Origin of the sequence: Mesorhizobium opportunistum WSM2075 (assembly GCF_000176035.2) — a bacterium.
Classification (GTDB): domain Bacteria; phylum Pseudomonadota; class Alphaproteobacteria; order Rhizobiales; family Rhizobiaceae; genus Mesorhizobium; species Mesorhizobium opportunistum.
Genome location: NC_015675.1, coordinates 5,453,362 through 5,567,603, shown reverse-complemented (window position 1 = coordinate 5,567,603; position 114,242 = coordinate 5,453,362). Strand labels below are relative to the sequence as shown.

At 63.4% G+C, this 114,242-nt stretch carries 103 protein-coding genes and 1 tRNA gene (1 of these 104 running past the window's edge); 50 read left to right on the top strand and 54 right to left on the bottom strand.

What is annotated here, in order from left to right; translation table 11 throughout:
• The 4 genes in view from glgA to bglA are tightly spaced (at most 52 nt apart) and all read left to right on the top strand, a layout consistent with a single transcriptional unit that may run on beyond the window.
• Window positions 1-782: the 3' portion of a glycogen synthase GlgA gene (gene glgA / locus MESOP_RS26930; RefSeq protein ID WP_013896504.1), read on the top strand. Its footprint begins 664 nt before the window's first position; the window shows 782 of its 1,446 coding nt (coding positions 665-1,446); its start codon lies off the left edge, out of view; its stop codon occupies window positions 780-782.
• A gap of 3 nt (window positions 783-785) precedes the next feature.
• Complete coding sequence (locus MESOP_RS26925) at window positions 786-2,414, top strand: alpha-D-glucose phosphate-specific phosphoglucomutase (protein ID WP_013896503.1); 1,629 nt, start codon at window positions 786-788, stop codon at window positions 2,412-2,414.
• 52 nt (window positions 2,415-2,466) lie between these two features.
• Window positions 2,467-4,527, top strand: a complete 2,061-nt coding sequence (gene glgX, locus MESOP_RS26920) for a glycogen debranching protein GlgX (RefSeq protein WP_013896502.1) — start codon at window positions 2,467-2,469, stop codon at window positions 4,525-4,527.
• Entirely contained in the window at window positions 4,527-6,161 is a 1,635-nt protein-coding gene (bglA, locus tag MESOP_RS26915) for a beta-galactosidase BglA (RefSeq protein WP_013896501.1), read from the top strand. Before glgX ends, bglA begins: the two co-directional genes overlap by 1 nt.
• 31 nt (window positions 6,162-6,192) lie before the next feature.
• On the opposite strand, the gene MESOP_RS26910 is transcribed toward bglA, so the two are convergent.
• Window positions 6,193-7,962, bottom strand: a complete 1,770-nt coding sequence (locus tag MESOP_RS26910; protein ID WP_013896500.1) for a Tad domain-containing protein — start codon at window positions 7,960-7,962, stop codon at window positions 6,193-6,195.
• Between the two features lie 2 nt (window positions 7,963-7,964).
• Complete coding sequence (locus tag MESOP_RS26905) at window positions 7,965-8,411, bottom strand: TadE/TadG family type IV pilus assembly protein (RefSeq protein WP_013896499.1); 447 nt, start codon at window positions 8,409-8,411, stop codon at window positions 7,965-7,967.
• Window positions 8,412-8,695: 284 nt separating this feature from the next.
• Between MESOP_RS26905 and MESOP_RS26900 the strand changes: the two genes are divergently transcribed.
• The 4 genes from MESOP_RS26900 (at window position 8,696) to MESOP_RS26885 (ending at window position 14,125) form a co-directional block, all read left to right on the top strand.
• Window positions 8,696-10,288 carry a peptide ABC transporter substrate-binding protein gene (locus MESOP_RS26900; RefSeq protein WP_013896498.1) on the top strand — a complete coding sequence of 531 codons (1,593 nt, stop codon included), beginning with the start codon at window positions 8,696-8,698 and terminating at the stop codon, window positions 10,286-10,288.
• Window positions 10,289-10,452: 164 nt separating this feature from the next.
• Window positions 10,453-11,376 (top strand): ABC transporter permease subunit, encoded by a 924-nt coding sequence (locus tag MESOP_RS26895; protein ID WP_013896497.1) that lies wholly within the window; start codon window positions 10,453-10,455, stop codon window positions 11,374-11,376.
• Window positions 11,369-12,490 (top strand): ABC transporter permease, encoded by a 1,122-nt coding sequence (locus MESOP_RS26890; RefSeq protein ID WP_013896496.1) that lies wholly within the window; start codon window positions 11,369-11,371, stop codon window positions 12,488-12,490. The genes MESOP_RS26895 and MESOP_RS26890 overlap by 8 nt, the downstream gene beginning before the upstream one ends.
• 15 nt (window positions 12,491-12,505) lie before the next feature.
• A complete protein-coding gene (locus MESOP_RS26885; protein ID WP_013896495.1) occupies window positions 12,506-14,125 on the top strand; it encodes an ABC transporter ATP-binding protein in 1,620 nt (539 codons plus the stop codon).
• A gap of 46 nt (window positions 14,126-14,171) precedes the next feature.
• On the opposite strand, the gene MESOP_RS26880 is transcribed toward MESOP_RS26885, so the two are convergent.
• From MESOP_RS26880 to MESOP_RS26865, 4 genes are all read right to left on the bottom strand, one after another.
• Window positions 14,172-14,531 (bottom strand): hypothetical protein, encoded by a 360-nt coding sequence (locus MESOP_RS26880; protein ID WP_013896494.1) that lies wholly within the window; start codon window positions 14,529-14,531, stop codon window positions 14,172-14,174.
• A 107-nt stretch (window positions 14,532-14,638) separates the two neighbouring features.
• A complete protein-coding gene (locus tag MESOP_RS26875; protein ID WP_224728977.1) occupies window positions 14,639-14,950 on the bottom strand; it encodes a hypothetical protein in 312 nt (103 codons plus the stop codon).
• Between the two features lie 135 nt (window positions 14,951-15,085).
• The gene (locus MESOP_RS26870; RefSeq protein WP_013896492.1) at window positions 15,086-15,301 is read right to left on the bottom strand and encodes a hypothetical protein; all 216 of its coding nucleotides are present in this window, start codon (window positions 15,299-15,301) and stop codon (window positions 15,086-15,088) included.
• A 620-nt stretch (window positions 15,302-15,921) separates the two neighbouring features.
• Complete coding sequence (locus tag MESOP_RS26865; RefSeq protein ID WP_013896490.1) at window positions 15,922-16,209, bottom strand: hypothetical protein; 288 nt, start codon at window positions 16,207-16,209, stop codon at window positions 15,922-15,924.
• 272 nt (window positions 16,210-16,481) lie between these two features.
• Between MESOP_RS26865 and MESOP_RS26860 the strand changes: the two genes are divergently transcribed.
• The 3 genes from MESOP_RS26860 to MESOP_RS26850 all read left to right on the top strand — a co-directional run bounded on the left by MESOP_RS26860 (window position 16,482) and on the right by MESOP_RS26850 (window position 20,685).
• A tRNA-Pro gene (locus tag MESOP_RS26860) sits at window positions 16,482-16,558 on the top strand.
• A 177-nt stretch (window positions 16,559-16,735) separates the two neighbouring features.
• The gene (locus MESOP_RS26855) at window positions 16,736-18,256 is read left to right on the top strand and encodes a phosphomannomutase/phosphoglucomutase (RefSeq protein ID WP_013896489.1); all 1,521 of its coding nucleotides are present in this window, start codon (window positions 16,736-16,738) and stop codon (window positions 18,254-18,256) included.
• Between the two features lie 191 nt (window positions 18,257-18,447).
• Window positions 18,448-20,685 (top strand): AGE family epimerase/isomerase, encoded by a 2,238-nt coding sequence (locus tag MESOP_RS26850; RefSeq protein WP_013896488.1) that lies wholly within the window; start codon window positions 18,448-18,450, stop codon window positions 20,683-20,685.
• A 73-nt stretch (window positions 20,686-20,758) separates the two neighbouring features.
• Here the strand turns inward: MESOP_RS26850 and betB are convergent, their stop codons facing one another.
• The 5 genes from betB to betI are packed head-to-tail and all read right to left on the bottom strand — an operon-like array spanning window position 20,759 to window position 27,034.
• Window positions 20,759-22,222, bottom strand: coding sequence for a betaine-aldehyde dehydrogenase (gene betB, locus MESOP_RS26845; protein ID WP_013896487.1), 1,464 nt, complete (start codon window positions 22,220-22,222; stop codon window positions 20,759-20,761).
• Window positions 22,223-22,274: 52 nt separating this feature from the next.
• Window positions 22,275-23,927 (bottom strand): choline dehydrogenase, encoded by a 1,653-nt coding sequence (gene betA, locus MESOP_RS26840; RefSeq protein WP_013896486.1) that lies wholly within the window; start codon window positions 23,925-23,927, stop codon window positions 22,275-22,277.
• Window positions 23,920-24,921 carry a threonine/serine dehydratase family protein gene (locus MESOP_RS26835; RefSeq protein WP_041164348.1) on the bottom strand — a complete coding sequence of 334 codons (1,002 nt, stop codon included), beginning with the start codon at window positions 24,919-24,921 and terminating at the stop codon, window positions 23,920-23,922. The genes betA and MESOP_RS26835 overlap by 8 nt, the downstream gene beginning before the upstream one ends.
• Window positions 24,918-26,447, bottom strand: coding sequence for a choline-sulfatase (betC, locus tag MESOP_RS26830; protein WP_013896484.1), 1,530 nt, complete (start codon window positions 26,445-26,447; stop codon window positions 24,918-24,920). The genes MESOP_RS26835 and betC overlap by 4 nt, the downstream gene beginning before the upstream one ends.
• Window positions 26,444-27,034, bottom strand: a complete 591-nt coding sequence (gene betI / locus MESOP_RS26825; protein ID WP_013896483.1) for a choline-binding transcriptional repressor BetI — start codon at window positions 27,032-27,034, stop codon at window positions 26,444-26,446. Before betI ends, betC begins: the two co-directional genes overlap by 4 nt.
• A 198-nt stretch (window positions 27,035-27,232) precedes the next feature.
• On the opposite strand from betI, the gene MESOP_RS26820 reads away from it, so the two are divergent.
• Both MESOP_RS26820 and MESOP_RS26815 read left to right on the top strand, forming a co-directional pair.
• Window positions 27,233-28,399 carry an acetyl-CoA acetyltransferase gene (locus tag MESOP_RS26820; protein WP_013896482.1) on the top strand — a complete coding sequence of 389 codons (1,167 nt, stop codon included), beginning with the start codon at window positions 27,233-27,235 and terminating at the stop codon, window positions 28,397-28,399.
• A 25-nt stretch (window positions 28,400-28,424) separates the two neighbouring features.
• Complete coding sequence (locus MESOP_RS26815; RefSeq protein WP_013896481.1) at window positions 28,425-29,429, top strand: asparaginase; 1,005 nt, start codon at window positions 28,425-28,427, stop codon at window positions 29,427-29,429.
• 9 nt (window positions 29,430-29,438) lie between these two features.
• Here MESOP_RS26815 and MESOP_RS26810 read toward each other — a convergent pair whose 3' ends face one another.
• Entirely contained in the window at window positions 29,439-30,815 is a 1,377-nt protein-coding gene (locus MESOP_RS26810; protein WP_013896480.1) for a TIGR03808 family TAT-translocated repetitive protein, read from the bottom strand.
• A gap of 120 nt (window positions 30,816-30,935) precedes the next feature.
• Between MESOP_RS26810 and greA the strand changes: the two genes are divergently transcribed.
• Window positions 30,936-31,409: a transcription elongation factor GreA gene (greA, locus tag MESOP_RS26805; RefSeq protein WP_013896479.1), complete on the top strand. Its 474-nt coding sequence runs from the start codon at window positions 30,936-30,938 to the stop codon at window positions 31,407-31,409.
• Here the strand turns inward: greA and MESOP_RS26800 are convergent.
• From MESOP_RS26800 to MESOP_RS26785, 4 genes are all read right to left on the bottom strand, one after another.
• Complete coding sequence (locus MESOP_RS26800; protein WP_013896478.1) at window positions 31,406-31,795, bottom strand: type II toxin-antitoxin system death-on-curing family toxin; 390 nt, start codon at window positions 31,793-31,795, stop codon at window positions 31,406-31,408. The genes greA and MESOP_RS26800 overlap by 4 nt on opposite strands.
• Window positions 31,792-32,013 carry an AbrB/MazE/SpoVT family DNA-binding domain-containing protein gene (locus tag MESOP_RS26795; RefSeq protein ID WP_013896477.1) on the bottom strand — a complete coding sequence of 74 codons (222 nt, stop codon included), beginning with the start codon at window positions 32,011-32,013 and terminating at the stop codon, window positions 31,792-31,794. The genes MESOP_RS26800 and MESOP_RS26795 overlap by 4 nt, the downstream gene beginning before the upstream one ends.
• A gap of 74 nt (window positions 32,014-32,087) precedes the next feature.
• On the bottom strand, window positions 32,088-34,208 hold the full coding sequence (scpA, locus tag MESOP_RS26790; protein WP_013896476.1) for a methylmalonyl-CoA mutase: 2,121 nt from the start codon (window positions 34,206-34,208) through the stop codon (window positions 32,088-32,090).
• Window positions 34,205-35,647, bottom strand: coding sequence for a methylmalonyl-CoA mutase subunit beta (locus MESOP_RS26785; RefSeq protein ID WP_013896475.1), 1,443 nt, complete (start codon window positions 35,645-35,647; stop codon window positions 34,205-34,207). The genes scpA and MESOP_RS26785 overlap by 4 nt, the downstream gene beginning before the upstream one ends.
• A gap of 338 nt (window positions 35,648-35,985) precedes the next feature.
• On the opposite strand from MESOP_RS26785, the gene MESOP_RS26780 reads away from it, so the two are divergent.
• On the top strand, window positions 35,986-37,530 hold the full coding sequence (locus tag MESOP_RS26780) for a helicase HerA-like C-terminal domain-containing protein (protein WP_013896474.1): 1,545 nt from the start codon (window positions 35,986-35,988) through the stop codon (window positions 37,528-37,530).
• 95 nt (window positions 37,531-37,625) lie between these two features.
• On the opposite strand, the gene MESOP_RS26775 is transcribed toward MESOP_RS26780, so the two are convergent.
• Window positions 37,626-38,456 (bottom strand): L,D-transpeptidase, encoded by an 831-nt coding sequence (locus tag MESOP_RS26775; RefSeq protein ID WP_013896473.1) that lies wholly within the window; start codon window positions 38,454-38,456, stop codon window positions 37,626-37,628.
• Between the two features lie 191 nt (window positions 38,457-38,647).
• The gene (locus tag MESOP_RS26770) at window positions 38,648-39,310 is read right to left on the bottom strand and encodes a haloacid dehalogenase type II (RefSeq protein WP_013896472.1); all 663 of its coding nucleotides are present in this window, start codon (window positions 39,308-39,310) and stop codon (window positions 38,648-38,650) included.
• 153 nt (window positions 39,311-39,463) lie between these two features.
• Between MESOP_RS26770 and MESOP_RS26765 the strand changes: the two genes are divergently transcribed.
• The 4 genes from MESOP_RS26765 to MESOP_RS26750 all read left to right on the top strand — a co-directional run bounded on the left by MESOP_RS26765 (window position 39,464) and on the right by MESOP_RS26750 (window position 42,666).
• The gene (locus MESOP_RS26765) at window positions 39,464-40,342 is read left to right on the top strand and encodes a branched-chain amino acid aminotransferase (protein WP_013896471.1); all 879 of its coding nucleotides are present in this window, start codon (window positions 39,464-39,466) and stop codon (window positions 40,340-40,342) included.
• A gap of 176 nt (window positions 40,343-40,518) precedes the next feature.
• Window positions 40,519-41,118 carry a superoxide dismutase gene (locus MESOP_RS26760; protein ID WP_013896470.1) on the top strand — a complete coding sequence of 200 codons (600 nt, stop codon included), beginning with the start codon at window positions 40,519-40,521 and terminating at the stop codon, window positions 41,116-41,118.
• A gap of 150 nt (window positions 41,119-41,268) precedes the next feature.
• A complete protein-coding gene (locus tag MESOP_RS26755; protein WP_013896469.1) occupies window positions 41,269-41,706 on the top strand; it encodes a c-type cytochrome in 438 nt (145 codons plus the stop codon).
• Window positions 41,707-41,715: 9 nt separating this feature from the next.
• The gene (locus MESOP_RS26750) at window positions 41,716-42,666 is read left to right on the top strand and encodes a cytochrome c (RefSeq protein ID WP_013896468.1); all 951 of its coding nucleotides are present in this window, start codon (window positions 41,716-41,718) and stop codon (window positions 42,664-42,666) included.
• Window positions 42,667-42,700: 34 nt separating this feature from the next.
• Here MESOP_RS26750 and MESOP_RS26745 read toward each other — a convergent pair whose 3' ends face one another.
• The 3 genes from MESOP_RS26745 to MESOP_RS26735 form a co-directional block, all read right to left on the bottom strand.
• Window positions 42,701-43,090, bottom strand: a complete 390-nt coding sequence (locus MESOP_RS26745; RefSeq protein WP_013896467.1) for an SET domain-containing protein — start codon at window positions 43,088-43,090, stop codon at window positions 42,701-42,703.
• 145 nt (window positions 43,091-43,235) lie between these two features.
• Window positions 43,236-43,862, bottom strand: a complete 627-nt coding sequence (locus MESOP_RS26740; RefSeq protein ID WP_013896466.1) for a LysE family translocator — start codon at window positions 43,860-43,862, stop codon at window positions 43,236-43,238.
• Between the two features lie 11 nt (window positions 43,863-43,873).
• Complete coding sequence (locus MESOP_RS26735) at window positions 43,874-45,982, bottom strand: S9 family peptidase (protein ID WP_013896465.1); 2,109 nt, start codon at window positions 45,980-45,982, stop codon at window positions 43,874-43,876.
• A 511-nt stretch (window positions 45,983-46,493) separates the two neighbouring features.
• On the opposite strand from MESOP_RS26735, the gene MESOP_RS26730 reads away from it, so the two are divergent.
• Complete coding sequence (locus MESOP_RS26730) at window positions 46,494-46,919, top strand: Ros/MucR family transcriptional regulator (protein WP_013896464.1); 426 nt, start codon at window positions 46,494-46,496, stop codon at window positions 46,917-46,919.
• Between the two features lie 99 nt (window positions 46,920-47,018).
• Here the strand turns inward: MESOP_RS26730 and MESOP_RS26725 are convergent, their stop codons facing one another.
• Complete coding sequence (locus MESOP_RS26725; protein WP_013896463.1) at window positions 47,019-47,447, bottom strand: SufE family protein; 429 nt, start codon at window positions 47,445-47,447, stop codon at window positions 47,019-47,021.
• 184 nt (window positions 47,448-47,631) lie between these two features.
• Window positions 47,632-47,982 carry a DUF5330 domain-containing protein gene (locus MESOP_RS26720; RefSeq protein ID WP_013896462.1) on the bottom strand — a complete coding sequence of 117 codons (351 nt, stop codon included), beginning with the start codon at window positions 47,980-47,982 and terminating at the stop codon, window positions 47,632-47,634.
• A 533-nt stretch (window positions 47,983-48,515) separates the two neighbouring features.
• Between MESOP_RS26720 and MESOP_RS26715 the strand changes: the two genes are divergently transcribed.
• The 3 genes from MESOP_RS26715 (at window position 48,516) to MESOP_RS26705 (ending at window position 51,491) form a co-directional block, all read left to right on the top strand.
• Window positions 48,516-50,264 carry an ATP-binding protein gene (locus MESOP_RS26715; protein WP_041165025.1) on the top strand — a complete coding sequence of 583 codons (1,749 nt, stop codon included), beginning with the start codon at window positions 48,516-48,518 and terminating at the stop codon, window positions 50,262-50,264.
• Entirely contained in the window at window positions 50,239-51,075 is an 837-nt protein-coding gene (locus tag MESOP_RS26710) for a peptidoglycan-binding domain-containing protein (protein ID WP_013896460.1), read from the top strand. Before MESOP_RS26715 ends, MESOP_RS26710 begins: the two co-directional genes overlap by 26 nt.
• Window positions 51,076-51,143: 68 nt before the next feature.
• Complete coding sequence (locus MESOP_RS26705) at window positions 51,144-51,491, top strand: DUF1491 family protein (protein WP_013896459.1); 348 nt, start codon at window positions 51,144-51,146, stop codon at window positions 51,489-51,491.
• Here MESOP_RS26705 and MESOP_RS26700 read toward each other — a convergent pair.
• A complete protein-coding gene (locus MESOP_RS26700) occupies window positions 51,469-52,515 on the bottom strand; it encodes a hypothetical protein (protein WP_013896458.1) in 1,047 nt (348 codons plus the stop codon). The two genes, MESOP_RS26705 and MESOP_RS26700, sit on opposite strands and share 23 nt — an antisense overlap.
• A gap of 208 nt (window positions 52,516-52,723) precedes the next feature.
• Between MESOP_RS26700 and MESOP_RS34100 the strand changes: the two genes are divergently transcribed.
• On the top strand, window positions 52,724-52,912 hold the full coding sequence (locus MESOP_RS34100; protein WP_013896457.1) for a hypothetical protein: 189 nt from the start codon (window positions 52,724-52,726) through the stop codon (window positions 52,910-52,912).
• 30 nt (window positions 52,913-52,942) lie between these two features.
• Here MESOP_RS34100 and MESOP_RS26695 read toward each other — a convergent pair whose 3' ends face one another.
• The 14 genes from MESOP_RS26695 to MESOP_RS26630 all read right to left on the bottom strand — a co-directional run bounded on the left by MESOP_RS26695 (window position 52,943) and on the right by MESOP_RS26630 (window position 67,728).
• Window positions 52,943-53,512 (bottom strand): DUF1254 domain-containing protein, encoded by a 570-nt coding sequence (locus MESOP_RS26695; protein ID WP_013896456.1) that lies wholly within the window; start codon window positions 53,510-53,512, stop codon window positions 52,943-52,945.
• Complete coding sequence (locus tag MESOP_RS26690) at window positions 53,505-54,089, bottom strand: DUF1214 domain-containing protein (protein ID WP_013896455.1); 585 nt, start codon at window positions 54,087-54,089, stop codon at window positions 53,505-53,507. The genes MESOP_RS26695 and MESOP_RS26690 overlap by 8 nt, the downstream gene beginning before the upstream one ends.
• Before the next feature lie 109 nt (window positions 54,090-54,198).
• Entirely contained in the window at window positions 54,199-56,352 is a 2,154-nt protein-coding gene (locus MESOP_RS26685) for a transglycosylase domain-containing protein (protein ID WP_013896454.1), read from the bottom strand.
• A gap of 142 nt (window positions 56,353-56,494) precedes the next feature.
• Window positions 56,495-57,751, bottom strand: a complete 1,257-nt coding sequence (locus MESOP_RS26680; protein ID WP_013896453.1) for a Zn-dependent hydrolase — start codon at window positions 57,749-57,751, stop codon at window positions 56,495-56,497.
• The gene (locus MESOP_RS26675; RefSeq protein ID WP_013896452.1) at window positions 57,748-58,596 is read right to left on the bottom strand and encodes a BtpA/SgcQ family protein; all 849 of its coding nucleotides are present in this window, start codon (window positions 58,594-58,596) and stop codon (window positions 57,748-57,750) included. The genes MESOP_RS26680 and MESOP_RS26675 overlap by 4 nt, the downstream gene beginning before the upstream one ends.
• On the bottom strand, window positions 58,593-59,504 hold the full coding sequence (locus MESOP_RS26670; RefSeq protein ID WP_013896451.1) for a ribokinase: 912 nt from the start codon (window positions 59,502-59,504) through the stop codon (window positions 58,593-58,595). Before MESOP_RS26670 ends, MESOP_RS26675 begins: the two co-directional genes overlap by 4 nt.
• Window positions 59,505-59,517: 13 nt before the next feature.
• Window positions 59,518-60,288: a glutamine amidotransferase gene (locus MESOP_RS26665; RefSeq protein WP_013896450.1), complete on the bottom strand. Its 771-nt coding sequence runs from the start codon at window positions 60,286-60,288 to the stop codon at window positions 59,518-59,520.
• Between the two features lie 32 nt (window positions 60,289-60,320).
• Window positions 60,321-61,409, bottom strand: coding sequence for a phosphotriesterase family protein (locus MESOP_RS26660; RefSeq protein WP_013896449.1), 1,089 nt, complete (start codon window positions 61,407-61,409; stop codon window positions 60,321-60,323).
• A 1-nt stretch (window position 61,410) separates the two neighbouring features.
• A complete protein-coding gene (locus MESOP_RS26655) occupies window positions 61,411-62,430 on the bottom strand; it encodes an ABC transporter permease (RefSeq protein WP_013896448.1) in 1,020 nt (339 codons plus the stop codon).
• Window positions 62,427-63,227 carry an ATP-binding cassette domain-containing protein gene (locus tag MESOP_RS26650; protein WP_013896447.1) on the bottom strand — a complete coding sequence of 267 codons (801 nt, stop codon included), beginning with the start codon at window positions 63,225-63,227 and terminating at the stop codon, window positions 62,427-62,429. Before MESOP_RS26650 ends, MESOP_RS26655 begins: the two co-directional genes overlap by 4 nt.
• A gap of 95 nt (window positions 63,228-63,322) precedes the next feature.
• Entirely contained in the window at window positions 63,323-64,264 is a 942-nt protein-coding gene (locus tag MESOP_RS26645) for an ABC transporter substrate-binding protein (protein WP_013896446.1), read from the bottom strand.
• A gap of 133 nt (window positions 64,265-64,397) precedes the next feature.
• Entirely contained in the window at window positions 64,398-65,015 is a 618-nt protein-coding gene (locus MESOP_RS26640; protein WP_013896445.1) for a cupin domain-containing protein, read from the bottom strand.
• A 157-nt stretch (window positions 65,016-65,172) separates the two neighbouring features.
• Window positions 65,173-66,105, bottom strand: a complete 933-nt coding sequence (locus MESOP_RS26635; RefSeq protein ID WP_013896444.1) for a dimethylarginine dimethylaminohydrolase family protein — start codon at window positions 66,103-66,105, stop codon at window positions 65,173-65,175.
• A gap of 21 nt (window positions 66,106-66,126) precedes the next feature.
• A complete protein-coding gene (locus MESOP_RS26630) occupies window positions 66,127-67,728 on the bottom strand; it encodes a zinc-binding metallopeptidase family protein (protein ID WP_013896443.1) in 1,602 nt (533 codons plus the stop codon).
• Window positions 67,729-67,803: 75 nt separating this feature from the next.
• Between MESOP_RS26630 and MESOP_RS26625 the strand changes: the two genes are divergently transcribed.
• The 5 genes from MESOP_RS26625 (at window position 67,804) to MESOP_RS26605 (ending at window position 72,749) form a co-directional block, all read left to right on the top strand.
• A complete protein-coding gene (locus tag MESOP_RS26625; RefSeq protein WP_013896442.1) occupies window positions 67,804-68,700 on the top strand; it encodes a LysR substrate-binding domain-containing protein in 897 nt (298 codons plus the stop codon).
• Window positions 68,701-68,805: 105 nt separating this feature from the next.
• Window positions 68,806-69,900 (top strand): ABC transporter ATP-binding protein, encoded by a 1,095-nt coding sequence (locus tag MESOP_RS26620; protein ID WP_013896441.1) that lies wholly within the window; start codon window positions 68,806-68,808, stop codon window positions 69,898-69,900.
• Between the two features lie 68 nt (window positions 69,901-69,968).
• A complete protein-coding gene (locus MESOP_RS26615) occupies window positions 69,969-71,084 on the top strand; it encodes an ABC transporter substrate-binding protein (RefSeq protein WP_013896440.1) in 1,116 nt (371 codons plus the stop codon).
• Between the two features lie 25 nt (window positions 71,085-71,109).
• The gene (locus MESOP_RS26610; RefSeq protein ID WP_013896439.1) at window positions 71,110-71,943 is read left to right on the top strand and encodes an ABC transporter permease; all 834 of its coding nucleotides are present in this window, start codon (window positions 71,110-71,112) and stop codon (window positions 71,941-71,943) included.
• Window positions 71,943-72,749, top strand: a complete 807-nt coding sequence (locus tag MESOP_RS26605; RefSeq protein ID WP_013896438.1) for an ABC transporter permease — start codon at window positions 71,943-71,945, stop codon at window positions 72,747-72,749. Before MESOP_RS26610 ends, MESOP_RS26605 begins: the two co-directional genes overlap by 1 nt.
• A gap of 33 nt (window positions 72,750-72,782) precedes the next feature.
• On the opposite strand, the gene MESOP_RS26600 is transcribed toward MESOP_RS26605, so the two are convergent.
• Together MESOP_RS26600 and MESOP_RS26590 are read right to left on the bottom strand one after the other, a co-directional pair.
• Window positions 72,783-73,850 (bottom strand): glycosyltransferase family 2 protein, encoded by a 1,068-nt coding sequence (locus MESOP_RS26600; RefSeq protein ID WP_013896437.1) that lies wholly within the window; start codon window positions 73,848-73,850, stop codon window positions 72,783-72,785.
• 352 nt (window positions 73,851-74,202) lie between these two features.
• Complete coding sequence (locus MESOP_RS26590) at window positions 74,203-74,991, bottom strand: 2-keto-4-pentenoate hydratase (RefSeq protein WP_013896436.1); 789 nt, start codon at window positions 74,989-74,991, stop codon at window positions 74,203-74,205.
• A gap of 374 nt (window positions 74,992-75,365) precedes the next feature.
• On the opposite strand from MESOP_RS26590, the gene MESOP_RS26585 reads away from it, so the two are divergent.
• The 14 genes from MESOP_RS26585 to MESOP_RS26520 all read left to right on the top strand — a co-directional run bounded on the left by MESOP_RS26585 (window position 75,366) and on the right by MESOP_RS26520 (window position 91,042).
• Window positions 75,366-75,773, top strand: a complete 408-nt coding sequence (locus MESOP_RS26585; RefSeq protein ID WP_013896435.1) for a DUF3168 domain-containing protein — start codon at window positions 75,366-75,368, stop codon at window positions 75,771-75,773.
• A 173-nt stretch (window positions 75,774-75,946) separates the two neighbouring features.
• Window positions 75,947-76,246, top strand: a complete 300-nt coding sequence (locus tag MESOP_RS26580) for a hypothetical protein (RefSeq protein ID WP_013896434.1) — start codon at window positions 75,947-75,949, stop codon at window positions 76,244-76,246.
• A 143-nt stretch (window positions 76,247-76,389) separates the two neighbouring features.
• Window positions 76,390-77,055, top strand: a complete 666-nt coding sequence (locus MESOP_RS26575) for a response regulator transcription factor (protein ID WP_013896433.1) — start codon at window positions 76,390-76,392, stop codon at window positions 77,053-77,055.
• Window positions 77,039-78,466, top strand: a complete 1,428-nt coding sequence (locus MESOP_RS26570) for an ATP-binding protein (protein ID WP_013896432.1) — start codon at window positions 77,039-77,041, stop codon at window positions 78,464-78,466. The genes MESOP_RS26575 and MESOP_RS26570 overlap by 17 nt, the downstream gene beginning before the upstream one ends.
• 187 nt (window positions 78,467-78,653) lie before the next feature.
• A complete protein-coding gene (locus MESOP_RS26565; RefSeq protein WP_041165023.1) occupies window positions 78,654-79,091 on the top strand; it encodes a hypothetical protein in 438 nt (145 codons plus the stop codon).
• A gap of 118 nt (window positions 79,092-79,209) precedes the next feature.
• Window positions 79,210-80,349, top strand: coding sequence for a c-type cytochrome biogenesis protein CcmI (gene ccmI, locus MESOP_RS26560; RefSeq protein WP_041164342.1), 1,140 nt, complete (start codon window positions 79,210-79,212; stop codon window positions 80,347-80,349).
• Window positions 80,350-80,352: 3 nt separating this feature from the next.
• The gene (gene ccmE / locus MESOP_RS26555; RefSeq protein WP_013896429.1) at window positions 80,353-80,796 is read left to right on the top strand and encodes a cytochrome c maturation protein CcmE; all 444 of its coding nucleotides are present in this window, start codon (window positions 80,353-80,355) and stop codon (window positions 80,794-80,796) included.
• 38 nt (window positions 80,797-80,834) lie between these two features.
• The gene (locus MESOP_RS26550; protein WP_013896428.1) at window positions 80,835-82,820 is read left to right on the top strand and encodes a heme lyase CcmF/NrfE family subunit; all 1,986 of its coding nucleotides are present in this window, start codon (window positions 80,835-80,837) and stop codon (window positions 82,818-82,820) included.
• Complete coding sequence (locus MESOP_RS26545; protein WP_013896427.1) at window positions 82,817-83,284, top strand: cytochrome c-type biogenesis protein; 468 nt, start codon at window positions 82,817-82,819, stop codon at window positions 83,282-83,284. The genes MESOP_RS26550 and MESOP_RS26545 overlap by 4 nt, the downstream gene beginning before the upstream one ends.
• Before the next feature lie 164 nt (window positions 83,285-83,448).
• Window positions 83,449-84,999: a Do family serine endopeptidase gene (locus tag MESOP_RS26540; RefSeq protein ID WP_013896426.1), complete on the top strand. Its 1,551-nt coding sequence runs from the start codon at window positions 83,449-83,451 to the stop codon at window positions 84,997-84,999.
• Between the two features lie 357 nt (window positions 85,000-85,356).
• The gene (locus MESOP_RS26535; protein ID WP_041164341.1) at window positions 85,357-86,031 is read left to right on the top strand and encodes a response regulator transcription factor; all 675 of its coding nucleotides are present in this window, start codon (window positions 85,357-85,359) and stop codon (window positions 86,029-86,031) included.
• A gap of 131 nt (window positions 86,032-86,162) precedes the next feature.
• Complete coding sequence (locus MESOP_RS26530; RefSeq protein ID WP_013896424.1) at window positions 86,163-87,641, top strand: sensor histidine kinase; 1,479 nt, start codon at window positions 86,163-86,165, stop codon at window positions 87,639-87,641.
• Window positions 87,641-90,601, top strand: a complete 2,961-nt coding sequence (locus MESOP_RS26525) for a bifunctional [glutamine synthetase] adenylyltransferase/[glutamine synthetase]-adenylyl-L-tyrosine phosphorylase (protein ID WP_013896423.1) — start codon at window positions 87,641-87,643, stop codon at window positions 90,599-90,601. Before MESOP_RS26530 ends, MESOP_RS26525 begins: the two co-directional genes overlap by 1 nt.
• A 45-nt stretch (window positions 90,602-90,646) precedes the next feature.
• Window positions 90,647-91,042 carry a penta-EF hand family protein gene (locus tag MESOP_RS26520; RefSeq protein ID WP_013896422.1) on the top strand — a complete coding sequence of 132 codons (396 nt, stop codon included), beginning with the start codon at window positions 90,647-90,649 and terminating at the stop codon, window positions 91,040-91,042.
• 95 nt (window positions 91,043-91,137) lie between these two features.
• On the opposite strand, the gene MESOP_RS26515 is transcribed toward MESOP_RS26520, so the two are convergent.
• From MESOP_RS26515 to pepN, 4 genes are all read right to left on the bottom strand, one after another.
• Window positions 91,138-91,575: a type II toxin-antitoxin system PemK/MazF family toxin gene (locus MESOP_RS26515; protein ID WP_013896421.1), complete on the bottom strand. Its 438-nt coding sequence runs from the start codon at window positions 91,573-91,575 to the stop codon at window positions 91,138-91,140.
• Window positions 91,572-91,826, bottom strand: coding sequence for a type II toxin-antitoxin system Phd/YefM family antitoxin (locus MESOP_RS26510; protein ID WP_224728940.1), 255 nt, complete (start codon window positions 91,824-91,826; stop codon window positions 91,572-91,574). Before MESOP_RS26510 ends, MESOP_RS26515 begins: the two co-directional genes overlap by 4 nt.
• 124 nt (window positions 91,827-91,950) lie before the next feature.
• Complete coding sequence (locus MESOP_RS26505) at window positions 91,951-94,272, bottom strand: PAS domain-containing sensor histidine kinase (protein ID WP_013896419.1); 2,322 nt, start codon at window positions 94,270-94,272, stop codon at window positions 91,951-91,953.
• A gap of 189 nt (window positions 94,273-94,461) precedes the next feature.
• Window positions 94,462-97,107 (bottom strand): aminopeptidase N, encoded by a 2,646-nt coding sequence (gene pepN / locus MESOP_RS26500; protein ID WP_013896418.1) that lies wholly within the window; start codon window positions 97,105-97,107, stop codon window positions 94,462-94,464.
• Window positions 97,108-97,258: 151 nt separating this feature from the next.
• Here pepN and MESOP_RS26495 point away from each other — a divergent pair, with 151 nt between their 5' ends.
• Both MESOP_RS26495 and MESOP_RS26490 read left to right on the top strand, forming a co-directional pair.
• A complete protein-coding gene (locus tag MESOP_RS26495) occupies window positions 97,259-99,565 on the top strand; it encodes a xanthine dehydrogenase family protein molybdopterin-binding subunit (protein ID WP_013896417.1) in 2,307 nt (768 codons plus the stop codon).
• Window positions 99,562-100,527, top strand: coding sequence for a DMT family transporter (locus tag MESOP_RS26490; protein WP_013896416.1), 966 nt, complete (start codon window positions 99,562-99,564; stop codon window positions 100,525-100,527). The genes MESOP_RS26495 and MESOP_RS26490 overlap by 4 nt, the downstream gene beginning before the upstream one ends.
• Here the strand turns inward: MESOP_RS26490 and MESOP_RS26485 are convergent, their stop codons facing one another.
• From MESOP_RS26485 to MESOP_RS26475, 3 genes are all read right to left on the bottom strand, one after another.
• A complete protein-coding gene (locus MESOP_RS26485) occupies window positions 100,528-101,340 on the bottom strand; it encodes a helix-turn-helix domain-containing protein (RefSeq protein ID WP_013896415.1) in 813 nt (270 codons plus the stop codon).
• Between the two features lie 173 nt (window positions 101,341-101,513).
• A complete protein-coding gene (locus tag MESOP_RS26480; RefSeq protein WP_041165021.1) occupies window positions 101,514-102,389 on the bottom strand; it encodes a uracil-DNA glycosylase in 876 nt (291 codons plus the stop codon).
• A 51-nt stretch (window positions 102,390-102,440) separates the two neighbouring features.
• On the bottom strand, window positions 102,441-103,085 hold the full coding sequence (locus MESOP_RS26475; protein ID WP_083833307.1) for a hypothetical protein: 645 nt from the start codon (window positions 103,083-103,085) through the stop codon (window positions 102,441-102,443).
• On the opposite strand from MESOP_RS26475, the gene MESOP_RS35840 reads away from it, so the two are divergent.
• The 3 genes from MESOP_RS35840 (at window position 103,052) to MESOP_RS26465 (ending at window position 105,741) form a co-directional block, all read left to right on the top strand.
• Window positions 103,052-103,294 carry a hypothetical protein gene (locus MESOP_RS35840; protein WP_167313530.1) on the top strand — a complete coding sequence of 81 codons (243 nt, stop codon included), beginning with the start codon at window positions 103,052-103,054 and terminating at the stop codon, window positions 103,292-103,294. The genes MESOP_RS26475 and MESOP_RS35840 overlap by 34 nt on opposite strands.
• Before the next feature lie 31 nt (window positions 103,295-103,325).
• Window positions 103,326-105,005 (top strand): electron transfer flavoprotein-ubiquinone oxidoreductase, encoded by a 1,680-nt coding sequence (locus tag MESOP_RS26470; protein WP_013896412.1) that lies wholly within the window; start codon window positions 103,326-103,328, stop codon window positions 105,003-105,005.
• Window positions 105,006-105,144: 139 nt separating this feature from the next.
• The gene (locus MESOP_RS26465; RefSeq protein WP_013896411.1) at window positions 105,145-105,741 is read left to right on the top strand and encodes a DUF922 domain-containing Zn-dependent protease; all 597 of its coding nucleotides are present in this window, start codon (window positions 105,145-105,147) and stop codon (window positions 105,739-105,741) included.
• Window positions 105,742-105,770: 29 nt separating this feature from the next.
• On the opposite strand, the gene MESOP_RS26460 is transcribed toward MESOP_RS26465, so the two are convergent.
• From MESOP_RS26460 to MESOP_RS26445, 5 genes are all read right to left on the bottom strand, one after another.
• Window positions 105,771-106,781, bottom strand: coding sequence for an endonuclease/exonuclease/phosphatase family protein (locus tag MESOP_RS26460; RefSeq protein ID WP_013896410.1), 1,011 nt, complete (start codon window positions 106,779-106,781; stop codon window positions 105,771-105,773).
• 135 nt (window positions 106,782-106,916) lie between these two features.
• Complete coding sequence (locus MESOP_RS26455; RefSeq protein ID WP_245264980.1) at window positions 106,917-108,377, bottom strand: AMP nucleosidase; 1,461 nt, start codon at window positions 108,375-108,377, stop codon at window positions 106,917-106,919.
• 117 nt (window positions 108,378-108,494) lie between these two features.
• On the bottom strand, window positions 108,495-108,689 hold the full coding sequence (locus tag MESOP_RS26450) for a hypothetical protein (protein WP_013896408.1): 195 nt from the start codon (window positions 108,687-108,689) through the stop codon (window positions 108,495-108,497).
• Window positions 108,690-108,724: 35 nt separating this feature from the next.
• Window positions 108,725-108,880, bottom strand: a complete 156-nt coding sequence (locus tag MESOP_RS35835; protein ID WP_013896407.1) for a hypothetical protein — start codon at window positions 108,878-108,880, stop codon at window positions 108,725-108,727.
• 213 nt (window positions 108,881-109,093) lie between these two features.
• Window positions 109,094-109,435 carry a DUF2147 domain-containing protein gene (locus tag MESOP_RS26445; protein ID WP_013896406.1) on the bottom strand — a complete coding sequence of 114 codons (342 nt, stop codon included), beginning with the start codon at window positions 109,433-109,435 and terminating at the stop codon, window positions 109,094-109,096.
• A gap of 437 nt (window positions 109,436-109,872) precedes the next feature.
• Here MESOP_RS26445 and MESOP_RS26440 point away from each other — a divergent pair, with 437 nt between their 5' ends.
• Together MESOP_RS26440 and MESOP_RS26435 are read left to right on the top strand one after the other, a co-directional pair.
• Complete coding sequence (locus MESOP_RS26440; protein WP_010915070.1) at window positions 109,873-110,139, top strand: SEL1-like repeat protein; 267 nt, start codon at window positions 109,873-109,875, stop codon at window positions 110,137-110,139.
• A gap of 434 nt (window positions 110,140-110,573) precedes the next feature.
• Window positions 110,574-111,695 (top strand): branched-chain amino acid ABC transporter substrate-binding protein, encoded by a 1,122-nt coding sequence (locus tag MESOP_RS26435; protein WP_013896405.1) that lies wholly within the window; start codon window positions 110,574-110,576, stop codon window positions 111,693-111,695.
• Between the two features lie 121 nt (window positions 111,696-111,816).
• Here the strand turns inward: MESOP_RS26435 and MESOP_RS26430 are convergent, their stop codons facing one another.
• Both MESOP_RS26430 and MESOP_RS26425 read right to left on the bottom strand, forming a co-directional pair.
• On the bottom strand, window positions 111,817-113,781 hold the full coding sequence (locus tag MESOP_RS26430) for an acetyl/propionyl/methylcrotonyl-CoA carboxylase subunit alpha (protein ID WP_013896404.1): 1,965 nt from the start codon (window positions 113,779-113,781) through the stop codon (window positions 111,817-111,819).
• A gap of 49 nt (window positions 113,782-113,830) precedes the next feature.
• Complete coding sequence (locus MESOP_RS26425; RefSeq protein ID WP_013896403.1) at window positions 113,831-114,205, bottom strand: hypothetical protein; 375 nt, start codon at window positions 114,203-114,205, stop codon at window positions 113,831-113,833.
• Window positions 114,206-114,242: the final 37 nt, after the last annotated feature.

Below are 114,242 nucleotides of genomic sequence, written 5' to 3'. Positions count from 1 at the left end.
GCTCGCCGGAATTCGGCATGGGCCTCGATGGCCTGATCAACATGCGCTCCAGCGATCTCTATGGCATCGTCAACGGCATCGACATCGGCATCTGGGATCCGGAAACCGACAAGCATCTGGTGTCGAACTACACCGCCGGAACACTCGATGCGCGTGCGCCCAACCGGGCGGCGGTCGAGGCGCGCTTCAGCCTGGAGCCCGACGGCAGCCCGATCGTCTGCGTCGTCAGCCGCCTGACCTGGCAAAAGGGCATGGATATCTTGGCAACGGCGGTCGACGGCATCGTTGCGACCGGGGCGCGCCTGGCCATACTGGGCTCGGGCGATGCCGGCCTCGAAGGTGCGCTGCTCGCCGCCGCCGCACGCCACCGTGGCCGTATCGGCGTCGTCGTCGGCTATGACGAGGCGCTGTCCCACATCATGCAGGGCGGCTGCGACGCCATCGTCATTCCCTCGCGCTTCGAACCCTGCGGGCTGACGCAGCTTTATGGCCTGCGCTATGGCTGCGTGCCGGTGGTCGCCCGCACCGGCGGCCTGGCGGACACGGTCATCGATGCCAACGAGGCCGCCGTGTCGGCCGGCGTCGCCACCGGCTTCCAGTTCGCTCCCAACAATGGCGGCGCCTTGCTGCACGCCATGCGCCGTCTCGTCGACGCACATGCCGATCCGGCGATCTGGAAATCGCTGCAGCGCCAGGGCATGAAGGCCGATGTGTCGTGGGACAAGAGCGCGGAAAAATACATTGAACTCTATCGCTCGCTGCTTTCGAAAAGGGTTGCCTGAAGCATGATCCGTACCGTCCCCACCAAACCCTATCTAGACCAGAAGCCCGGCACGTCGGGCCTGCGCAAGAAGGTGCCCGTCTTCCAGCAGGAGCACTATGCCGAGAATTTCATCCAGTCGATCTTCGATGCGCTCGACGGGTTCAAGGACAAGACCTTGGTGATTGGCGGCGACGGCCGCTTCTACAACCGCGAGGTCATCCAGAAGGCCATCGCCATGGCAGCCGCCAACGGCTTCGGCAAGGTGATGGTCGGGCAGGGCGGTATCCTGTCGACGCCCGCCGCCTCGCATGTCATCCGCAAATACAAGACTTTCGGCGGCATCATCCTGTCGGCCAGCCACAATCCCGGCGGTCCGCACGAGGATTTCGGCATCAAGTACAATGCCGGCAATGGCGGCCCGGCGCCTGAAAAACTGACCGATGCGATCTTCGCCAAGACCAAGGCGATTTCGAGCTTCAAGACCGCCGATATCGACCCGATCGACATCGACACGATAGGCACGGTCAAGGCCGACGGCATGACGGTCGAGATCATCGATCCGGTCGCCGACTATGCCGAACTCATGGAAAGCCTGTTCGACTTCGATGCGTTGCGCAAACTGTTCAAATCAGGCTTCCGCATGCGCTTCGACGCCATGCACGCGGTGACCGGCCCGTACGCCAAGGAAATCCTTGAAAACCGGCTCGGCGCTCCGAACGGCACCTGCCGCAACTTCAAGCCGCTGCCCGATTTCGGCGGCCATCATCCGGACCCGAACCTGGTCCATGCCAAGCACCTCTATGACGAGATGATGGGTGCCGACGCACCGGATTTCGGTGCCGCTTCCGACGGCGACGGCGACCGCAATTTGATCATCGGCAAGGGCATTTTCGTCACCCCGTCGGATTCGGTGGCGATGCTCGCCGCCAATGCCCGCCTGGCGCCCGGATACAAGGACGGGCTCAAGGGCATCGCCCGCTCGATGCCGACCAGCGGTGCCGCCGACCGCGTCGCCGAAAAACTCGGCATCGGCATCTACGAGACGCCGACCGGCTGGAAGTTCTTCGGCAATCTGCTGGATGCCGGCATGGCGACGATCTGCGGCGAGGAGAGCGCCGGCACCGGCTCTAACCACGTCCGCGAAAAGGACGGCCTGTGGGCGGTGCTGTTGTGGCTCAACATCCTCGCCGCGCGCGGCGAAAGCTGCAAGCAGGTGGTCACCGAACACTGGGCGGCCTATGGGCGCAACTACTATTCGCGCCACGACTATGAGGAAGTCGAGAGCGACCGTGCCAACGCGTTGGTCGACGAATTGCGCGCAAAGCTCGGTTCGCTGCCCGGCACCAGCGTGCGTGGCCTGAAGATCGCCAATGCCGACGACTTCGCCTATCACGATCCGGTAGACGGCTCTACCAGCGAGCATCAGGGCATCAGGGTGCTGTTCGAAGGCGGCTCGCGCGTCGTCTTCCGGCTCTCCGGCACCGGGACCTCGGGCGCGACCTTGCGCGTCTATATCGAGCGCTACGAGCCGGACAAGGCGAGGCACGATCTCGACACGCAGGAAGCGCTCGCCGACCTGATCGCGGCGGCTGACGACATAGCCGGCATCAAGAGCCACACCGGCCGCAACAAGCCGAGCGTGATTACTTGAGGGTGGCGCTGCCCGTTTTCCTTCCTCCTCTGTGGGAGAAGGGGGAGCCTGCATGACCCAGCTCGGCGCCGCCGTCACCAGCGACGGCATCCGCTTCGCCGTCTGGTCGTCGTCGGCCCGTCGCCTCTGGGTGTCGATCTTTGATCGTGCCGGCTACCACGAGACCGACCGGCTTGAACTCCAGCCGGAAGGCGAGGGCGTCCACGCACTCTTCGTGCCAGGCCTCGCCGCCGGCACGCGCTACGGCTTTCGCGCCGACGGCGATTATGCGCCCGAGCAAGGGAGGTGGTTCGACCCCGACAAGCTGTTGACCGATCCCTATGCCGTCGAAATCGACCGCCCCTATGCCTATCACTGGCGGCTTGCCGCGCGGCGCAACGAAGGTGCCGACACTGCGTCATTGATGCCTAAGGCCGTGGCGCTCGCGCTGCCCAAGCCGATGCCGGCCCGGGCGCCTGTCTTCTCGCCCGGTGGCTTGATCTATGAACTGAGCGTTCGCTCGTTCACCAAGCTGCATCCGGACATTCCGGAAGAGCAGCGCGGTACGATCGCGGCACTTGCTCATCCCGTCATCATCGAGCATCTCAAAAAGCTCGGCGTCTCCGCTATCGAACTGATGCCAGTGACGGCGTCGATCGACGAGCGGCATCTGCCGCCGCTGGGGTTGAGCAATGCCTGGGGCTACAATCCCGTCACCTTCATGACGCTCGACCCGCGCCTCGCGCCCGGCGGCCTGGCGGAATTGCGCGACGCGGTCGCGGTGCTGCGTGATGCGGGTATAGGCACCATCCTCGACCTCGTCTTCAATCATACGGGTGAAAGCGATCGGCTGGGACCGATCCTGTCGCTGCGCGGCCTCGACAATCAAGCCTACTACCGGCACCAGCCGGATGGCAGGCTGGTCAACGACACCGGCACCGGAAACACGGTCGCCTGCGACCGTCCGGTGGTGCGGGAAATGGTGCTCGACACGCTTCGCCATTTCGTCCGCCATGCCGGCGTCGACGGTTTCCGCTTCGATCTGGCGCCGGTGCTGGGCCGCGTCGACGGCGCGTTCGATGCGGCCGCGCCGTTGCTCGGGGCGATCGCCGGCGATCTCGTCCTTGCCGATCGCGTGTTGATCGCCGAACCCTGGGACATCGGCCCCGACGGCTATCAGCTCGGCAATTTCCGGCCGCCTTTCCTTGAGTGGAACGATCGCTACCGCGACGACGCCAGACGCTTCTGGCGCGGCGATGCCGGCATGGTCGGTGCGCTGGCGACGCGGCTTGCCGGCTCGTCCGATATTTTCGGCAAGGGCGGCCAGCCGGCGAGCCGCAGCGTCAATTTCATCGCCGCCCATGACGGCATGACGCTGGCCGATATCGTTGCCTATGAGCGCAAGCATAACGCGGCCAATGGCGAGCAGAACCGCGATGGCCACAACGACAATTTGTCCTGGAACAACGGCGCCGAGGGCGAGACGGACGACGCGGCGATCGCCAAGGCGCGCTTCGACGACGAGTGCGCGCTGCTTGCGACGCTTTTCGCCTCGCGCGGAACGATCATGCTGACCGCTGGCGACGAATTCGGCCGCACACAGAAGGGCAACAACAACGCCTACGCGCAGGACAACGCGATCACCTGGCTCGCCTGGGCAGGCCGCGACCAGGCGCTGGAGCGATACACCTCGGCGCTTGCAGTACTTCGCCGCGCCGTTCCTGCCTTGTCGGAGACGCATTTGCTGACGGGTGAGGTGGCCGAATCTTCAGGCATCCCCGACGTCGCCTGGCTGGCCGAAACCGGCGCGCCACTTGCCGAGGCGGACTGGAATGATCCCGCCCGGCATCGCCTCGTCATGCTGCTGGGCGATGCCGGGGGCGGCCGCCTTGCCGTCATGGTCAACGGCGATCGCCGCCAATGCGTCTTCACTCTTCCCGTACGGGAAGGGTTCCGGTGGCACTCGGCGATCGAAACGCAGGCGATCGACCTTGCACGCCCGCTGCCGGGCCGCAGCGTCAGTTTCATGACAGAGCATCGGATCGAAAAGTGGCAACCGGTTTTCGGGCAATCCGATGCGGAAAAAATTGGTTCGCGCCGGGCCGGAGCGGCCCGTAGCGGGAAGGGTTCGTGATGGCCGACAACAATTCCGGGCAGGGCGCAGAATGGTGGCGCGGCTGCGTCATCTATCAAGTCTATCCCCGCTCCTTCCAGGACACGACAGGCGACGGCAGCGGCGATCTCAGGGGCATCACGGCAAGGCTGGCGCACATCGCCTCGCTTGGCGTCGACGCCGTCTGGCTGTCGCCCTTCTTCAAGTCGCCGATGGCCGATATGGGCTACGACGTCTCGGATTATCGCGCTGTCGATCCGATGTTCGGCACACTGGAGGATTTTGACGCGCTGGTCGCCGAGGCGCATCGGCTGGGTCTGAGGATCATCATCGACCAAGTGCTGTCGCATTCGTCCGACAAGCATGAATGGTTCATCGAAAGCCGTTCAAGCCGCGACAATCCCAAGGCCGACTGGTACGTCTGGGCCGATACGAAACCCGATGGCAACGCACCCAACAACTGGCTGTCCGTCTTCGGTGGCCCGGCCTGGGAATGGGACTCGACCCGCCGGCAATATTACATGCACAATTTCCTCGCCTCGCAGCCTGACCTGAATTTCCATAACCCGGAGGTCCAGGACGCGCTTCTGGACACCGTGCGGTTCTGGCTGGAGCGTGGGGTCGATGGTTTCCGGCTCGACACGGTCAATTACTATGTCCACGACCGCTGGCTGCGCAGCAATCCGCCTTTGGCGTCGAGCGTCGCCGGCACCAACAGCGAGACCAACACCTATCTTTACCAGGAGCATCTGTTCGACAAGACGCAACCGGAAAACCTTGCCTTCCTCAGGCGCTTCCGGGCGCTGCTGGACGAATATGAGGGCCGCGCCGCGGTCGGCGAGATCGGCGATGAAGGCCGTTCCTTGCAGACGCTCGCCGCCTACACCTCCGGCGGCGACATGCTGCAGATGTGCTACACGTTCGATTTGCTCGGTCCTCAGTTTTCAGCGGCGCATGTGCGCGGCTGCGTCGCGGCCTTTGAAAATGCGGTGGCCGATGGCTGGGTCTGCTGGGCCTTCTCCAACCATGACGTGGTGCGCCACGTCAGCCGCTGGACGCCGCCGGACGGCGATCCTGATGCGGTGGCCAGATTCTCGATCATGCTGCTCGCCTGCCTGCGCGGCTCGATCTGCCTCTACCAGGGCGAGGAACTCGGCCTGGAGGAGGCCGAGCTTGCCTATGAGGATTTGCGCGATCCCGTCGGCATCCGCTTCTGGCCAGGTGTGAAGGGCAGGGATGGCTGCCGCACGCCGATGGTCTGGGAGGCTGGCGCCGACAATGCCGGCTTCTCCACCGGCAGGCCCTGGCTGCCGGTGCCGGCGAGCCATCGCGCCCGCGCGGTCGATGTGCAGAACAGCGACGAGCAATCGGTGCTGTCAGCCTATCGCTCGGCGCTCGCCTTGCGCAAACGGCATCCGGCGCTGGTCAACGGTTCGATCCGCTTTCTCGACGCCGAGGGTGACGTGCTCGCCTTCATCCGCGAAGCAGGCGGGGAGAGGCTGCTCTGTGTCTTCAACTTCGCCGGGGAGGCGACAAATTGGCCGCTGCCGCCGGACATTGGTGCGGTCGCCACTGTCTTGGATGGCACTGCCGCAGTCGAGGCAGAAGCGCTCTCGCTGCCATCTCTCGGTCGCTTCCTCGGTCGGCTCGACTGATTGGCGGTCTTTTTTGGGCCAAGCGATCCGCTTACTGAACGAGCACCGCGCGTCCGCAGATCGCGCCGGTGACACGCACGTCGGCCTGGCCGACTCCGACACCCAGCGCCGAAAGCACATTGTAAAGCAGGTCGTCGACCGGCGCCGTGACAGTGTTAAGCAGGGTCACCACCGCCGGCTTCACTGTTCCAAGCAGCGCCGTCAGATCGATGCCGAGACCAAGCGCATTGACCGAAAGCGACAGGTTGTTGACCAGCGACGTGGTCAGCGACTGCGAGATATTTCGCGTCGAAACGGTTTTGATCGTTTTGTTGGCGATGTCGGTCGCGTTGAACGTCAAGGTTTGCGGGCTGTTGTTGGTGATCGCGGTTGCGGCCGAACCCATCACCTTGATCAGCGGGATGTTGATCAGCAGGAGCTTGAAGCTCACATTCGCGATCTCGGCGTCGGTGAAGGTCTGTGGCTGGCTGAAATCGGCGAAGCCGGAGGGATTGTTGCTGTTGGCCAGGTTAAGCTGGGCAATACCGGGGTGTGCGGCAATGGAAACATTGATGCTGGATGGTCCTGTCGGACAAGTGATGTCGGTCAGCTTGGCTTCGGCATAGGCGACTTCGACATTGAGCGGCAGGTTGACGGCCAGCAGGCTGACGCCGCCGCCGAGACCTGGTGTGCCGACACCGACGGACGCCGTCAGTTTGATGCGCGTCTGGGCCGTTCGAACGACAGTGCCGATGCCACCGACCGCGAGCCATGGCGAGGATTGCGCCGGCTCGCCAATGGCGATGCTGAGCTTGGTGGAGAGCAATCCCGGGATGGTGGCGCCGAGATCGATGTCGGCCTGGTTGGTGCCGTTCGCGAGCACTGCGGCGGCGGTCAGCATTCCAATCGCGCTTGCGTCCACGCCAAGGCCGGACGGCTGTTGCCCGAGCCCCAGGCTGCCGACGGAACCAAGGTCGACAAGACTGCTGAGCGGGATCTTGACCGTGCTCGTCGACTTGGATGCAATGCTCTGCAGGGCGATCTTTGCCGTGTTGCCGAGACCGGGGACGTTGGCCATTGCGGTGGCGATCTGGCCCACAGTCGCCTTCGAGGCCAGGACGTTCGAATAGGTACCGCCGGTCACGTTCAATTGTGTGGCGAGCGCACTGATGAAGGAAAGCACGCTGACATCGGCCGAGATCAGCCCGTTATAGTCCATGACGCTGAGCGAGATGTTGCCGCCGAGAAGTCCGCTCAGAAGCGCGTTGAGGATGCCGCCATTGACGCCGAGCAGCCTCGACCCGACCGAGAATGTCGCCTGCGGCGTCATGCTGGCCGTGGCTTGGGTGCCGATCACCGGTGTGGGGATGAGCGAGCTCGCGAAATAGCGGGCGGGGATTTTCGCCAGCGTGACACGCACTGCATTGTAGGGGGTCACCCCCGCCTGGAAGCGCTGGGTGACAGTGGCGGTCGATGAGGCATATCGGCCTTGCGTGACCGTCACCACCGTCTTGCCGATGGCCGGGGCAATGGTCTGGCCGGAAGCTTGAACGACGACGTCGGGCATGCCGTTGTCGGTGAGCGTGGTGACGACTGCGGTGTTGACATTGTTGATGTTCGAGGCCGCGGTGATCGCCGCAAGGTCGACCATCGCCTGGGCTTCCCGGCGCTCGGTGTAGATCGAGGCCTCGTCGATCGCCACCGCCGCCAGCGCCAACGCGACCGGAGCGATCAGTGCCGTCATCACGGCGAAGTTCGCCTTGCTGTCTCCTGCCATCGACCGTGCAAGCCGGCCGATGCCCTTGCCCGCCCGCATCAGCATTTTCAGATCCCCCCGACCCTGATCGTCGACTGGCGTTTGATCGTGGTCCCGGGCATCGCTATGCCCGGGAAGAGATTCCAGATCGGCAGGTTGCGCGCATCGTACGAGACGGACACCACGAACTGGCTGCCGTCGGCCACGCTGTCATTGGCCTGGTAGGACAGTTTGCTGGCGTCCACGAAGGGGTAGCCGCCGGCATTGTTGGTGAGGAATGCGGCCACGAGTGTCTGGCGCTCGGTCTGGTTCAATCCGGCGATGGCCGTCCGGGCGGCGTCGGCCGCAATCTGCTGAATAGAGCTGGCAGCTCCGAAATAGATGCCGTATGCAACCATTCCGAGCAAGAGGAGGATGAACAGCGGTGACAACAGAGCGAACTCGACCGCTGAAGTTCCCGAAGTGTCCGCTCGGAGCGCACGCCTTCGGACTTTGGAAATGAGGTTCTGAGCCATGGTGCCAGCATGCCAAAGTTCGCATGCAGAAAGCGAAAACCCTGGGTGCAATCAGGGAGTGCATGCGATTGAAAAAGGCGCTCTAAATTAGCCGTTGCTTCTTCGATCCTAGGGATTGACTTAGGGTCAATCAGTACTCGGTTGAAAAGAGCTTACCTCCTGTCTAGTCTCCTGCCACCAGCTGCCGGGGGGAACCGGCGGCGCGCTCGAAGGGGCCAGCCATCGGCTCCGGGGCGTCAACACTTAGAGGCGCGCCGACGGCAGCGCCGACAGGGAGAAACTTCATGCTGAAAAACATGCTGAAGGCGACGGTTTTCGCCACGACCATGGCAGTGACCGCCGGCGCTTTCTACACGCCGGCCTTCGCCGAAATTGTCTACAACCGAGGCACCGCTGCAGAATCAGAATCCGTCGACCCGCACAAGACCTCGACGGTTTACGAAGCCAATGTCCTGCGCGACCTGTTCCAGGGCCTCGTCATGCAGGACGAGAAGGCGAACCTCATTCCAGGCGCCGCCGAGAGCTGGACGGTATCGGACGACGGCACCGTCTACACCTTCAAGCTGCGCAAGGACGGCATGTGGTCGGACGGCAGCCCGGTGACGGCGGACGACTTCGTCTACGCGTTCCATCGGCTGGAAGACCCGGCGACGGGCGCCGAATACGCCTCGATGCTTTATCCGGTAAAGGGTGCGGAGGACGTCAACACCAAGAAGGGCAAGCCTGAGGACATGGGCGTCAAGGCGATCGACGCCAACACCCTGGAGGTGACGCTGAAGGCGCCGACGCCCTACTTCCTGGAGATGCTGACCCACCAGGCGACCTATCCGGTCAGCAAGGCCTCCATCGAAAAGCTCGGCGCCGATTGGATCAAGCCCGGCAATCTGGTCTCGAACGGCGCCTATACGCTGGCCGAATGGGTTCCCAACGACCACATGAAACTGGTCAAGAATCCGAAATTCTGGGACGCCGCGACCGTCAAGTTCGACGTGGTCAACTACATCCCGACCGAAGACCGCTCATCGGCGATGAAGCGCTTCGAGGCCGGCGAACTCGACAGCTATGACGACCTGCCGACCGAACAGCTCGCCGATCTCAAGACCAAGTTCGGCGACCAGATCCACGTCGGGCCATATCTCGGCACCTACTACTACGCGATCAAGACCGACAAGGCGCCTTGGAACAATCCCGAGCTGCGCAACGCCATCTCGATGGCGATCGACCGCGACTTCCTGGCCGAAAAAGTCTGGCAGAATTCGATGCTGCCTGGCTATTCGATGGTGCCTCCGGGCATCGAGGGCTATACGCCGGCAGTGGCCAAATATGCCGACATGCCGCAGATCGACCGCGAGGACGCAGCCAAGAAAATCCTCGAGAAGCTCGGCTACACGCCGGAACATCCGCTGAAGATGGAAATCCGCTACAACACCTCGGAGAACCACAAGAACACCGCGGTCGCCATCCAGGAACAGCTGAAGCCGCTCGGCGTCGACGTCACCTTGCTCAACACCGACACCAAGACCCACTATTCCTTCCTCGAGCAAAAGGGCGACTATGACGTGGCCCGTGCCGCCTGGATCGCCGACTACAAGGATCCCGAAACCTTCCTCGGCATCTCGCGCAAGGCGAGCGGCAACAACTACTCGAACTACGACAGCCCAGCCTACGAGGCGGCCATGGACAAGGCCGCGGCTGCTGGCGGCAAGCCCGAAGAGCGCATGAAGGAGCTCTCCGAGGCCGAGCGCATCCTGGTCGACGATGTCGGCCAGATTCCGCTTCTCTACTACAGCTACCACGACATCGTTTCCTCGAAGCTGCATGGCTTCGTCGACAACGTGATGGATGTGCATCCCTCGCGCTTCGTCAGCAAGGACTGATCCCTGGCGAGCACCGCCGCGCACTCGAGTGCGCGGCGGGGCTGGTTTGCCATCGCATCGGTCCGGAAAGCGGAATCGATTTTCGGGGAATCCGGTGCGAAGATTGAAGGCTGGAGCGCAATCGTCCGACTGGACGCGCGAGCTCCGGATCAAGCGGGGCACCGATGCTGCGATACGTATTCCGGCGGCTTTTGACCGCCATTCCGACGCTGTTCGTCATCGTGACGATGGCGTTTTTCCTGATGCGCGTCGCGCCGGGCGGCCCATTCAACCAAGAGCGCGGGCTGAGCCCCGAGATCAAGGCCAACCTTGAAGCCCAATTCGGCCTCAACGACCCGCTCTGGCTGCAATATGTCCACTATCTCGGCAATCTCCTGCGCGGCAATTTCGGCCCGAGCTACAACATGCCGGATTTCACCGTCACCGAACTGTTTGCCAAGGGCCTGCCCATTTCCATCCAGCTCGGCGCCTCGGCGCTGATCCTGGCGCTGCTGCTCGGCAGTGTGCTCGGCACCGTCGCCGCGCTCAACCAGAACAAGCTTGGCGATTACGCGGTGATTGCGCTGGCGACCGCCGGCAGCACCATCCCGACCTTCGTTATCGCGCCAGTGATCCAGCTTCTGTTCGGGCTGACCTGGAAGCTGTTGCCGATCGGCGGGTGGGGCGATGGCGCCTTCATCAACAAGATCGGCCCGGTGCTCACCCTCGCCTTGCCGCAGATCGCCATCGTTGCCCGCCTGATGCGCGGCTCGATGATCGAATCGCTGCGCTCCCACCATATCCGCACCGCACGTGCCCTCGGCCTCTCCGACTGGTCGGTGGTGGTCAAGCACGCGCTGCGCGGCGCCATCTTGCCGATCGTCTCGTTCACCGGCCCGGCGGCGGCGGCGCTGTTGACCGGTTCGGTCATCGTCGAGACGATCTTTTCCATTCCAGGCGTCGGCCGCTATTTCGTCGATGCCGCCCTCAACCGCGACTACACGCTGGTGATGGGAACGGTGGTGGTGATCGCCATCTTCACCATCGTCTTCAACCTGATCGTCGACGTCATGTACGCGGTCGTCGACCCGAGGGTGCGCTATGACTGATATCGCAGCCTCGGCCCCCGTCATCGTCGGCCGCTCGCTCTGGGGCGACGCCTGGGCGCGTCTCAAGGCCAATCGCGCCGCCATGTTCAGCCTTTATTACCTGGCCTTTGTCGCGATCATTAGCGTGTTCGGCCCTTGGTTCGTGCCGCACCAGTACACGACCATCTATGCCGACTATGTGCGCACGCCGCCGAGCTTCACGGCCTATCCCAAGGCCGATATGATCGAGACGGCCCTCGATGACGCGATCAAGCGCATGCGGGTCGACATCAAGGAATGGAAGCAGGAGGGCGAGCGCGTCACGGTCACCGTCACCTCGACGAAGCCGATCGACGATCGCAACATCCGCTACCTCGACCGGTCCGACGCCTTCGACAACACCAAGATCGAGAGCAAGTCGCCCGACGGCCTCGAAGTGACGATGAGCACGTCGGTCAAGCAGCAGTATTTCCTGTTCGGCACCGACAACACCGGGCGCGATCTTCTCTCGCGCACACTGATGGCCGGGCGGATATCGCTAGCCATCGGCCTGCTTGCCGGTGTCGTGGCGGTGGTGATCGGGGTGATCTACGGGGCCACGGCCGGCTTCGCCGGCGGCAAGGTGGACGAAGTGATGATGCGCATCGTCGACGTGCTCTATTCCTTGCCGTTCATCTTCTTCGTCATCATGCTGGTGGTGTTCTTCGGCCGCAACTTCGTGCTGATGTTCCTGGCGGTCGGCGCGGTGCTGTGGCTCGACATGGCGCGCATCGTGCGTGGCCAGGCGCTGTCGATCCGTCGCCAGGAATATGTCCAGGCGGCCGAAGCCATGGGCGTCGGCCAGCGCGGCATCCTGCTGCGCCATGTCATCCCCAACCTGCTTGGCCCCGTTGTGATCTATATGACGCTGCTGGTGCCGCAGGTCATCATCCTGGAGAGCTTCCTGTCGTTCCTGGGGCTTGGCATCCAGGAGCCGATGACCAGCTGGGGCGTGCTGATCTCGGTCGGCGCCAAGAACATCGGCACGGCCAACTGGCTGCTCTTGTTTCCCGCCTTCTTCCTCGTCTCGACGCTGTTTGCCCTGAATTTCGTCGGCGACGGCCTGCGCGACGCGCTTGATCCAAGAGATCGATAGATGGGGACCGTTGACATGGCTGCTGCCGAAACCATCCTCAGCGTCAAGGACCTGCGCGTCCGTTTCCGCACGCTCGACGGCGCCGTCGAAGCGGTGAAGGGCATCAACATCCACGTCAATGCGGGCGAGACCGTTGCCGTGGTCGGCGAATCCGGCTCCGGCAAGAGCCAGACGATGATGGCGGCGATGAGCCTGCTGGCCTCCAACGGCGAAGCATCGGGCAGTGTCGATTATCGCGGCCGCAACCTCCTGGCACTGAGCAAGTCCGAGCTGAACAAGGTCCGCGGCCGCAAGATCAGCATGATCTTCCAGGAGCCGATGACCTCGCTCGATCCGCTTTATTCGATCGGCAACCAGCTGATCGAACCGATCCGCCGGCATCGCGGATTGAATGCCGCCGAGGCGCATGAGGAGGCGCTCAAGCTGCTGCGGCTGGTGCATATTCCGGATCCGGAGCGGCGGATGAAATCCTATCCGCACGAAATGTCCGGCGGCCAGCGCCAGCGCGTGATGATCGCCATGGCGCTCGCCAATGACCCCGACATCCTGATCGCCGACGAGCCGACGACGGCGCTCGACGTGACCATCCAGGCGCAGATCCTGATGCTTCTGGCCGAGCTGCAGCGCAAGCTCGGCATGGCGATCGTCTTCATCACCCACGATCTTGGCATCGTCCGGCGCTTCGCCGACCGGGTCTATGTCATGCGCCGGGGCGAGGTCGTCGAAGAGGGTGAGGCGGAAGCGATCTTCGTCGACCCGCAGCACGCCTATACCAAGATGCTGCTGGCGGCCGAGCCGACCGGAACCAAGGCGCCACCGCCCGCCAAGGCGCCCGTGGTGCTCGAAGGCAGGAATGTCGAAGTCACGTTCAGGATCGGCGGCGGCTTCCTCGCCGGCGAACCGTTGATGCTGCGCGCCGTCGACGACATTTCGATACGGCTGCAGCGCAACCAGACAATCGGCATTGTTGGCGAATCCGGCTCGGGAAAATCCACGCTCGGCCGCGCTTTGCTGCGGCTGTTGCCGAGCGACGGGCTCATTCGTTTCGGCGATCGCGACATTTCCACCGCCGACCGGCAGGCGATGCGGCCGCTGCGGCGCCAGATGCAACTGGTCTTCCAGGATCCGTTCGGCTCGCTGTCGCCGCGCATGACCGTCGGCCAGGTCATCACCGAAGGGCTGCTGGTGCATGAGCCTGATCTTTCGGGCAAGCAGCGCGACCAGCGCGCGGTCGAAGCCCTGCGCGAAGTCGGCCTCGATCCAAACGCGCGCAATCGCTACCCGCATGAATTCTCCGGTGGGCAACGGCAGCGCATCGCCATTGCCCGCGCCATGATCCTGAAACCCAAGATGGTCGTGCTCGACGAGCCGACCTCGGCGCTCGACCGCTCGGTGCAAAAACAAATCGTCGAACTGTTGCGCAAGCTGCAGGCCGACCACGAACTGTCCTACCTGTTCATCAGCCACGACCTTGCCGTTGTGCGCGCCATGGCCGACTACATCATCGTCATGAAGCAGGGCAAGATCGTCGAGGAAGGGCCGACCGAGGCGATCTTCAGCAATCCGCAGGCTGCCTATACCCAAACGCTGATGAATGCGGCAATCGATGTCACGCGGTTCCGGTTGAGCGCCTGAAACGTCGCTTCAGGTGAAGACAGTCGTCGGGGCGGCGCCTGTTTGCTCAGCTCGCCGACCTCTGGCACCTGTGCGCCCGCGCGGCGACAATGGCATCGTGCCGTTGCTTCAATTGGTCGATCCTCGCCGTCTCGCGGTTTGCGACCGCCGTCTTGACCCGCGAACCACCCAGCAGCCAGCGCGGCACGCTGGTGTTGGCGACCTTGCCGCGCGTGATCGCGATCTGCGAGATTTCGCGGGCGTTTTCGCCAAGTGCGCTGTTGAGTTCGGGGCAGCTCATTTTGTCGTATTTCGCCGCGTCCACCGTCCTGCCGATCGATGAGCAACCGGCCAAGAGGAAGCCGGCCACGAGAAGCAGTGCAATCAAAACAACCGGTGCCGGCTTTTCCTTTGAAATCAAATTCATGTCCGCATCCGGCTCGCCGTCTACCGGCCCCTCATACCATCGGCTACCTAGGGTCGATGCCCATTTCGTCAAAGTTTTGCGCCTGCTGTCGAGCACGCAGTCCGTGTTCACGCTGCTTTGGCGACGTATCCGGTTCCGGAGGCTCCACCGCCGAGCACTGCCTGGGCGACGTCGGTCTCGTTTTCATCGACATGGGCCGTCACCAGAACGATCCCCTCGGCGACGCTCCGATCATCCGGCACGACGGTGGTCGTAACGAACGTCCTGAGCAGTGCGCCGGCACCGCCGCCGCAGATCGCGCCGATCAACGCCGCTGCCGGCAGTCCGGCAGGCAGAGGATTGATGCCTAGGACTGCGACAGCGCCCAGGCAGGCCGCCGCCCCAGCGACGGCGCCAAGCAGGACCGAGGGTGTCTTCAAGACTCCGACTTCGTCATGGTAGGGCCCGATGACGGCAATCTGTACGCGGGGAACTCCGGCTGCCACCAAGGCGCCTGTGACCCTGGCTGCTTCGGCATGGGAATAAAAAAGTCTGCTAATTGTCGGCATGGTCACTCAGGGCGCGTTTTTGTCCAGCACCGTGTCGGCAACGAAGGATGCGGCGATCAGATCGTCGCCATCGATTTGGCCCTGGCCGTCCTCCATCACGGCCGCGACCCTTTGGAAGGTCTTCATTTCGTCCTCGGTGATCCGAGCCTCCTGCATCTTGGTCCTGAGGTCATGCACGCGTGTGCTTAAGGCATGGGATCTTGCGGTCTCACGATTCGACATGCTCTTCATTTCCGCTTTATTCGACTGTCTTCCCGCCCAATCAACCAAATTAGGATCGTGTACAACCGTTCCAAGTTGGGCTTCGGTCGGATGGGGTGCCGGACCTAGGTCTGATCGCAAAGGGCAATGGTCTTGCCGGGGACGCCGCGCGGAACAGCAGCTGTTTGCCGCCGTTGTCCGCTGCAAGATCGTGGGAGGAAGCTGATGGAAAAGAGTGTTGGCCAGGCGCGTTGGTTGCTCGCACCGGTCTTCGCCGCGGCCATCACCTTGATGGCTATCGGAATAGCCCTCGGCTGAGCACCCAGGAGAATCGGCCAAGAAGGAGAACCGGCCAAGGTTTTGCAATTGGCGCAGCCACGTCCCTTCCTGCGCCGATAGGGTTCGCTCGCCGCTCTCATGTGATGAGTGATGTGGCGAGCGAACCCTCGATTTCTGGTGGGCGCCGCAACCCGCGGTACATTGGGGGCAGCAAGTCGGATTCTGCAGGTTTCAAAGTTGAATGACGGCTTTTGCGGCGTGGCGCCGCATGAGAGCCGTCGGCCGAGCTTGTGCGCGGGACGCCGCGGTAGGGCGTCTGGCTGGCCCGGCTCGATCGGCGAGCCGGGCCAGGCGGACGGTGATCAGTATCCGCCGTTGTCGATCACTACGGGGTGACGGTGATGGTGACGGTAGGTCGAGACGGAGCCCGTGACAATCACGGTGTCCCGACGATGATGCCGGCGGCCATGGTCGTAGAACGCAACTGTACCGTGGCGGCGATGATGCAGGCGCTGGCCGTACTCGTTGATGATCTTGACGTTGTTGTGGTGTCGATGGTGGGTCCTGATAACGACGTCGGCCTCGGCTGCCGAAGCCACTGCCGGCAATCCGATGCAAAGCGCCAAAGCGCACATGGCCATTGTTTTCATTGCAATTTCTCCATTGCCTTGATTAGCCCTTCCTTGGATAACCGCTGGTGGTCCGCTTTGGTTCCGGTTTCAGGGCTGGATGAGGACGGCAGGGTTGATGGACGGGCGTTCACATCGTCAATGGCCTGGACGAGGCTGCGTCTCGGCCATGATAGTCGGGAAACCCTGGTGTCCGCGCCGTCCGCGGCCAAAGCAGACGAAATGCGACAGAAGTGCTGCCATTGCCGCTTGCAGGAACGAGGCGTGGCGGCTATAAGCCCGCGGTCTGGTCACGGAGTGTAGCGCAGCCTGGTAGCGCACCTCGTTCGGGACGAGGGGGTCGCAGGTTCAAATCCTGCCACTCCGACCAGAAAAAACAACGTATTGGCGCATCCCGACTTTGGCGCCCTTGACGATACCCACCTGAAAACAAGGCAAGACGTATCACCTCAAACGCCAAGCGTTTTAGGGGTAAACACGGCTTGAAGCCTATGGTAGCCACGACCCTCGATAATTTGTGTTCCCAGCCATTTGGAGTTTTCCAGTCTTGACCCCCAGGATCGTCGGCGAGGCCTTGCCCAACAGCTTCGAATTCGAAACCGCGGCGCTGATAAAGCCGTCCGGCTTCCGCGAATATGACGCGCGCTGGTGGTTTGGCCACCCCGGTTCGGCTGTGCCGCCGGAGCTCAACTTGATCGGTGTCCAGGCGCTCGGCATGGGGCTTGGCACGCTGATCCGCCGTCTCGGAGCCGGCCCCGACATCGTCACCGGGCATGATTTCCGTTCCTATTCGCTGTCGATCAAGCTGGCGCTGGTGTCCGGATTGATGGCCGCTGGCGCACGGGTGAGGGATATCGGCCTGGCGCTGTCGCCGATGACCTATTTCGCCCAGTTCGCGCTGGAAACCCAATCGGTGGCCATGGTCACCGCCTCGCACAACGAAAATGGCTGGACCGGCGTCAAGATGGGAGCGGCGCGGCCACTGACCTTCGGACCCGAGGAGATGAGCGCGCTGAAGGCGATCGTGCAGGCCGGAGATTTCGACCTTGTCGGCGGTGGTTCCTATGATTTCATCCGCGATTTTCGCGCCGCCTATCTCGACGACCTGACCAGGGACAAGCGTATCGCGCGAAAGCTGAAAGTGGTCGCCGCCTGCGGCAACGGCACCGCCGGCGCCTTTGCCCCGGAAGCGTTGCAGCGCATCGGCTGCGAGGTGATCCCGCTCGATACCGAACTCGACCACACCTTCCCGCGCTACAACCCCAATCCCGAAGACATGCAGATGCTGCATGCCATAAGGGACAAGGTTTTGGAGACCGGCGCCGATGTCGGGCTGGGTTTTGACGGCGACGGCGACCGCTGCGGCGTCGTCGACAATGAAGGCAACGAGATTTTTGCCGACAAGGTCGGCGTGATGCTCGCGCGCGACATCTCCGGCCAGCACCCGGGTTCGACCTTCGTGGTCGACGTCAAGTCGACCGGGCTGTTCAACACCGACAGCGTGCTTAAGGCCAATGGCGCCGTCACCGACTACTGGAAGACCGGCCACTCCTACATCAAGCGGCGTGTCGCCGAACTCGGCGCCGTCGCCGGGTTCGAGAAATCGGGGCATTTCTTCTTCAACCCGCCGATCGGGCGCGGCTATGACGATGGGCTGGTCACGGCCATCGCCATCTGCCAGATGCTGGACCGCAACCCGGACAGCTCGATGGCCGACCTCTACCGTGCGCTGCCGCTGACCTTCGGCACGCCGACCATGTCGCCGCACTGCGCGGACGACGTGAAGTATGGCGTGGTCGAGCGGGTGGTCTCCGACTTTCAGGCGATGATGCGCGACGGCGCCGCTTTCGCCGGCCAGAAGATATCGGCCCTGATCACTGTCAACGGCGTGCGTGTCGTCGCCGAGGATGGCACCTGGGGGCTGGTGCGGGCGTCTTCGAACAAGCCTGAGCTCGTCGTGGTCGTCGAAAGCCCGGTGTCGTCGCAGCGTCGCCGACAGATGTTCGAGGCCGTCGACGCCGTGCTGCGCCGCAGCCCCGAAGTCGGCGCCTACAACCAGACCTTCTGAGCTGTGATTCGGCCAGCCTGACCTCGATCTCGACGCATGAGGCCGAAGCCACCATCACCAGTGGAAATCTCGCAGAACCGATCCTGTCGACATCTCGAACCGATAGGAGTTGCCGCATTTCCAATCGGACGAACACGGGCTAAAGGCTTGTGTCGGGCGCCAACCGCAGCTTTTTTGAATACGAGACCTGAATGACCGATCGAATTGTCAGTTTTGTCATGAGCGGCGGCGTTGGCTCGCGGCTATGGCCGCTGTCACGCGAGGATAATCCCAAGCAGTTCCATGACCTGTCGGGCGATGGCTCGATGCTGGCCAAGACCTTGCGCCGGCTGGCGGCAAGATCCGGCGGCGAAACGCCGATCTTCCTGATCGCGTCGGAGCGCCATGCCGAACGTGTGCATGCCGATCTTGCCGGCCTGGATCTCGCCGGCGGCGGTCCGCTGTTCGAGCCCACGGGGCGAAACACCGCTGCCGCCGTCGCGCTGGCGACGCTGCGCACTTTGTCCGAGTTCGGCGACAGCCTCGTCCTGGTGGTGCCTTCGGACCACGAAATATCGACGGTAGGGCAATTCTGGCAGAGCATCGAGGCAGGGGCAGATGCGGCGCGCGCCGGCCGGCTTGTGGTGTTCGGCATAAAGCCGACACAGCCTGAAACCGGCTATGGCTATATCGAGGTCGCAGCCGAAAGCGGCGGTATTTTCGACGTTTCGCGCTTCGTCGAAAAGCCGGACCTCGCGACCGCCGAGAGCTATGTCAAAGCCGGAAGCTTCTACTGGAACACCGGCATCTTCCTGTTTCACGCCGGCGCCATGCGCGACGCGTTCATCGCGTTCCAACCGGATATCTGGCAGGCCACCGAAGCGGCCTACAAGGCGGCGACATCGGATCTGTCCGGCCTCTATATGCCGCTCGAACTCTATGAGGCCATTCCGTCCAACTCGATCGACTACGCGGTCATGGAGCGGGCAAAAGACATCGCCATGGTGCCTGCGGGCTTCCGCTGGAACGACCTGGGCTCCTGGCAATCGCTCCTCGATGTCGGCCCTGCCGACGACCAGGGCAATGTCATCGTCGGCGATGTCGTCGCCATCGATTGCGAGAACTCCTACATCCGCAGTGACGGCAGCTTGCTGTCCGCGATCGGCATGAAGGATGTCGCCATCGTCTCAACTATCGACGCCACTTTCATCGCTCCGGTCAGCCACAGCCAGCACGTCAAGAAGATCGTCGAGCAGCTCGAGAAGAGTGGCCGGCTCGAAACACGGTTCACGCCTGCCCATGATCGCGTCATTGAAAGCGGCGCCTGGCGGCGGCGCGTGCATCACTGGCTGTTTCAGGAAACCTTACCATTGTGGTCGACATCAGGTGTCGACGAGCGCCACGGCGGCTTCCACGAAGCGCTTGGCTTTGACGGCTCCCCGTTGATCAAGCCCAAACGCATGCGCACGCAGGCTCGCCAGGTCTATGCCTTCGCCGTCGCCAGCGCTCGCGGTTGGGATGGTCCTGCCGACCGGCTGATCGCACATGGCATCGACTTCATGGCAGGGAAGGGGCGCACCGACCGCGGCGGTTGGGTGCGCACGCTGAATGTCGACGGCTCCGTTGCCGATGCCACCGAGGATGCCTACGACCATTCCTGCGTTTTGCTGGCGCTGGCGCATGCACACATGTCGGGCAATCCGGATGCCCTTCGGCTCGGCGAGGAAACCTTCGCTTTTCTCGATGCCCATCTCGAGGACAGCCGCATGACCGGATTCCTCGAGACATCGGACGGGGAGGGCGAGCGGCGCTCCAACCCGCACATGCATCTGCTCGAGGCTTTCCTGGCTTGGCATCAGGCCACCGGAGAGCGTGCCCATCTGCGCCGTGCCGCACGCATCATCGACCTTTTCCGCAGTCATTTCTTCGATCCTGAAAGCTGGACGCTCGGCGAATATTTCGACGCCGAATGGAAGCCGGCCGCTGGTGACAAGGGGCTCTGGACCGAGCCTGGCCATCACTTCGAGTGGGCTTCGCTGCTGGTCGATTTTGCCGAGCGCAGCGGCCAGGCCGAATTGCGCGGCTTCGCCAGGAAACTCTACGCCTCGGCAATCGCCAGCGGTCTCAACCGCGCCACAGGCCTTGCCTATGGCGCGGTCTCGCGGCAAGGCCTGCCTCTCGACCTGGCGTCACGCAGTTGGCCGCAGGCTGAAGCGGTCAAGGCGGCAATTGCGCTGAATGGCTCAGGCGGTCCCGATCTCAAGCCGGAGATAGAGGCGCGCGTCGGCCGGCTGTTCCGCTGGCACATCGATCCGGCGCCGCTGGGGCTGTGGATCGACCGCATCGACGAGCGCGGCCGCTCCTTGGCATCCGACGTTCCAGCCAGCATTTTCTATCACCTGGTCTGCGCGCTGACGCAGTATCTGGACGGGACGGCGGAGAGAAGCTAGTTGACGACCGCCTCATCCCTTCACGCCCCCCTCTGTCCTGCCGGACAGAGGGGGGCGCTGTCCCGCCGACCTCTCAATAAGGCGCCGCCACGTCCCCCGTCTCGACATAGACCGATTTCAGCTGCGAGTAGAGTGCCAGCGCCGCCAGCGAATTTTCCCGCCCTATGCCGGACTGCTTGAAGCCGCCGAACGGGATTTCGACTGGCGTCAGATTGTAGGCATTGATCCAGCAGGTGCCCGCCTGCAGCTCGGAGATGACGCGGTGGGCGCGCGGCAGGTCGCGGGTGAACACGCCGGCGGCAAGGCCGAATTCGGTATCGTTGGCGCGGTCGATCACCTCGTCCTCGCCGTCGAACTTCAGCACGCTCATGACAGGTCCGAAAATCTCCTCCCGGGCGATGCGCATGGTGTCGGTGACGCCGGTGAACACGGTCGGCTCGACGAAGAAGCCGCCATCGAAACCTTGCAGCGAAGGCACGTTGCCGCCGCAAGCCAGCGTGGCGCCATCCTGCTTGCCGGTGCCGATATAGCCGACAACCTTCTCATGCTGCGCTTTCGAGACCAGCGGCCCCATCTGGGTCTCGGGATCGAGTGGATCGCCGATACGGATTTTCTTGGTCCGCTCGACCAGCCTTTCGACAAAGCGGTCGTGAATGCCGCTCTGCACGAAGACGCGCGTGCCGTTGGAGCAGATCTGGCCGGTGGAATAGAAATTGCCGAGCATGGCACCGCCAACGGCGTTTTCGATGTCGGCGTCGTCGAAGACGATCAGCGGCGACTTGCCGCCGAGCTCCATCGTCGCGTGCTTCATCTTGGAGCCGGCAAGCGCCAGCACCTTGCGGCCGGTCGGCACCGAGCCGGTCACCGAAACCTTGGCGACGACATCGTGGCCGACGAGGCCTGCGCCGACATCGCCATAACCCTGCACGACGTTGAACAGCCCGTCGGGCAGGCCGGCCTCGCTGTAGATCTCGGCCAGCGCCAGCGCCGACAGCGGTGTGTTTTCCGATGGCTTGAACACCATGGCATTGCCCATGGCGAGTGCGGGCGCGGACTTCCAGCCGGCGATCTGGATCGGATAATTCCAGGCGCCGATGCCGACGCAGACGCCGAGGGCCTCGCGCCGCGTATAGGCGAAGGGGCCGCCGAGGTCAACGGATTCGCCATTGTAGGCGGCGACCGCGCTGCCGAAATATTCAAGGCAATCGGCTGCTGAAGGCGCGTCCGCTACCAGCGTTTCCTGGATCGCCTTGCCGGTGTCGAGCGTCTCGATGCGGGCAAGGTCGGCGTTGCGGGCGCGCAAAATGTCGGCGGCGCGGCGCAGGATGCGGCCGCGCTCGACCGGCTTCAGCCGTGCCCAGGCGGGTTGTGCTGCCCGTGCGGCCTCGATAGCCAACTCAAGCACGTTCGGCGTCGCCGCGCGCAGCATGGCGATGGTCTCACCGGTGGCCGGATAGATGACCGGCAGTGGCGCGCCTTGCTCGTCGTCAACGTAGCGTCCGTTGACATAGTGCGATGCCGTGGGCTGGGCGCGCATGGGAAGTCTCCAAATTCTATTCGCCTGGGCCGGACGTTCACCGGATCATGCTCTATCTGTCCGACGCCTGCCAGCGCGGATTGATCCATGGTTCCTGGTTGGACGGCGCCAGCGGCGTGCGGCCAAGGATGTGGTCGGATGCCTTTTCGCCGGCCATGATCGACGGTGCATTGAGATTGCCGTTGGTGACGCGCGGGAAGATCGAGGAGTCCGCGACCCGCAATCCTTCGACGCCGATGACCCGACACTCCGGATCGACGACGCTCATCGCATCGTCGGCGCGTCCCATCTTGCAGGTGCCGCAGGGATGGTAGGCGCTTTCGGCGTGATCCCTGATGAAGACATCGAGATCGTCGTCCGACTGCACATGGCTTCCCGGCGAGATTTCCTGGCCGCGATAGGCATCGAATGCCTTCTGGCCGAAGATTTCTCGGGTCAGGCGGATGCAGTGGCGGAACTCCGCCCAGTCGTCCGGATGCGACATGTAGTTGAAGCGGATCACCGGCTTCGATTTCGGATCCGGCGAGCGCAGCGTCACCGAGCCGCGCGACTTCGAGCGCATCGGCCCGACATGCGCCTGGAAACCATGCGACTTGGCCGCCGCCTTGCCGTCATAGCGAACCGCCGCCGGGATGAAATGGTACTGGATATCGGGATAGTCGACGCCGGCGCGCGAGCGCACGAAGGCGGCTGCCTCGAAATGGTTGGTGGCGCCGAGCCCAGACTTGAGGAACAGCCACTGCGCGCCGATGAGCGCCTTCGAGAACGGGTTCAGCACCGAATTAAGCGTGATCGGCTTGGTCGATTCCTGCTGGATGTAGAGCTCCATGTGATCCTGCAGATTGCGGCCGACGCCGGGCCTGTCGGCGAGCACGGCAATGCCGTTTTCGCGCAAATGCTCCGCCGGGCCGATGCCGGACAGCATCAGGATCTTGGGCGAATTGATCGACGAGGCGGCGACGATCACCTCGCGTCGCGCCTTAACGACCTGAATCTGTTTGTGAGCTTCGATCTCAACGCCGATGGCGCGTTGATTCTCGATGATCACCCGGCGGGCAAAGCCCTTGACCAGGCTAACGTTTTTGCGCCTGAGCGCCGGCCTCAGATAGGCTGATGCCGCCGACCAGCGGCGGCCGCCCTGGATGGTCTGCTCCATCGGCCCGAAGCCTTCCTGCTTCGATCCGTTGTAGTCGTCGGTCAATTCGAACCCGGCCTGGCGGCCCGCGTCGACGAAAGCGCCATAAAGTGGATTGCGCCGTGAGCCGCGCTGCACGTGCAGCGGCCCGCCGCGACCACGCCAGCCATCCTCGCCGCCATCAGAATCTTCCATGCGCTTGAAGTAGGGAAGGACGTCGGCAAAGCCCCAGCCGGCCGCTCCCTGTTCGGCCCAATGGTCGAAGTCACGGGCGTGGCCGCGCACATAGACCATGCCGTTGATCGAGGATGAACCGCCGATCACCTTGCCGCGCGGCGTCGCTAGCACGCGGCCGCCCAGATGCGGCTCCGGCTCGCTGGCAAAGCCCCAGTCGTAGAGGCTCATGTTGAGCGGGATCGACAGCGCCGACGGCATCTGGATCAGCGGGCCGATATCCGAGCCGCCGAACTCGATGACGATCACCGAATGCTTGCCGTCCTCCGACAGCCTGTAGGCCATGGCCGAGCCGGCCGAGCCGGAGCCGATGATGACGAAATCCGCTTCAAGCATGGTTCATATGCGCCATAAAATCGGCGAGCGAGACATTGCCGCCGGTTGCCACCACGAGCACGGTCTTGCCCCGCACATCCACCTTGCCGCCGAGCAACGCCGCCAGCGACGCAGCGCCCGACGGTTCGAGCACCAGCTTCATCCGCTCGAAGGCGGTCCGCATGGCGCGCCGCACCGATTGATCGTCGACCGTGATGCCACGAACGCCGGCAGCCTTGACCGCCGCGAAGGGCGCGTCGCCCGGCCGCCGCGACATCAATCCGTCGCAGATCGACTTCGGGCCGATCGGCATGGTCTCGATGCTGCCATGCGCCAGCGATGAACCCATGCCATTGAAACCTTCGGGCTCGACGCCGATGATCTCGGTTGCTGGCGACAGATAATGGAATGCGAGCGACACGCCGCCGATCAGTCCGCCGCCGCCGACCGAGCAGAACAACAGGTCGGCGCTGGCATCCTTGGCCGAGAGCTGGTCGAGCGCCTCGAGGCCGGCGCCCGCCTGGCCGGCGACGATCTCCGGATCGTCGAACGGATGCAGCAGTGCCAGGCCTTCCGTCTCGGCGATCTCGCGCGCCTTGGCGGCGGCAACCTCTTCACGCGCGCGCCCGCCATGATCGGTCAGCACGACGCGTGCGCCGTAGCCGGCCGTGGCGTCGCGCTTGGCGGCCGGCGCATCGATCGGCATGACGATGGTGACTGGAATGCCGAGCGCCTGGCCGGCGGCCGCCAGCCCTTGCGCGAAATTGCCGGAGGAATAGGCAACGACGCCCTTCTTCGCCTCGTCGGCGGAAAGCCGCTTCAGCCGCCAATAGGCGCCGCGTATCTTGAACGAGCCAGCCCATTGCAGCGATTCCGGCTTGATGAAGATGCGGGCCGCACCGGTCTCGCGGGCAAGGGCTGCCGATTCCAGCAGCGGCGTGATCTGCGTCGCCCTGGATGTGACCGCATAGGCCTGCTTGAGATGGTCGAGGGAGGGGACAAGACTTGTCATCATTCGCCTCGCGGATACCTTTTGCTCTCCTCGAGATTGTCGAGGTTCATGTGGTTGCGCATGTAGCGCTCGGATGCCTTCTGCAGCGGCTGGAAATCCCAGGGGTAATAGGCGCCGTTGCGCAGCGCCGGATAGACGACCCAGCGCCGCGCCTGGCTCTCGCGCACGGCGGCATCGAATTTGGCCATGTCCCAGCGCGCCCGGACCTTGTCCATGAACGCCGACACCAACGCCGCCTTGGCCGGTTTGTCGGCCAGATTGACCCGCTCCAGCGGATCGGCTTCGAGATCGAACAGCTGCGGCGGGTCGAGCTTGCAGTGGATGAACTTGTATCTGCCGTCGCGGATCGCCACCAGCGGCGCGTAGGAGCCTTCGGCGGCATATTCGATCAACACAGGGGCGCTGCGTTGCCCACCCTTGATGAGCGGCAGCAGCGACTGGCCGTCGGTCCACGGCGCGATTGCGCCGATGTCGATGCCGGCGAGGTCACAGAGCGTCGGCGTCACGTCGAGATTGGAGACCGGCGCCTCGATCAGCCCGGCCGGCACGCCTTTGCCGGCGATCATCAGCGGCACCCGCGCCGAGCCCTCGAAGAAGCTCATCTTGAACCACAGGCCGCGCTCGCCAAGCATGTCGCCATGGTCCGAGCAGAACAGGATGATGGTGTCGTCGAGCATGCGCGTGCGCTTGAGGATGTCCAGAACCTCTCCGAGCTTGTCGTCGACATAGGAGATGTTGGCGAAATAACCGCGCCGCGAGCGACGTACCTGCTCGGGCGTGATCTCGAAGGACGGGTAATCGCTGGCGAGGTACAGCCGCTGCGAATGCGTGTCCTGTTCGTCCTGCGCGATAAAACCCGTTTCCGGGTCGAGCGCCTGGCAATGCTCGTAGAGATCCCAATACTGCTTGCGCGCGACATAGGGGTCGTGAGGGTGCGACAGCGAAACGGTGAGGCACCAGGGCCGATGGTTCGCATCGTCCTGTTCGCGCGAAAGCTGGTAGAGCTTCTGCGTGGCCAGGAACACGACCTCATCGTCATATTCCATCTGGTTGGTGGTCTCGGCGACGCCGGCGCCGGTGACCGAACCCAGATTGTGATACCACCATTCGATGCGTTCGCCGGGTTTGCGGTAGTCCGGCGTCCAGCCGAAGTCAGCCGGATAGATGTCGGTGGTCAAGCGCTCCTCGAACCCATGCATCTGGTCCGGCCCGACGAAATGCATCTTGCCAGAGAGGCAGGTGTAATAGCCGGCGGCGCGCAGATGGTGGGCGAAGGTCGGGATCGATGAGGCGAATTCGGCCGCATTGTCATAGACTCCCGTGCGCGACGGCAACTGACCGCTCATGAACGAGGCACGGCCCGGCGCGCAGAGCGGCGAGGCGGTGTAATTGTTGGCAAAGCGTGCCGAGCGGGCAGCGAGCGCCCTGAGATGCGGCACGTGCAGGAAGTCCGCCGGCCCGTCCGGAAACAAGGTTCCGTTGAGCTGATCGACCATGACGATCAGGAAATTGGGTCGCTTCGCTGTCACTGCTTCCGCCGCTCGCCGAGTTTGATTTCGAGATAGTCTTCGACGAGCGCGATCGCGGTCGCGGCGTCGGGCACGCCGTCCTTCAACGCCCGCCTGATATAGAGCCCGTCGATCATCGCCGCGGTCGCCTCGGCGGCGCGGTCGGCCTCGGCCCTGGGCAGGATGCCGATAAGCCCGCTCATCAGGTTCGAGTGCAGCCGCCGCGCATAGACCCTGAGCAGGCGGCGCAGCGCGGACGACTTCTGTGCCTCGACGTAGAAGGCGAGCCATGCGGCGATGGTTTGCGGCTGGAACTGGATGTCGGAGAAGTTGACGGCCACCACCGCCGAAACGCGTTCACGCGGGGAAGCGGCGGATTGAAGAGCGCGCCGCATGTCGATGGTCAGTTCGGCCAGGATGTGCCGCATCGTCGCCAGCAGCAATTCGTCCTTGGCGCCGAAATAGTGATGGGCAAGCGCCGAGGACACGCCGGCCCGCCCGGCGATCTCGGACATAGTCACGTCGAGCGACCCGCGCTCGCCGATCGCCGAGATCGTCGCGTCGATGAGCGCCTTGCGACGCAGTGGCTCCATTCCGATTTTCGGCATGCTGTTCCCGGCTTTTGCGGGGCAGATTATTTTTTATTGACGCGTCAATCAACAAAAAATCGACGCTGGCGCGACCTGCACCAAGCGATTGTCTGGTTCCGGCCCTTCACGGGCGAGGCAAGAATGTTTATATTTGAACAATAAAGGCGACGTGAGCCGTAAGCCTGTGCCAGGCTGGCGCCAAGGATGGAGAACGCCATGACCGCATGCATCGTCGGATGGGCGCATTCGCGCTTTGGCAAGCTCGAAGGCGAAACGCTCGAAAACCTGATCGTCAAGGTGGCGACCGACGCACTCGACCATGCCGGCATCGGTCCGGACGAGGTCGACGAGATCGTGCTCGGTCACTTCAATGCCGGCTTTTCGGCGCAGGATTTCACCGCCAGCCTGGTGCTCCAGGCCGACGACCGGCTGCGCTTCAAGCCGGCGACACGCGTCGAGAACGCTTGCGCCACCGGGTCGGCGGCGGTCAGACAAGGCATCCGCGCCATCGACGCCAATGCTGCTCGCATTGTGCTAGTGGTCGGCGCCGAGCAGATGACGACGACGCCCGGCCCCGAAATCGGCAAGAACCTGTTGAAGGCCTCCTATCTGCCCGAGGACGGCGAGACGCCAGCCGGTTTCGCCGGCGTCTTCGGCAAGATCGCGCAAGCCTATTTCCAGCGCTATGGAGACCAGTCGGATGCGCTCGCCATGATCGCCGCCAAGAACCACAAGAACGGCGTCGACAATCCCTATGCGCAGATGCGCAAGGATTTCGGCTACGAGTTCTGCCGTCAGGAAAGCGAGAAGAACCCCTTTGTCGCCGGTCCCCTCAAGCGTACCGACTGTTCGCTGGTTTCGGACGGCGCCGCCGCACTTGTCCTTGCCGACACGGCAACGGCACTGAAGATGCGCCGTGCGGTTGCCTTCCGCGCGAACGAACATGTGCAGGACTTCCTGCCGATGTCGAAGCGCGATATCCTGTCGTTCGAAGGCTGCGAGCAGGCTTGGACCCGTGCATTGAAGAACGCCGGCGTCACGCTCGACGATCTCTCTTTCGTCGAGACGCATGACTGCTTCACCATTGCCGAGTTGATCGAGTATGAAGCGATGGGCCTCGCCAGGCCGGGCGAGGGCGCCAAGCTGGCGCTGGATGGCACAACGGCCAAGGACGGCCGACTGCCGGTCAACCCGTCCGGTGGATTGAAGGCTAAGGGCCACCCGATCGGCGCCACCGGTGTCTCCATGCACGTGCTGACCGCCATGCAGCTTGTCGGCGAGGCTGGCGGCATCCAGGTGCCCGGCGCGAAGCTCGGCGGCATCTTCAACATGGGCGGTGCGGCGGTCGCCAACTACGTTTCCATTCTCGACCGGATCAGATAAACCGCCCGCATCTACGGGAGGTGGCATGACAAATCCGGTTCTGATCGAAGTCTTGCGCGGCGCGATCGTCGAGAGCGTGCATCGCGGGGCTGTCGCTGTCTTCGATGCCGACGGCAAGCCGGTCCTGGAGATCGGCGACACCTCCAAACCGGTGTTTCCACGCTCCGCGGTCAAAGCAATCCAAGCCTTGCCGCTGGTCGAAAGCGGCGCAGCGGACGCCTACGGCTTCGGTGACCGCGAGCTGGCGCTCGCCTGTGCGTCCCATTCGGGCGAGCCGGCGCATGTCGAGCTGGCACGTTCGATGTTGGCCAGGGCCGGGCTGGATGGCTCAGCGCTCGAATGCGGCGCGCATTGGCCCTCGAACCACGACGCGGAGATTGCGCTCGCCCGCGCCGGCGGCTCGCCCAACGCACTGCACAACAACTGCTCCGGCAAGCACTCCGGCTTCCTCTGCACCTGCGTACACACAGGCATCGCGCATGGCGGCTACGTCAAGGCGGGACACGCTCTGCAGGAGATGGTGCGCGACGCCATGCAGGCCGTTACCGGCGCTGTGCACGGCGCGGATGAGCGGGCGACCGATGGCTGTTCGATCCCGACCTATGCCGTGCCGCTCAGGAGTTTCGCGCTCGGCTTTGCCCGCATGGCCACCGCACGCCGCTTTGGCCCAGAGCGGGCGAACGCCGCAAAGCGGCTGCTGTCGGCCTGCATGGCGGAACCCTTCTTCGTCGCCGGCACCGGCCGTGCCGATGTCGCTTTGATGGAAGCCGCGCCCGGACGGATTTTTGCAAAAGGCGGCGCCGAAGGTGTCCATTGTAGCGCGATACCCGAGCTTGGCCTCGGCATAGCGATCAAATGCGACGATGGTGCCGGCCGCGCCGGCGAGGCCATCGCTGCCGCCGTCCTTGCCAAGCTGCTGCATGCGGACGAGGCCCTGTCGGCGAAGCTGGCCGCATTGGCAAATGCCCCGATCGAAAGCCGGATCGGCGCCAAGGTCGGAGCGCTGAGGCCGACCGCAGCCCTCAATTGAGGATGGTTTTCAGCTGACGTGATTGCGCTCGACGGTCAGATGGGCATAGCCGGTATTGTCGGATGACGTCAGGTCGCCTGTCGCAGGATCGGCCCAACGCTGGCCAACGATGGCGCCCTTCAGCGCGCCGTCGATGACGTTATCGGAGATGATGGCCGTACCGGCGCCCTCGACCACACTGACGACGATGCCGGTTCCAGCCTTGCGGATGATGTTGCCGGTGGCAACGACATTACGCAGGTACGGCCCCCAGCCGATCTGCATGCCGTAGAGCGGTGCGTTCTCGATGACGTTGTTGGAAACGGTGGTGTCGGCCTCGACCCCGATGCCGACGCCGAACCCCGGCGCATCGGCGGGGTAGGGGCCGCTGGTCGACAGATTGCGCACGATGTTGCCCGAGCAGACACCCATGCGGCCGCCTTCGTTGAAGTTGACGATCGAGATGCCGTTGGCCGCGCCGTCGACGATGTTGTTGCTGATGACGGCGCCCTCGAAGGAGAATTCGGAATAGACGGCCGTTTCGCCCGAGCGCGAGCAGGTGTTGCCTGACACCTGCAGGTTGCTGGAACTGTTGGCGCGGATCGCCGAAAAAGCGCAGTCGGAGACGACATTTCCCGAGATGATGACATTTCCGGCCCGGAAGGCGTTGATGCCGTTGCCGTTCTGGCCGGTTCCGCCGCTGCGCGCGCCGATGCGTTCGACGCGGTTGCCGGTGACCATGGTGCCGTCTTCCGCCGCCTGCCAGCGGTGCAAGAGGATGCCGCCATTGGCACAGTCGGAGACGGTGTTGGCGGTGATCGACAGGCCGGCGGCTTCGACCGAATAGATGCCGGCATCGGCGGCGCCCGATATGTCCGAGCGTTCGATGCGGCCCGCGGCGTGTTCCAGCGCAAGCCCGTTCTTGCCACTGCCGGTTACCTGGCAATTGTCGACGACCAGATGCGCGACCCGGCGCAGATCGAGCAGTCCTTGCGCATAATCGCCCATCGAGCGGTTCGAACCATCGAAGACCAGCCCGCTCAGTTCGATATGGTCGGCCTGTTCGGCCATGAACAGATGGCCGTCGCCGCCATAGACGATCCGCGTTGCACCCGGCACGCCCGAAAGACGCACGCGGCTGGGCAGCGAAAGATTGGATACCACATAGGTGCCGGCCGGCAGGAACACCGGCATATCGCGGCTGTTTGCGTCGCGCAGCAGCTTGGCAAAGGCTTTGCTCTGGTCGTCGAAAGTGCCGGGCTGCACGCCGAGTTCGGTGGCATTGATCGAGCCGCGCATCGAGGCTTTCTCGATGCCGGCAAGGCTGGCGGCCGCCGCCTTGCCAAGCGAGAGGCCGATGACGGCAAAGCCGGCGGTCTGCGTCAGCAGCGTTCGTCTGTTCAACATCGGCACAGGTCCTGGTGTTCAACCCCGGCAGCGCAGGAATCGTGCCAGACCCTCTGTTCCTCTTGGCGAGGGTATCGGCCATGGCTTGTCGAACGGCCGGCCGGCGCCTAAGTTCACATAATGAGCAGAGCTTTTACACGCGAGGAAGATAGCGAAAACGCCATCGCCGGCGTCGGCGAGCGGCCTATCAGCACGCACCGCAATCTGGTGACGGAGCGTGGTTTGGCGCAGATCGAGGACAATCTGAGCGATTTGCGCGACATCTTGGCGAAAGCCGAACGAAAAGGCGACCGCGAGCGCATCGCGGTCGTGTCGCGCGACCTTCGCTACTGGAACGCGAGGCGTGAAAGTGCCGAATTGTCCGTGCCCGAGCCGGGCAGCGACCTCGTTCGCTTCGGCATGGGCGTCACGCTCGAGGGCGATGACGGCAGGAAAGTGCACTGGAAGATCGTCGGCGAGGATGAAGCAAACCCTTCGAAGGGTTCAATTTCGCATGTTTCGCCGATGGCCGTGGCTCTGTTCGGCAAGAAGGTCGGCGAGGTCGTCACGGTCAACGGCAAGGAATGGGAGATCGTCAAGCTCTCGGATGGCTAATCCTTGAGCTTGACAACATGATCGCGGAAGAACGCCACCGCTCCTGTTTCGTCAATTTCCCCGGATGCGACAGCCATGACGAATTCGTAAAGCGTGCCGTTGTCGGCTGCCAAGGCATGGCCGTTCACGATTAAAAATGCGCCAGCGGCCACGATGGCAGTCCGCTTATTGCCGTCAACAAAGGCATGGTTCCTGGCAATGCCGAAGACGTAGGCGGCTGCAAGATCCTCGACTGTTGGATCTCCGTAATTGGCCTTGTTCTCGGCGCGGGCAAGCGCCGATTCAAGAGCATTTTCATCTCTCAAACCTTGCACCCCGCCATGCCTGCGCAATTGCTCTGCATGCATCGCTTCGACCGCGCGCCGGGTCAGGAACTCCCAGCTCATTCGGCGAGCTTCTGAAGCGCGACCTTGTATTTGTCCATGACCTTGCGAGCAGCTTCCATCTGCCGCTCGAAACTGTCGTCCACCGGCTCAAGGGTAATGCCCTTGTCCGTTTCGATGATCTGAAGCTGATCACCTGTCTTCATATTCAGTCGGCCGAGCAGCTCCTTCGGCAGGATCACGCCTTCGGAATTGCCGATCTTGCGAATGATCGTATTCATGACGGATTATCCTGTTGCAATATCGATTATAACTCGATCGTCGCTTTGTTGCAACAGATATTATAACAAACCTGCTACGCCGACAGCAACCGATCCATTAACCGATCTGCCGCTTCCGGAATAACCGTGCCCGGCGGGAAGATCTCGGCAGCGCCAGCCCGCAGCACCGCCTCATAGTCCTGTGGCGGGATGACGCCGCCGGCCACGATCAGCATGTCGCCTTGGCCGAGCTTTTTCAGCGCGTCACGCAATTCGGGGATCAGTGTCAGGTGCCCGGCCGCCAGCGATGAGGCGCCGATAATATGGACGTCATGCTCGACCGCCAGTTTCGCGATCTCTTCCGGTGTCTGGAACATCGCGCCGACCGTGACGTCGAAGCCGAGATCGGCGAAGGCCGTGGCGATCACCTTCTGCCCGCGGTCGTGCCCGTCCTGTCCCATCTTGGCCACCAGGATGCGCGGTTTGCCGCCAAATTTCTTCTCGAAGGCATCGAGCTTGTCCTGCAGCCCGTCGACCACCGGATTGTCGCCAAGCGCCTTGCGATAGACGCCGGAAATGGTCTGCACCGTAGCAATGTGCCGGCCGAAGACTTTCTCAAGGGCAAACGAGATTTCGCCGACCGTGGCATTGGCGCGCGCGGCGCGGATGGCGAATTCCAGCAGGTTTTCATTGCCCTGCGCGGCACGGGTCAGCGCGTCGAGCGCGCTTTCGACGGCGGCGACGTCGCGTGTGCCCTTCAGCCGCTGCAGCTTCGATAATTGCCGGGCCCTGACCTCGGCATTGTCGATCTTGAGCACGTCGACCGCGATGTCGTTCTCCGGCCGATGCGCATTGACCCCGACCAGCATCTGCTCGCCGGAATCGATGCGTGCCTGCGTGCGCGCCGCCGCTTCCTCGATGCGCAGCTTCGGAATGCCCTGCTCGGTCGCCGCGGCCATGCCACCAAGCGTCTCGACCTCCTCGATATGGGTCAGCGCGCGCGCCGCCAGGTCGTGCGTCAGCCGTTCGAGGTAAGCCGACCCGCCCCACGGATCGATGATGCGGGTGGTGCCGGATTCTTTCTGCAGGATGAGCTGCGTGTTGCGGGCGATACGCGCCGAATGGTCGGTCGGCAGCGCCATAGCCTCGTCGAAGGAATTGGTGTGCAGCGACTGGGTGTGGCCCTGCGTGGCCGCCATCGCCTCGATCATGGTGCGGATGATGTTGTTGTAGGGGTCCTGCGCCGTCAGCGACCAGCCGGACGTCTGGCAATGGGTGCGCAGCGATAGCGAGCGCTCGTCCTTTGGCGCAAAATTCTTCTTCATCAGGGTCGCCCACAGCAGGCGCGCGGCCCTGAGCTTGGCGACTTCCATGAAGAAGTTCATGCCGATCGCCCAGAAGAAGGACAGGCGCGGCGCGAAGCGGTCGATATCGAGGCCCGCCGCAACGCCGGCACGGGCATATTCGATGCCGTCGGCGATCGTATAGGCAAGCTCCAGGTCGGCCGTCGCACCCGCTTCCTGCATGTGGTAGCCGGAGATCGATATCGAATTGAACTTCGGCATGTTCTTCGACGTGTAGGAGAAGATGTCCGAAACGATCCGCATCGATGGTTTTGGCGGGTAGATGTAAGTGTTGCGGACCATGAACTCCTTCAGAATGTCGTTCTGAATGGTGCCCGCCAGATCCTTTTGCGCGACGCCCTGTTCTTCCGCGGCGACGATGTAAAGCGCCATGATCGGCAGCACCGCGCCGTTCATCGTCATCGACACAGTCATCTCGCCGAGCGGAATCCCGTCGAAGAGTTGCCGCATGTCGAGCATGGAATCGATGGCGACGCCCGCCATGCCGACATCGCCGGCGACGCGCGGATGGTCGCTGTCATAGCCGCGATGGGTGGCGAGATCGAAGGCGACCGACAGGCCTTTCTGGCCGGCGGCCAGATTGCGCCGGTAGAAGGCGTTGGACTCCTCGGCCGTCGAGAAGCCGGCATATTGCCGGATCGTCCACGGCTGCTGGACATACATGGTCGGGTAGGGGCCCCGCACGAAGGGCGGCAGGCCCGGATAGCTATCGAGAAATGGCAGGCCCTTGAGGTCGGCCTGACTGTACAGATGCTTGACGGCGAGACCTTCCGGCGTCGTCCGCTGCCCCTTGACCTCGACGGGTGCCCGCCGTGGCGGCGTCCAGCCGATCTGACTGAAATCCGGAATCAAGAAGCAACCCCGATGGATTGGTCGATGCGTACGGGAAACAGCGGTTCGCACAGGACGATGCCTTCGGTGAAGGCTGGCCGATGCTGCGCGTCCAGCGTCTCGACCGGACGTTCGCCCTGCTGCGGATAGAGCGTGGTGCCGATCAGGGCTCGCTCGCCTGTCTTGAAGGCGGCGTCGCGCCGCGCGGCGGCAGCACGGACGCGGCGCTGGATGTGCCCGCCCTGAAGGCTGGACAGCACACCTCCTTCAGCCTCGATCGCCTGCAACTCCGCCCACGCCGCCTCGCAGAGATCGGTGGTCAAGGCTTCGACCGCGCCTGAACCAAAGGCAGGATCGGCGACATGATCGACATGGCTTTCATTGGCCATGATCAACTGCGCGTTGCGTGCGACGCGGCGGGCAAAAGGTGCCGGCAGGCCGTGCGCGATCGTATGCGGCAGGATGGAGATCGAATCGGCGCCCCCCGCGGCAGCGGCGAAGCAGCCGATCGTCGTGCGCAGTATGTTGGTTTCCGGGTCCAGCGCGGTCATCATGCGAAACGATGTCTCGGCATGGATGTTGGCCGTGGAATTGGGGATCGAGCAGGCCTCCTGCACCCGCGCCCACAACCTGCGCAGTGCCCGGACCTTGGCCATCGAGAGAAACTGGTCCTGGTCGACGCTGAGCGCAAAGCCGATATGGGGTGCGGCATAGACGAGCGGCTGCCGCGCCTTCTCGAACATTCTCAGATACGAGACCGCCGAAGCGAGCATGATGCCGAGCTCCTGCGCTTCCGTTGCGCCGGCATTGTGGAAGACGCGTCCATCCGCCTCGAGCAGCACGCCCGGAACGCCCATCGAGAAGAAATGCGCCAGCGATTGCGGCATCGATTCCTGCAGCGCCTCGATCGACATGCGCAGCCGGCCGGTTCCGGCAAGGATTGCCGCCGGGTCGATGCCGAACGAAAGGTTGAGCTTTGCCGGATCGGAGCGGCGCTTGCTCAGGAACGCCACCAGCCAGTCGGCCATCGGGCGGCTCCAGGGATGGGTGTCGATCCGGATCTGGACGCGGTTGAGGGGCACGCCGTCCAGCACCGTCTCCAGTGCCTGCGCCGTCCTCGGCAGGCCGTAGCCGAATGCGTTCGGAGCCCCTTCGAAGACCAGCGACAGTCCGGTCGCGCCCTGTGCGATGTCTTCCTGGGCCTGGGCCTTGGCGCGATCGATATCGGGGTCGTCGACGCGCTGGCTGACGATCCAGGGCGATCGGGGATTGGTGCGCACGATCGGCTCGGTTCCGGTCGCGCGGTCGTAGAGCGGCTCGATGCGGATGTTGTCGTCGGTGTGCGAGACCAGCTTTTCCTCGAAGGACGCACCGGCCAACGCCTTTTCCGCCAAGGCCAGCCATCGCTGGCGTTCGGCATCCGCTGGTTCTACATCCCTGGTCAAGGCTCCGGCGCCCATCCATTTTCCTCGCTTTACGTGGCCGCACCAGCCCGGGTCACTTCAGTCTACGGTCCCCGGTCGGTTATCGCAATGCAATGTGCTTCCAGGTCCCGAATTCGATCCCTTCAGATATAGGTTCGCCTGCGTGGGCGAACCATGAACGATTGCCAAACACCAGCAAAATCCGCAAGTTCCAAAAATCCGATTTCGGCGATTGGTCCGATTTGGACGATTGGCCCGGACGTTTGGCCCGGACATTTGGCCCGGACATTTGGCATTGTCGCTGCGCGGCAGCCTGACTATACCTGCGGCTTGGCCATTGGCTTTAAACACACCCGTTTGCGGAGACCGGATACATGGCTGACGACACCAGTATTTTCATCGGCGCCAGCCGCAAGCCCGACGACAGCTATCAGCGTCCCGAGCAGTTGCTGCTGCAATATGGAAACCGCCACGGCCTGGTCACCGGCGCCACCGGTACCGGCAAGACCGTCACCTTGCAGATATTGGCCGAAGGTTTTTCCAATGCCGGCGTGCCGGTGTTCTGCGCCGACATCAAGGGCGACCTGTCCGGCATCGCCATGATCGGCACGGCCCAGGATTTCCTGGTCAAGCGGGCTGAACAGGTCAAGCTCGACCCTTATGACTTCCAGGAATTTCCGGTCATCTTCTGGGACCTGTTCGGCGAGCAGGGCCATCCGATCCGCGCCACCGTCTCGGAAATGGGGCCGCTGCTTCTGTCGCGCCTGATGAATCTCACCGAGGCGCAGGAAGGCATCATGAACATCGCCTTCCGCCTGGCCGACGAGGAAGGCCTGCTGCTGCTCGACATGAAGGACCTGCAGGCGCTGCTTGCCAACATTGCCGAGCGCGCCGACGAGATCGGATCGCGCTACGGCAATGTGACGAAGCCTTCCGTGGGGGCCATCCAGCGCACGCTGCTGGTGCTGGAGCAGCAAGGCGCGGCAAACTTCTTCGGTGAGCCGGCCTTGCGGATCTCCGACATTATGCGCACCACCCGCGACGGGCGCGGCGCCATCAGCGTGCTTGCCGCCGATAAGCTGATGATGAACCCGCGGCTCTACGCCACCTTCCTGTTGTGGCTGATGTCGGAACTGTTCGAGGTGCTGCCCGAAGTCGGCGACCCCGACAAGCCGAAGCTGGTGTTCTTCTTCGACGAGGCGCACCTGCTGTTCGACGAAGCGCCGAAGATGCTGATCGACCGCGTCGAACAGGTTGTCCGCTTGATCCGCTCCAAAGGTGTCGGTGTCTATTTCGTCACGCAGAACCCCCTGGATATTCCGGAGAAGGTCCTGGCCCAGCTCGGCAATCGGGTCCAGCACGCGCTGCGCGCCTATACGCCGCGTGAGCAGCAGGCGGTGAGGACGGCGGCCGAGACGTTCCGGCCGAACCCCGATTTCGACTGCGCCACAACCATCACCCAGCTCGCCACCGGCGAGGCGCTGGTCTCGACGCTGGAGGCCAAGGGCGTGCCGTCCATGGTGCAACGCACTTTGATTCGCCCACCCTCGTCGCGGCTTGGGCCCATAACCCCCGCCGAGCGGCAAAAGCTGATCGCTGAAAGCCCGGTCGTCGGCCAGTATGATGAGGTCATCGATCGCGAATCGGCTTTCGAGATGCTGCAGAAGAAAGCCAAGGAGGCGCAGGACGCCGAACAGCAGGCGCAGCAGGCTGGCACAGGCGGCTCGCGCTGGACTATCCCGGGCTTCGGCAATGACGATCCGCCGCAATCCGGCGGCAGGCGGGCACCCGCGCCGCGCCCCTCCAACCGCCAGACCGTGGCCGAGGCCGCGATCAAGTCGGTCGTGCGTTCGGTCGGCTCATCTGTCGGACGCGCGATCGTGCGCGGGATCTTGGGGAGCCTCTCGAGGGGACGCTGAACTTCCGGCCGGGGAGGGCGCCAAGGCCCTACTCCGTACAGCGCCGCGCGTCCGCTGGACACATGGCGCCGTAGCCCTCCATAGATGTTGTCGACTCAGAAAATCGAATCCGTGATCGCCTTGACCGGCCCGAGCAGTACCGATCCGTCCGGCACGCCGGCGTCGATCGGAATGGCCTTGTGGTTTGCCGTCGCCGCCGCAACCATCGGCTGCCTGGCATCGCTGGTCACGATGACCGGTGACTTCGACGGCACGCGGTCGTAGAGATCGATGATGTCCTGGTTCATCAAGCGCACGCAGCCCGACGAAACCGACTTGCCGATCGAGCGCCACTCCGGCGAGCCGTGCAAGCGGTAGAGCGTGTCCACATTGCCCTGGAAGAGATAGAGCGCGCGCGCGCCGAGCGGGTTTTTCAGCCCGCCGGGCATGCCGCCATTGTCGGCGCTGTACTGTTTCAATTCAGGCTGCCGGGCGATCATTTCGTCCGGCGGTGTCCATTTCGGCCATTTCTGCTTCCACTGGACGACGGCGTCGCCCGACCATTCGAAGCCGGCACGGCCGAGACCGACGCCATAGCGGATGGCCTGGCCGCCCGGGCGGACCAGATAGAGGAAATGGCCTGTCGTATCGACGACGATGGTTCCCGGCTTCTGTCCGGTCGGGTCGGGAACGATCTGGCGCAGGAACTGCGGATCGATCCTGTCGACCGGGATGGCCGGCAGATCGAAGCCGCCATCGCTGACGGCCGCATACATCGAGGCATAATCGGCAAGCGGCGGCTCGACATAGGTGGGCGGCGGCGGTTCCACCGGGCCTGGCCCGGTGGTGGCGCATGCGGAAACCGCGATCGAGGCGGCGCCCAGGGCGGCGGCGTTGAGGAAGCCGCGACGGCTCAGGCGAAAGGATTCGATTTCGGTTATGGACATGGTTGCCTTCTTTAGGACTCAAATTCCAACAAAGCGTGAATACACCGACCGCTGTTGCGGGTGCCTGACAACACCTGGCGCGATAGGCGGTTCCGAATCTGGCCCGAACGTGGACAAACAAAGGCGAAGCTGTGACCGCGTCGTCACTGTGGCGCCATGGCCACAGCCTGTGGCCGGCAACAGCCTGTTGCCTAGCCGCCGGATACCAGGGCTTCGAGGCTCGGCAGGATCAAGGCCGGCGGAAAGTCCCGGTATTCCTCGGGCTGGTTGGAACGGTTGATCCATACCGTGCGGAAGCCGAATTTGGTGGCGCCTGCGATGTCCCAGCGATTGGAGGACTGGAAGGAAACCGCGCCGGGATAGAGGCGCCAGCCGGTGGCGACCATGTCGTAGACCGCCGGATCGGTCTTGAAGCGCCGCACCGCATCGACGGAATAGACATCGTCCAGAACCTGGTCGAGCGCGGCGGACTTGACCGCGGCCTGCAGCATTTCGGGCGAGCCGTTGGAGAGGATCGCCAGCCGGGCGCCCGAAGCCTTGAGCGCTTTCAGCACCGCCGGCACTTCGGGATAGCAATCCAGCCGCCAATAGGCTTCCAGCAGGTTCGCCTTGAGCCCTGGATCGGCCGAGGGCACCTTGCGCAAGGCAAAATCGAGCGCTTGCTCGGTCAACTGCCAGAAATCGGCATAGGCGCCCATCAACGTTCGCACCCAGGAATATTCGAGCTGCTTGGCGCGCCAGATTTCAGACAGCAACTGGCCGTCCGGCCCGATCCGGTCGGCATGGCGGCGCACCGCGGCATGCACGTCGAACAGCGTGCCGTAGGCGTCGAAAACATAGGCCGCGTATTGCATGGAACAGTTTTGGGGCGAGGCGGGGCAAGGTGCAAGCCCCGATTGCATCGCCCCTGCCGCTGGCCTCAACAAAACTCCCCCATGCCGGTTGACGGCGCCGGCCAAAGCATCATCCAATGCTACAATGCGATTGATCGGAACGGGAAAAACGCGATGACATTGGCGGCCGCAGCGCAATCCGCGACATGGACTTTCGTCGATGGCGACTGGTACGAGGGCAACGTCGCCATCCTGGGGCCGCGCAGCCACGCCATGTGGCTTGGCACCAGCGTGTTCGACGGCGGCCGCTGGTTCGAAGGCGTGGCGCCCGACCTCGACCTTCATGCCAAGAGAGTGAACGCCTCGGCGATCGCGCTCGGCCTCAAGCCGAACATGACGCCGGAGCAGATCGTCGGGTTGACCTGGGACGGCTTGAAGAAATTCGACGGCAAGACGGCTGTCTACATCAGGCCGATGTACTGGGCCGAGCATGGCGGCTACATGGGCGTGCCGGCCGATCCTGCCTCGACCCGTTTCTGCCTTTGCCTCTACGAATCGCCGATGATCCCGCCGTCCGGTTTTTCGGTGACCGTGTCGCCGTTCCGGCGCCCGACCATCGAAACCATGCCGACCAATGCCAAGGCCGGTTGCCTTTACCCCAACAATGGCCGTGCCATTCTCGAGGCCAAGATGCGCGGCTTCGACAACGCGATGGTGCTCGACATGCTGGGCAACGTCGCCGAGACGGGCACCTCGAATATCTTCCTGGTCAAGGACGGTCATGTCTTTACACCGGCGCCGAACGGCACCTTCCTGTCCGGCATCACTCGCTCGCGCACGATAAATTTGCTTGGCGAGTATGGCTTCAAAACCACCGAAAAGACGTTGTGCGTGCGCGATTTCCTGGAGGCGGACGAGATCTTCTCCACCGGAAACCATTCTAAGGTGGTGCCGATCACCCGCATCGAGGACCGCGACCTGCAACCCGGGCCGGTGGCCAAGAAGGCGCGCGAGCTCTATTGGGACTGGGCGCATTCGGCGACAACCGGCTGAGGCGCCGGTCCGGTCGTTTTGTCGCTGCCCGGTTCGCCGCGGGAAAACCGTGTGACAGTTTTCCGGAACCCGCCTAGAAAGGGAACTGGCGCTTCATTCCGGAGTTGTTCCAGCTCAACCCAGACCTATCTTACTCCGGTACGGACACCGGATTTTTCCACGAGGGAGTACCATCCATGGCTTTCGAATTGCCCGCTCTGCCCTATGACTACGAGGCCTTGCAGCCTTACATGTCGAAGGAGACGCTGGAATATCATCACGACAAGCACCACAAGGCCTACGTCGATAACGGCAACAAGCTGGCCGCCGAGGCCGGCTTGGGCGATCTGTCGGTCGAAGAGGTGGTCAAGCAGTCGTTCGGCAAGAATGCCGGTCTCTTCAACAATGCCGCGCAACACTACAACCACATCCATTTCTGGAAGTGGATGAAGAAGGGCGGCGGCGGCAACAAGCTGCCCGGCGCACTGCAGAAGGCGGTCGACAGCGACCTCGGCGGTTACGACAAGTTCAAGGCCGACTTCATCGCCGCCGGCACGACGCAGTTCGGTTCGGGCTGGGCCTGGGTCTCGGTCAAGGACGGCAAGCTGGCGATCTCGAAGACCCCGAACGGTGAAAATCCGCTCGTCCACGGCGCATCGCCGATCCTCGGCGTCGACGTCTGGGAACATTCCTATTACATCGACTATCGCAACGCCCGGCCGAAATATCTCGAGGCGTTCGTCGACAGCCTCATCAACTGGGACCACGTCCTGGAGATGTACGAAAAGGCGAAGTGATCTATCGTCAGAGAAGCCCCGGCACCCCGGGGCTTTTCTTTTTCTGCGCCGAAATCCAACAGCAAAAATCATCCAGGCGAAGGGGAATATTCCACCCGTCGCATCCGTTAACGCTTCGTCCCGAAACGCCTTCATCATGGAGCCAAATGAATGAGAAAGCTTGTCATCGCCATCTCAATGCTCGCCTTCGCCGGTTCGGCCGCCTTTGCCGATCCGATCCTCGACCGGCAGGCCCTGATGAAGGAGCGCGGAAAGATCGTCGGCGGCTTGGCGAAAGTGGCCAAGGGCGACGAGCCCTTTGATGCCGCGGCCGTGCTGACGCAACTTCAGGCGCTGCAGGCAAATGCCGAGAAGTTCGACGCCGATGCCATGTTCCCGAAAGGCAGCGATACCGGCGACACGACGGCGGCGCCAAAAATCTGGGAAGACATGGCCGGCTTCAAGGCCACCGAAGACAAGTATCTTGCCGACGTCAAGGCGGCGGTCGCGGCGGCTCCCGCCGACGTCGACGCGCTGAAAGCGCAAGTCGGCGCCATCGGCTCGGATTGCGGCACCTGCCACCAGACCTATCGCGTGAAGAAGGGCTGATAGCGGGCAATGTCCCGGCTGAAAAAACTCGTCGGCGCCCTCATCATCTTGGGTGGCGTCGGCGCGGTTGCAGGCTGGATCCTGTCGGCGCCGACGACGCTGGACACGCAGGCCCTGGCCAAGCTTGGGCCAGGTGACGCAGCCAAGGGCAAGCGCATTTTCTACGCCGGCGGCTGCACCTCCTGCCATGCAAAACCGGGCTCGCAAGGCGATGCCCGGCTTCAGTTGGTCGGTGGCCTCGAACTCAAGACGCCGTTCGGCACCTTCGTTCCCCCCAACATTTCGCAAGATCCCAAGGACGGCATCGGCGCATGGTCGCTCCAGGATCTCGCCAACGCCATGCTGAAGGGCGTGTCGCCCTCGGGTCGGCATTTCTATCCGGCATTCCCCTACGCTTCCTACGCGCGCATGAATCCGGCCGACATTGCCGACCTCTATGCTTTCCTGAAGACGCTGCCCGCGGTCGCTGGCAAGGCGCCGGACAACTCGCTGGCATTCCCATTCAACATCCGACGTGGCATCGGCCTGTGGAAGCGCCTCTATCTCAGCGATCAGCCGGTCATTCCTCTACCCGATGGCACGCCTGAACCGGTGATGGCTGGCCGCTATCTGGTCGAGGGGCCCGGCCATTGCGGCGAATGCCATACGTCGCGTGACCTTGCCGGCGGCACCAGGAAAAGTGAATGGCTGGCCGGCGCCGTCGCCGCCGAAGGCAAGGGCGTCGTGCCGAACATCACGTCGGGCGAGGGCGGCATCGGCAACTGGTCCGAATCCGACATCGCCAACTACCTCGAGACCGGCTTCACGCCGGATTTCGATTCCGTCGGCGGCGCCATGGTCGACGTGCAGCGCAACATGGCCGAGCTGACGCCGCAGGATCGGGCGGCCATCGCCGCTTACCTCAAGGCTGTACCGCCACATCCAAACGGCTATCCGGCGCGCAAGCCGGCTGCGAATTGATCTACGTCCGCCCCAGGCGGCTTCAGGCGTCGGATCACAGGTGCCGGTCGCCGAGGAAATCAAAACCCGTTTCGAAGAAAAGATTGTAGTTGCAGGTCAACTCTTCGCCCGCTGCGATGTCGCGCAAGGCATAGGTTTCCTCAGGCGAGGAGACGTCGCAATTCGGTTCGTCGTCATGGTTCATGTAGCGGGCATCGTCCGCTTCGAAGACGATATAGGCCGGATCGCGCCTGTCGGGGTAGGAATAGCGGTCCAGATAGTTCTTCACCGGCCCCGTCTCGCCCTCATAGGTTTCCACGTCGATGATCCGGTCGAACCGGGGGTCGAGCTTCCAGATCAGTGTGCCCTTGGGGATGTGGTTCTTGGCAAAGACGCCGATACCCTGGATCGGCGATTTGTCGAGATAGACGTCGACGAGCAGCATAGTGGACCCTTGTGCGAATGTGGGCCTCATCGCCCGGGGAAATCGTGCTTTGGGTAGCGCGCGACCGTCGCAATTGCGAGCGGAAATCAGCAGCGCGGAATTCAAAAGATCATGATCGTCGCGCCTGGCGGGAGAGCGCCCGCCGTCAGCGCTGTTGCAGGGCCAGGCGGACACCCAAGGCGCAGTAGATGCCGCCGACAACCTTGCCCTGCCATTTCAGCACCGTCGGGTTTCGGCGCAGGAAGGTACCGAGCCGCCCGGCGCTCACCGCAAAAACGACCGTGCTGAAAAGGCCCAGCAGAACGAAGATCACCCCGAGTGTCATCAACTGGAGCATCACCAACCCGTTTTCAGGCCGCACGAACTGAGGCAGGAAGGCGAGAAAGAAAAGCGCGGTCTTGGGATTGAGCACTTCGGTCAGGATAGCTTGCCCGAATGCCTTGCCGGCCGAGATCGCAAGCTTGCCGGCGGTCGGATCGGCGGGCGTCTTTTCGATGATCGCGCGGATGCCGAGATAAACGAGGTAGGCCGCGCCGATATACTTCACGACGCTGAACAGCGTCGCGGAGGTGGCGATGACGGCCGAGATGCCGACCATCGCCATGGCTGTGTGAAACATGTCGCCGGCCGCGATCCCGGCACCCGTTGCGATCCCGACCTTCGTGCCCGAACTCGTTGCCCGGGCAATCGTCAGCAGGGTGGCCGGGCCCGGAATAAAGACAAAGCCGAACACAACGGCGACATAGGCGATCAATGTGGACAGATCGATCATCGGCGGGTCTCCTAGGCAAGCTGGGCCTTGCCCGTCACCTTCAGCGTGAAGGCATAGGTATAGGCTATCTCCTCCAGGCGTGAAAACCGGCCCGAAGCACCGGCGTGGCCGGAATCCATGTTGATCTTGAACAGCACTGGATTGTCGCCGCTCTTGCGGTCGCGCAGCCGCGCCACCCATTTTGCCGGCTCCCAGTAGGTGACGCGCGGATCGGTGAGGCCGGCGAGCGCCAGGATCGGCGGGTAGTCGAGCGCCGCGACATTGTCGTAGGGCGAATAGGCGGCGATCGTCCGGTAGTCGTCGGCTGACGCGATCGGATTGCCCCATTCCGGCCATTCAGGCGGGGTCAGCGGCAGGGTCGCGTCGAGCATGGTGGTGAGCACGTCGACGAACGGAACCTCTGCGACGATGCCGCCGAAACAGTCCGGCGCCATGTTGGCTATGGCGCCCATCAGCATGCCGCCGGCCGAGCCGCCTTGCGCGACGATGCGGTCATGCGCCGTATAGCGCTCGGCAACGAGGTGGCGCGCACAGGCGATGAAGTCGGTGAACGTGTTCATCTTGTGCTCGCGCTTGCCGTCATCGTACCAGCCGTAGCCCTTGTCCTTGCCGCCACGGACATGAGCGATGGCAAAGACAATGCCGCGATCGACCAGCGAGAACCAGTTGGTGTTGAAGGCGGCCGGCACGGCGATGCCGTAGGAACCATAGCCATACAGCAGGCAAGGTGCGGATCCATCCAGCGGTGTGTCGCGGTGGTGCAGAAGCGAGATCGGCACCAGTTCGCCATCGGCGGCGGGCGCCATCAAGCGCCTCGTGACATAGTGGTCCGGGTCGTGGCCGGAAGGCACTTCCTGGGTCTTGAGCAGCACCCGCTCGCGCGTGCGCATGTTGTAGTCGAACACCTGCGACGGCGTCGTCATCGACGAATAGGAAAAGCGCATGGTCTCGGTGTCGTATTCGTACGACCCTGAAAGGCCGAGCGAAAAGGCTTCTTCATCAAAAGAAATCAGGTGCTCCTCGCCATTTGCGCGATCGCGCACGACGATGCGCGGCAGGCCCTCCTTGCGCTCGAGCCGGACCATATGGTCTTTGAAGCCGATCACCGACAGGATCAGCCGGCCCGGCTCGTGCGGCACCAGCTCCTGCCAGTTGGCGCGCACCGGATCGCTTGCCGGCGCCGTCATGATCTTGAAGTCCTTCGCCCCGTCCGCATTGGTCAGGATGAAGAAAATGTCGCCGCCTTCCTCCAGCTCATATTGAAGGCCGGTCTCGCGCGCCGAAACAAGCTTGGGTTCGGCAAAAGGATCGCTTGCGCTCAACAGCCGGTATTCCGAGGTCTCGTGATCGTTGATGCCGATCATGATCCATTCGTTGTTGCGGGTGCCGTCGACATTCATGAAGAAACCGGGGTCGGTCTCCTCATAGATCAGGCGGTCGTCTTCAGGGTTCTGTCCCAATGCATGGAACAGCACCTTCGACGGCCGGTGGTTGGGATCGAGACGGGTGTAGAAGAACCCGTCATTGCCGGCATCCCACACACCAGATCCGCCTGTGGCTTGTATCTGGTCCGCCAGGTCCTTGCCATCGGCAAGGTCGCGCACGCGCAGCGTGTAGAATTCGGAGCCCTTGTCGTCGAAGGCCCACAGCAGCTTGGCGTGGTCGGCTGAATGATCGACGCCGCCGAGCCGGAAATAGGCCTTGCCCTCCGCCTCCGCGTCGCCGTCGAGCAGGATCCGCTCGGTGCCGCCGTCGCGCGGCATGCGGAAGTAACGCGGCTGCTCGCCGCCAAGCTTGAAGGAAGAACCATAGGCATAAGGCCCGTCCTTCATGGGGACGGAAGAATCATCCTCCTTGATGCGGCCCTTCATCTCCTTGAAGAGCTGCTTCCTAAGGCCTGTCGTATCGGCCATCAGCTTCGACTGGTAGGCGTTCTCGGCTTCGAGTTCGGCGCGTATCCCCGCATCGAGCAGGGAAGGATCCCGGAACATCTCCTGCCAATTGTCGGCTCGAAGCCAGGCATACTCATCCGTTCGCGTGATGCCGTGATGCGTGTCGGTAAACGGCCGCTTCTCGGGCGCCGGCGGACTGACGGATGGAAATGCGGAAGTCTTGGTCATTGCGTCTCGCTCTGCCCGTGTCTCTGGTCTTTGCCGGCCAGTCTCATGCGACCATATTCACGGCTTGGCAAGTGGCCAATCGAGGCGGCCGGCCGGCGGACATCTCGCCTGGTTGCCCTACGCGAAAAAGACGATCAGCAACCTGTGGTTTCGTGGACAGATGTGAACAACCAAGCTTGCAAACGCGATAACCAAGCAAAGCCGAGCATTCAAACCCGTTTCGTGAGTTATCGCGAATGTAATGGCGAGCTGACGCGGCGTCAGCCTTTGCCCGTTTGGCCGAAAAAATATCGAAAAATTACATGATGCACGAAAGATTGAAGCTGAACGACGAATAGTTGATCAACATTCGTAGATATAATGCAGTGAGTGAATTGACTTACTTGATCCATGGCCGCATTGATGTGCCCGCGACACGAATCGCAGAAGCTCTACCTGCACAAAATTCGTGCAATGCCCTGCCTGCAAAAATGGGCACAATCGACGTCACTCTTGTTGGGGCCTGAAGACCATGGATATTGTCGAATCACCTTCCCGAAACAATGAAGCGCTGATCGAGCTCACCGCCGATGTGGTGGCTGCCTATGTCAGCAACAATCCGGTGCCGGTTGGCGAACTGCCGAACCTGATATCCGATGTCCACGCTGCCCTCGGGCGTGTGGGCGGAACCGCCGAGCAGCCCCCTGCCGACAAGCAGAAGCCGGCTGTAAACCCGAAGCGCTCCGTCCATGACGACTACATCGTCTGTCTCGAGGACGGCAAGAAGTTCAAGTCGCTCAAGCGTCACCTGATGACCCACTATGATCTGACGCCGGAGCAGTATCGCGAAAAGTGGAACCTCGACCCGAGCTATCCGATGGTTGCCCCGAACTACGCGGCGGCTCGTTCACAGCTCGCCAAGAAGATGGGCCTCGGCCGCAAGCGCAAGGCGCGGTAGTCGCTCCTCGTCAGGCTTAACCGACATCAACGGCGCTTTCGGGCGCCGTTTGATTTTGCGGCTTGATAGACGGGCAGGTGATCTAGACGGACAGGGGACTTAGGCGGTCTGTTCGAGCGCCATCTCGGCATCGCGCTTGATGCGCTTGACCATCGAGCGGAGGCCATTGGCGCGCTGGGGCGACAGGTGTTCGTCCAGGCCGAGCGCCTTCAGCGTCGCTTCGGCATCGGTTTTCTGGATTTCACTGGCGGTCCGTCCCGAAAACAGCGCCAGCACGATCGCGACCAGTCCGCGCACGATATGGGCATCGGAATCGCCCCTGAACGCAATGACCGGATCGGGGCCCGGTCCCCGTTCGGTGGTCAGCCAAACCTGGCTGACGCAGCCGGGCACCTTGTTGGCGGCGTTGCGTTCCTCATCAGGAAATGGAGGCAATGCTTCGCCGAGTTCGATGACATAGCGATAGCGGTCCTCCCATTCGTCAAGGAAGGAGAAGTCGTCGCGGATCGTCTGGATCGAGGCCGTCATGACCCGGATATAGTGACCCGGCGGCGCCGCGTCACGGAAAAAACCCCAGCGGCGCCGCGTCACGGAAAAAACCCCAGCGGCGCAGCGTCACGGAAAAAACCCCAGCGGCGTCGCGTCACGGAAAAAACAAGGACACCGCGGGCGTCGAGAGGGCAGAAGGCCCGCGGTGCGCCGTCGAGACGGCTTAATTCTTTACCGGCAGGTTGACTGTCTCGGGCAGCACGACGTTCTCGGCCACGCTGCCGGTCATTGTCGAAGTGTCGGGGCCAGCGGACTTGTCGTCCAGCATCGCCGCCGCGATCTTGGCGGTCTCCTTGGCGCGTGCCGTGATGGTGTGCATGGCGGACTTGCCGGTTTCGCAGACATCGGGCTTGCGCTCGCAAATGCCGGCAATGTCACCGACTGCGTCGCGCGCCGCGAACAAGGCCTGGACCGGCCCGACGCTTTCCTGCCCGGGTTCGTCGGAACCGGCAGTCAGGGGCAGCGCCAGCAGCACCAGTGAAAACCAGAAAGCCATTCTTATCAGGAAGAACATGCCTTGCCTCTCGTCGTGACCGGATCATGCATCACATGGCATGACCTCTTTTATGGCAGGATGTTGGCACACAGGCACGAAGGACGGCTTGCGGGTCAGCCGACAATTTTCCTCAAATTTTAGACAAATTCGAAACGAAGCGTTTTGCGATGGATTTGTCTCATATCGGGACGATTTTCGTTACCGACCAATAACCATTTATCTGGCTGTTTCCATTGCGCTTTTCTAGAACTCGAGCGTTTTCGTGCCCACCACTGGTCCACTGTGGGCGGGCGTTCCCGGATAACCCTCCATTTACTATGGCGGCATTTGCCCGGGTTTTCGAGGGCAAGCATCCCGATATTTGACACAGGCCGGGCTTTGGTCGGGCCTGCCCTTATCCATTCCTTAAACGCTGGATGAGAGTTTCAGAGCCAATCAAAACAATCTGCGGAAGCAGAGCTGTTCACGACGAGTGCGAGTGCGTTGAGTTGATGCCGATCAAGGCCAGATACGCTGAATTGCCTGGCGCGATTGCCGCCGGTTGCGAACGTATGGTCCATCCCTCCATTCTCGGTCAGGGCGACCGCGAGCGCCAGCGCCGCTTCATCGGCGTCATGCTGGCGGCGCCATTCTTTGCCGCCGGTGCCGCGGTCACGCTCGTGACGTCAGGCATGGGCGCCGCGGTGACCATGGCCGCCATCTTCGCGGCCTTCGGTCTGTGCTGGTTCATCGCCCTGCTGGCGGCGGCGACAGGCAAGATGGCCGTGGCGGCACGGATCGCACTGGCGATGGCGGCTGTTGCGCTTGGTGGCCTTATCAGTGCCGCCGGCGGCTTGAGTTCTCCTGTCGCCATGCTTGTCGTGGCGCTGCCGTTTGAAGCCTGGTGGATCGGCGCCTCGCGGCGTGCTGCACTTTGGGGGGCTGCCTCGGCCGTCGTCGCCATTGCCCTTCAGCCGCTGTCCGCGGCCTTCCTTCCATTCGCGGGCGCGCAGATCGCCGCCTGGCATTGGCTGGTGCCGCTGGCCTGGGCACTCACGGTCGTGCCGCGCGTAGCGGCGTTTCGCGATACCGCCGGTGCGGCCGATAGAGTCGATACCGGGGATCGGCTGGAAGACATCATCGATGCGGTGGTCCTGCGTGTCGCTCGCCATGGCGAAGTCCTGGACGCCTCGGCCAGGGCACGCACGCTTTTGAAATTGCCGCCGGAGCTGCTTTCGGGGACCGGTTTCTTCGATCGCGTCCATCTGTCCGACCGTGTCGCCTATCTCAGCGCCTTGGCCGACATGCGCGATGGCGCCCTGTCGCGCCGCCTCGAACTGCGCATCAGGCTGCCGCAGAACGGGAATGGCCAAGGTGACAATCGCCTGATGGCTGACAATTATCGGCCGTTCGCGCTCGAACTGGTGCGCGGTGAGGAGCAGGGCGATGTCTTCACGCTTGTCCTGCGCGAGAATGACGAGACCGCCCGGCTGCGCGAAGAACTGGCGCAGGCCAATGAGGCGGCGGCCGCCGCCGAAGTGGCCAAGGGCCGGTTCCTGGCGGTGGTGAGCCATGAACTGCGCACGCCGTTGAATGCCATCATCGGCTTCTCGGACATGCTGCTGCACGAGATGTTCGGCGCCTTCAAGGACCCGCGCCAGAAGGAATATGTCGGCCTGGTGCGCGATTCCGGCCAACATCTGCTGGCCGTCGTGACATCCATACTCGACGTATCGAGGATCGAATCGGGCGCCTACGCAACGGAACCGGAGCCGTTCCGGTTCATGGAAGCCGTGGAAATGTGCCAGTCGATGATGCGGCTGCAGGCGCAAGCCAAGAACATCGACCTGCAGACGCAGATCGCGCCGGACGCCGGCGACATCAACGCCGATCGCCGGGCCGTGCAGCAGATCCTCATCAACCTCGTTTCCAATGCGGTCAAGTTCACGCCTGATGGTGGCGATGTCGTCGTCGGCGCCAAGCGGATCGGCTCGCGTCTCCATTTCTGGGTCAGGGACACCGGCATCGGCATCGCCGAGGAGGATTTCGCCAATCTCGGCAAGCCCTTCATGCAGATCCAGAACGACTACACCCGCCGTTTCGAGGGCACCGGTCTTGGCCTTTCCCTGGTGAAGGGCCTGGTGGCGCTGCACGAAGGCACGATGTCGATCGAAAGCATGCCGGGCGAGGGCACCACGGTGACCATCAGCCTGCCGGTCAACGGGCCGAAGGGGCGCCCAGTCAATCAGACCGGAGTGCTGACGATGCCGGTGATGAGGGCGAAAGGGGACAGGGATGGCTCGCTCCGCAAGACAGCCTAAGGCGGTCAAACGCCGCAGCAATGCCTTTCAGGACGGCGCCATTGCTGTCGGCGGCATGATTTCGCGCAATCCTGTCCTGGTGGGCGGATCGACGGCATTCCTGGTGACGCTGTTCTATGTCTCGGCGAATGCGCTGTGGTATCAGCCTTTCCCGCATGCCGGGGCGTTTTTCGCCACCCGCAGCTTCCAGGGATTTCCACATACGGCCACCGACGAGCCCGAGACCACGATCAACATCGTGCGGCCGAACGCGGCGCCCGCCCCGATCAAGGGCGATCCGGTGGTCGAGCAGGTGCAGGGCATATTGAAGGACCTCGACTTCTATTCCGGCACGGTCGACGGCATTTCCGGCCCCAATACGCGCAAGGCCATAGAAGCCTACCAGCAGAAGGTCGGGCTCAATGCCTCCGGCGAGATCGACGCGATGCTGCTGGATCAACTGGGCGCGACGCCGAAGACCGCCGCCGTGCCGAAACCGCAGCCGCGTCCGGACACGCCGGCCGCCGTTCCGGTGTCTTTGCAGACAGGTTCTGGGCAGACAGGTTCTGGGCAGACAAGTTCTGGGCAGGCAGATTCCGGACAGAATGACGTGGAGACGAATGCAGCGTTGCAGGGGCCTGATCCTCGCATCGTCAAGATCCAGGCCGGACTGAAGGCGTTCGGCAATGACGACATGCAACTGGATGGGGTCGTAGGCGCCCGTACCAAGGCGGCGATCAAGGAATTCCAGTCGCTGTTCGGGCTGCCTCAGACCGGCGAACCCGATGAGATCGTCTACGTCAAGATGCGCGAGATCGGCCTGACCAACTAATGGCAGAATGACGGCTCGCCGAGCCGCGGAAACAGCGATACATAGCCCGCACGCTTTGCGGAGTTTTCATGCGCGTCACATCGGATCTCTGGGTTTCGGCCCTATTGCGCCGGATTTTCAGCGCCGGTGGATTTGCCGCCGTGATCAAGCGCGGCGCGACCGAGGCAGGTGCCGTTTTCGTGCTGGCGCGGGACAGGATGGGTGAAATGGCCCTCTATGGACCGGCGCCGCAGACCAGCTACGATTCGGCCAGACCCGACGACCGCTTCTTCACCCTGCTTGCCGCCGGCGACGATGCCGCCGTGCTCGACGCGCGCCTCGAAAGGGAAAAGAAGTTCGATCCCGACATTTGGGTGGTCGAAATCGAGGCCGGCGCCATCTCCGTCGAGGAGCTTATTTCCGTGAAGATGCCCTGAGGCCGGAGGGCGTTACGGCATTGTCGCTGTTCGATGCCGTGCGGCTGTCGCCGTTTGCAGGCGCGGCCTCGCGAACCGCTTTATGCAGCGTTTCGGCCTTCCAGCCCCGCACCCTCTCCAGCGCCACGTCGCGATGCAGCAGCCGGTAGCGGTCGAGGTAGGTGCGGATCGCCTGCGGATGCGGGAACAGGCCGGGATAGACGGCGACCGTGATCAGGAATGCCCGGTCCTCGCTGAAATCGAGCGAGCGCAGTGCCGCAAGCAGCGGCGCGTAATTCTGGTTGGCGGTCAGCGATCGCGCGGTCGAAAAATCGATGTCGAGGGCATCCGCAAGCGCGGTCTGGAAGAACGCGGCGTTTCCCGTCAGCGCCGTCTCGCGCAGTTTGACATAGGTATCCGAGCCAGGGAACGCATCGACCTGTGCCGCCAGGGCCTCGTCGCCGGTGCCCATCATGGAGCGCAGCCTGCGCCGTGCATTCTCGGCGGCAATGCCGGAGGCCCGTTGTCCTGCCGCACTGTCTTGCGCCACGTCCGCGGTGACGGCGGCCGCGATCGGCGCCGTCGGCGCCGTTGGAGCTTGCGCCTCTGGATCGCGCACGCGCACCAGGGTGGGTCTTTCAAGCGCCCTGATCAGGTCGGCGATGGTCGGGTTCAGATCCTTGCGCCGCGCGATGGCGCGTGCGTGCGGCAGCCCATGCCGGCCGATCAGCGCGATGAGGTCGATGTCACTGACCGCGCGCGAGCGGATGAGCAGCGGCGCGGCGACGTCGACCGGTTCCTCGCACAGGCGGCGCACCAGCGCGGCGGGCGCATATTCGCATTCGGAAAGGGCGGCTGCCACGTAGCGTCGCGATTCAAGGGACACATCGTCGAACAGCGGCAGCGTCAGGTCCTCGAGCTGGCCGATCTCGCGGCGTGAAGGGCGGGTCAGCGAGCAGAATGCCGACACCGCGGCGCGGAACAGCCTTTCGGCCCTTCCCGATTCCGTTCGAACAGCGATTTGCCTGAAGTCCGAAGATGACACGAAGGATACGCCCGATACTCGATACACACTTTGCCGCGCTCACCAGGCTGTGCCGGTTTCGCGATTGCCTCGGTCAGAACGTGCTGACCTCGGAACAAAGATCAAGTTAGTGATGATCCGTTAGCGCTCCGTTAACCCTCTGCCGGCCTTAATAACATTTGGAGGCGTTGCGTTGTGCTCCGGGGAAACCGAGAGGAATGCGCGAATCATGGGCATGGTACTGTCTTTCGTGCCGCGAACGGCACCGACCAATCGAGTAAAGCAAACCACCGAAATACCGGCGGCGGTGATCATCTTTCCCGGCATCCGCTACGAGCGGCCCCAGGCCGGCGAGGTGCGGCCTGTAGATCCGGACACGCCGGGATCATCGCGGACGAAGCCTGTTCCGCACCATTGAAGCGCGGTGCTTAAACGGATCTAGGCGGCGCTAGAAGTCCTGCAGCTCACAGGAACTCTGATCGAGAAAGCGCGACACGATGGGCTTCCAGCTGTCGTCCGGCACGAAGCTGCGGATGACGAAAATGCCCTCGTTGATCGGCGCCTCGACGAAGATCGCTCCCTGCATATCCTCGGGAAGGTCCTTGCGCACGTCGATCATTTGCGCCGGCGTCAGCACCACGGCATCCAGTTTGCCGCCTGTCGCGGTATGATCGTTGAAGGAATAGATGTTGTGGCCGCTGCGGTCATAGACCGACACCGACCAGAAGGGCACGTTTCCCGGCGCCCTGATCCGGACAATTCCCTCGTCAAGGTCGAAACGGCAGGCCGTGGCATAAAACAGCGGGTCGACCGATTTCACCACCGGCGCGCCGCCGGCCTCGGCATCGAGCCGGTTCATCCTGTAGAGATCCGAGGCCATGGAAAGACGCGACCAGGCGTCACGTTCCGAGAATTCCGGCACCAGAAGCAAGACGACGATGTGCACGATGCCGGCGCCGACGAGGCCGAGCAGGACAGCGTAAAAGAGCCTGCGCATCGCGGCATAAACGCTACGCATCGCAGCCCACCTTCACGATCCTGGGCAGCGAGACGTCGGACAGGCCGGTACTGCTGGCGATCGGCGTGTCGTAGAAAGTGAGGACGAAATACATCCGCCCAGAACCGTCGGTCAGAAGCCAGTTGCCGGGCATTGGGTGATGGCCGGCGGAAATGATCACCGAATTGTCGGGCTGGCGAACCACCTCGTAGGACTGAAGTGCCGCAAGTCGCGGTTTGCCGGTTTCGACGACGCCGAGCGATTGATCGGCGGCATAAAGCGTCCAGAAGCGGGCGGTCGGGAACCCTCCCTCTATCGTGTAGGTGCATTGCCGCTTGAGCTGGTCGCCGGCAGCATCATTTTCCGCGACGAAGGACAAGCCTTCCGCGCGGCCGAGCGCTAGCACACCCTCGCGTGCCACGCGCGCCTTGGAATAGGGGTCCGCGGCCGGCGTGCCGATGTCGGGAAAAGCGGTCCATTGGCCGATCCTGATCGCGCCGACACCGTCCTGGATCTTCAGCGCATACCAGACGCTGGCGCCGCCGCCGCCAATGGCTATGGCAAGCGAAAGCAGCATCAGGAAGGCATTTTTGAGCATGAAGGGCCGGGTTCACAGAGGATTGCCGCTCGGGGATATCGCGGCGCGGGGCCTTGTGGCAAGCCGGCGAGATGGATTTGCCTGTAGGCCCGGTTCGCGCCGGACGGTGTCACAATGCCGAAAGCGTTTCGGGCGTGGTGGAGGCGTCGAGCCTGGGGGCCGTCTGGAACAGTTGGGTCATGTCCCTCAGCGTCTGCGTGGTTCGGCTGGACAGCACCGGCGGGCGTTCGGCGGCTGCTTCGGCTGCCGCCTGATCCTCGCTCTTCTTCTGCGCTTCCGCGGCCTTGGCCGCGATCTCCTCGTCGACGAACGGCTTGTCGATGCCGGGGATCGGCTTCAAGTCGATGTTCTGGTGCGCGTAAACCATCAGCCGCTGCCAAACCATCGCCGGCAGCGAGCCGCCGGTCATATTCTTGGTGGGGGTGAAGTCATCGTTGCCCAGCCACACGGCCGCCGTGTAGTTGCCGGTGAAGCCGACAAACCAGGCGTCGCGGTAGGATTGCGTCGTGCCGGTCTTGCCGGCGACGACGATGTTGGGGATCTGTGCGCGCCGCGCCGTGCCTATCACCGGTACGGCCGTCAGCATGGTGTTCATGGATTTCAACGCCTGCTCGGAGAGCACCCGGTGCGGCGGCGGCGCGTCCTTGGTCCAGTCATACACCACGTCGCCAGTACGGGTGACGAGCTGCGTGATGCCATGCCTGGAGCCGACGAAGCCGTTCTGGGCAAACACGCTGTAGCCGGTCGCCTGGTCCATCACGGTCATGCCCGAGGTGCCGAGCACCATCGTCTTGTGTCCCTCGAGCGGCGATTCCACGCCAAACGCTTCCGCCATCGCCTTGATGGGAGCGATGCCGAGATGGTCCTTGGCCAGTCGAACCGGCACCGTGTTGATCGACTTCGCCATCGCCATCAGCAACGTGATGTTGCCAGCCGACTCGCCGCTGTAATTGTGCGGCGACCAGTTGCCCCAGCTGATCGGCCCGCCCGAGATGATCGAGTTCGGCGTAAAACCGTGTTCCATCGCCGTGGCGTAGACATAGGGCTTGAACGACGAGCCGGTTTGGCGCAGCGCCTTGGTGGCGCGGTTGAACTGGCTGGCGCCGTAGTCGCGGCCGCCGACGATCGCCCGCACCGCGCCGTTGGTCTCGATGACCACCACGGCACCCTCGGTGACGTTGTACTCCTTGCCGAACTGGCGCAGGTGGAACTCGACGGACTCCTCCGCCGCCTTCTGGATGTTGGCGTCGAAGGTGGTGTGGGCAACCAGCGAATGCTGGCCAGGCTTGGCGATCTTCTTGACCTCGTCGAAGGCCCAGTCGAGGTAGTAATCCGGGCTCTTCTGTTCGCCGCGATCGACGACGTCGGCGGGATGCAGCCTGGCCTGCAGCACCTGGCCCTCGGTCATGAAGCCGGAATCGACGAGGTTGGACAGCACCACATTGGCGCGCGCACGCGCCGCCGGCAGGTTGATGTGCGGCGCATATTTGGTCGGCGCCTTGAACAGGCCGGCCAGCATGGCGGCTTCGGCAAGGTTCAGGTCCTTGACGCTCTTGCCGAAATAGAAATCCGCCGCCGCCTCGATGCCGAACGTGCCGCCGCCCATATAGGCGCGGTCGAGATAGAGCTGCAGGATTTCCTTCTTCGACAGGTTGGCCTCGAGCCACAGCGACAGGAAGGCTTCCTTGATCTTGCGCTCGAAGGTCCGCTCATTGGTCAGGAACAGGTTCTTGGCCAGCTGCTGGGTGATGCTGGAGCCGCCCTGGACGACCGAATTCGCCCGCACATTCTCGAAGATGGCCCTGGAAAGGCCGAGCACGTCGATGCCGTAATGGTCGAAAAAGCGGCGATCCTCCGTGGCGAGCACCGCCTTGATGACATGATCGGGCATCTCGTCGACCGGCACGGAATCGCGCTGGATGATGCCGCGCTGGCCGATCTCGTTGCCGTAACGGTCGAGGAAGGTGACGGCGAAGTCGCCCTGCGCCCGCCAGTCGCCCGAGGTGTCCTGGAAGGCCGGAATGGCCAGCGCCAGCATGACGACGATGCCCCCGGCACCGAGCGTAAAGCCTTCGCTCAAGAGTTCGACGATGCCGCGGCGCCAGCCCTTGAGCCGAAAACGCCGCGAGAAGATCGTCGCGGCTTCCCAGAACTGGCGCGCCTTGAAGCCGATCTCGTAGAGCGAGGAATCGAGCCAGGCGTCCAGCGCCAGCAGCCGGGCGGCGAGCGGACCTCTTCTCTTGCGTGGCTCAGGATCGACCATTCAAAAACCCGGCTCGGCTGTGACGCGACCTGAAAACCGCAAGCAGGCAATTTCAGGGCCGCAGCCTGTCCTGACTATTCATCCATTTTGCCGGCGCTCACAAGGGCGGGGAGGACACAGCCGCAAGGTTTGTTGGAAATGATTATCGCCGTAATTCAAGCGACGAAGCCGCGGCGATGGCGGCTTGCAACAGGACCCGCGTTCCAGTGATCGCGTCCGCGGGCTCCACATATTCCGCCTCATTGTGGCTGAGCCCGTCGCGGCACGGCACGAAGATCATCGCGGCAGGCGCCACGCGGGCGATGAACAGTGCGTCATGGAAGGCGCCCGATATCATCTGCTTGTGCGACAGCCCAAGCGACCTAACGGCGTCTTCGACGATCTTGATCATATCGGCGGAGAAAGCAGCGCCGGGCATGTCGAAGGATCGTTTGATCGTTGCCATGCAGCCCTGTGCCTCCGCCTCGGCCGTGCAGGCCTGGCGCGCCTCGGCCTCGATGGCATCAAGCCGCTCAGGCCGCGGATGCCTGAGGTCGACGGTGAAGGTCACCGACTGCGGTATGGCGTTGATCGATCCTGGTTGCGCGGCGATCCGGCCTACGGTCAGCCGCGCGCTGCTGTCGAGCGGCATGATTGTCGTCTGCAGCCTGTGTATGGCGGCAATCGCGGCGACCATCGGATCCCTGCGGTAGGCAAGGCCCGTGGTGCCGGCGTGACCGGCGGTGCCCTCGATGGAAACCTCCAGCCAGCGCGTGCCCTGGACGGCTGTCACGACACCGATAGGCAACTGCTCCTTTTCCAGGGAAGGCCCCTGTTCGATATGCAGCTCGATGTAACCTGATAGCGGCATGCCGATCGGACGCAGGGCAGCCTCCGGCAAGGCTGCGATCGTCGCGTCGAGCTCCTTTGCGAGGGAGGCACCGTCGCTGCCGACGATCGATTTCCATGCGGCGGCGTCGGCGCCGGTGAACGCCATGGAGCCCATCACGCCCGGGGCGAAGCGGCTGCCCTCTTCATTGGCCCAGGCGACGACCTCGATCGGCATACGGCTCTCAGCCTTCACGTCCTCAAGGGCTTCGAGAACCTCGAAGGCGGAAAGCGTCCCGAGCGCCCCATCGAAGCGGCCGCCCGTTGGCTGGCTGTCGAGATGGCTGCCGATCAGGAGCGGCGGCAGTGCTGCGTCCGCGCCCTCGCGACGGATGAAGAGGTTCGCGATCCCGTCCTGGAAAACGGTGAATCCGCGCTCCAGCGCCAGTTCAGCCAGCAGGCGCCGGGCGCCTCGATCCTCGACGCTGAACGCCTGCCGGTTGACGCCCCCGGCCGGCGTCGCGCCGATCCGGGCAAACGCGTCGAGCCGTCGCAGCAGTCTTTCGCCGTCGATCTGCGGCGCAAGCCTCATCGCTTGAGGCCACGGATGAAGGCGATCACCCGTTGCGGGTCGACCTGGTTCCACCAGACCCCGTCATGCTTCAGGGAACTCGCGACAATGACGCCGTCGACGATGTCGAGGATGTCGTTGGCATTGTCGGGCGTCACCCCGCTGCCGACAAGGGTCGGCAATCCGGCCGCGTCCTTGATCATCCTGATGTAGCCGAGGTCGGCGGCATGACCGGTGCGCTGTCCAGTGGCGATGACCGCATCGGCGTCGAAGAACACCAGGTCCTTGACCTGTTCCTCGACCGGCCGGTCGCCGACGATCGCATGGGCGCCATGCTTGACATGCGCGTCGGCGAAGATGCGGATGCCGTTGGCCCGAAGCCTGGCACGGAAGCGCATGGCGCGCGCCGCTTCGCCTTCGATAAAGCCCTCATTGGCGACATAGGCGTTGGCCCATTGATTGACGCGCACGAAGGAAGAACCGGAGGCACTGGCGATCGACAGCGCGGGAATGGCGGCATTGGCGAGCACGTTGATGCCGACCGGCCGGCCAAGCTCGCGGCGGATACGGTCGGCGACGACGGACATGTAGGCGGAGGTTTCGGGGCCGATGTCATCTGGCTTGGCGAATGGCACGTCGCCGTGGTTCTCGACGATCACGCCGTCGCAACCGCCATCGAGATAGGCTTTGGCATCGTCGAGGCCGCGTTGATAGATGGCCTCGACCGCCTCGCCATCATAGCGCGGCGCGCCCGGCAGGGGTGCGAGATGAACGACGCCGATCACCACCTTGCTTCTGCCGAAGATCGATCGCAGCGCGTCGTTCTCGCCCTGCTTGGAGCCGATGGATTTAGGGGATTTTGTCATGCGGTTTCCGCTTCCGTCGTTTCCATGAGCGTTTTCATCTCCTGCCTGTCGGGGCAGGAGCCGAGCGTTCCGGCGCGTCCGACCGAGATGGCCGCAGCGCGAACCGCAATCCTGGCCGCTGCAGCGAGATCCATGCCGGCGGCAAGGCAGCCGGCGAGGCAACCGCAAAACACGTCACCCGCGCCGCTGGTGTCCGTCACAGCCACCTTGGGCGCCATGATCCGCTCGATCCGTCCTTCACCATCGGCGACGAGGCAGCCAAGCGCGCCAAGCGTCACGATAGCGGTGCCTGCGCCTCGACGGATCAGCTCGCGGGCTGCCGCGTCAGGATCGCCTTTTCCGGTCAGTTGCGCCGCTTCGCCCGCATTGGCGATGGCGAGGCTGATATCGCTCAAATGCGGCGTCGCACCAGTTGCAAGCGGGCTTGGATTGAAGATGGTCACGGCGCCCGCTTCATGCGCCGTCCGCAGGCAGGCTGTCGTTGCATCCGGATGGAGATTGCCCTGCATCACGACGATGTCGCCGCGTTCGATCGAGGCCGCGAATCCACTCTCTGCCAGGGGATCGAAGGCAGTGGCGCAACTGGCACCGGTGACGATGAGGTTCTCGCCCCGCGCATCGACTATGATCGTCGAACGGTCGCTCTCCTTGGGCAGCATCGTCAGATGGCTGGTGTCGAGGTCGCGGCGCAATTGTTCCCTTATCCAAGCCCCGGCGGCATCATTGCCGATCGCCGTCCAGAACCGGACGTCGGCTCCGGTGCGCGCGGCGGCTACCGCCTGGTTCGCGCCCTTGCCGCCAAGTCCGTCGGCGTGTTCCGATGCGTTCAGCGTCTCGCCCGGCCGCGGGAACCGGTCCAGTCGAAACGTCGTATCGACGCAGACATTGCCGACGACATGGACGCGCATGGCTAATCCCTTGCTAGTCCTTGGCCGTTGCCCAGCCCAGCATCTGTTCGAACAGGGTCTTGTAGCCGCCCCAGGCGATGAAGCCCGGAGGCAGCCAGTGCGGGCCGACGTCCGAGGTCCAGGCGACGGTCCGGCCCTTGCCATATTTGCCGGTTACCAGCAGCGGCAGCGAACGGTAGTCGGAAGATACGGTGGCCAGAACCTCCGCACCGTCCTTGACCGTGACCTCATTGAAGCCGAGCAGGATCGGCCAATCCTTGCCCAAGCCCTTGAGAATTGGATGGTCCTGCGGGCCGACGACGGCCGGCGCATAGCCCTCCGGAACCTCGACACGGTCGTCGATGGGCAGGCACGTGACCGGCAGGACGTCCTCGACCGGCGTCTTGTGATAGCGCGCGCCGCCGTTGATGCCCTGGAAGCTGTAATAGCCGCCGAACATCAGCAGGCCGCCGCCATTGCCGACATACTCGCGCAGCAGGCGCAGCCGGTTCGGCGTCGGCTTGGAATGGATCCAGGTGTCGGGGTGAAGCAACAGCGTGTTGGCGCCGAGATCGGAAAGCACGACCGCGTCATAGGCCGAAAGCGCGTCCATGGTTTGCGGGAAATTCCGCTGCGCCTCATGCGCCGGCATGAAGGTGACGTCGAACGGACCGTCCTTCAGTGCGGCCAGTAGTTCATCGGCGCCGGTGTGATAGGTCACGGTCGGAAACTGGTCGAAGCCCTTGATATGAGTCGCGGTCGAGACCCAGGACTCGCCTGCGAGAAGAACTTTCTTCCTGGACATGTATACTCCCTTGATTGTGTTGATCCGCGGGCTCAGGGGCCTTCGGCGAACACGGTCTTTGGATTGTCGATGAGCATGCGGTCGATGGCCGACTGGTCGACGCCATGGCGTTTCAGTCTCGGCACGAAATGCTTGAGGAGGAAGCCGTAGCCGAAGCCGCCAAAGCGTGTCAGCATGATCTTCAAAAACACGTCCTGCGACAGAAGAAGCCGATCGACCAGGCCCATGTCGATCAGCGAGCGGATTGCCTGCGCATTCTGCTCATCCGAAGGCGACTGCGCATCCTGGTCCGCATAATAGAAGTCCATGCCGATCATGTCGTATTCCAGGAAGGCGCCGCGCGCGGCGAGGCTTCTCTGGTAGGCGAGATCGTTGTGGCTGGGGTTCATATGGCAGAGCACCGTGTGCCTGAGATCGGCGCCTTCCGCCTCGACGACGTCGAGCACGTCATGCGCCAGCCGTTCCCAGCCGGGCAGGTGGATAGTCAGCGGCACGCCGGTTATCCTGGAGGCGCGCGCCGAGGCCCGCAGCGACTTGCGTTCTTCGTCGGTGAAATCCTTGCTGACGCCGACCTCGCCGATGATGCCGGCCATGATCTCGGGCTGCACCGCCCCGCCGCCGACATCGTTGACGAGGAATTCGGTGACATCGTCGACGTCCATCGCCTTCAGCCAGTCGGGGTGGGTGTGCTGCAGGTAGAAGCCCGTGCCCATGACGATCCGCAATCCGGAACTGCGGGCGATGCGCGCCAGCTTCACCGGATCGCGGCCGATGCCGATATTGGTCGCATCGACGACGGTATGGCCGCCGAGCGCCCTGTACTTGGCCAGTTCCGAAAGCGCCAGGTCGCTGTCGTCGAGCGAGACATTGTCGCGGTTCATGTAGGGGTTCATCCGCAGCTCGCCGATGATCTCCATGCTGACCGGCTGCTCGGCGATCTTCTTCTCGTCGGGATGACAAGGGCATTTCCAGGATGTCGAGCCATCGAGCAGGATATGCTCATGCATCAGCGTCACACCCATGTCGGCGATCGCGACCGGGCCGGTAACGGTCATCACGGTGCCGGAGCGAACACCGATCGGCGCCCTTTGCCTTGGCGTGTCGTCGAACAGATGATCCATGTCAGCGGCTCCGCGTTGCGCCCTTGAACAGCCGGAAATTCAGCCAGATGGCAACGAGAATGATTGTGCCGGTAACGATCGGTGTCAGGAACGGCGACATATGTGCCAGGATCAGGCCGTTGCCGATGACCGCGACGGTCAGCGCGCCGAGTATGGTGCCGATGATCGTGCCGCGCCCGCCGAACAGGCTGGTGCCGCCAAGCACCACGGCGGCGATGACATCGAGCTCGAAACCCTGGCCGGAATTCGATGAGCCGGATCCGAGCCGGGCCGCCAGAATGACACCGGCGACCGCCGCCGCCATGCCTGACAGAATGTAGACGAAGAGGATCATGAAGCGCGTGTCGACACCGGCGCGGCGCACGGCTTCGGCATTGGCCCCGATGCCGGTGACATAGCGGCCGAACGGCGTCTGGTTGAAGGCGAGATAGGCGACGATCAGGACGAGAAGGGCGAGCAGCGCCGGCACCGGCACGCCGAGAAACCAGGCCCTGCCGATGTTGACGAAGAAACTGCTCGGTTCGACCGGGATCGAGTAGCCGCCGGTGATCAGCAGCGCCACGCCGCGGATGACGGAAAGGCCGGCAAGCGTGACGATGAAGGCCGGTATGCGCTCATAGGCTATGAAGAAGCCCTGCAGGGCGCCGATCGCCGCTCCAAGCGCCAGCATGGCGACGACGACCAGCGGCCACGGCAGGCCAGCTTGGAGGGCAACGGCCGAGAGCGTTGCCGTCAGCGCCAGCACCGAACCGACCGAGAGATCGATGCCACCGGTGGTTATGACGAAGGTCATCGCCGCCGCGACGATCAGCAGCGGCGCCGACTGGCGCACGATGTTGAGCAGATTGGGCGTCGTCAGGAAGGAACCGGTGACCAGCGAGAAGATCACGCAGACGACGATGAAGAACAGCGCGATGGAGACGACGCTGCCATTGGCTATCGCCACATCCTTCCACGTTCCCTTGTGGGCGCGCTTGGGCGGCGAAACGCCAATCTCGGCGGACGGCGAGGTGGCGTTCATGGCTGTACCCCCTCATCGCGGCTGGCACGCGCCGACCGCGCACTGAATTTCCGGCCGACGATCAGGTTGACGACCTCCTCGATGCTGGTGTCGCCGATCTTGCGTTCGGCGACATTGCGGCCCTCGTACATGACCTGGATGCGGTCGCAGACCAGGAACAGATCCTGCAGCCGATGGGTGATGAGGATGACGCTGACGCCACGGGCGCTGACGGCGCGGATGAGTTCCAGGACCGCCTCGACTTCCGCCACCGCGAGGGCCGCAGTCGGTTCGTCCATGATCAGCACCGACGGGTCGAAGGAGGCGGCACGGCCGATGGCGATCGACTGCCGCTGGCCGCCGGAGAGGTTTTCGACCTTGAGCCTGGTATCGGCGATGACGATGCCGAGCCGGTCGAGCATCTCGCGCGTCTCGCCATGCATGCGCCTGTTGTCGAGAAAGGGGACGCCAAGAACGTGGCGGCGCGGTTCGCGGCCGAGAAAGAGATTGCCCGCCACATCCACCGTGTCGCAGAGCGAAAGGTCCTGGTAGACCATCTCCACCCGAGCGGCGCGGGCATCGGCCGGCGAGGAAAAGGACACGGCGTTGCCGTCGATCTCGATGCTGCCGGAATCGGGAATGACCGCGCCGGACAAGACCTTGCTCAGCGTGGATTTGCCGGCGCCGTTGTCGCCGACCAGGCCGAGCACCTCGCCGGGCTTCAAGGTTAGTGAAACATCATCCAGCGTCTGGATGGGGCCGTATCGTTTGGAAATACCGGTCATCCTGACGCGGTAGGTCTCGCCATCGCTCATCATGGTTCCAGTTCTCGAAGGACGACACGTTCAATCGGTCGCCGGGCCGCGCGGGCAACCATCAGGTCGATGCGCGGCCCGGTGGTCCGGGGAGGATACTACTTGAACATGTCCTTGAACTGGCCGACATTTTCCTTGGTCACGATGGTGATCGGAACATTGATGATCGGATCGATCTTCTCGCCCTTCTTGAGCTTGCCGAAGGCCTCGATGGCGGCCTTGCCTTCGCCAGCCGGATCCTGCTGGACGACGGCGACCACCCAGCCTTCCTCGAGACCTTGCACCGCCGATTTGGTCAGGTCCCATCCGAACACCTTGACGTCGCCGGTGCGGCCCTGGCTGGTGACGGCGGAAACCGCACCGAGCAGCGCCGGCTCGCCGGTCGCATAAAGCGTCGTCATGTCTGCATTGGCGGTCATCAGGTTTTCAGAGGCGGAAAGGGCGACGTCCTGCACGTTCTGACCGTCGACCGTATCGAGGAAGGTGACCTTCTGGCCGCTGTCGGCGACGGCCTTCTTGAAACCGTCGAGGCGCTGGTTCTGGATGAAGGAATTGAGCGCGCCGACAACGCCGATCTTGGCGGTTCCATTCATCTTGGTCTTGACGTAGTCGGCGTAGAATTTGCCGATATCCTCGCCCGCCTTGGTGTTGTCGACACCAACGAAGGCGACATTGTCGCCATTCGGGATCTGCGCGTCGATGGCAATGACCGGAATGCCGGCGGCCTTGGCCGCGGTGATCGCCGGTTTCACACCGTTGACATCGATGGCGACGAGAATGATGCCGTCGACCTTCTGGGTGATGTAGTTCTCGATCGCGTCGTTCTGCGCGCTCGGCACGTTGTTGGCGTTGAAGATGACGAGATCGACGCCGGCGGCCTTCGCCGCGGCTGTCGCACCGTCATTGATCTGGTTGAAGAAAAGAGCCTGCTGGTTGATGGTGACGAGTGCATAGGTCTCGGCCATGGCGGAGCCAGAACCAAGCGCGAAGGTCATGGCGATGGCCGCGGCGCAGCCTGAAAGGATCTTTGTAAGACGCATTCCGGTTCCCCTTGGTTTTGCGAAAAAGGCCCTTGATCGGGCTCACATGGCGCCTGAGCGCATGGGCATAATTCAAGATACTTGATTTCTTGTCAAGTGACTTGAATTAGCGTCGGCAAAGGGAGACCGCCTGTCAGAATGTCGCGGGCGTGTTCACCCAGAAAATGCTGGCGCGTTCGTCGCCGACATTGCGGTACCAATGGGGGAGTTCCGAATTGAAGACGAAGGAATCTCCGGCGGACAGGCGAAACGTCTTCTCACCGACCATCAGTTCGATGGCGCCTTCCAGGAGATAGCCGACTTCCTCGCCGGCATGCTGGATCGGGCCGGCGCTTTCACCGCCCGCCTCGATATGATGGATATTGCACTGCAGGAGATGGCCCGGCGAATAGGGGATGACTCGCTCGAGCGAAATGCCTTCGCCGCGCCGGAGCGGATCGAGCGCGATCAACGGCCGCGCTCCAGCTCGAAAGACGATGCCTTCCTCGCCATCGGACTCCTCGAACATCCAGCCAATGTTCGTGCCGAGCACCTCGACAAGCCGGTGGAGCATGGGAAGCGAGGGCGAGACCTTGCCGTTCTCGACCTTGGAAAGCAGGCTCTCGGAGCAGTTGGCGGAGGTGGCGAGCGCCTTCAGGGTCAGGCCCCGTGTCTGCCGGGAGAGCTTCAGCCTCGTGCCAAGCCGTGAGAGGCTGGTGGCTGTCGAGCGCTCGTCACTGCCCTTGCTGTTGTGGGTATCGATCTTGTTCATTGGGGGAGGCGAACATCTCCGCTGGTTGGGCCGACTCGTAAAACTGATCCGAAGCGTTGTCCATCCTGTGATCATGGACAACGCGTCGGATCGGCATCATGGACCCGTCCAGGGCAAACGAAGCGCCCGCCTTCCCGATACTGGCGAGCGCGCGGTCTCAGGCCGCTTCGCGTTTCAGCGCCTGCGCCATGCAGTGGATGCCGCCGCCGGTCTTGGAGATCTCGCTCATGTCGACTGCCGCGACCTCGAAGCCGCGCGCCTTGAGCTGGCCGATCAGCGTTTGGCTGGAGGTCGGCGCGATGACCCGGTCCTTGCCGAGCGACATGAAGTTGCAGCCGAGTGCCATCGTGTCCTGGAACGGCACGTCGATGATCTCGTGGCCCTTGCCTTTCAGCCAGTCGACGATGCCGGGCTCGGTGCAGGCGAGGCAGACGGCAGTGAGCTTCTCGGCGATCGGCACCACCATCAGGTCGATATGGACATAATACTCGTCGATGAAGGCGATGCGTGTCTCCCAGCCTTCCTTTTCGAACCAGGCCTGCACCTGGCGCGCGCCTTCCTCCTGCGTGCGGGCGCCACCGCAGCCGATCAGCACCACGCCGTCCTCGATGACGTTGAAGTCGCCACCCTCGAACGTGCCCGCCGTGACCATATCGTAGATCGGGATGCCGAGTTTCTCGTAGGTGCGGATGGCGGCGTAGTTTTCGCCGCGCCGCCACCAGTTGGCCATGGCGGTGATAATGGCGCCATAGGGCGTCATCACGCTGGAATCGCGCGAGTAGACCTGCATCGGCAGTTCCGGCGTCGGCTCGTGCCAATGGATGCTGACGCCGAAATGCTCATAGGCGGCGACCAGGTCCTTGTGCTGCGCCTGCGCGATCTGGACGTTGCAGGGCGCCTCGCGCAGATGCTTGCGCGACAGCGAACTGGTCGACAGATGGCGCAGGAAATTCGGCGAGCCAAGCAGGACGTCGGTCAAGACGTCGGTTTCGTTGGCGAAGCCCCAGACGGTCAGCGGCTTGGTGCCGCCGGCCGGGTTGCGGCGCTGCAGCGAGAACGGTTCGGCGACGATGCGATCATGGACGGTCATGGGGTTCTCCTCGTGCTTTGATCATGCGGTTTGGTTGGGTTGACCGCTCGGTATCCACCAGTCGCGGCCGCGCGCGGTGGTGACATATTCGGGCCAGCGGAAATGGATCGGCGGGTCGTAGTCGCAGAGCGGCGCGATCCAGTTCGCACCGCCGATGCCGCCGCCGGTGCGGGTGACGAACTCGTCCATCGCCGCATCGCGGGCGGTTTTGTCCTCCAGCAAGCGCAGCGCCGCCAGCGCGACCGTCTTGGCCGCACAGATGACCATCGGATCGATCGTCGCGGTAATGCCGCCAAGCGCGTTCATCACCCAGCCCGGGTAGGGCTGGCCGCTTGCCGAACGCAACGCCGGACGGGCGACATAGAACCTCGCCGTCGGCGCATGCCAGCTCATGTCGGTGTAGTCGTCGGAGGTCGAATTCAGCTGCGACGGCGGCAGGTCACGGCGCAGGATTTCCTCGGCCTGCCTGGGGTCGATCAGTCGTTCCAGCTCGTCGATGAACGGGTTCTCGGTCGCGGTACCCCCGGCATTGACCTGGATTTCGCGCGCGACCGCTCTGGCGGCCTCGTCCCAGTGCGGCGGCCCGATCGTCGACAGCGCGGCATAGGCGATCTCGGCCATGGCGTGGTTGGCAAGCCCCGGCCGCGATTTCGATACCCAGTGACGCTCGAATCGACAGCCGCTGATCGCGGCGGCGGCCGTGGCATTGCGATCGAGCACGGCAGTGACCTGTTCGGCCATGGCAATGGTCGGCACGCGGATCATGTATTGGATCTCGGCCAGGCCCGCCGGCAGATTGTCGGCGGTCGCCTGGCCGGCGGTCAGGATCGCCTCGCTGATCGACCAACCGCCCTGGTGCGGCAGCATGGAATCGCGCAGCGCCTTGGATGTCATGTACATCGTCATCAGCGCGTCGTTGGCGCCGGGCGCCCGCACCGCCGAATGCGCCTGCGGGATCGGTGCACCATCGCCTGCGCGAACCCAATTTTCGGGTTCGTCGCAGACGAAGCGGTAGATCATCGAATAGGCCGCACCGCAATGCGTGTCCCAGCGCGCCGTGTTGCAGAGCGGCAGCATGTAGAAGGGATGGAAGGAAATCATGCCGGCAAGGCCGTCATAATAGCCCTTGGCCGCGTGGATCGGCTTCGAGCCGCGCACCTTCTCCGCGGGTTCGCCGGTGAAGCGCAACGTGCCGGCAATGCCGTGCCGCTGCATGGCAGCCTTGACCGCAAGCAGGCCGCCGAGGCTCGCCATGCCGAGCCCTGAATGCGGATCGGTGTGGCCCGCGGCCTCGAAGCCAAGGCCGGGCCGCGACTGCTTCACCGTCACCGCGTCCTGGCAATTGCCGGGCACCGCGTCATATTCGGCATAAAGGCCGATCGTCGGCCCGGCGCCATTCGTCCAGTGGGCGCAGAACGCGGTCGGCATGCCGCCCGAGCCTTCCTCGACGGAAAAGCACTCATGCTTCAGCCGCGCGACATACCAGGCGGCCGACTGGTATTCGCGCCATGCGGTCTCGCCGAAATCGAAGATGGTGCGCGTCCACTGCGACAGCGACGGCTGGATGCCGTCGAGGCAGGCAAGCGCGGTCTCCTGCGCTGATGTCGTCACCGGTTTGTCCATGCGTCAAAGAAAGCAGTGAAGCGGCTCGCCAAAAAGTGATATGTTTTTCCGGTTCGTGCAAATTCGGTTCACCTCTTGAGAATTCCCTCGACACAGGCGCTGCGCGCCCTCGACAGTTTCGCCCGTCATGGCAGCGTCTGGCGCGCTGCCGATGAACTGCACCTCACCCGCAGCGCGGTGAGTCATCAACTGCGCCTGCTCGAACGCGACCTCGGCTTCGACCTGCTGGAGCGCATCGGCAAGGGCGTGGCACTGACGCCTCGCGGCCAGCGCTATGCCAGCGACGTGCGCAAGGCGCTGACGGTGCTTGGCGATGCGGTGACGCGCGATGCCGGCACGGGCGTCGGCGGCTCGTTCGCCGTCTCCTGCACGCCGGGCTTCGCCTCGTTGTTTTTATGCACCCATATCGGCGAGTTCCGGCAGATGTACCCTGACGTGGCGCTGCGCATCCTGACCCCCAGGCGGCTCGACGACGTCAGCAATGCCGACGCCGATGCCTTCATCGCTTTCGGTGTCGGCAACTGGCCGAACCGAGCCGTCGAGCCGCTCTGTGAAATCTCGTTCACGCCACTCTGCAGTCCGACGCTGCTCAACAAGGTCGGCGGCTTTTCTCGGCCCGCGGACGTGCTGCGCGCCAATCTGCTTCACCTTGACGACACCGAGGATTGGGCGCGCTGGCTGGCGCTGTCCAAGGTGGAAAATCCCGACACCGAGGGCGGCATCTTCTTTTCGGACATGAACCTCGTCTTCTCGGCGGCGATCGCCGGCCAGGGCATTGCGATGGGTGACGAACTGACCAGCCGGCGGGCCTTGAGCGAAGGCCGGCTGGTCAGGCCGTTCGACATCGCGATCAAGTCGCCGCGTTCCTATTACCTGGTCTCCGAGCACGCGAAAACAAGCCATCCGGTGCTGGAGGCGTTCGGGGGCTGGCTGAGATCGAAGCTCTCGGAGAACCCGGTCAGGCCATATTGACCGACCATAGATGAATCAAATTTGCCGATCAGGCGAAAACTATTCGGTTGCGGTGAGCCGCCGGCCTGCCTACGATTTCCTCTTGGGACTGAGGAAGAAGGCAGGATGCAGCAACCCGGCCGGGCCGCAGAGATCAAGGCAATCGGGATCGGCAAGAGCTTCGGCTCGTTCCGTGCGTTGGACGATCTGACGCTCAATATCGGCCGCGGCGAGTTCCTGACCCTGCTTGGCCCCTCCGGTTCGGGCAAGACCACCTTCCTGATGATCCTCGCCGGCTTCGTGCAGCCGACCGAGGGCCGCCTCCTGAGCGATGGCACCGACATCACCGACCGTCCGGCCGAGCAGCGCGCCGCCGGCATGGTGTTCCAGGGCTATGCGTTGTTCCCGCATATGAGCGTCGAGGCCAACATCGCTTTCCCGCTCAAGGTCCGCAAGAAATCGGCCTCCGAGATCAAGCGTCGTGTCGGCGAGATGATCGAACGTGTCGGCCTGGTTGGCCACGAGAAGAAACTGCCGTCGCAGCTCTCCGGCGGCCAGCAGCAGCGCGTGGCGCTGGCTCGCGCACTGGTGTTCGAACCAGGCGTGCTCCTGCTCGACGAGCCGTTCTCGGCGCTGGACAAGAGCCTGCGCGGACAGATGCAGGCCGAGATGAAGCGCCTGCATCTGGAAACCGGCACCACTTTCGTCTTCGTCACCCACGACCAGAGCGAGGCGCTGGCGCTGTCGTCGCGCGTCGCCATCTTCAACCACGGCAAATTGCTGCAGGTCGGCGCGCCGGACGAGGTCTACGACCGGCCGGACAACCGCTTCGTCGCCGAGTTCCTCGGGGAGATCAACATGCTGCCGCTGAAAGGGGTCAAGCCCGCCGGCAATGGCTCGACGGGCGTTTGCGAGGATCGCGCGGTCAGCATGCATTGCAAGGCCGAGAAAGTCCGTGGCGATGCAATCCTGGCAATCCGCCCCGAATATATGTCGATCGCTGGCGAGGCCGCCGCCGGCGAGAACGGCATTGCCGCGACCGCCACCGCCTCGACCTATCTGGGTGCGGCGACCAAGCTCGACCTCACGACGCGGCAGGGCGCCAGGGTGACCGTCTCGGTGCCCAACGAGGTCGCGGCCGCGGCGCTGAGCAAAGGCAATTCCGTCTGGCTGACCTGGCCTGCGGAAAAGGGTTTCCTCCTTCCGGAAGGAGGACAATGACCGCCGGCGTGGACCGATGGGACACGCAGGCTTCCGGGAATGATCAACGACAAAAAAGGGGAACTGACATGACAAACGATACCAAGAAACAAGCCATCGAGACCCTGTCCGCCAGGGCAGGTCGCGGCGAGATTTCGCGCCGCCAGTTCACGCAGCTGGCAGCACTCGTGCTCGCCGGCACGCCGATGCTTTTGCGTTCGACCGGTGCCTTTGCACAGGCCAAGGAACTGGTTCTGGTGAACTGGGGTGGCGACGCCATCACGGCTTACGACGCCGCCTACGGCCAGGCTTTCACCAAGGACACCGGCATCACCGTCAAGATGGACGGCTCCGGCCCGACCGAAGGCGCGATCGCCGCGCAGGCCAAGAGCGGCGCCCCGACCTGGGACCTCGTCGACGTCGATCCGTTCTCGGCCATCACGCTCGGCGCCCAGGGCGCGCTGGAGCCGATCGACTACAACGTCGTCGACAAGAAGAAGATGCGGCCGGGCTTCGGCTGGGAGTATGCCGCCTCGACCTATTTCTTCTCCTACGTCATCGCCTATGATTCCGAGAAATACGGCAAGGACGCACCGACCGGCATGGCCGACTTCTTCGATGTGAAGAAGTTCCCCGGCAAGCGCTCGCTCTACAAATGGGGCGTTTCGAGCTGGGAAGCCGCACTGCTGGCGGACGGCATCGCGCCGGCCTCGCTCTACCCGCTCGACCTCAAGCGCGCGCATGACAAGATCGCCGCCTTCAAGGAGAACGTCGTCGCCTATTGGGGCGGCGGCGCCGAGAGCCAGAGCGTGCTGCTTAATGGCGAGGCCTCGATGGCCATCGTCTGGTCGACCCGCGCCTCGCTGATCGAGCAGGACTCGGGCGGCAAGATCAAGTTCATCTGGGACCAGGGCCTGATCTCGCCCGGTGCCCTTGCCGTGCTCAAGAACAACCCCGGCGGCAAGGACGCGGCGATGAAGTTCATCGCCAGCGCGCAGGATCCGCAAAAGCAGCTCGTCATGTTCGACAAGCTGGGGCAGGGCCCGGCCAATCCGGCCGCCGATGCACTGATCCCCGCCGACAAGAAGCGCATCAACCCGGTCGATCCCGAGAACATGAAGAAGCAGATCCCGCTCGACATGGACTGGTACGCCAAGAACTACGGGCCGGCGCTCGACGAATACACCAAGATCATCTCGGCTTGACCAGGGCCGGGATCATCGGGTCCAGATGAGAGCATATCTCTCCGACAGGATGGGCGCGGCGCTGTTGATGGCGCCGCTGCTCCTATTTCTTGTCCTCGCCTATGCATGGCCGTTCCTCGGTGTCGTCAAGTGGAGCTTCACGCTGCCGACGCCGGGGCTCGGCCAGTATAAGGCACTGCTCACCGACGATCTGGTGCAGTCGGTGTTCATCCGCACATTGCGCATCGCGGCCATCGTCACGGTCGTCTCGGTTGCCGCCGCCTACGCCATCACCGTCGTCTGGGTGCGCGGAACGCCGGCGCAGCGCCTTGTCGCCGAATTCTGCATCCTGGTGCCGTTCTGGATCTCGGTGCTGACCCGCGCCTTCGGCTGGGTGGCGCTTTTGTCCAATCGCGGCCTGATCAACACCTGGCTGCAGGCGATCGGCTTCATCTCCGAACCGCTGGCCCTGGTGCGCAACGAGTTCGGCGTCATCGTCGGCATGACGCATTTTCTCATTCCGTTCGCCGTCTTTCCGCTCGCCTCGGCCATGCGCAGCCTCGACGACCGGGTGCTGCTGGCGGCACGCGGGCTCGGCTCCAGCCGCATGCGCACTTTCTGGACTGTGTTCGTGCCGATGACCCGCTCCGGCATCATCGGCTCGGCGATGATCGTGTTCGTCTTCTCGCTTGGCTTCTTCGTCACGCCGGCGATCCTCGGTGGCGGCCGCAGCGTGATGATCGCCGAACTGATCTATCTCCGTATCTTCCAGAGTCCGGATTGGGGGCTGGGTGCGGCGATCAGCGTCGTGCTGGTGCTGTTCGTCGGCGCGCTGATGGCGCTTCTGTTCCGCTATGTCAGACCGAAGCAGCTGATCTGATGCCGACCTATCGCCCCGGACCCGTCTCGCTGATCCTGGCCGTGCTGGTGGCGCTGTTCCTGCTTTTGCCGCTGCTCGCCGTCATCCCGGTGTCACTGACGCCGAGCCGCATGCTGGCGATGCCGTCGGGCGAACTGTCGCTGCGCCACTATCGTTCGCTGATCGAGGATCCGCGCTGGCTTCAGTCGATCCTGCTGTCGATCAGGATCGGCATCGTCAGCAGCGCGATTTCCACGGTGCTGGCGCTCTGCTTCAGCCTCGGCGTGTGGATGTTCCAGCCGCGTTTCACCGCGGCCCTCGTCGGCTTCGTGCTGCTGCCGATGGTGGTGCCGCCGGTGGTCTCGGCGGTGACGCTCTATTTCCTGCTCACCTCGATCTCCGGCGTCAGCTCCTTCTTCGGATACGATACCTGGCTTGGCGTCGCCATGGCGCATTCGGTGATGACGGTGCCTTTCGCCACGGTGCTGATCCTGGTCTCGCTCAGCCAGCTCGACCGGCGCATCGACCTTGCCGCGCGCGGCCTCGGCGCCTTGGTGTGGGAGCGCGCCACCCGCGTCATCATGCCAAACATCAAGTTCGGCATCGTCACCGCGGCACTGCTGTCCTTCGTGCTGTCCTGGGAAGAGATCGGCGTCACGCTGTTCATCACCTCGGTCAACGCCATCACCCTGCCAAGGCTGATGTGGATGGGCCTGCGCGACAACATCGATCCAGCCATCGCCGCCCTCTCGGTGATCCTGATCATCATCACCGTGCTGGTGCTGGCGGTGCGCAGCTTCGTGGTCCGGTTGCGCGGCAGGCCCTGACCACGGTCGGTGATCATCCTCCAAGCGCTTCGGCTACCCCATCGCGCGGCGGATCGTGCTGGACAGGTTGGTAAGGAATCTCGGCCGGGACGATGCGTCGAGCTTCCACGACAGCACCGCCATGGCCATTTGCCGCGGCAGCATGCCGACCGACAGGAACCAGCCGGCAAGCACGGCGCGGCGCCGCAGGGACGCCGACATTTCGAGGCTGGCGACAGCCCCCGCCGCCGCGAGCGCCAGCCGGGAATCATCGGCGACGGGGTGCCGGTGCCTATCCGCGCAGAGCGACGCCAGCCGTTCTTCCAGATGGACCGGATCATGGCGAACAACGTCTGCCGGCACGACGGTCAGGCCTACCTGCGATGCCTGGTCCGACAGCGCCTCCATGCGGTGGAAATCGTGCTCCACCCGCCAGCGCGCCCGCTCGGCGAGCTTTTCACCGAAAACCGAATGGTTGGCGCCGTGGATACGGTAAGCCCCGACACATTCATCGATGGACTGGACGTGGCCATGGAGTGGCGCCAGCGTCGCAAGATAGCCGTCGGCGCCCTGACGGAAATCCGGTTCCGGAATCGGCATGATCGATTCCAGGGTCGTCCGGTCGAAGGCCAGCCCGCTGGTCACGGTCGTCTGGTAGCGCCCCTTGTGCAGCAGTTTCGGCACGACATCACCGCTGTCGAAGGGCAGTTCCGGCGGCGGAAAGACGTCCTTGATGTGTTGCCGCTCATCGACAATGTGCAGTCTGGATTGCACCTGGGCAGTTGCCGCGTCCCAGGTGTCGACGATCCTGGAGACGGCCCCCGGATAAAGATAATCATCGGCGTCGAGGAAGAGGATGATTCTGCCCGAACTGGCGGCAAAGCCGGTATTGAAGGCAGCCGCATGCCCGCCATTCTTTCGTCTCGGACAAGCAAGGATCCTGTCGCCGTAGGATTCCATGATGGCCGTGGAATTGTCCTGCGATGCATCGTCGACGACGATGACTTCGACGTCGTCGTGGTCCTGCTCCAGGGCGCTGTCGATGCTACGTTCAAGGAAATGCGCGTAATTGTAGTTCGGGATAATAATGGATACCGGGATTTTGTGGGCGGTGGACTGCATCGCATTCGACCTCGCGTCTTAGGTTGATTTTGGCAAAACCCGCCCGTGGGCTGGCTCCTCTTCAAGCTCGCGCCGATCCGTCGGGAGACGGATCACGTCTCTCTTTTGCGACTTCATGCAAAGCCGCTATCGCCTTCGAGGATCGCGGTGGCCGACTGGGTCAAGTGTGTGGCCGGCTCGCAAAGCATCGACGCTCCGGTCATAGACCAAGCTCGACGAAAATGGCGTCGCGTTCGATCGCAGTGGACCGAAGCGGACGCCTTGAAGGCACGGCCGATGCTGGCTTTCAAATGCGGCTGGAACAAGCCCGCCGTCTGAAAATTGGCATGTGAACGCGTGGCCGTCGGACGGACTAGACAAACCGCACGGAAACGCGGCCGAACCTGCCCAGGTCGCCGGTGACCTCGTCGCCGGCCTCGACGCCGATCGGCGTCACGCAGGTGCCGGTGATCACCACCTGTCCCGGCTCCAGTGCTATGCCTAGGCCCGACAGTTCGTTGACGATCCATGTCAGCGCAATGCGAGGGTCGCCCAACACGGCTGCTCCCGATCCGTTGTGCTGCGACTTTCCGGAGACGAAACCGACCACCGGGTGCTTCGCGAGATCCACGTCGCGCCAATCGTCTTCCACCGCCTCGCCGATGACAAACAGATTGGCGCAGGCGTTGTCGGCTATGAGCTGCGGCGCTCCAACGGCGCAGAAATCGTCATAGCGTGAGTCCGGTATTTCGATCGCCGGGTGCAAGGCCGCCACGGCATCCACCACCTCAGCGATTTCATAGGGTGCCGGACGCGGCGGCAATTGCCGGCCGAAGCGGAAAGCGAATTCGATCTCGGCCACGCACATCTTGCTCGTCGCCAGGGAAACGGTCCCGCCAACCTCGACAGCCTTCTCGGCGAGGAGACGGCCGGCCATCGGGCCGTCGACGTTGATATGCCTTTGTCCGGCCAGGCTGGTTGCCGCGATCTTCCAGCCGAAAAGCGGAGCGGCCGAACGACCCATGACATGCGACTGGATGGCGTACCCTTCGATCCGCGTTTCTGGCCGTAACTCCCGTGGTATGGCGTCGAGACGGGTGCCCCGGTCCCAATGACCTACCAACAACATGGAAGCGGCCCTGGTCTTTTCTGGATCGAGCATCATCAACTCCGGAAATTAGGGGAAAATGCCCTGCCATCGTCGCTTCACGGATCAAAGCGAGCAAGGACGTTCCATCCCGTGGGCCGTCCATACGGGGCAAGGATAGGTGACCGGGAATCGAGAGTCCACGTTCACGCTCCGCTGCCAGGCATGTCATCCCATCGCGGTTGCGCTTGGCTATTTCATCGTTAGGTTGCGCGACATCGGCCGAACGGGGTATCGGCAGGTCGTATTTTCGAGATCATCGGCGTTCATCATTCTGATGACGAATCGCCATCGTCTTCGCGTCGCGAACGTTTATATCTGGCAGAACATGCAGACGGACAGGCTTGCGAAAGCCGATGTCGGTGGCGCAAGGCTTGAGGAAAAGGACGATGACCGCGCCCGGCGATTTGCAGCAGGCACTTTTTTTGAGACTGAAGGGCGACGCATCCCTGTCGGCGTTGCTGGGCGGTGCCGGGCTGCTGGAACGGGCGGCCGACAATGCCGCTTTTCCCTACGTGACCTGCGGTCAGACCAGTGCCTTCGACTGGGATACCGGCGTCGAGAACAATGACGATCAGCTGATCACGCTGCATGTCTGGTCGAAAGCCCAGGGCGAAGCCGAAACGCTTGCCATCATGGACGCCATCAAGGCACGCCTTGACGACGCGGTGCTGGTCATCGGTCCTCGCGGACAGACGCGGCTGTCGCTCGAGTTCACCGAAGCCCGCTACGACGAGGAGCTCCTGGTGCATCACGGGCTGCTGCGGTTTCGCGCCCTGACGCAGGAAAATGCCTGACGCGCTTTCAATATGACCGAAACGGAGTCTAGACTGCCATTTCCCGGATTTCGTCGGGTTGGGGCGTCGAAATCACGATTGGTCATCTGTGTTTTCAGGGGTGTAGCGGACATGTTTTGTGCTTCGATCACCGTTCATTTCACGTTCAGCACCGATGCGTTACAACGCTGGTCATGAAAACGCTCCGCTCCCATTTCCGAACCGCGACACTGGCGCTATGTGCTGCCGGGCTGTTTGCGTCGCAGGCGGTGGCGATGCCGGTCATTGCCCCCGGTCAGGCCAGCCCGATCGTTCTGGCCGCGTCCGACTGCTATGCGATTGGTCAACAGGTTGCCCAGCAGAATGGCGGAACGCTGGCCAAGGCCTCGCAGTCGACGCGCGGCGGCCAGCCGGTCTGCGTCATCGTCGTGCTGGTGCCCGGCAAGGACGGGCAGCGTCCGCGCCGTTCCGAGATCGTCGTGCCGCAGAACTGACCGGATCTTTCATCTTACGGGCCTCGTTTCCCAGGCCGCCGGAATCGGCCTATATCTGACCCCAACCTTTAATCCGACCCCAACCCTTCGATCTGACCAAGTCTTCAGTCCAAAAAAGCTCTTCAACAGGTATCGATCTCCGCATGCGCGTACTCGTCGTCGAGGATGACAAGGATCTCAACCGCCAGATAGCCGACGCGCTGGTCGATGCCGGCTATGTCGTCGACCGTGCCTTCGACGGCGAGGAAGGCCATTTCCTCGGCGACACCGAGCCTTACGACGCCGTCGTGCTCGACATCGGCCTGCCGCAGATGGACGGCATCAGCGTGGTCGAGCGCTGGCGCCGCGGCGGCCGCAAGATGCCGGTGCTGATCCTGACGGCGCGCGACCGCTGGAGCGACAAGGTTTCCGGCATCGATGCCGGCGCCGACGACTATGTCACCAAGCCGTTCCATATCGAGGAAGTGCTTGCCAGGGTCAGGGCGCTTATCCGCCGGGCCGCCGGCCACGCTTCGTCCGAACTCACCTGCGGGCCGCTGCGTCTCGACACCAAGGCGTCGAAGGCCGATGTCGACGGTGTGCCACTGAAGCTGACCTCGCACGAATTCCGCCTGCTCGCCTACCTGATGCACCACATGGGCGATGTGGTCTCGCGAACCGAACTGGTCGAGCATCTCTACGACCAGGATTTCGACCGCGATTCCAACACCATCGAGGTCTTTGTCGGGCGGCTGCGCAAGAAGATGGGCATCGACATGATCGAAACCGTGCGCGGCATGGGCTACCGCATGCGTGAGCCGGAGGCGTAACTCGGAACCGCTCAAACCAATCGCAAGGACGCCGCTTGCGCTGCGTTTGTGGCCGCGCTCGCTGACGTTCCGCGTCATCGCCTTCTCCACGGTCTGGGCGATCCTGACCCTGGTCGTCATCTTCACCCTGATCACCACGCTGTACCGTCAGGCCAGCGAACGCGGCTTCGACAGCCTGCTTTCGGCGCATCTGTTCAATCTGATCGGCTCCATCGGCATTTCCGATACCGGAGCGCTCACCGGCGCCCCCGACCTCGGCGACCTCCGCTTCTCCGAGCCCAATTCGGGCTGGTACTGGTCGGTGGAACCGGCCTCGGAAGGCGTGCATGGCGACCTCCACTCCTCTTCGATGACCAGGACCATCCCGTCGCCAAGCGTCGCTGAAGTGCCTTTCAATGCCAGCTTCCAGCGCAGCTATTCGGCCGAGGGTATCGACGGCGAGCAACTCGAAGTGTTCGAGAGCGAATTCGTCCTCGACGCCAAGAACCGTGCCGCGCGTTTCCGCGTCATGGGCAACCAGAGCGAACTCGAACAGGAAATCGGAACCTTCCAGCGCCGCCTGCTGACCTATCTCGGCCTGTTCGGCATCGGCATGATCGCCATCAACGCTATCGCTATCCTGCTTGGCCTGCAGCCGCTGCGCCGGGTCAGGAACGCGCTCGCCATGGTGCGCGAGGGCACCGCGCAGCGGCTCGACGGCCGCTTTCCAGCCGAGATCGAACCGTTAGCCAACGAAACCAACGCATTGATCGAAAACAACAAACGCATCGTCGAGCGGTCGCGAACCCAGGTCGGCAATCTCGCCCATTCGCTGAAAACGCCGCTCGCGGTGCTGCTCAACGAGGGCCGCGCGCTCGGCGGCCCAAAGGGGCAGTTGATCGCCGAACAGGCTGCCTCCATGCAGAAGCAGGTCGATCACTACCTGCAGCGTGCTCGCGTCGCGGCGCAGCGCGACAGCGTCGTCTACCGTACACCGGTGGCGCCGCTGGCCCAGCGCATGGTGCGGGTCTTGCAGAAGCTCAATCCGCAGACAAGCCTGTCGCTGACGCTGCCGGCATCCGAGATCGTTTTTGCCGGCGAGCGCGAGGATCTCGAGGAACTGCTCGGCAATCTTCTTGAAAATGCGATGAAATGGGCAAGGAGCGCGGTGTCGGTCTCGGTCGCACCCTTGGTCGGCAAGGATGATCATCTGTTCGAGATCAGCATCGACGATGACGGCCCCGGCATTCCCGAGGACAGAGCGCGCGACGCGCTGAAGCGCGGAAGACGCCTGGACGAGACGAAACCGGGCACAGGTCTGGGGCTTGCCATTGTCGCCGACCTCGTCAACGAGTATGGAGGCGTTCTCGCGCTCGAACGGTCCGGCATGGGCGGATTGAAGGCGGTGGTGCGGTTGCGGAGCCTTCAGTGACGTTTCCCAGCGCCAATCGACACCGATGGACGGCACATGTTATGGCGGCATATCGATTGGTCCCGGAGCGGCCGGCAATGGCCAAATTTCCGACAAATATCAATACTATGGCGACGCCCACTTCTCCGATGACGCGGCCCCAGGCGCATCCATGGCAGGCTCCAACTCAAGAAAACCGGTTGTTGGCATGAAGATTCGCGTCGCGCTTGTTTCCGCATTGCTGGCCGTCTCCGGCTGCACTACCTTGAGCGGCAAGGGCCCCACCGTCGCGCCGACACCGGCCTCGACGCCTCCTTCGGGCGGCAAGGTCACCACCTCGATCATATCCGCGATGGGCGGTGGCCTGATTGGCGGTTCGATCGGCAGCAGTCTCAGCGCAACGGAGAAGCGCAATGCGCTCGAGGCCGAATACAAGGCGCTCGAATATACGACAAGCGGCCAGAAGGTGACGTGGAAAGGCGACCAGGCCTCGCGCTATGGCGAGGTGGTGCCGGCCCAGCCCTATCGCGTCGGTTCACAGGACTGCCGCCAGTACACGCAGACAGTGTTCACCGGCGGAGCCGGCGTCACCGCCCGCGGAACCGCTTGCCGCAACACCGACGGCAGCTGGACGCCGCTGACCTGATATCCCGGTTGGGAGCTAGTCGCTTGACGTCGATCAAGGACGTCAGGAGCGTCCGCCGTCAAAGCGTCGCAGGATGGACATGTTGGCAGGGCAAGTCTCTGCCTTTATTGGAAGAGCCATGCTGTTCTGGGTCATAGCCGCAATCCTGACGCTGGGCGCGAGCCTGGCGGTGCTGTTGCCGTTGGCTGCCGGCTCGAAAGGTGCCGCATCGAGCGGCGACCACGATCTGGAAGTCTATCGCGATCAACTGTCCGAGCTTGACCGCGACGCCGCGCGGGGCCTGATCCAGCCGGCGGAAGCGGCCGAGGCACGCGCCGAGATCGCGCGCCGCATCCTGCGCCTCGACAATGCGGATCCGGCCGGCAAGGCATCGGCCAGGCTGGCGTCGGCCATGTCAAGACTTGTCGCGACCGTCGCGGTGCTGGCGGTGCCGTTGGTCAGCTGGGGGCTTTACAGCCAGCTCGGTTCGCCCGACCTGCCGTCACAGCCGCTCAGCGAGCGGTTGGCCAAGAACCCGGCCGACAGCTCGGTCGACGAGTTGGTCGCGCGGGCGGAAGCTCACCTTGCCGCCAATCCTTCCGACGGCCGGGGGTGGGATGTGCTGGCCCCGGTCTATCTACGCATGCAGCGCTTCTCCGACGCGGCCGCCGCCTACCGCAACGCCATTCGTCTCGACGGCAACAGTGCCGTCCGTCAGGCCGGCCTTGGTGAGGCGATCGCCGGTGCGGCAGGCGGCATTGTTTCGGCCGATGCCCAGGATGCCTTCGAGGCGGCGCTGAAACTCGATCCGGCCAATGCGAAGGCCAGTTTCTATCTGGCGGTGGCGTTGGCGCAGGAGGGGCGAACCAAGGAAGCGGTTGCCTCCTGGCAGGCGATGCTCGGCACGCTGCCGCCGGGTTCACCGTGGCGCGGCGCCATCGAGCAGGCATTGGCCAAATCCGGCAACCCCGAAGTCGCTTCCGGCGCGGCCGCGAAAGGGCCCGATGCCGCCGATGTCGACGCCGCGTCCTCCATGTCGCTGCAGGACCGCGAAGCCATGATCAACACCATGGTCGCGGGTCTCGACGACAAACTGCGGCAAAATCCGCGTGACGCGGAAGGATGGATGCGGCTCGTTCGTTCCTACGTTGTGCTGGGCAAGGCCGATGAGGCGCGCGATGCTCTTCATCGCGCCATTGCCGTTTTTGGGGCCGACAGTGACGAAGCGAAGAAATTCACCACCTTTGCCGCCTCGCTCGGCCTGGCGGCGACGGAGTAGAGCATGACGCGCAAGCAGAAACGATTGTCGGTCATCGTGGGCGGACTGGCTTTCCTGGGCGCCGCCACCGGACTGACCTTCTACGCGCTCGGTCAGAAGGCGTCCTATTTCTACATGCCGGCCGATCTGGCCACAGCCAGCGTCCAGCCCGGACAGCGCATCAGGCTGGGAGGGCTGGTCGAGAAGGGCACCATCGAGCGCGGGCAGGGCGCGACCGTCGCCTTTTCGGTCACAGACACGCATAAATCGGTCAAGGTCACTTACACCGGCATCCTGCCGGACCTTTTCCGCGAAGAACAGGGCGTCATCACCGAGGGCACCTTCGGCCCGGACGGCGTCTTTGTCGCCGACAGCGTGCTGGCCAAGCACGACGAGCGCTACATGCCCAAGGAAGTGGCCGACGGCCTGAAGGCCAAGGGCGTCTGGCAGGAGAGCAAGAGTGAATAGCTCTGGCAGGAGAGCAACGGTGAATTACAGGTACAGTCATGGTTGAGACCGGACATTTCGCCCTGGTCCTGGCATTCGCGCTTTCGCTGGTGCAGACGATCGTGCCGCTGTTTGGCGCGCGCCTGAACAACCAGCGCCTGATGGCTGTCGGTGGCCCGGTCGCGGTGACCGGTTTTGCGTTGACGGCACTGTCTTTCGTCGCGCTGGCCAGCGCTTATGCGAATTCCGACTTCTCGGTGGCGAGCGTCTGGGAAAACTCGCATTCGTTGCAGCCGCTGATCTACAAGATCACCGGAACCTGGGGCAACCACGAAGGCTCGATGCTGCTCTGGGTGCTGATCCTGACCTTTTTCGGCGCGCTTGTCGCCGCTTTCGGCTCCAACCTGCCGGCAACGCTGCGGGCCAATGTCCTGGCCGTGCAGGGCGCCATCGGCGCTACCTTCTTCCTGTTCATCCTGGCGACGTCCAATCCGTTCATCCGGCTCAATCCGGCGCCGATCGAGGGCCGCGATCTCAACCCGGTCCTGCAGGATCTCGGCCTCGCCATTCACCCGCCGCTGCTCTATCTCGGTTACGTCGGTTTCTCGATCTGCTTTTCCTTCTCGGTCGCGGCCCTCATCGAAGGTCGTATCGATGCCTCCTGGGCGCGCTGGGTGCGGCCATGGACGCTGGTCGCCTGGATGTTCCTGACTGGCGGCATCGCCATGGGATCGTACTGGGCCTACTACGAACTCGGCTGGGGCGGCTTCTGGTTCTGGGATCCGGTCGAGAACGCCTCCTTCATGCCGTGGCTGGCAGGCACCGCGCTGCTCCATTCGGCCATCGTCATGGAAAAGCGTTCGGCCTTGAAGATCTGGACGCTGCTGCTTGCCATCCTCACCTTCTCGCTGTCGCTGCTCGGCACCTTCCTGGTGCGCTCGGGCGTCCTGACCTCCGTCCATGCCTTCGCCACCGATCCGACGCGCGGCATCTTCATCCTGTGCATATTGACGCTGTTCATCGGCGGCTCGCTGTCGCTGTTTGCGTTGCGCGCCTCGAAGCTGACGGCCGGCGGCCTGTTCCATCCGATTTCGCGCGAAGGCGCGCTCGTCCTCAACAATCTGTTCCTGACGACGGCGACCGCCACCGTGCTCGTTGGCACCCTCTATCCGCTGGTGGTCGAAGCCTTTTCCTCGGACAAGATTTCGGTCGGAGCACCATTCTTCAACCTGACCTTCGCGCCACTGATGGTACCCCTGCTGGTGATGGTTCCCTTTGGGCCGCTGCTAGCCTGGAAACGCGGCGATGTCTTCGCGGTCGCGCAGCGCCTGATGGTGGCATTCGCGGGTGCCCTCCTGACGGCACTGGTCACCACTCTGTTCATCGACGGCGCTTCGGTATTGGCGGCCATTGGGGTCGGACTTGCCGTCTGGCTGATCCTTGGTGCGCTCACCGACATCGCCGTCAAGGCGGGGTTCGGCAATGTCACGACGGGGAACATGGTCCGGCGCCTGCTTGGCTTGCCGCGCTCGGTCTTCGGCACGGCTTTCGCCCATCTCGGCCTTGGCCTGACCACGCTGGGCATTGTCGGCACGCTTTGCTTCGGTACCGAGAAAATCCTGTCGATGCATGCCGGCGAGACGGTGGAATTGTCCGGCCACACGCTGCGTTTCGTCGGGCTCTATCCGGCCCAGGGCCCCAACTACAGCGAAGATCGCGGCCGCTTCGAGCTGATCGGTGTCAGCGGCAGTCCCATCGGCGAAATCAGCTCGGCCAAGCGCTTCTTTCCGGTGCGGCAGACGACGACGACGGAATCCGGCATCAAGACCCTTGGTCTTTCCCAGCTCTACATTTCGCTCGGTGACGAAGGCAAGGATGGCTCCGTCGTGGTGCGCTTGTGGTGGAAGCCGCTGGTGACGCTGATCTGGGGCGGCGGCCTGATGATGATGGCGGGCGCGGCCATGTCGCTGATGGACAGGCGCTTGCGGGTCGGAGCACCCTCGCGGCGCCGCAAGACGGCGGTGGCGCCAGCGGGCCTGCCATGAAGACAAGGTTCTCGCTGACGTCGATTGTCCTGCTGCTGGCGCTGCTCTTCGCCGGTGCGGCGCAAGCGGTGAAGCCTGACGAGATGCTGGCCGATCCGGCGCTGGAGGCGCGAGCCCGGGCGCTGTCGGAAGGCCTGCGCTGCATGGTCTGCCAGAACCAGTCGATCGACGAATCCGATGCCGATCTGGCCCGCGACCTGCGCATCCTGGTGCGCCAGCGCCTCGTCGCCGGCGATACCGACCAGCAGGTGATGGACTATGTGGTTTCGCGCTATGGCGAGTTCGTGCTTTTGAAGCCGCGCTTCGACCTGCGCAACGCGCTGCTTTGGGGCACGCCCGTCATTCTGCTTCTGGCAGGCGGCATCTTTATCGCCTTCAACGCCCGTTCGCGCCGGCAACTGGCGACAAAATCCCTCTCCGCCGATGAACAGGCGGCGCTGGACGCGATCCTGCGCCGGGACTAACTGCGAAATAGCGTGAAGGGTGGGGTCTTCCGACAGACAGGTCGGCCGCCAACATTACCAAAGTTTCATGCGTCGGAAATGGCGTTGTAATGTGCGCCGTTCTAATTCTCCTTTCCTGAGGATGCGATCAAGGCGCGTCCCTTTGAAAAGAGGATAAGAGATCCATGAATATTGCCCCCAATTCATACTCCCGCACCCGCAAGCGTCTCTTGGCTGCCGCCGCGTCCGTCGCGGTTGCCGGTGCGATCGGCGTAGGCGCGCTGACCAGCGGAACCAGCCCCGTCCTGGCCGACGCGGTGCGCGTGGAAGCGCCGCAGGTTCCAAGCTTCGCCGATGTCGTGGAGCGCGTTTCCCCAGCCGTCGTCAGCGTCAAGGTCAAGGCCAAGATCCAGCCGACCGCCGATGACGGCTCCGACGATCAGGACGGTCTCGACAATCTTCCCAACAATCCGCAGCTGCGCCGCTTCTTCAAGGAATTCCGAGGCTTTGGCGACCAAGGCGGTCAAAACGACGAAGGTCACCGTCGCTTCGGTCACCGCGACCGCAACAACGGCCAGCCGCGCCCAGTGGCGCAGGGTTCCGGCTTCTTCATTTCCGAAGACGGCTACCTCGTCACCAACAATCACGTCGTCGAAGAGGGCACCGCCTTCACGGTTGTGACCAATGACGGCAAGGAGCTCGACGCCAAGCTGGTCGGCACCGATCCGCGCACCGATCTCGCCGTGCTCAAGGTCGACGGTGGCGGCAAATTCACCTATGTCGATTTCGCCGATGATTCGAAGGTTCGTGTCGGCGACTGGGTCGTGGCCGTCGGCAATCCGTTCGGTCTCGGTGGCACCGTCACCGCCGGCATCGTGTCGGCTCGCGGCCGTGACATCGGCGCTGGCCCCTATGACGATTTCCTTCAGATCGATGCCTCGGTCAACCGCGGCAATTCGGGTGGCCCGACCTTCAATCTCAACGGCCAAGTGGTCGGCATCAACACGGCGATCTTCTCGCCGTCGGGCGGCAGCGTCGGCATCGCCTTCGACATCCCGGCCTCGACCGCCAGGCAGGTTGTTGGCGACCTGATGAAGAACGGTGCCGTGCAGCGCGGCTGGCTCGGTGTCGAAATTCAGCCGGTCACCTCGGACATCGCCGAATCGCTCGGCCTGAAGTCCAACAACGGGGCCTTGGTGTCCAGCGCCCAGGACGACGGCCCGGGCAAGAAGGCCGGCATCACCGCTGGCGACGTGATCACCCAGGTCGACGGCAAGGACGTTGCGTCGCCAAAGGAACTCGCCCGCCTGATCGGCGCCTATTCGCCGGGCAAGCCGGTCGACGTCACCGTCTGGCGCGATGGCAAGAGCCAGACGGTCAAGGTCGATCTCGGCAAGCTGCCCGCCAGCGACAAGCAGGCCTCGAACGACCAGCAACAGCAGCCCGCGGCTCCGGCAAAGCCCGACACGCTGGCCGATCTCGGCCTCACCGTCACCAAGTCCGAAAACGGCAAGGGTCTCGTGGTGACCGACGTCGATCCCGACAGCGATGCCGCCGATCGCGGCATCCAGCCGGGCGACGTCATCACCGCGGTCAACTCGACCGAAGTCAACGGCACCGAGGACGTCACCAAGGCGATGACCGAAGCGGTGAAGTCCGGACGCAAGGCCGTGCTGATGCAGATCACGCGTGACGACAACAACCGCTTCGTCGCCTTGCCGGTCGCCAAGGGCTGAAACGACTTTTCCGATGCGGCGGTGTCAAACACCCCCGAACCGCCGCATGGGGAAGCATGGAGCCGGGTACGTTAGTCAGTCATCGTGCTCTCCTCCAGCGGCAGCGGGCCTCCCATCGCCCGCTGCCGCACATCTTACAGGCTGTCCAGAAGCGCTCCCTGCGGCCCGGTGCGGGGACATGCCGTGACCGCGGTATAGCGACATGCGCTAAAACAGGCATGTCCACGATGAAGACACCAGGGAACAAGATTTTATCGCGCACGCTCGGGATCATCTTGATCGCGATGCGCTTTGGCAAAGGCTAGAATGCAGATGCCTGCTACTCAACCTTCCAGCGAAATCGCGTATAACGGGCCTATGAAGATTCTCGTCATAGAAGATGATCGCGAGGCCGCGGATTATCTGCAGAAAGCCTTCAACGAGGCTGGTCATACCGCGCATGTCGCCGGCGACGGCGAGACCGGCTTCGCGCTTGCCGATACCGGCGACTACGACGTGATGGTTATCGACCGGATGATGCCGCGCCGTGACGGCCTGTCGGTGATTGCCGGCCTTCGCTCGAGGGGCAACACCACGCCGGTGCTGATCCTCTCGGCGCTGGGTGAGGTCGACGACCGGGTCACCGGTCTGCGCGCCGGCGGCGACGATTATCTGACCAAGCCTTATGCCTTCTCCGAACTTCTGGCCCGCGTCGAGGTGTTGAATCGCCGGGCCAGTGCCAAGGAGGCCGAAACCGTCTACCGGGTGGGCGACCTCGAACTCGACAGGCTGTCGCATTCGGTGCGCCGCGCGGCGCGCGAGATCACGCTGCAGCCGCGCGAATTCCGGCTGCTCGAATATCTGATGCGCCATGCCGGCCAGGTGGTGACGCGCACCATGCTGCTCGAAAACGTCTGGGATTATCATTTCGATCCGCAGACCAATGTCATCGACGTCCACGTCTCGCGGCTGCGCGGCAAGATCGAGAAGGGCTTCGACAAGCCCATCCTGCATACGGTTCGCGGCGCAGGCTACATGCTGAAGAGCGGCTAGAGTATGATCCCGAAAAGTGGGCACCGGTTTTCTCGGACGAACGGTTTCCGTTTGTCTAGAGATCATGCTCCAACAAAGAGCTGGATCAGCATGACGGCTCTACCAAACATCATGCTGATCTAGGCGACGGCATGGCCTTATCCGTGCCAGCCATCATGAAGACGACGGCAGCGCGGCTTTCGGCGCTCTATCTTCTTTTGTTCGCGATCTGCGCCGTGTCGCTCGTCTTCTACATGACCTCGCTGTCGGCACGCATGCTGACCGCGCAGACGCAGGAGACCATCAACGACGAAGTGCTCGGTCTCGCCCGTGCCTATCAGCGTGGTGGTCTGCCGGTGCTGGTCCGTGTGGTCGAGGCGCGCTCGCGCCAGCCTGGCGCCAATCTCTACCTGATCGCCGATGCCAACGGCCAGATCCTGACTGGCAATGTGCAGAGCCTGGAGCCGGGCGTGATCGAGGCCGAGGGCTGGACGACCGAGCCGTTCTCCTACAAGCGCTTCGGCGAAGGCGAGCTTGATCGCCTGCGCAGCGGAACGTCCGACCAGACGACATCTCCTTCAACCGGCGAGAACGCGGCGCCGGCCGAGGGCGAGAAGGGTCACAACGCCATTGCGCTGGTGCTGCGGCTGCCGAACCAGATGATCATGCTGGTCGGCCGCGATCTTGGCGAGCCGGAGCGCTTTCGCGCCGTCATCCGCCGTGCCCTGACGCTGGCGCTCGGCATGATGGGCCTGGGCGGCATCCTGATCTGGTTCTTTGTCGGCCGTGCGGCGCTGAAGCGCATCGACGGCGTTTCGGAAGCGAGCCGTCGCATCATGGGCGGTGATCTTTCCGGCCGGCTGCCGGTGACCGGCGCCGGAGACGAGTTCGACCGGCTTTCGGAAAACCTCAACGCCATGCTGGCCAGGATCGCAACGCTCAACGAAGGCCTGAAGCAGGTTTCCGACAACATCGCGCATGATTTGAAGACGCCGCTGACCCGACTGCGCAACCGGGCCGAGGCGATACTTTCCGGCAAGCACAAGCCCGCCGATTACCGCCAGGCTCTCGAGGGCACCATTGCCGAGTCCGACCAATTGATAAAGACCTTCAACGCCATACTGATGATCTCGCGGCTGGAGGCCGGGTATTCGTCTGAGCATACTGCTCGCGTCGATCTGGCGGCAACCGTGCGCGACGTGGTCGAACTCTACGAGCCGGTGGCGGAAGAGGCTGGCGTCTCGCTGGAAGCCGAGGTCAACGGCGCTTTTATCGTCGACGGCAACCGCGAGCTGATCGGTCAGGCGCTGTCCAACATCGTCGACAATGCGATCAAGTATTCGACGGATTCCACGTCCAAACCGGCGGTCCGTGTGACGCTCGCGCGCACGAATGGCGAGATCAGGCTCACCGTCGCCGACAACGGCCAGGGCATCCCGGACGATGCCGATCGTGCCCGGGCGACCGAACGTTTCGTGCGGCTGGAGAAGAGCCGTTCACAACCGGGTTCCGGCCTTGGCCTCAGCCTCGCCAAGGCCGTCATGACTTTCCACTACGGTCGGCTTGACCTGTTGCCCGGCAATCCGGGACTATCCGTGGTCATGAGTTTCCCCACACGCGAGGATCACTGATGGCGGCCGTTGCCAAGCGCAGCAAGACCGACTGGCTGCTGAGGCCCGAGGTCGCGCTTGTTCCTCTTGACGCAAGCCGGGCGCGGCAGGAATTGGCCGAGATCGCGGCAGCGGCACGCGAGGAAGGCCTGACACGGCTGGCCAAGTTCCTGGCCGGCAAGGGGAGGGGTCAGGATTTCCTGGCCGCCGTCTTCGACCTCTCGCCATTCCTGCGCGATACGGCGCGGCGCCGGCCCCGGATCCTGGACAGTCTTTTCGACCAGCCGGTGGAGGCTCGTCTGAAAGCGATTACCGCTGCGATAGACAAGGCGTCGCTGGCGGAGGCGGTCTCGGAATCCGGCCTGATGATGGAGTTGCGCCAGTGCAAGGCCGAGGCGCATTTCCTGATCGCGCTCGCCGATCTCGCCGGCGAGGCCGAAACGTCGCTGACGGTGCGGCGGCTGAGCGACCTTGCCGATGCCTGCACCCGTGCGGCGGTCGACTTCCTGCTGCGTGACGCCCATGGCCAGGGCAAGCTCAGGCTGCCGGACCTCGGCGACCCGTCGCGGCAGTCGGGCTGGATCCTGCTCGGCATGGGCAAGCTTGGCGCGCACGAGCTGAATTTCTCTTCCGACATCGATCTCGTCGTGTTCTTCGACCCGGAAGTCCCTGCCGTCGTCGATCCCCTCGACGCCACCGAGCTGTTTTCGCGCCTGACGCGCCGGCTGATGCGCATCTTGCAGGACCGCACCGAGCACGGTTATGTCTTCCGAACCGATCTGAGGTTGCGTCCCGATCCCGGTTCGACGCCGCTGGCGATCCCGGTCGAAGCCGCGCTGCGCTACTACGAAGCGCGCGGCCAGAACTGGGAGCGTGCCGCCATGATCAAGGCGCGTCCGGTGGCCGGCGATCTGGCCGCGGGCGCCGCCTTCCTCAAGGAGCTCCAGCCTTATATCTGGCGCAAATACATGGACTACGCCGCGATTGCCGATGTCCATTCCATCAAGCGCCAGATCCACGCCCATAAGGGACATGGCGAGATCGCCGTGAAGGGCCACAACGTCAAGCTCGGCCGCGGCGGCATCCGCGAGATCGAGTTCTTCGTCCAGACACAGCAGCTCATCGCCGGCGGCCGCTTCCCGGAACTGCGCGGCCGCGAGACCGTGCCGATGCTCGGCCAGCTCGCGGCGCGCGGCTGGATCACCACCGAGGCGCGCGACGCGCTTGCCCGCCAGTACTGGTTCCTGCGCCGTGTCGAACACGCCATCCAGATGGTGGCCGACGAGCAGACGCACACGTTGCCGGAAGACGATGAGGGGCTGGAGCGCATTGCCCGCATGCTGGGCTTTGCCGATGCGGCAATCTTCGCCGGGGCGTTTCGTGCCTCGCTGCAACAGGTCGAGCGCCACTATGCGGCGCTCTTTGAAACGGCACCCGAGCTTTCGGCGGGCATCGGCAATCTGGTCTTCACCGGCGACGTCGACGACCCAGACACATTGCAGACCTTGCATGGTCTCGGCTTCCAGCGGCCGAGCGACATTTGCCGTGTCATTCGTGGCTGGCATTTCGGCCGCTATCGCGTCACCCAGTCGGCGGAGGCGCGCGAGCGCCTGACGGAGTTGACGCCGGCCCTGCTCAAGGCGTTCGGCCAGACACGGCGGGCGGACGAAGCCTTGATCCGTTTCGATGAATTCCTTGCCGGACTGCCGGCCGGCATCCAGCTGTTCTCCCTGTTGCAGTCGAACCCGGCGCTGCTCAAGCTGATGGCCACGATCATGGGCGCCGCACCCCGGCTGGCCGCTATCATCACGCGCCGGCCCCATGTCTTCGACGGCCTGCTTGATCCAGCCCTTCTCAACGAATTGCCGGACCGTGCCTATCTCTCAGGCCGGCTGTCAGCCTTTATCGAAGGCGACAGGGCCTACGAGGACGTGCTCGACCGCCTGCGCATCTTCGCCTCGGAGCAGAAATTCCTGATCGGCGTGCGCCTGCTCGCCGGCTCGATCGATCCGGCTCGCGCCGGCCGCGCGTTTTCCGACCTGGCCGACCTCACCATCGAGGCCGCGCTACGGGCGGTGATGGCCGAATTCGCAGGGCGTCACGGCATGATTGCCGGCGGCGTGGTTTCGCTGCTGGGCATGGGCAAGCTTGGCAGCCGCGAATTGACGGCCGGGTCGGATGTCGACCTCATCCTGCTCTACGACCACGATGCGGACGCCGAGGATTCCGACGGGGAAAAGCCGCTGGCGCCTTCGCATTATTACACCCGCATGACGCAGCGGCTGATTTCGGCCGTATCGGCTCCGACGGCGGAAGGCGTGCTCTACGAACTCGACCTGCGCTTGCGCCCGTCCGGCAACAAGGGACCGGTGGCCACCCATATCGACGCCTTCAAGAAGTACCAGCGACAGGAGGCCTGGACCTGGGAGCACATGGCACTGGCGCGGGCCCGTGCCATCGCCGGCGATGCCGGGCTCTGCGCCGAGGTCGAGGCGGAAGTCGCGGCGGTGCTGGGCCAGCCGCGCGATGCGGCAAAGGTGAAGGCCGAGGCCTCGGACATGCGGGCCATGATCGAGAAGGAAAAGCCGCCGCGCGACCTGTGGGACATCAAGCTTATTCCCGGAGGACTGATCGATCTCGAATTCATCGCCCAGGTGGCAGTCATTACGAGGCAGGTCGAGACCGGGCCGCGTGTGACTGGTACGGCCGAGATACTGTCCCGCCTGGCCCCTCGCTTTGCCGATTCCGGGGTGAGGCAGGAGCTTTGCGAAGCCTACGGCCTCTATCTGGCGCTGACCCAGATGACGCGGCTGTGCCTCACCGGAGCGTTTGAGCGCGACGACGTTCCGCCGGGGCTTTCGGATCTGCTTCTGGCGGTCACCGATCTGCCGGATTTCAGTGTGCTGGAGGCACATCTCAAGGAGACATCGCAGAAGGTCAGGCGGGACTTTGACCTTTTGCTTCGTGCCGGGCGACCATGAAATAGCCGGCCGCATCGGGGGTGACGATGCAACAGGAGAAGACCCATGAGAAAGTCAACCAAGCTTGCCCTTGCCTTCGCAGCGCTCGCCGGCGCCACCGCATACGCTGAAAACAACGCCAGCGCAAAAGTGCGCGAGGACACGATGATGCGCCTCGACAAGGCGATGGGCGATTCGGGCGGGGCTATCACCTTCGACCAGTTTTCCGACGCCATGAACGCGCGGCTGAAGAAGCTGGTTGCCGACAATGGCGGCACGCTGACCGTCGCCCAGCTCGCCGACGCGCTGGAGAAGGCGCGCTTCCAGCGGATGGCCAAGCGCATCATCGCCCGCTACGACAGCAAGGGCGACGGCACGCTAACATCCGACGATATCGCCAGCCGTGAGAAGAAGGTCTGCGCCATGCTCGGGTCACTTTGGCCGCGACCGTCAGTGGGATGACGACAGTGGCATGCAGTAGTGATGTGCGCGAGTGGTGGCGTCTCTCTGGCGGCGCAACCCGCCAGAGAGACCGGAAATCGAAAACGGCCTGCAGTTTACTCCGTTCGCTGTATCCGGTTGAGGGTGCGGCTCTTGTGGGCCGCCAAAATCCGGTCGCGCAAGTAGGCGTAGAAACGTGGCGGCAGCATGCCGTAGTCGAAGCGGGATGGCTTGCTTCGCGGGATCGGCCTGAGATCGGGACCGGGCCAGAGGAAATCATTGGTTTCGGTCACGACGATCCATGACGGTGCATCATCAAGTCCAAGATGAGTTTTGAGCGTCGCCGGTATCTCTACTGCATCGGCAGAATCAAATGGCGGCGAGTGCGTGATCGGAACCACCGTTACAACCTCGCGCCCCTCCACGACCTGGCGGGCGGCGACGATTGCGCAGGGTCGGCCCTTGCGGCCTTCTTCGGCTCCCGTTTCATGTTCCTTTGCCCAAAGGTATGAATAGCAAATCACCAAACCCGGTATAGGCTTTGGCAGGCTCACGGTGTCCAGTCTTTGAGCATTGCGTCGAGCCCGGCATATTGGTTCGGGACGGCGCTTTCGGCGATGGCGTTCAGCGTCTCATCGTCCAGTTCCTCGATTGGACGGGCGACCCGTCCCTTGACCAGAACCTCGAACATCGCTGCCGACAGAAGCACCGTGTGGGTGCGGCCATTCTTGGTGATCGCGACCGGCGCACGCTGGGCGGCGTCCTGGAAACGTCCGACATTCTGTTGGAATTCCGTTGAAGTCACTCGCACGACAAATCCTCTATTTCTTATCTAAAGTAGATAAAATAGATAATTTGTCAAGGATTTCCGCTCTCGCCTGCGGGCATCGAGGCGAGGGCCGGGATCGGCTTGGGAGGTAGCGAAATCTTCAAGCGGCGACCTTGACCGCCGGCGTCGCCTTCTTCACCGGTATGCGCACCGACACGATCGTGCCGACACCTTCGGTCGAACGGATTTTCAGTGCGCCGCCCTGGAGCTCGGCCAGCGAACGCGAGATGGCGAGGCCGAGGCCGGATCCGGCATGGTTCTTGGAGAACTGGTTCTGCACCTGTTCGAAGGGCCGCCCGAGCTTGCCGAGCGCCTCCTTCGGGATGCCGCAGCCATTGTCCTCGATCGTCAGCACCAGCGCGCCCGATGTGTTGCGGGCCCTGACCGATATGTGACCGCCCTGGCCGGTGAATTTCACCGCGTTGGACAGGAGGTTGATGACGATCTGCTTGATCGCCCGGCGATCGGCGAACAGTGTCAGCGCGTCGGCGATGCGCGTTTCCACGGTTATCGCCTTTTGCGCGGCTTGCAGCGAGACGACGCGCACCGTCTCGCTGATCAGCGGGCCAAGGTCGATCTGCTCCTGGTCCAGCGAGAACTGGCCGGCCTCGATCTTGGACATGTCGAGAATATCGTTGATGACGCCCAGCAGGTATTTGCCGCTGCTGTTGATGTCGGTGGCATATTCCTCATAGCGCGACGAACCCAGCGGGCCGAACAGTCCTTGTTCCATCAGTTCGGAGAAGCCGATGATGGCGTTCAGCGGTGTGCGCAGTTCGTGCGACATGTTGGCCAGGAACTCGGATTTGGCCCGGTTCGCCGCTTCGGCGCGCTCGGTTTCCTTCATGTACTTGCGGTTGAGGTCGACCAGTTCGCGCGACCGTTCCTCTTCGGCCCGGCGGGCAAGGCTCAAATCATGGATGGTCGCCATCAGCCGGCGCTCGCTGTCGACCAGCTTCTCCTGGTGCAACTTGATCTGAGTGATGTCCGAGCCGACAGAGACGATGCCGCCATCCCTGGTCTTCAGCTCGTTGACCTGCAGCCAGCGGCCGTCGGACAGCTGCCGCTCGAAAGTGGCGCCGCCTTGAGGACCATTGGTGTTGGCGAGCCGGCGCTCTGAAGCAAAGGCCAGCATCCGCTCTTCCAGCGACACCCGCGTCACACCGGGCATCACGTCGCGATCCGAGAGCCCATTGTCCTGCTGGTATTTGGAGTTGCACATGATCAGGCGCTGGGCCGAATCCCACAGCACGAAGGATTCGTTGATGTTCTCGATCGCGGTCCTGAGGCGAAGATCGGCTGCCTCCGAACGCAGCGCCAGATGGCGCTGCTCGGTGACGTCGACGGCGATGCCGATCAGCTGGATCTCCGGCGCTTCCGGATCCATGACTTGTGCGCGGGCGCGCATCCACACCCATTGGCCATCGGCATGCCGCATCCGGAACACCTGGTCGATGTGGTCGATTTCACGCGCGACAATTCTGTTGGCGAGCTCGAACAGGTCTCCGTCCTCGGGATGGATGATCTCGTCGACCTCGCCGAAGGACAGCATCGTCTCGCAAGGCTCGTAGCCGAGCATGTCGTACATCGAACGTGACCAGTACATCTTGCCGCGCACCATGTCCCAGTCCCACAGGCCGCAGCGGCCGCGCACCAGCGCCATGTCGATGCGCTGATGCGCTTCGAGGTAGATGCGGTCGGCTGCCTGGGCGCGCGCCGCCTGCCCGAAATAGGCATAGAGGATGATGATCAGCACGCCGGCGGTCAGCACGAACAGGGTGACGTTCAGCGAGACTGTCTTGCGCCAGGTGTCGAAGACGGCTTCCTGCGGAACCAACGCCGCCGCGGCCCCTTTCCCGTTCTTGGCCACGCTTACCGCCGCGTACCAGTCTTGCCCGCCGATGCTGACCTCCATGACCCCGGCGCGGTCGCCGAACATGAACAGCGGCTGGCCGCCCTCGACGAGGCCGTCGAGCGAGTGGCCCTGCCATGGCGTCGAGCGCGGCGATACCGCGGTGATCTTGAAGGCGCCGTCGGTGATGACGAGCACATGGCTGCGGCCCATCGCGCCCTGGCGGCTGGTGGTCTCCAGCAGGTCCTGGATGGCGCCTGGCTGCGTATCGGTGACGGTGGCGAGCGAACTGGCCAGTTGGCCGGCCGCCAGGGTCAGGATCGCCTTGGCGTCGCGCTCGACATCGTCGCGTTCGTTCATCAGCGACAGCACGCGCAGCGCCGCGATGACGATCAGGAAGATGACGATGAGGGCCGGTATCGACCGGCGCAGCAAGGGTTCGGCAGCCAGAAGCCGCTTGTAGGCTGGTTCGGCGATGAGCCGCGTATTCCCGGCAAGGCCGTCGCTTCGCGTCTCACGACGCGCAAAAGCCATCCCTCCGGGCGCGCCCCACGCGTCCGCCTTCGCCATAAATGGCACTCCCCGATTTCAGTATGCCCGACTCTACAGGCTTGACGATCCGGCAACGCCGCACTTCCGAATCGTCATTAAAGAATCAAAGGTGATTCGCCTTGTCCAGTGCTCCGGCGAAAAAAGATTAAAAATCGACTAAAATAATGCCGAAGCGGCCGATCTCCCCACGAGCGGGAGATCAGACACCTAAGCAAGCGTCCGCTCGACAATGTCCCTTAAGTCCGCCGACAGGTTTTCGGCATTGGCGATCGAAAGCAGCGCCTCCCGGGCCTTGGCCTGGCGGCCCGGCTCGAGCGAACGCCATGACCTGAGCGCCGTTGCCAGCCTTGCCGCCACTTGCGGGTTGCGCTTTTCGACCTCGAGCACCGTCTGCGCGAAAAACCGGTAGCCTTCGCCGTCGGGGCGATGGAAGCCGGTCTGGTTGGCGCTGGAGAATGTGCCGATCAGCGAGCGCACCCGGTTTGGATTGCCCATCGAGAAGGCCGGATGAGCGATTAACGCCCGGACCGTGTCCACCGCCTGCGGCCCCGGCACGCTGGCCTGGATCTGGAACCATTTGTCCATGATCAGCGGGTCGGACGCATACTTCGTTTCGAATGCCGCCAGCGCCTTTTTTGCCTCCGGCGAACCGTGGTGTCGATGCGCAAGCACGCCAAGGGCTGCCGCGCGGTCGGTCATGTTGGTCGCCGACTGGAAATGCCCGGCGGCCGATGCCGCGCCGCCAGGCAGCAGCGAGAGATAATCCAGCAAAGTGTTGCGCAGGGCGCGTCGTCCAGCGCTCGCCGCGTCGGGGCTGAACGCGGTCATGTCTGCAAGGCTGTCGTAGAGGCCGGAAAATACCGCGCCATTGGCGGTGCCGATGGCGAGCGCAAGAGCCTGCCGGGCCGTGTGGATGGCGTCGGGATCGATGTTCCTGCCGATGTCGCGGGCGATGTCGGCATCACCGGGCAGCGCCAGTGCCAGCGCCCGGTAGGCCGGCTCCAGCGTCTCGTCGGCGGCAATGCTGCCGGCGAGCTCGGTCAGCCGTTTCGCGAAGACCGGTTGCTTGCCGCCGAGGATCTCGCGGAAGGCTGAAATCAGCGTATCGGTGAGCAGCGTGTTGAATGCCTGCCAGCGCGAGAAGGCGTCGCTGTCATGGCGGGCAAGGAAGAACTGGTCGTCAGCCTTCTGCTCGACCGACAGCGTCACCGGTGCCGAGAAGCCGCGGTTGAGCGACACCGCCGGGCGTTCCGCCACGCCAGAGAAACGCACCATGTGCCGGCGCTTGCGGACATGGATGACGCCATCGTCGACACTGGCGCCCTCGACGCCGCTGTACGACACCGGCTTGCCGCCGGCGCCGATCAGGCCGAAGGCGAGCGGGATGTGCATCAGCCGCTTGCGGCTTTCGGAGGGTGTCGGCGGCACCGACTGTTCGATCTCGAGCGTGAATTCCTGCAAAGCCGGATTGTGCGTCGAACTGACCGTCAGATTGGGCGTGCCGGCCTGATGATACCAGAGCGCGAACTGCGACAGGTCGCGGCCGGACGCATCCTCGAACACCTTGATGAAATCCTCGATCGTCGCCGCTTCACCGTCATGCCGCTCGAAATAGAGGTCCATGCCGGCACGAAAGGCATCCGGGCCGAGGATGGTGCGGATCATGCGCACCACTTCGGAGCCCTTCTCGTAGACCGTCGCCGTGTAGAAATTGTTGATCTCGCGGTAGCGGCGCGGCCGCACCGGATGCGCCAGCGGACCCTGATCTTCGGGAAACTGGTGCGCGCGCAGCGTGCGCACCTCGGCGATGCGCTTGACCGCCCGCGAGCGCTGGTCCGCGGAGAATTCGTGATCGCGGAAGACCGTCAGCCCTTCCTTCAGGCAAAGCTGGAACCAGTCGCGGCAAGTGATTCTGTTGCCTGTCCAATTGTGGAAATATTCATGCGCGATGATCGCCTCGATATTGGCGAAATCGGCATCCGTCGCGGTCTCCTGGTCGGCCAGCACGTATTTGTCGTTGAAGATGTTGAGGCCTTTGTTCTCCATAGCGCCCATGTTGAAGTCGGACACGGCGACGATGTTGAAGACGTCGAGGTCGTATTCCCGGCCGAACGCCTCCTCGTCCCATTGCATCGATCGCTTCAGCGCATCCATGGCGTAGCTGGCGAGCTTCTCCTTGCCGGGTTCGACATAGATGCCGAGCTCGACCGTGCGGCCCGACATCGTGACGAAACTGTCGGCGACCTGGCCGAGATTGCCGGCCACAAGCGCGAACAGATAGGACGGCTTGGGGAAGGGATCGTGCCAGACGGCGTAGTGCCGGCCATCGCCGAGGTCGCCCTTGTCGACCGGGTTGCCGTTGGACAGAAGCAGCGGCGCCTCGTCACGCAAGGCCTCGATCCGCACCGTGTAGACGGACAGGATATCGGGGCGGTCGAGGAAATAGGTGATGCGGCGAAACCCCTCGGCCTCGCACTGCGTGCAATAGACATTGCTCGAGCGATAGAGGCCCATCAAGGCTTCATTGTTCGCCGGTGCCAGCTCGGTTTCGATGCGCAACTGGAAACGGCTCGCTGCCGGCGGCTTGAGAATGGTCAGTTGGTCGGGGCTGGCCAGCAGGTCGGCGGGTTTCACTTTCTTGCCGTCGATCTCGATGCGCTTGAGAACCAGCCCATCGCCATCGAGCACCAGCGGAGCCGACACCGAAACGCCGTCGCGACGCTCGATCGTCACTGTTGCGGTGACGATCGTTGCCTGTGGCGAGAGACGGAATTCAAGGTTCGTTTCCGGAATGAGATAGTCGCTGGGGCGGTAGTCTTCGAGTTTGAAGACTTGGCCTGTGTCGGTGCGCATTCCGGGTTTTTTCCTGTCGATTGCGTTGGAGGCGGATTGTTTCCGCTGATCCAAGAAATTTGAAGTCCGCGCTCTTTACACGAAACGGCCCCTCGACAAAACTGCGACAGGGCCTATTTCAGGCCTTCCTTTCCAGCATCGCGAGGCAGTCATGACCATCGTCACACCGAAGTTCGGGATGGGCGCTTCCGTGTTGCGGCGCGAGGATGCCGCTTTCATCCAGGGGCAGGGCCGCTATACCGATGACATCCAGCCGTCCGGCGTGCTGCACGGCTATGTCCTGCGCTCGCCGGTGGCAAAGGCCAGTTTCACCGTCGGCTCGACCGATGCGGCGAAGACGGCTCCCGGCGTCCATCTGGTGCTGACGGCCAAGGATATTGCCCATCTCGGCGATCTCAAATCCGGCGTCATGCAGGAACAACCCGACGGCACCAAGGCGCCGACCCGCGACATTCCGGTCCTGTGCCGTGATCGCGTCAATTATGTCGGCGATGCCGTTGCCTTTGTTGTCGCCGACAGCCGTGCCCTGGCGCAGGATGCCGCCGAACTGATCGATGTCGATTATGACAGCGAGGATGCCGCGTCTGGCACGGCGACCGCGCTTGCCGAAGGCACGCCGCTGGTGTGGCCCGAGCTCGGCTCCAACCGCGCCTTCACCTACCACATGGGCGACAAGGCCAAGACGGCGGCGGCTTTCGCCAGGGCGGCTCATGTCACCCGCATCGAGTTCGTCAACAACCGGCTGGTCTGCAATTACATGGAGCCGCGCTCTGCGATCGGCGAATGGAACGCCGGCGAGAACCGTTTCGTGCTGACCACCGGGTCGCAAGGCGTGCATTCCATGCAGTACATCCTGGCCAGCGTGTTCAAGATCAAGAAGAACCAGCTGCGCGTCATCACGCCGGATGTCGGCGGTGGTTTCGGGCCGAAGAGCTTCGTCTACCGCGAATATCCGCTGGTGCTGGAGGCAGCGAAGCGGCTTGGCCGTCCGGTGAAATGGGCCGGCGACCGCACGGAACATTTCCTCACCGACGCGCAAGGCCGCGACAATGCCGTGACGGCTGAAATGGCCCTCGACAAGGACGGCCGCTTCCTCGGCATGCGGGTCGATCTGCTGGCCAATATGGGCGCCTATGTCTCGCAATACGGTCCGTTCATTCCCTATATCGGCGTCACCATGTCGACCGGCGTCTATGACATAAGAGCGCTCGATGTCACGGTGACCGGCCTCTACACCAACACCTGTCCCGTCGATGCCTATCGTGGTGCCGGCCGGCCGGAAGCGGCATTCCTGCTGGAAAAGCTGGTCGATGCCTGCGCCCATGATCTCGGCCTGCCCGTCGAAGAGATCCGCCGCCGCAATTTCATCCGGCCGGAGCAGTTTCCCTATCGCACGCAGACCGGCCGCCTCTACGACAACGGCGAATTCGAGGGCCACATGGAGCGCGCCATCCAACGGTCTGAGTGGAAGGCGTTTCCGCAGCGGCTCGAACAGTCGAAAGCCGGCGGCAAGATCCGCGGCATCGGCATGGCGACTTACATCGAGGCCTGCGCCTTTCCGGGCTCCGAGCCGGCATTCGTCGAGCTCAATGGCGACGGCACGGTGACGCTCAAGATCGGCACCCAGACCAACGGACAGGGTCATGCCACCGCCTATGCGCAGTTCCTGGCGGAAAAGCTCAATCTCGACATCGACAAGATCTATATCCGCCAGGGCGATACCGACGAATTGAAGGCCGGCGGCGGCACTGGCGGCTCGCGCTCCATTCCGCTCGGGGGTGTATCAGCTTCCCGTGCGGGCGAGGATCTGGCCAACAAGATCAAGCGCATCGCCGCCGACGAGCTGGAGGCTTCCGCCGGCGACATCGAGCTGTCCGATGGTGTTGCCCGCATTGTCGGCACTGACCGCACGATCGATTTTTCCACCATCGCCAAGGCCGCGAAAAACCCCGATGACCTCAAGGGGTTCGGCGAGTTCGTCCAGGACGAATGCACCTATCCGAACGGCACCCACATCTGCGAGGTCGAGATCGATCCCGACACCGGCACGACCGAGATCGTCCGCTACACCATCGTCGACGATTTCGGTGTCACGGTGAACCCGATCCTGCTCGCCGGCCAGGTTCATGGCGGCGTCGTGCAAGGCGTCGGCCAGGCGCTGACCGAAAACACCGTCCATGGCGAGGATGGGCAATTGCTGACGGCGAGCTTCATGGACTACGCCATGCCGCGCGCCGACAATTTCCCGTTCTTCCATTTCGAGACCCGGAACGTGCCGTCGACCACCAATGCGCTGGGCATCAAGGGCGCGGGCGAGGCCGGCACGATCGGCTCGACACCGGCGGCACTCAACGCGGTCACCGATGCGCTGTGGCGCGCCTATGGTGTCAGGCATATCGAGATGCCGGCGACACCAGCGCGCATCTGGGCGACCATCCAGGAAGCATCGCCAAGGTGACATCAGGGGCGGGGGCGGCACCAGAAACGGCGGGCGGCCACGACACGCTGAGGGGCATTGCCCTGAAGATCGTGTCCGTCGCGGTTTTTGTCGGAATGCAAACCTGCATCAAGGCGGCCGGCGAGGTGCCGGCCGGGCAGATCGTCTTCTTCCGCTCGTTTTTTGCCATCTTCCCGATCATTGCCTTTCTGGCATTTAAGGGACAGTTGCCGACGGCATTCGTCACCAAACGTCCCTTCAACCACGTCGCGCGCGGTATTGTCGGCGTCGGCGCCATGGGGCTTGGCTTCTTCGCGCTCACCAGGCTGCCGCTGCCGGAGGCAATCACCCTGAACTATGCACAGCCGCTGTTGGTCGTGGTGTTCTCCTCCGTTTTCCTTGGCGAGACGATCCGCGTCTACCGCTGGAGCGCGGTGGCAGTCGGTCTGGTCGGCGTGCTCATTATTTCCTGGCCGGAGCTCACTCTGCTCAATTCGGATGAAGCGCTCGACGATCAGGAGGTTCTCGGCGTCATGGCGGCGCTGGTGGCGGCGGCGATCTCGGCCGTCGCCATGCTGCTTGTGCGCAACCTCGTGCAGACGGAGAGGACGGCGACCATCGTGTTATGGTTCTCGTCGACAGCGAGTGTGCTCTCGCTGCTGACGCTGCCTTTCGGCTGGCAATCGCTGACGCTGGTGCAAGCCGCGCTGCTCATCATGGCCGGCTTTTGCGGTGGCCTCGGCCAGATCCTGATGACCTCGGCCTATCGCCATGCAGAAGCCTCGGTGGTGGCGCCGTTCGAATACACCTCGATGATCCTCGGCGTGGTCGTCGGCTACTTTGTCTTCGGCGACGTGACGTCGCTGAGCACGCTGGTCGGCGGTGTGATCGTGATAGCCGCCGGCATCTTCATCATCTGGCGCGAGCGGCAGCTGGGGCTGGAGCGCACCCGCACCCGCAAGGCTGCTCTGCCACAAGGGTAGTCAGGACCGTTCGGCCCGTTCCCTTGCCAGCCGTACCAGCACCGCCCGTGTCTGTTCATCCGCCGGGAAGAACGATTCGATCGCCAGTTCCGACAGCGTCACGTCGAGCGGCGTGCCGAATACGGTTATGGTGCTGATGAACGACAGAACCTGGTCGCCATGCGCAAGCCTGAGCGGATGCACGATCGCATTCGGCTCGACAGGCGCGGGCCGGCTGCCCGTCAAGCCGGACGGATAGCCGCGCAGCTCGCGCTCCAGATCGATCAGCACGGGGTCGCCGGTGGCGTCATTCTGGTGCTTGAGGCGCTCGAGCAGGTGCGTGCGCCATTCCTGGAGGTTGACGATGCGCGGCGCGATGCCGCCCGGGTGCAGGCTGAGGCGAAGCACGTTGACCGGCGCCGCCAGCAAGGAAGCCTCGCTGACATCGGCGAGGAACGGACTAATCGCCGCGTTCGCCGAAACCAGGTTCCAGTGCCGGTCGACGGCCAGCGCCGGGAACGGCTCATGCCCCTTGAGCACGGTCTCGACGGTGGCAAGCGCCGGCGCCAGCGTGGCATCGGTGAGCGGCCTTTCGCCGAAGCTCGGCGCAAAGCCCGCGGCCAGCAGCAGCTGGTTGCGCTGCCTGAGCGGGATCGAAAGCTGCTCGGCCAGATGCAGCACCATGTCGCGCGAGGGCGCGGCACGCCCGCTTTCGACGAAGGAGAGATGGCGCTGCGAGATCTCGGCTTCCATGGCGAGGTCGAGCTGGCTCATGCGGCGGCGCGTGCGCCATTCGCGGATCAGGCTGCCGGCGGAGGTTTGGGCTGTCGTCATGAGGAAGGACTAAGACCGCGGGGGAGGGATTTCAATTACCTTGGAGGTTATCGCTACAGTATCTATTCCGAGATCGGCGAAAGCGGAGATGACGGCAATCTCCCCCCTTGCGATCCTTCGCGCCCCCCTCTGTCCTGCCGGACATCTCCCCCACGAGGGGGGAGATCGGCTAATCATCCTAGCGCTCGCAGTTTTGCCTTGACCTCGAGAAAATCTCGCCATGCTAGTTTTTTGTGCGCCGGCGTCCGCAAGAGATAGGCCGGATGCAGCGTCGGCATCGCTGGAATGGTCACGCCCGACGCCGTCGTGTGGGCACGCCAGTTGCCGCGCAGTCTGAGGATGCCTTCCGAGGTGTTGAGCAACGTCTTGGCGGAAGGCCCGCCGAGATTGACCAGCACCTTGGGATTGAGCAGTTCGATCTGCCGCTCGATGAACGGCCGGCAGATCTCGGTCTCGTGCGGCGTCGGCGTGCGGTTGCCTGGCGGCCGCCATGGAATGACATTGGCGATGTAGACCGAAGAACGGTCAAGCCCGATCGCGGCCAGCATGCGGTCGAGCAGCCGGCCGGAGCGGCCGACGAAGGGCAGGCCCTCTATGTCCTCGTCGCGACCGGGCGCCTCGCCGACCAGCATGACCGCGGCTTGAGGGTTTCCATCGGCGAAGACGAGGTTCTTGGCGGTGGCCTTGAGATTGCAGCCCTCGAAGGCAGCCATGTGCTGGCGAAGCTCTTCGAGTGTGGAGGCGCTTGTCGCCATTTGCCGGGCGAGGGCGGCTTGCGCCTCGTCGGGGACGGCGGCGGTGGCGGACACGGTGCGCACCGGCGCATCCGGCACCTTGCTTGCATCCAACCCGGACGATGCTGCTGGCCGCTCCGGCGTCTTGTCTTCGCGAGGCGACGGCAAGGGCGCCGGCGCGCGCTCGACAGGCCTCGGCGCCGCCTCGGCGAAGCGGTTCACCGGAGCGTCTTCCAGCGCCTCATCGACGCCGGCGCTGGCATAAAAAGCCAGGATGTCGGCGATTTCGGTCGGGCTATTGGGGGCGGCGGTCATGGCGCGCACATTCGTCCGCATGGCCGAAATTTGCAAGGCCGGCGGCTTGCCCTATCCCGTCGGTATGCGCGGGTCCTGCACCAGGTAGAAGGTCCATCGCGGCGTGTAGTCGGTCACCAGGAATTCGAAACTGGCGGTCTTCAGCGGGTCGACCTTGCCGTTCTTGAACAGCAGTCGGTCATAGGGTTCGAAGTCGCGGTCGAAATCGGCGAAATTGCTCGACGAGATATTGTCAGGCGTCTTGTTGCGTTGGTCGAACGAAAGCCCGTCGCCGAACACGCTCGGCTGGTTCAGCGTCTCCTGAAGCTCGAACTGGAATTCGATCCAGGCCTGGCCGCTGTTGTTGAGCACGTCGATGCGCATATACATGATGCCATTGGCGAACTCGCCCGCCTTGCCGAATGTCTGGATCGGCTTCGTGGTGCGGATGGTCAATGTCACCGGTGTCGCCGAATTCAGCTCTTCGGTGATGACCAGCGGATCGTCCTTGGTTCCGATGCCGGAGGCCCCGGTGATGCGGAAGCCGCCAAGTTCGTCGGAGAAGGAGTAGGCGCCTGTCGCCCAGACCTTCACCCCGTCCGCGGCGGCGTGACCAGGTGCCAACATCAGAAGTGCCAGAAGAACCGCCCGGCAGGCCCGGCTGGGCGGGAAAAGAAAGCGCGTTGAAGAAAAGCCGGTTGGGCCAGGAATGCGCATGCCGGGAAGTATGGCCGATAAGCAAGCCGTCGAACAAACAAAAAAACGCCGGCGCGGCGGATCTCATCGGACAGCAACGGCGGCCAGGCCGCAAGATGCGCGACTTTTTGGCCAAATCCGCCAAATCCGCCCAAAACCGCATTGTCACGTATGCGCCGGTTTCCTGTCGTCAATTGATGCGCTATGCAGCGCAAGAGCCAGCAAGATAGGCAACAGCGGCAAGCCAGTGCGGAGGGGTTGATGAGCGATATCGAACGCGAAAGCATGGAATTCGACGTGGTCATCGTCGGTGCCGGACCGGCCGGCCTTGCCGCTGCCATCCGTCTCAAGCAGGTCAATCCCGAGCTTTCCGTCGTCGTGCTGGAAAAGGGCGGCGAGGTCGGCGCCCATATCCTTTCGGGCGCCGTGGTCGATCCGATCGGCATCGACCGGCTGCTGCCGGGCTGGCGCGAGGAGGACGGCCATCCTTTCAAGACGCCGGTCACGGCGGACCATTTCCTGGTGCTCGGGCCTGCCGGCTCCTTCCGCCTGCCCAACATCCTGATGCCGCCGCTGATGAACAATCACGGCAACTACATCGTCTCGCTCGGCAATGTTTGCCGCTGGCTGGCCGGCAAGGCCGAGGCGCTTGGCGTCGAGATCTATCCGGGCTTTGCCGCCACCGGCCTCATCTACAATGACGAAGGCGCCGTCACCGGCGTCGTCACCGGCGACATGGGCGTCGAGAAAGACGGCACGCACGGTCCGGGCTTCGCGCCGGGCATGGCGCTGATGGGCAAGTATGTGCTGATCGGCGAAGGCGCGCGCGGCTCGCTCGCCAAGCAACTGATCGCCAGATACAAGCTTTCCGACGGCCGCGAGCCCGGCAAATATGGCATCGGCCTCAAGGAACTCTGGCAGGTCAAGCCGGAGAACCACCGGCCGGGTCTCGTCCAGCATTCCTTCGGCTGGCCGCTCGACATGAAGACCGGCGGCGGCTCGTTCCTCTACCATCTGGAGGACAACCAGGTGGCGGTCGGCTTCGTTCTCCACCTCAACTACAAGAACCCCTATCTGTCGCCTTTCGAGGAATTCCAGCGCTTCAAGACCCATCCGGCGATCGCGGCTACGTTCGAAGGCGGCAAGCGGCTGGGCTATGGCGCGCGCGCCATCACCGAGGGCGGCTGGCAGTCGGTGCCGAAACTGTCCTTCCCCGGCGGCGCGCTGATGGGCTGCGCCGCGGGCTTCGTCAACGTGCCGCGCATCAAGGGCTCCCACAATGCCGTGCTGTCGGGAATGCTGGCGGCCGAGCATGTCAGCGAAGCAATTGCCGCTGGCCGCGCCAATGACGAGCTCACCTCCTACGAGGAAGCCTGGCGCGCGACCGACATCGGCAAGGATTTGAAGAAGGTGCGCAACGTCAAGCCGCTCTGGTCGCGCTTCGGCACCATCGTCGGCGTCAGCCTCGGCGGCCTCGATATGTGGTTGAACACGCTGTTCGGCATCTCGCCCTTCGGCACGCTGAAGCATGGCAAGGCCGACTATGCGACGCTAGAGCCTGCCGCCCAGCACAAGAAGATCGCCTATCCGAAGCCCGATGGCGTGCTGACCTTCGACCGACTGTCCTCCGTGTTCCTGTCCAACACCAATCACGAGGAAAACGAGCCGGTCCACCTGCTGGTCGCAGACATGGACCTGCAGAAACGCTCAGAGCATGATGTCTTTGCCGGACCCTCGACACGCTACTGTCCGGCGGGCGTCTACGAATGGGTCGACAAGGACGGGAATGCCGCGGCCGACCCATCGGCGAAGGATGTGCGCTTCGTCATCAACGCGCAGAACTGCGTCCACTGCAAGACCTGCGATATCAAGGACCCGAACCAGAACATCAACTGGGTACCGCCCCAGGGCGGCGAAGGCCCTGTTTACCAGGGTATGTGACCTCGCGCCGCCCGCTCGCTTGGAGCGGCGGCAGCAAAAAACGTGGGTCGCGGCTGGCCGCAAGGGGGTCCAGGCCAGCAGGGACGTTGAAACGGCCACCGGTCTATGGTTCTTTCTCCAGGGATAAGGAGAAAGGCCGATGCGCCGGACCGTTCTGACATGCCTCGTTGCTATCGGGACGCTATGCGCTCCAGAAGCCTTTGCCGGCACAAGGGCAGTTATCCAGACGCGGACCTACGACGTCACCGGAAGCTCGGGCGCGGCCTTCATCGACGCGATGGACAGCAAAGGCCCCAGGCACGGCTTCATGACGCATGCCATCGCCACGACTGCCTATACCGTCGACTGGGATCTCGGCGGAGGTCAGGAGAACGGCTTCTGCCGGCTGCGGCGGGTCAACGGTACGCTTAATCTGTTCTACACCTTCCCTCGCATTGCCTCGCCCATGACGCCGGCGCTGAAGCGGCACTGGAGCCGGTTTTTCGCCGGCGTTCGCGGCCATGAGGAAACGCATGGGCGCATCGCCAGGGAGATGATGCGCGCCACCGAAAGGTCGATCACCGGCCTGCGGGTCGCCAACGACCCATCTTGCTACAAGACGCGCCGCGAGGCCCGGCGTCGCATCCAGGCGGTCTACGCCGAATATGAGGCCAGACAAAACGCCTTCGATCGGCGCGAGCATAGCCGCGGCGGCCACGTCGAGCATCTGATCGCGGCCTTGATCCGAAAACCATGAACGAGCGAGTGCTTGGCTCGGCTGAAGCGTCAGCCTTGCGGCTCGGCTGGCAAGGCGCTCGCCGCGAGCGCCGTGGCGTGCCTATCCTCAGGCTGCTTCTCAGCGGAGCGAACCGAGAACTCGACCAGCACGGGCAGATGGTCCGAGCCGGTGTCTTCCAGCCGCGTCGCGGAATGAACGGTCACCCCGCCCTTGCTGAACACCTGGTCGATCGGCAGTCCCGCAAAGCGCCGCAGCACGTCCGGCAGCTTGATGTAGAGCCACGTCGGTCCCGCTGACGGCATGACGGTCAGCCCGCCGAGGGAGGCGACCCGCCGCACCGCCGCACTCCACGGCACGGCGTTGCAATCGCCGGCCATGATGGCGGTTTCGCCGAGCGAGGAAATCGAATTCGAGAGCTCACCGATCTGCCAGTTCTGCTCGCGCGGCCATGGCCAACTGAGGTGGATGGCCGCGACGTTGACGGCGGTGCCGCCGAAATCGACCGTTGCGATCGCCATCGCGCCCCGCGGCTCGCAATGCGGCGCGCTGTCGGCGGCAAAGGGCCGCCGCGACAGCAACGCCACCCCGAACACGCCATTGGGGTAGGGGCAGAGGATCCGGTATGGGTAGGCGCTGGTGATGTAACCGAGCTCGGTCTCCCACATCGCCGACACCTCGTCGAGCGTGATCACGTCGGGGTTGGTTCGGCCAATCAGCGAAAGAACCTTTTTCGGCGTCGGATTGTCGTAGCGCAAATTCATCTGCAGCAGGTGGTAGACGATCTGATCGACGGGCTTGGCGACCGCTTGCACAGGCCAAAGGCGCGGCAGCGTACTCATCGTCGTGGCGACGCTGGCGATCGCAAAGAGCAGCGCCACGGCCGCTTGCAGCCGAAACGAGCTGGCAAGCAGCGGCAACGCCAGAAGCGCGATCAGCAGGCACAGGTGAAGGCGAAAATGCGAGAAGGAATCGAAGGCCGGATGCAGCGTGCCGAGGAATCCGGCCAACAAGGCGAGCGACAATGCCGTCATCGCCAGGAATGCCACCCCAGCTATCATATTCGAGCGCGCGCCGCCTGTTGTCATTGAGGCCGTGTCTGTCGAGTGTCGCCTGACGATCCGTTCGATCTGCTTATCGATCAAATTGCGGCCTGAGCAAGACGAAGAATTGCCTCGCCGGGACTTCGAGACCACCTACTGGAACGCGGTCTCCGAAAAGCTTCTGAGCTTGCGCGAATGCAGCCGCTCCATCGGCATTTCCGCCAGCTTTTCCATTGCCCTGATGCCGATGGTCAGGTGCTGCGCCACCTGGCGCTTGTAGAACTCGGTCGCCATGCCGGGTAGCTTCAACTCGCCGTGCAGCGGCTTGTCGGAAACGCACAGCAGCGTGCCGTACGGCACGCGGAAGCGGAAACCATTGGCCGCGATCGTCGCCGATTCCATGTCGAGTGCGATGGCGCGCGATTGCGACAGGCGCTGCACCGGTCCGCGCTGGTCGCGCAGTTCCCAGTTGCGGTTGTCGATGGTGGCGACCGTGCCGGTGCGCATGATGCGCTTCAGATCGTAGCCCGACAGGCCCGTGACTTCGGCAACCGCTTCCTGCAGCGCGACCTGGATCTCGGCCAGCGGCGGGATCGGCACCCAGACCGGCAGATCGTCGTCGAGGACGTGGTCCTCGCGCACATAGGCGTGCGCCAGCACATAGTCGCCCAGCGCCTGCGTGTTGCGCAGCCCGGCGCAGTGGCCAAGCATCACCCAGGCATGCGGCCTCAGCACCGCGATATGGTCGGTGATCGTCTTGGCGTTGGAAGGCCCAACTCCGATATTGACCATGGTGATGCCGCCATGGTTCGGCTTCTTCAGGTGGTAGGCAGGCATTTGCGGCAGGCGGGCGGGCGGGGTGCCCTCGCTTGCCGTACCGGCGCCGGCGCGTGTCACGACATTGCCCGGCTCGACGAATTCCATATAACCACCGCCGCCATTCTCCATCAGGCCGCGCGCACGGGCGACGAACTCATCGATGTAGAACTGGTAGTTGGTGAACAGCACGAAGTTCTGGAAATGCTGCGGGCTGGTGGCCGTATAATGGGTCATGCGGTGCAGCGAATAGTCGATGCGTTGCGCCGTGAACGGTGCCAGCGGCCTTGGTTCGCCGAAGGCCACTTCGAACGTGCCGTTGGCGATCTGGTCGTCGGTGCCGTCCAGGTCCGGAACGTCGAACAGGTCGCGGATCGGCCGCTTGATGCGTTCGGCGGCGGCCCCGTCGACATAGGTGCCTTCCAGGAAGGCGAAATGCAGCGGGATCGGCGTGGTCGATTCCGAGACCGTCACCGACACGCCATGATTGCGCATGATCAGGCGAAGCTGCTCGACCAGGTAATTCTCGAACAGTTGCGGCTGGGTAATCGTGGTGGCGAAATGGCCAGGTGTCGGCATATGGCCGTAGGCCTGCCGCGAATCGACCTGGGTAAACGAATTCGTGGTGACGCCGATCTCGGGGTAGAAGGCCCGGTAGCGCTTGCTGCCGTCGGCGCCGGCGGCCAATGCCGCGAAGGAGTCGCGCAGGAACTTGGTATTGCGATCGTAAAGCGCCTGCAGCGCCGCGACGGCTTTCTCGGCCCTGTCAAAGCTTTGCCGGCCAAAAGGCTCCGGCATGACGACTGATTCTATGGCCTGGGGGTAGATTCGCTTTTCCATAGCTCAATATAGAGACTTGGATGGGCGGTTGGGAGGGGTGTCGCTGTCGAAGGCGCCCAAAGCGCGCTTTTTTCTTCACCCACGCTGCAGGCTGACCAGCAGCACGAAGCCGACACCTGACTTCCTCAGCGCCGGAGCCTCGATGGTCGAGCCGGTATCGGCGCGCATCATCGGCACGGCCAGGACCGGGGCGGCCAGGAGCACCAGGATAAGCGCCGCCCGCGGCAGAAGCCGGAGGGTTTTGAGTGCGTTGGCGGCGACGCGGTTCATGATGTCTGTGCTTTTCTTTTCGAGGTTTTCTGGTTTCAGTGGCGAAGGTTGGTCGGGCAGGCGAGACCGCAAAGTCTCGTGGCTTCGTCCCAGGAGCGGGCCGGACGGCCCGCTTCGGCGACGAGGATGGCGAAGAACATTCCAAACAGGCTCATCAGCAGGCAGACGATGGTGAAGCGGCGAGCAAGCATCGGTGGTGTCTCCTTCAACACCCAGGAGAATGCCCTGACGCCTGTGAACCGGCTCTGAGACCGGCGTTCATCTGCGGTTCAAATTGATTGACGAGATTTGACTGGGCTGAAGACGGCCAACAGCAAGCCATCGAGCGCCGGAGCCCGGCGTGTCGATGAAACGAAAACGGGGCCCGTCAGGGCCCCGTGGTCAGGTCGCAAGGCTGCAGACGATCAGAGCTTGTGCCAAGTCTGGCTCTTGCAGATCAGTCCGCCGAGCACACAGCCGCTCATCTTGAGCGAGGTGCCCGAAAGCGTCGCCTTGCCGGAATAGGTCTTGTCGTTTGCAGGATCGGTGATGTTGCCGGTGTACTTGTTGTCGCCGGCCGCCTTGAGCGAGCCGATGGTCTTGCCGGCATATTTGCCGGATTTGAGCGTGATGGAGAACGAGCCGCCGCCGGATATGGCCGCGGTGTCGCCGGCCTGCGTTTTCCAGTTGCCCTCGATCGGATCGGCCCACGCCGCGCCTGCCATGATCAATGTGGCTGCAAGGGCCAGGCTCACTTTTCGAAACATGTTCTTCCTCCCTTTGGATAGCGGCCGGATGCTCCGCCTCGCCGGTCTGCCGCTTACGCAAACGTAAGCTAATCCAGCTCCCATCAAAACAAAAGCGGTGCCGTTGCGGAAGAGTTTCCGATTTTGAAGGCGCCTGAAAGCGCGTCTTCGGTGAGAAAATGAAACGATCGCCGGATTGGCTTCGTCTCCCGTGGTTAGCGGAGTGTTGATTCCCACTCTGAAAATTTTCGTCAAATTTTGCGAAAACCAGCCGAATTGCTGACTTCGTATCCTTAACGAATTTTCGTGTTTACCTCTTGTTTTAGCTTTGTTTTCCTCAAATTAAGCACGCCATTTAACGACGGATTCAAGCCTGCGCGGCATTCTCGAAAGCATCGAAAGAGCGGCCCGGACAAGACAAACGGAGGCAGCTCTCGGGAGCCAGACAGGGGACTAAAATGGCACGTTTTGAAATGCTTGAAGCAGGTTTCGGCGCCATGGGGGCAACTGCCCAGGCCGACATCCTTTTCGAACTGGGCATGATGTATGCAACCGGCCGCGATTGCGAGACCGACGTCGTCGCCGCCCACAAATGGTTCAACATCGCCGCCATCAAGGGCTCGGCCCGCGCCGCGGAATTGCGCTCGGAACTGTCGGCGGCCATGTCGAAGGTCGAGATCGCCAAGGCGCTGCGCGAAGCCCGCGAATGGATGACCATGCACTGAGTTCCACCAGACGGGGACGCTCCGGCCAAGACCGCGAAGACGGTCGGGCCACGACAGGGACAAGGCTGCGCAGACAGCCAGGCTACAGGCCATCAACGACAAGAATGCGGCAGGCCAGGAAGGCTGAAGCCGTGCGAAAGACCATGATCCCGAAACGGGGAATCCGGTTTTCGGACCGAGATCATGGCCTTGGGAAGACAGGGAAGGCGCGTTGGGCTCGGGGTGCGGGGGCGCTTGCGGAACAGCTCGACGAGCGAAAAGCCACGACCAGCCGAAACAAGGCTGGCGTGGCTTTTTTGCGTGGATGAGGGACCCCAGGCCCAATCGAGCGGCGCCAATGCGCCTAGACAGGCCCAATGAAGGATGAAATTGTCCGGCCTCTCTGGAAGAAGCGCGGCCGGGCGGCCGTGCGTGAGTGGAGGAGTTGTATCACCATGAAAAAAATGAGTATTTTGAGCGCGGCCATTTTCGGCCTGATGATGAGCGCGCCGGTCGCGTTCGCCGACGACATCACCGTTTCGGTGGTCGGCCCGATGACCGGTCAGCTCGCCACCATCGGCGATCAGTTCAAGCAGGGCGCACAGGCCGCCGCCGATGCCATCAACGCCGCGGGCGGTGTCAACGGCTCGATGATCAAGCTCGACATCGAGGACGACCAATGCGATCCCAAGCAGGCCGTGTCGGTCGCCAACCGCATCGTGGCCAATGGCGTCAAGTTCATCGATGGCCATGCCTGCTCGGGCTCGAGCATTCCGGCCTCGGCCGTCTATGCCGAAGCCGGCTTCCTGATGATGAGCCCGGCCTCCTCGAACCCGGTGTTGACAGACGCCGCGGCCAAGGCCGGCTGGCCGACGATCATGCGCCTCTATACGCGTGACGACGCGCAGGGCGCCTTCATTGGCCCATGGATCGCCAAGAAGTATGCCGGCAAGAACGTCGTCATCCTGCACGACAAGAGCGCCTATGGTCAGGGCGTTGCCGACGCCGTCAGGGCAACCATGAACACCGGCGGCCTCAAGGAAGTCTACTATGACGCCATCAATCCCGGTGAGAAGGACTATTCGGCCCTTGTCACCAAGCTCAAGGATCTGAAGGCCGACGTCGTCTATTTCGGCGGCTATCATCCTGAAGCCGGCCTGATCCTGCGTCAGTCGGCCGAACAGAACCTGAAGTTCCAGCTGATCATGCCGGACTCCATTGCCTCGCCGGAATTCTGGCAGGTTGCCGGCCCGGCCGGCGAGGGCACCATGTTCGTGTTCCCGTCGGATCCGCAGGCAAAGCCGGAAGCCAAGGCAGCGGTCGAGAAGATCAAGGCCGGCGGTTTCGTGCCCGAGGGCTTCACGCTGTTCTCATACGCCGTGGTCCAGGCGTTCGCCGAAGGCATCAAGCGCGCCGGCAGCGACGATCCGGCCAAGGTTGCCGAAGCCCTGAAGAACGGCACGCCGATCAGCACCGTTGTCGGCGATGTCACCTTCGACGAGAAGGGCGACCTCAAGAATGCCAGCTACGACATCAACCAGTGGCATGACGGCAAATACGCGCCAATCGCGCAATAATCGCTATCATTTCGCTGTTGGAAATGGCCGGGTTTGCCCGGCCATTTTCGTTTGGTCGGCACTCTACGGCGCCCCCTCTGTCCCGACGACATAGCTATTTCGGTCATCCAGCAACCGGGCCTTAGCCCCGACCATCCTCCACGAACCGCACCAGCACGGTACCGTCGGTGACCTGCGATCCTTCGGTGGCGATCTCGGCGATCAGCCCGTCATGCGGCGCGGTGATGGTGTGCTCCATCTTCATCGCTTCGAGGATCAGCAGCGGCTGGCCCTTGATCACCGCATCGCCCTTGGCCACGCGCACAAGCTTGACCAGCCCCGGCATAGGCGCGCGCAGGCTGCCGGAGGCGGCAGCGGCGTCATCGCTCCTGGCCAAGGGGTCCGGCACCGCGAATGTATAGCCGACGGCGCCTTCGAACACCGTGACGTGGCCAGGCCAGCGGGCGAGGCGCGGAACGGCGCGGAAATCATGCGCATTGGTGCTGTCATAGGGTGCATCGAGCGCGACCTGGAAGCGCCCGTCCGGCCGCACCGAAACCTTTGCCACAATGTCGTCCTCGCCGAACTTCAGCCGCATACGCCGCGCCACGCCGTGGAAATGCGCATAGCCGGCAAGCGACGACCATGGGTCGTCCGAACGCGGCGATGCTGCCGCGCCGGAGGCGGCGAGGGCGGCTGCCGAGATGATTTCGCCGCTTGGCGGCGCGACCTCGGTCAGCACGACCTGATGTCTGCCGATCAAGCCGGTGTCGACGTCTCCGGCGCAAAAATCCGGATCGGCCGCCAGAGCTGCAAGAAAGGCGGTGTTGACGGTGGAACCGGCAATTTCGGTTTGCGACAACGCCGTACGGAGCGCCTCCAGCGCTGCCTGCCTGTCCTTCGCATGGACGACAAGCTTGGCGATCATCGGATCGTAATAAGGCGAGATGGCATCGCCGGCTCGCACGCCGGTCTCGATACGCATCGTGGCCCCTTCGGCGGCTGCTTCAGGAAATTTCAGATGATGCAGCGTGCCGGTTGCCGGCAGGAATCCCTTGGCCGCATCCTCCGCATAGATGCGCGCTTCGAAAGCATGGCCGGCAAGCGCGATCTCGCTCTGCGTCTTCGGCAGCTTTTCGCCGCTGGCGACGCGCAGCTGCCATTCGACCAGATCGGTGCCCGTGACCATCTCGGTGACCGGATGCTCGACCTGCAGGCGCGTGTTCATTTCCATGAACCAGAAGCGGTCGGCTTGCAGGCCTTGCGAGGCGTCGACGATGAATTCGATGGTGCCGGCGCCGGAATAGCTGATCGCCTTGGCGGCCTTTACAGCGGCGTCGGTCATGGCCTTGCGCAATGCCGGCGTCATGCCGGGGGCAGGGGCTTCCTCGATCACTTTCTGGTGGCGGCGCTGCGCCGAGCAGTCGCGTTCGTAAAGATGCACGGCGTTGCCGAAATTGTCGCCGAACACCTGCACTTCGATGTGCCGTGGCTTGTCGACATATTTCTCGACCAGCACGCGGTCGTCGCCGAAAGCGGCCTTTGCCTCGCGCCGGGCGCTGGATAGAGCCTCGGAGAAATCATCTGGATGTTCGACCCGGCGCATGCCCTTGCCACCACCGCCGGCGCGCGCCTTGATCAGCACGGGATAGCCGATTTCGCGTGCCTTGGAGGCGAGCAGCACGATCTCCTGTGCCTCGCCATGGTAGCCCGGAACGACCGGAACGCCGGCCTTCTCCATCAGCCGCTTGGCGGCGTCCTTGAGCCCCATGGCACGGATCGAGGCGGCCGACGGGCCGATGAAGATGAGCCCTGCCGCCACCACCTGGTCGACGAAATCAGGGTTTTCCGACAGGAAACCATAGCCGGGATGGATGGCCTGTGCCCCTGTGGCCAGGGCCGCCGCGACGATCCGGTCGCCGCGCAGATAGCTCTCGCCGACCGGCGAGGAGCCGATATGCACCGCCTCGTCGGCCATCTCGACATGCAGCGACTTCGCGTCGGCATCCGAATAGACGGCAACAGTGTGCACGCCCAGCTTGCGCGCCGTGCGGATGACGCGGCAGGCGATCTCGCCCCGATTGGCGATCAGGATCTTGGCGAACATGGAGCCTCCCGGTTTTGCCTCGGGCGGCGCTGGTTCGGCAGATGCCCGGCTATTTCGAAGCAGCGATCTCGCAGGCGCCGCCCGTCGTCACCCTGTGGCGGGCGACCGTACCCTCGCAGGATTTCATCGCCAGATCCTCGGCCACTTTCTGAGAGGGAGCGTTCAGCTTTGCGCCGCAGATGATATACAGCGATCTCACCCGTGTATAAGGCGTGGTGGCGTAGGCCGAATGGCCGCCCGCCGCAATATAGGCCTTGTAAGCCTTGGTGCATGGTGCCTTCTGCGTGTAGGGCAGAGTTGGCGGAAAACGCTTGTCTCCTTCGCTTCCCGAAAGCGACACGGCGATACTCACGCTGGATGCCGCGAGCAAAAGAATTACTGAAAGTATTGATGCGGATGCATTCTGTAGGTATTTCGGTTTCATTTTTAGCCCATTCCCATTGCGTAGTGCAGCGCAAGCA

Bases quoted from the DNA above. Each gene is read 5' to 3' on its own strand.
- MESOP_RS26925 (WP_013896503.1), top strand. From the start codon at position 786: ATGATCCGTACCGTCCCCACCAAACCCTATCTAGACCAGAAGCCCGGC.
- glgX (WP_013896502.1), top strand. From the start codon at position 2,467: ATGACCCAGCTCGGCGCCGCCGTCACCAGCGACGGCATCCGCTTCGCC.
- bglA (WP_013896501.1), top strand. From the start codon at position 4,527: ATGGCCGACAACAATTCCGGGCAGGGCGCAGAATGGTGGCGCGGCTGC.
- MESOP_RS26910 (WP_013896500.1), bottom strand. From the start codon at position 7,962: ATGCTGATGCGGGCGGGCAAGGGCATCGGCCGGCTTGCACGGTCGATG.
- MESOP_RS26905 (WP_013896499.1), bottom strand. From the start codon at position 8,411: ATGGCTCAGAACCTCATTTCCAAAGTCCGAAGGCGTGCGCTCCGAGCG.
- MESOP_RS26900 (WP_013896498.1), top strand. From the start codon at position 8,696: ATGCTGAAAAACATGCTGAAGGCGACGGTTTTCGCCACGACCATGGCA.
- MESOP_RS26895 (WP_013896497.1), top strand. From the start codon at position 10,453: ATGCTGCGATACGTATTCCGGCGGCTTTTGACCGCCATTCCGACGCTG.
- MESOP_RS26890 (WP_013896496.1), top strand. From the start codon at position 11,369: ATGACTGATATCGCAGCCTCGGCCCCCGTCATCGTCGGCCGCTCGCTC.
- MESOP_RS26885 (WP_013896495.1), top strand. From the start codon at position 12,506: ATGGCTGCTGCCGAAACCATCCTCAGCGTCAAGGACCTGCGCGTCCGT.
- MESOP_RS26880 (WP_013896494.1), bottom strand. From the start codon at position 14,531: ATGAATTTGATTTCAAAGGAAAAGCCGGCACCGGTTGTTTTGATTGCA.
- MESOP_RS26870 (WP_013896492.1), bottom strand. From the start codon at position 15,301: ATGTCGAATCGTGAGACCGCAAGATCCCATGCCTTAAGCACACGCGTG.
- MESOP_RS26865 (WP_013896490.1), bottom strand. From the start codon at position 16,209: ATGAAAACAATGGCCATGTGCGCTTTGGCGCTTTGCATCGGATTGCCG.
- MESOP_RS26850 (WP_013896488.1), top strand. From the start codon at position 18,448: ATGACCGATCGAATTGTCAGTTTTGTCATGAGCGGCGGCGTTGGCTCG.
- betB (WP_013896487.1), bottom strand. From the start codon at position 22,222: ATGCGCGCCCAGCCCACGGCATCGCACTATGTCAACGGACGCTACGTT.
- betA (WP_013896486.1), bottom strand. From the start codon at position 23,927: ATGCTTGAAGCGGATTTCGTCATCATCGGCTCCGGCTCGGCCGGCTCG.
- MESOP_RS26835 (WP_041164348.1), bottom strand. From the start codon at position 24,921: ATGATGACAAGTCTTGTCCCCTCCCTCGACCATCTCAAGCAGGCCTAT.
- betI (WP_013896483.1), bottom strand. From the start codon at position 27,034: ATGCCGAAAATCGGAATGGAGCCACTGCGTCGCAAGGCGCTCATCGAC.
- MESOP_RS26820 (WP_013896482.1), top strand. From the start codon at position 27,233: ATGACCGCATGCATCGTCGGATGGGCGCATTCGCGCTTTGGCAAGCTC.
- MESOP_RS26815 (WP_013896481.1), top strand. From the start codon at position 28,425: ATGACAAATCCGGTTCTGATCGAAGTCTTGCGCGGCGCGATCGTCGAG.
- MESOP_RS26810 (WP_013896480.1), bottom strand. From the start codon at position 30,815: ATGTTGAACAGACGAACGCTGCTGACGCAGACCGCCGGCTTTGCCGTC.
- greA (WP_013896479.1), top strand. From the start codon at position 30,936: ATGAGCAGAGCTTTTACACGCGAGGAAGATAGCGAAAACGCCATCGCC.
- MESOP_RS26800 (WP_013896478.1), bottom strand. From the start codon at position 31,795: ATGAGCTGGGAGTTCCTGACCCGGCGCGCGGTCGAAGCGATGCATGCA.
- MESOP_RS26795 (WP_013896477.1), bottom strand. From the start codon at position 32,013: ATGAATACGATCATTCGCAAGATCGGCAATTCCGAAGGCGTGATCCTG.
- MESOP_RS26785 (WP_013896475.1), bottom strand. From the start codon at position 35,647: ATGGGCGCCGGAGCCTTGACCAGGGATGTAGAACCAGCGGATGCCGAA.
- MESOP_RS26780 (WP_013896474.1), top strand. From the start codon at position 35,986: ATGGCTGACGACACCAGTATTTTCATCGGCGCCAGCCGCAAGCCCGAC.
- MESOP_RS26775 (WP_013896473.1), bottom strand. From the start codon at position 38,456: ATGTCCATAACCGAAATCGAATCCTTTCGCCTGAGCCGTCGCGGCTTC.
- MESOP_RS26770 (WP_013896472.1), bottom strand. From the start codon at position 39,310: ATGCAATACGCGGCCTATGTTTTCGACGCCTACGGCACGCTGTTCGAC.
- MESOP_RS26765 (WP_013896471.1), top strand. From the start codon at position 39,464: ATGACATTGGCGGCCGCAGCGCAATCCGCGACATGGACTTTCGTCGAT.
- MESOP_RS26760 (WP_013896470.1), top strand. From the start codon at position 40,519: ATGGCTTTCGAATTGCCCGCTCTGCCCTATGACTACGAGGCCTTGCAG.
- MESOP_RS26755 (WP_013896469.1), top strand. From the start codon at position 41,269: ATGAGAAAGCTTGTCATCGCCATCTCAATGCTCGCCTTCGCCGGTTCG.
- MESOP_RS26750 (WP_013896468.1), top strand. From the start codon at position 41,716: ATGTCCCGGCTGAAAAAACTCGTCGGCGCCCTCATCATCTTGGGTGGC.
- MESOP_RS26745 (WP_013896467.1), bottom strand. From the start codon at position 43,090: ATGCTGCTCGTCGACGTCTATCTCGACAAATCGCCGATCCAGGGTATC.
- MESOP_RS26740 (WP_013896466.1), bottom strand. From the start codon at position 43,862: ATGATCGATCTGTCCACATTGATCGCCTATGTCGCCGTTGTGTTCGGC.
- MESOP_RS26735 (WP_013896465.1), bottom strand. From the start codon at position 45,982: ATGACCAAGACTTCCGCATTTCCATCCGTCAGTCCGCCGGCGCCCGAG.
- MESOP_RS26730 (WP_013896464.1), top strand. From the start codon at position 46,494: ATGGATATTGTCGAATCACCTTCCCGAAACAATGAAGCGCTGATCGAG.
- MESOP_RS26725 (WP_013896463.1), bottom strand. From the start codon at position 47,447: ATGACGGCCTCGATCCAGACGATCCGCGACGACTTCTCCTTCCTTGAC.
- MESOP_RS26720 (WP_013896462.1), bottom strand. From the start codon at position 47,982: ATGTTCTTCCTGATAAGAATGGCTTTCTGGTTTTCACTGGTGCTGCTG.
- MESOP_RS26715 (WP_041165025.1), top strand. From the start codon at position 48,516: ATGGTCCATCCCTCCATTCTCGGTCAGGGCGACCGCGAGCGCCAGCGC.
- MESOP_RS26710 (WP_013896460.1), top strand. From the start codon at position 50,239: ATGGCTCGCTCCGCAAGACAGCCTAAGGCGGTCAAACGCCGCAGCAAT.
- MESOP_RS26705 (WP_013896459.1), top strand. From the start codon at position 51,144: ATGCGCGTCACATCGGATCTCTGGGTTTCGGCCCTATTGCGCCGGATT.
- MESOP_RS34100 (WP_013896457.1), top strand. From the start codon at position 52,724: ATGGGCATGGTACTGTCTTTCGTGCCGCGAACGGCACCGACCAATCGA.
- MESOP_RS26695 (WP_013896456.1), bottom strand. From the start codon at position 53,512: ATGCGTAGCGTTTATGCCGCGATGCGCAGGCTCTTTTACGCTGTCCTG.
- MESOP_RS26690 (WP_013896455.1), bottom strand. From the start codon at position 54,089: ATGCTCAAAAATGCCTTCCTGATGCTGCTTTCGCTTGCCATAGCCATT.
- MESOP_RS26685 (WP_013896454.1), bottom strand. From the start codon at position 56,352: ATGGTCGATCCTGAGCCACGCAAGAGAAGAGGTCCGCTCGCCGCCCGG.
- MESOP_RS26680 (WP_013896453.1), bottom strand. From the start codon at position 57,751: ATGAGGCTTGCGCCGCAGATCGACGGCGAAAGACTGCTGCGACGGCTC.
- MESOP_RS26675 (WP_013896452.1), bottom strand. From the start codon at position 58,596: ATGACAAAATCCCCTAAATCCATCGGCTCCAAGCAGGGCGAGAACGAC.
- MESOP_RS26670 (WP_013896451.1), bottom strand. From the start codon at position 59,504: ATGCGCGTCCATGTCGTCGGCAATGTCTGCGTCGATACGACGTTTCGA.
- MESOP_RS26665 (WP_013896450.1), bottom strand. From the start codon at position 60,288: ATGTCCAGGAAGAAAGTTCTTCTCGCAGGCGAGTCCTGGGTCTCGACC.
- MESOP_RS26660 (WP_013896449.1), bottom strand. From the start codon at position 61,409: ATGGATCATCTGTTCGACGACACGCCAAGGCAAAGGGCGCCGATCGGT.
- MESOP_RS26655 (WP_013896448.1), bottom strand. From the start codon at position 62,430: ATGAACGCCACCTCGCCGTCCGCCGAGATTGGCGTTTCGCCGCCCAAG.
- MESOP_RS26650 (WP_013896447.1), bottom strand. From the start codon at position 63,227: ATGATGAGCGATGGCGAGACCTACCGCGTCAGGATGACCGGTATTTCC.
- MESOP_RS26645 (WP_013896446.1), bottom strand. From the start codon at position 64,264: ATGCGTCTTACAAAGATCCTTTCAGGCTGCGCCGCGGCCATCGCCATG.
- MESOP_RS26640 (WP_013896445.1), bottom strand. From the start codon at position 65,015: ATGAACAAGATCGATACCCACAACAGCAAGGGCAGTGACGAGCGCTCG.
- MESOP_RS26635 (WP_013896444.1), bottom strand. From the start codon at position 66,105: ATGACCGTCCATGATCGCATCGTCGCCGAACCGTTCTCGCTGCAGCGC.
- MESOP_RS26630 (WP_013896443.1), bottom strand. From the start codon at position 67,728: ATGGACAAACCGGTGACGACATCAGCGCAGGAGACCGCGCTTGCCTGC.
- MESOP_RS26620 (WP_013896441.1), top strand. From the start codon at position 68,806: ATGCAGCAACCCGGCCGGGCCGCAGAGATCAAGGCAATCGGGATCGGC.
- MESOP_RS26615 (WP_013896440.1), top strand. From the start codon at position 69,969: ATGACAAACGATACCAAGAAACAAGCCATCGAGACCCTGTCCGCCAGG.
- MESOP_RS26610 (WP_013896439.1), top strand. From the start codon at position 71,110: ATGAGAGCATATCTCTCCGACAGGATGGGCGCGGCGCTGTTGATGGCG.
- MESOP_RS26605 (WP_013896438.1), top strand. From the start codon at position 71,943: ATGCCGACCTATCGCCCCGGACCCGTCTCGCTGATCCTGGCCGTGCTG.
- MESOP_RS26600 (WP_013896437.1), bottom strand. From the start codon at position 73,850: ATGCAGTCCACCGCCCACAAAATCCCGGTATCCATTATTATCCCGAAC.
- MESOP_RS26590 (WP_013896436.1), bottom strand. From the start codon at position 74,991: ATGCTCGATCCAGAAAAGACCAGGGCCGCTTCCATGTTGTTGGTAGGT.
- MESOP_RS26585 (WP_013896435.1), top strand. From the start codon at position 75,366: ATGACCGCGCCCGGCGATTTGCAGCAGGCACTTTTTTTGAGACTGAAG.
- MESOP_RS26580 (WP_013896434.1), top strand. From the start codon at position 75,947: ATGAAAACGCTCCGCTCCCATTTCCGAACCGCGACACTGGCGCTATGT.
- MESOP_RS26575 (WP_013896433.1), top strand. From the start codon at position 76,390: ATGCGCGTACTCGTCGTCGAGGATGACAAGGATCTCAACCGCCAGATA.
- MESOP_RS26565 (WP_041165023.1), top strand. From the start codon at position 78,654: ATGAAGATTCGCGTCGCGCTTGTTTCCGCATTGCTGGCCGTCTCCGGC.
- ccmI (WP_041164342.1), top strand. From the start codon at position 79,210: ATGCTGTTCTGGGTCATAGCCGCAATCCTGACGCTGGGCGCGAGCCTG.
- ccmE (WP_013896429.1), top strand. From the start codon at position 80,353: ATGACGCGCAAGCAGAAACGATTGTCGGTCATCGTGGGCGGACTGGCT.
- MESOP_RS26550 (WP_013896428.1), top strand. From the start codon at position 80,835: ATGGTTGAGACCGGACATTTCGCCCTGGTCCTGGCATTCGCGCTTTCG.
- MESOP_RS26545 (WP_013896427.1), top strand. From the start codon at position 82,817: ATGAAGACAAGGTTCTCGCTGACGTCGATTGTCCTGCTGCTGGCGCTG.
- MESOP_RS26540 (WP_013896426.1), top strand. From the start codon at position 83,449: ATGAATATTGCCCCCAATTCATACTCCCGCACCCGCAAGCGTCTCTTG.
- MESOP_RS26535 (WP_041164341.1), top strand. From the start codon at position 85,357: ATGAAGATTCTCGTCATAGAAGATGATCGCGAGGCCGCGGATTATCTG.
- MESOP_RS26530 (WP_013896424.1), top strand. From the start codon at position 86,163: ATGGCCTTATCCGTGCCAGCCATCATGAAGACGACGGCAGCGCGGCTT.
- MESOP_RS26525 (WP_013896423.1), top strand. From the start codon at position 87,641: ATGGCGGCCGTTGCCAAGCGCAGCAAGACCGACTGGCTGCTGAGGCCC.
- MESOP_RS26520 (WP_013896422.1), top strand. From the start codon at position 90,647: ATGAGAAAGTCAACCAAGCTTGCCCTTGCCTTCGCAGCGCTCGCCGGC.
- MESOP_RS26505 (WP_013896419.1), bottom strand. From the start codon at position 94,272: ATGGCGAAGGCGGACGCGTGGGGCGCGCCCGGAGGGATGGCTTTTGCG.
- pepN (WP_013896418.1), bottom strand. From the start codon at position 97,107: ATGCGCACCGACACAGGCCAAGTCTTCAAACTCGAAGACTACCGCCCC.
- MESOP_RS26495 (WP_013896417.1), top strand. From the start codon at position 97,259: ATGACCATCGTCACACCGAAGTTCGGGATGGGCGCTTCCGTGTTGCGG.
- MESOP_RS26485 (WP_013896415.1), bottom strand. From the start codon at position 101,340: ATGACGACAGCCCAAACCTCCGCCGGCAGCCTGATCCGCGAATGGCGC.
- MESOP_RS26480 (WP_041165021.1), bottom strand. From the start codon at position 102,389: ATGACCGCCGCCCCCAATAGCCCGACCGAAATCGCCGACATCCTGGCT.
- MESOP_RS26475 (WP_083833307.1), bottom strand. From the start codon at position 103,085: ATGCGCATTCCTGGCCCAACCGGCTTTTCTTCAACGCGCTTTCTTTTC.
- MESOP_RS26470 (WP_013896412.1), top strand. From the start codon at position 103,326: ATGAGCGATATCGAACGCGAAAGCATGGAATTCGACGTGGTCATCGTC.
- MESOP_RS26465 (WP_013896411.1), top strand. From the start codon at position 105,145: ATGCGCCGGACCGTTCTGACATGCCTCGTTGCTATCGGGACGCTATGC.
- MESOP_RS26460 (WP_013896410.1), bottom strand. From the start codon at position 106,781: ATGATAGCTGGGGTGGCATTCCTGGCGATGACGGCATTGTCGCTCGCC.
- MESOP_RS26455 (WP_245264980.1), bottom strand. From the start codon at position 108,377: ATGCCGGAGCCTTTTGGCCGGCAAAGCTTTGACAGGGCCGAGAAAGCC.
- MESOP_RS26450 (WP_013896408.1), bottom strand. From the start codon at position 108,689: ATGAACCGCGTCGCCGCCAACGCACTCAAAACCCTCCGGCTTCTGCCG.
- MESOP_RS35835 (WP_013896407.1), bottom strand. From the start codon at position 108,880: ATGCTTGCTCGCCGCTTCACCATCGTCTGCCTGCTGATGAGCCTGTTT.
- MESOP_RS26445 (WP_013896406.1), bottom strand. From the start codon at position 109,435: ATGTTTCGAAAAGTGAGCCTGGCCCTTGCAGCCACATTGATCATGGCA.
- MESOP_RS26440 (WP_010915070.1), top strand. From the start codon at position 109,873: ATGGCACGTTTTGAAATGCTTGAAGCAGGTTTCGGCGCCATGGGGGCA.
- MESOP_RS26435 (WP_013896405.1), top strand. From the start codon at position 110,574: ATGAAAAAAATGAGTATTTTGAGCGCGGCCATTTTCGGCCTGATGATG.
- MESOP_RS26430 (WP_013896404.1), bottom strand. From the start codon at position 113,781: ATGTTCGCCAAGATCCTGATCGCCAATCGGGGCGAGATCGCCTGCCGC.
- MESOP_RS26425 (WP_013896403.1), bottom strand. From the start codon at position 114,205: ATGAAACCGAAATACCTACAGAATGCATCCGCATCAATACTTTCAGTA.